At 44.8% G+C, this 115343-nt stretch carries 103 protein-coding genes, 2 tRNA genes, 2 pseudogenes and 1 riboswitch; of the genes and pseudogenes, 49 read left to right on the top strand and 58 right to left on the bottom strand.

Going from position 1 to position 115343, the window contains the following annotated elements; translation table 11 throughout:
* Positions 1-64: 64 nt before the first annotated feature.
* Together nhaB and dsbB are read left to right on the top strand one after the other, a co-directional pair.
* Positions 65-1651, top strand: coding sequence for a Na(+)/H(+) antiporter NhaB (nhaB, locus tag AACR11_RS23325; protein WP_009698498.1), 1587 nt, complete (start codon positions 65-67; stop codon positions 1649-1651).
* Positions 1652-1736: 85 nt separating this feature from the next.
* Entirely contained in the window at positions 1737-2273 is a 537-nt protein-coding gene (gene dsbB, locus AACR11_RS23320) for a disulfide bond formation protein DsbB (RefSeq protein WP_029790457.1), read from the top strand.
* An 81-nt stretch (positions 2274-2354) separates the two neighbouring features.
* On the opposite strand, the gene AACR11_RS23315 is transcribed toward dsbB, so the two are convergent.
* Entirely contained in the window at positions 2355-2963 is a 609-nt protein-coding gene (locus tag AACR11_RS23315) for an SEC-C metal-binding domain-containing protein (protein WP_005444758.1), read from the bottom strand.
* 187 nt (positions 2964-3150) lie between these two features.
* Here AACR11_RS23315 and dusC point away from each other — a divergent pair, with 187 nt between their 5' ends.
* Positions 3151-4110, top strand: coding sequence for a tRNA dihydrouridine(16) synthase DusC (gene dusC, locus AACR11_RS23310; protein ID WP_005444756.1), 960 nt, complete (start codon positions 3151-3153; stop codon positions 4108-4110).
* Positions 4111-4175: 65 nt separating this feature from the next.
* On the opposite strand, the gene AACR11_RS23305 is transcribed toward dusC, so the two are convergent.
* The 6 genes from AACR11_RS23305 to yfbV all read right to left on the bottom strand — a co-directional run bounded on the left by AACR11_RS23305 (position 4176) and on the right by yfbV (position 11232).
* On the bottom strand, positions 4176-5636 hold the full coding sequence (locus tag AACR11_RS23305) for a sensor domain-containing diguanylate cyclase (protein WP_017189371.1): 1461 nt from the start codon (positions 5634-5636) through the stop codon (positions 4176-4178).
* A 113-nt stretch (positions 5637-5749) separates the two neighbouring features.
* Positions 5750-7576: a maltodextrin glucosidase gene (malZ, locus tag AACR11_RS23300; protein WP_029790458.1), complete on the bottom strand. Its 1827-nt coding sequence runs from the start codon at positions 7574-7576 to the stop codon at positions 5750-5752.
* A gap of 140 nt (positions 7577-7716) precedes the next feature.
* Positions 7717-8511 carry an ABC transporter ATP-binding protein gene (locus AACR11_RS23295; RefSeq protein WP_005444750.1) on the bottom strand — a complete coding sequence of 265 codons (795 nt, stop codon included), beginning with the start codon at positions 8509-8511 and terminating at the stop codon, positions 7717-7719.
* A complete protein-coding gene (locus AACR11_RS23290) occupies positions 8508-9443 on the bottom strand; it encodes an ABC transporter permease (protein ID WP_029790459.1) in 936 nt (311 codons plus the stop codon). The genes AACR11_RS23295 and AACR11_RS23290 overlap by 4 nt, the downstream gene beginning before the upstream one ends.
* Before the next feature lie 55 nt (positions 9444-9498).
* Entirely contained in the window at positions 9499-10464 is a 966-nt protein-coding gene (locus AACR11_RS23285) for an ABC transporter substrate-binding protein (protein WP_029790460.1), read from the bottom strand.
* A gap of 315 nt (positions 10465-10779) precedes the next feature.
* A complete protein-coding gene (gene yfbV, locus AACR11_RS23280) occupies positions 10780-11232 on the bottom strand; it encodes a terminus macrodomain insulation protein YfbV (protein ID WP_005444743.1) in 453 nt (150 codons plus the stop codon).
* 345 nt (positions 11233-11577) lie between these two features.
* On the opposite strand from yfbV, the gene AACR11_RS23275 reads away from it, so the two are divergent.
* Both AACR11_RS23275 and pta read left to right on the top strand, forming a co-directional pair.
* A complete protein-coding gene (locus AACR11_RS23275; RefSeq protein WP_005444740.1) occupies positions 11578-12774 on the top strand; it encodes an acetate kinase in 1197 nt (398 codons plus the stop codon).
* Positions 12775-12912: 138 nt separating this feature from the next.
* Positions 12913-15078, top strand: a complete 2166-nt coding sequence (gene pta, locus AACR11_RS23270) for a phosphate acetyltransferase (RefSeq protein ID WP_005439640.1) — start codon at positions 12913-12915, stop codon at positions 15076-15078.
* Positions 15079-15149: 71 nt separating this feature from the next.
* Here pta and AACR11_RS23265 read toward each other — a convergent pair whose 3' ends face one another.
* From AACR11_RS23265 to moaA, 12 genes are all read right to left on the bottom strand, one after another.
* Positions 15150-16424, bottom strand: coding sequence for an MgtC/SapB family protein (locus AACR11_RS23265; RefSeq protein ID WP_029790462.1), 1275 nt, complete (start codon positions 16422-16424; stop codon positions 15150-15152).
* 135 nt (positions 16425-16559) lie between these two features.
* Entirely contained in the window at positions 16560-17504 is a 945-nt protein-coding gene (locus AACR11_RS23260) for a glutathione S-transferase family protein (RefSeq protein WP_029790463.1), read from the bottom strand.
* 184 nt (positions 17505-17688) lie between these two features.
* On the bottom strand, positions 17689-18681 hold the full coding sequence (gene oppF, locus AACR11_RS23255; protein WP_009698507.1) for a murein tripeptide/oligopeptide ABC transporter ATP binding protein OppF: 993 nt from the start codon (positions 18679-18681) through the stop codon (positions 17689-17691).
* Positions 18678-19649, bottom strand: a complete 972-nt coding sequence (locus tag AACR11_RS23250) for an ABC transporter ATP-binding protein (RefSeq protein ID WP_005444728.1) — start codon at positions 19647-19649, stop codon at positions 18678-18680. Before AACR11_RS23250 ends, oppF begins: the two co-directional genes overlap by 4 nt.
* Positions 19650-19679: 30 nt before the next feature.
* On the bottom strand, positions 19680-20582 hold the full coding sequence (gene oppC, locus AACR11_RS23245) for an oligopeptide ABC transporter permease OppC (RefSeq protein WP_005444726.1): 903 nt from the start codon (positions 20580-20582) through the stop codon (positions 19680-19682).
* 15 nt (positions 20583-20597) lie between these two features.
* Positions 20598-21518 (bottom strand): oligopeptide ABC transporter permease OppB, encoded by a 921-nt coding sequence (oppB, locus tag AACR11_RS23240; RefSeq protein WP_079325142.1) that lies wholly within the window; start codon positions 21516-21518, stop codon positions 20598-20600.
* A 107-nt stretch (positions 21519-21625) separates the two neighbouring features.
* A complete protein-coding gene (locus AACR11_RS23235; RefSeq protein ID WP_009702147.1) occupies positions 21626-23257 on the bottom strand; it encodes an ABC transporter substrate-binding protein in 1632 nt (543 codons plus the stop codon).
* Positions 23258-23818: 561 nt separating this feature from the next.
* Positions 23819-24274, bottom strand: coding sequence for a molybdopterin synthase catalytic subunit MoaE (gene moaE, locus AACR11_RS23230; protein ID WP_009702831.1), 456 nt, complete (start codon positions 24272-24274; stop codon positions 23819-23821).
* Between the two features lies 1 nt (position 24275).
* Entirely contained in the window at positions 24276-24533 is a 258-nt protein-coding gene (gene moaD, locus AACR11_RS23225; RefSeq protein ID WP_005444716.1) for a molybdopterin synthase sulfur carrier subunit, read from the bottom strand.
* The gene (gene moaC / locus AACR11_RS23220; RefSeq protein ID WP_005444714.1) at positions 24533-25009 is read right to left on the bottom strand and encodes a cyclic pyranopterin monophosphate synthase MoaC; all 477 of its coding nucleotides are present in this window, start codon (positions 25007-25009) and stop codon (positions 24533-24535) included. Before moaC ends, moaD begins: the two co-directional genes overlap by 1 nt.
* A gap of 26 nt (positions 25010-25035) precedes the next feature.
* Positions 25036-25548 (bottom strand): molybdenum cofactor biosynthesis protein B, encoded by a 513-nt coding sequence (gene moaB / locus AACR11_RS23215; RefSeq protein WP_005433210.1) that lies wholly within the window; start codon positions 25546-25548, stop codon positions 25036-25038.
* Positions 25549-25649: 101 nt separating this feature from the next.
* A complete protein-coding gene (moaA, locus tag AACR11_RS23210) occupies positions 25650-26639 on the bottom strand; it encodes a GTP 3',8-cyclase MoaA (RefSeq protein WP_005444703.1) in 990 nt (329 codons plus the stop codon).
* Positions 26628-26761: riboswitch (molybdenum cofactor riboswitch) on the bottom strand. It overlaps the preceding gene by 12 nt.
* Before the next feature lie 175 nt (positions 26762-26936).
* Here moaA and AACR11_RS23205 point away from each other — a divergent pair.
* On the top strand, positions 26937-27830 hold the full coding sequence (locus AACR11_RS23205) for a YvcK family protein (protein WP_005444701.1): 894 nt from the start codon (positions 26937-26939) through the stop codon (positions 27828-27830).
* Between the two features lie 114 nt (positions 27831-27944).
* Here AACR11_RS23205 and luxU read toward each other — a convergent pair whose 3' ends face one another.
* From luxU to uvrB, 3 genes are all read right to left on the bottom strand, one after another.
* Entirely contained in the window at positions 27945-28289 is a 345-nt protein-coding gene (gene luxU / locus AACR11_RS23200) for a quorum-sensing phosphorelay protein LuxU (protein WP_005444699.1), read from the bottom strand.
* Positions 28286-29689: a quorum-sensing sigma-54 dependent transcriptional regulator LuxO gene (luxO, locus tag AACR11_RS23195; RefSeq protein ID WP_005444697.1), complete on the bottom strand. Its 1404-nt coding sequence runs from the start codon at positions 29687-29689 to the stop codon at positions 28286-28288. The genes luxU and luxO overlap by 4 nt, the downstream gene beginning before the upstream one ends.
* A 325-nt stretch (positions 29690-30014) precedes the next feature.
* Entirely contained in the window at positions 30015-32045 is a 2031-nt protein-coding gene (gene uvrB, locus AACR11_RS23190; RefSeq protein WP_005444695.1) for an excinuclease ABC subunit UvrB, read from the bottom strand.
* Between the two features lie 559 nt (positions 32046-32604).
* Between uvrB and AACR11_RS23185 the strand changes: the two genes are divergently transcribed.
* From AACR11_RS23185 to AACR11_RS23135, 11 genes and pseudogenes are all read left to right on the top strand, one after another.
* Positions 32605-32680 (top strand) — tRNA-Asn (locus AACR11_RS23185).
* Positions 32681-33069: 389 nt separating this feature from the next.
* Positions 33070-35367, top strand: a complete 2298-nt coding sequence (gene pflB, locus AACR11_RS23180) for a formate C-acetyltransferase (protein WP_029790464.1) — start codon at positions 33070-33072, stop codon at positions 35365-35367.
* A gap of 311 nt (positions 35368-35678) precedes the next feature.
* Positions 35679-36257 (top strand): electron transport complex subunit RsxA, encoded by a 579-nt coding sequence (gene rsxA / locus AACR11_RS23175; protein WP_005425202.1) that lies wholly within the window; start codon positions 35679-35681, stop codon positions 36255-36257.
* A gap of 3 nt (positions 36258-36260) precedes the next feature.
* Entirely contained in the window at positions 36261-36854 is a 594-nt protein-coding gene (rsxB, locus tag AACR11_RS23170; RefSeq protein ID WP_029790465.1) for an electron transport complex subunit RsxB, read from the top strand.
* A gap of 8 nt (positions 36855-36862) precedes the next feature.
* Positions 36863-39525: pseudogene (gene rsxC, locus AACR11_RS23165) on the top strand (electron transport complex subunit RsxC).
* Positions 39525-40571, top strand: coding sequence for an electron transport complex subunit RsxD (gene rsxD, locus AACR11_RS23160; protein WP_029790467.1), 1047 nt, complete (start codon positions 39525-39527; stop codon positions 40569-40571). The pseudogene rsxC and the gene rsxD overlap by 1 nt, the downstream one beginning before the upstream one ends.
* Positions 40572-40578: 7 nt before the next feature.
* On the top strand, positions 40579-41217 hold the full coding sequence (rsxG, locus tag AACR11_RS23155; RefSeq protein WP_029790468.1) for an electron transport complex subunit RsxG: 639 nt from the start codon (positions 40579-40581) through the stop codon (positions 41215-41217).
* Complete coding sequence (locus tag AACR11_RS23150) at positions 41210-41902, top strand: electron transport complex subunit E (protein ID WP_009698515.1); 693 nt, start codon at positions 41210-41212, stop codon at positions 41900-41902. Before rsxG ends, AACR11_RS23150 begins: the two co-directional genes overlap by 8 nt.
* A 79-nt stretch (positions 41903-41981) precedes the next feature.
* Complete coding sequence (gene nth / locus AACR11_RS23145) at positions 41982-42623, top strand: endonuclease III (protein WP_005444675.1); 642 nt, start codon at positions 41982-41984, stop codon at positions 42621-42623.
* 32 nt (positions 42624-42655) lie between these two features.
* The gene (gloA, locus tag AACR11_RS23140; protein WP_009698517.1) at positions 42656-43072 is read left to right on the top strand and encodes a lactoylglutathione lyase; all 417 of its coding nucleotides are present in this window, start codon (positions 42656-42658) and stop codon (positions 43070-43072) included.
* A 136-nt stretch (positions 43073-43208) separates the two neighbouring features.
* A complete protein-coding gene (locus tag AACR11_RS23135; protein WP_005444671.1) occupies positions 43209-43643 on the top strand; it encodes a DUF2753 domain-containing protein in 435 nt (144 codons plus the stop codon).
* Between the two features lie 109 nt (positions 43644-43752).
* On the opposite strand, the gene motY is transcribed toward AACR11_RS23135, so the two are convergent.
* Complete coding sequence (gene motY, locus AACR11_RS23130; protein ID WP_005444670.1) at positions 43753-44634, bottom strand: flagellar protein MotY; 882 nt, start codon at positions 44632-44634, stop codon at positions 43753-43755.
* A 356-nt stretch (positions 44635-44990) separates the two neighbouring features.
* On the opposite strand from motY, the gene rnt reads away from it, so the two are divergent.
* Together rnt and AACR11_RS23120 are read left to right on the top strand one after the other, a co-directional pair.
* Positions 44991-45635: a ribonuclease T gene (gene rnt / locus AACR11_RS23125; RefSeq protein ID WP_009698519.1), complete on the top strand. Its 645-nt coding sequence runs from the start codon at positions 44991-44993 to the stop codon at positions 45633-45635.
* Between the two features lie 28 nt (positions 45636-45663).
* Entirely contained in the window at positions 45664-46989 is a 1326-nt protein-coding gene (locus AACR11_RS23120; protein WP_005444668.1) for a Na+/H+ antiporter family protein, read from the top strand.
* 89 nt (positions 46990-47078) lie between these two features.
* On the opposite strand, the gene AACR11_RS23115 is transcribed toward AACR11_RS23120, so the two are convergent.
* Together AACR11_RS23115 and AACR11_RS23110 are read right to left on the bottom strand one after the other, a co-directional pair.
* Entirely contained in the window at positions 47079-47708 is a 630-nt protein-coding gene (locus tag AACR11_RS23115) for a DsbA family protein (protein ID WP_005444667.1), read from the bottom strand.
* A gap of 75 nt (positions 47709-47783) precedes the next feature.
* Positions 47784-48119 carry a Grx4 family monothiol glutaredoxin gene (locus AACR11_RS23110; RefSeq protein ID WP_005444666.1) on the bottom strand — a complete coding sequence of 112 codons (336 nt, stop codon included), beginning with the start codon at positions 48117-48119 and terminating at the stop codon, positions 47784-47786.
* A 242-nt stretch (positions 48120-48361) separates the two neighbouring features.
* Between AACR11_RS23110 and sodB the strand changes: the two genes are divergently transcribed.
* From sodB to AACR11_RS23095, 3 genes are all read left to right on the top strand, one after another.
* A complete protein-coding gene (sodB, locus tag AACR11_RS23105; RefSeq protein ID WP_053408263.1) occupies positions 48362-48946 on the top strand; it encodes a superoxide dismutase [Fe] in 585 nt (194 codons plus the stop codon).
* A gap of 157 nt (positions 48947-49103) precedes the next feature.
* The gene (locus AACR11_RS23100) at positions 49104-49607 is read left to right on the top strand and encodes a VC2046/SO_2500 family protein (protein ID WP_029790470.1); all 504 of its coding nucleotides are present in this window, start codon (positions 49104-49106) and stop codon (positions 49605-49607) included.
* 134 nt (positions 49608-49741) lie between these two features.
* Positions 49742-50485, top strand: coding sequence for an SDR family oxidoreductase (locus AACR11_RS23095; RefSeq protein ID WP_017189356.1), 744 nt, complete (start codon positions 49742-49744; stop codon positions 50483-50485).
* A gap of 151 nt (positions 50486-50636) precedes the next feature.
* Here the strand turns inward: AACR11_RS23095 and adhE are convergent, their stop codons facing one another.
* Positions 50637-53339, bottom strand: a complete 2703-nt coding sequence (adhE, locus tag AACR11_RS23090; protein WP_005444662.1) for a bifunctional acetaldehyde-CoA/alcohol dehydrogenase — start codon at positions 53337-53339, stop codon at positions 50637-50639.
* Between the two features lie 651 nt (positions 53340-53990).
* Between adhE and AACR11_RS23085 the strand changes: the two genes are divergently transcribed.
* Both AACR11_RS23085 and AACR11_RS23080 read left to right on the top strand, forming a co-directional pair.
* Entirely contained in the window at positions 53991-54629 is a 639-nt protein-coding gene (locus AACR11_RS23085; protein ID WP_005444661.1) for a YchE family NAAT transporter, read from the top strand.
* 62 nt (positions 54630-54691) lie between these two features.
* Positions 54692-55540: an ion transporter gene (locus AACR11_RS23080; protein ID WP_029790471.1), complete on the top strand. Its 849-nt coding sequence runs from the start codon at positions 54692-54694 to the stop codon at positions 55538-55540.
* 304 nt (positions 55541-55844) lie between these two features.
* Here the strand turns inward: AACR11_RS23080 and asd are convergent, their stop codons facing one another.
* Positions 55845-56960, bottom strand: coding sequence for an aspartate-semialdehyde dehydrogenase (gene asd / locus AACR11_RS23075; protein ID WP_009698522.1), 1116 nt, complete (start codon positions 56958-56960; stop codon positions 55845-55847).
* A gap of 437 nt (positions 56961-57397) precedes the next feature.
* Here asd and nhaC point away from each other — a divergent pair, with 437 nt between their 5' ends.
* Positions 57398-58834 (top strand): Na+/H+ antiporter NhaC, encoded by a 1437-nt coding sequence (nhaC, locus tag AACR11_RS23070; RefSeq protein ID WP_005444657.1) that lies wholly within the window; start codon positions 57398-57400, stop codon positions 58832-58834.
* Between the two features lie 84 nt (positions 58835-58918).
* On the opposite strand, the gene AACR11_RS23065 is transcribed toward nhaC, so the two are convergent.
* The 3 genes from AACR11_RS23065 to yejK all read right to left on the bottom strand — a co-directional run bounded on the left by AACR11_RS23065 (position 58919) and on the right by yejK (position 62650).
* Positions 58919-60082, bottom strand: a complete 1164-nt coding sequence (locus tag AACR11_RS23065) for a hypothetical protein (protein ID WP_029790472.1) — start codon at positions 60080-60082, stop codon at positions 58919-58921.
* Between the two features lie 111 nt (positions 60083-60193).
* On the bottom strand, positions 60194-61543 hold the full coding sequence (locus tag AACR11_RS23060) for an Hpt domain-containing protein (RefSeq protein WP_029790473.1): 1350 nt from the start codon (positions 61541-61543) through the stop codon (positions 60194-60196).
* A gap of 108 nt (positions 61544-61651) precedes the next feature.
* Complete coding sequence (gene yejK, locus AACR11_RS23055) at positions 61652-62650, bottom strand: nucleoid-associated protein YejK (RefSeq protein WP_005444652.1); 999 nt, start codon at positions 62648-62650, stop codon at positions 61652-61654.
* Between the two features lie 85 nt (positions 62651-62735).
* Between yejK and AACR11_RS23050 the strand changes: the two genes are divergently transcribed.
* The 3 genes from AACR11_RS23050 (at position 62736) to AACR11_RS23040 (ending at position 65024) form a co-directional block, all read left to right on the top strand.
* Positions 62736-62963: a YejL family protein gene (locus AACR11_RS23050; protein ID WP_005444651.1), complete on the top strand. Its 228-nt coding sequence runs from the start codon at positions 62736-62738 to the stop codon at positions 62961-62963.
* 22 nt (positions 62964-62985) lie between these two features.
* Positions 62986-64794, top strand: a complete 1809-nt coding sequence (locus AACR11_RS23045; RefSeq protein WP_009698525.1) for a DUF3413 domain-containing protein — start codon at positions 62986-62988, stop codon at positions 64792-64794.
* A 139-nt stretch (positions 64795-64933) separates the two neighbouring features.
* Positions 64934-65024, top strand: a tRNA-Ser gene (locus AACR11_RS23040).
* Positions 65025-65578: 554 nt separating this feature from the next.
* Here AACR11_RS23040 and AACR11_RS23035 read toward each other — a convergent pair.
* Entirely contained in the window at positions 65579-65737 is a 159-nt protein-coding gene (locus AACR11_RS23035) for a hypothetical protein (protein WP_005444649.1), read from the bottom strand.
* A 109-nt stretch (positions 65738-65846) separates the two neighbouring features.
* A complete protein-coding gene (locus tag AACR11_RS23030; RefSeq protein ID WP_029790474.1) occupies positions 65847-66770 on the bottom strand; it encodes a histone deacetylase family protein in 924 nt (307 codons plus the stop codon).
* A gap of 281 nt (positions 66771-67051) precedes the next feature.
* Between AACR11_RS23030 and AACR11_RS23025 the strand changes: the two genes are divergently transcribed.
* Together AACR11_RS23025 and AACR11_RS23020 are read left to right on the top strand one after the other, a co-directional pair.
* A complete protein-coding gene (locus tag AACR11_RS23025) occupies positions 67052-67741 on the top strand; it encodes an SDR family oxidoreductase (protein ID WP_029790475.1) in 690 nt (229 codons plus the stop codon).
* Positions 67742-67893: 152 nt separating this feature from the next.
* A complete protein-coding gene (locus AACR11_RS23020; RefSeq protein WP_005444646.1) occupies positions 67894-68100 on the top strand; it encodes a hypothetical protein in 207 nt (68 codons plus the stop codon).
* A 283-nt stretch (positions 68101-68383) separates the two neighbouring features.
* On the opposite strand, the gene AACR11_RS23015 is transcribed toward AACR11_RS23020, so the two are convergent.
* The 3 genes from AACR11_RS23015 to AACR11_RS23005 all read right to left on the bottom strand — a co-directional run bounded on the left by AACR11_RS23015 (position 68384) and on the right by AACR11_RS23005 (position 73176).
* On the bottom strand, positions 68384-70348 hold the full coding sequence (locus AACR11_RS23015; RefSeq protein WP_029790477.1) for a DNA topoisomerase III: 1965 nt from the start codon (positions 70346-70348) through the stop codon (positions 68384-68386).
* A gap of 103 nt (positions 70349-70451) precedes the next feature.
* Entirely contained in the window at positions 70452-71000 is a 549-nt protein-coding gene (locus AACR11_RS23010) for an NAD(P)H nitroreductase (protein ID WP_005444644.1), read from the bottom strand.
* Between the two features lie 163 nt (positions 71001-71163).
* A complete protein-coding gene (locus AACR11_RS23005; RefSeq protein WP_009698533.1) occupies positions 71164-73176 on the bottom strand; it encodes an NADPH-dependent 2,4-dienoyl-CoA reductase in 2013 nt (670 codons plus the stop codon).
* A gap of 226 nt (positions 73177-73402) precedes the next feature.
* Here AACR11_RS23005 and sppA point away from each other — a divergent pair, with 226 nt between their 5' ends.
* Positions 73403-75253, top strand: a complete 1851-nt coding sequence (gene sppA / locus AACR11_RS23000) for a signal peptide peptidase SppA (RefSeq protein ID WP_029790478.1) — start codon at positions 73403-73405, stop codon at positions 75251-75253.
* Positions 75254-75365: 112 nt separating this feature from the next.
* Positions 75366-76379 carry an asparaginase gene (gene ansA / locus AACR11_RS22995; protein WP_005444639.1) on the top strand — a complete coding sequence of 338 codons (1014 nt, stop codon included), beginning with the start codon at positions 75366-75368 and terminating at the stop codon, positions 76377-76379.
* Between the two features lie 72 nt (positions 76380-76451).
* Here the strand turns inward: ansA and AACR11_RS22990 are convergent, their stop codons facing one another.
* Positions 76452-76736 (bottom strand): YeaC family protein, encoded by a 285-nt coding sequence (locus AACR11_RS22990; RefSeq protein ID WP_005444637.1) that lies wholly within the window; start codon positions 76734-76736, stop codon positions 76452-76454.
* 101 nt (positions 76737-76837) lie between these two features.
* Here AACR11_RS22990 and AACR11_RS22985 point away from each other — a divergent pair, with 101 nt between their 5' ends.
* On the top strand, positions 76838-77659 hold the full coding sequence (locus AACR11_RS22985) for a DUF2989 domain-containing protein (protein ID WP_005444635.1): 822 nt from the start codon (positions 76838-76840) through the stop codon (positions 77657-77659).
* 104 nt (positions 77660-77763) lie between these two features.
* Here AACR11_RS22985 and msrB read toward each other — a convergent pair whose 3' ends face one another.
* Complete coding sequence (gene msrB, locus AACR11_RS22980; RefSeq protein ID WP_005452043.1) at positions 77764-78177, bottom strand: peptide-methionine (R)-S-oxide reductase MsrB; 414 nt, start codon at positions 78175-78177, stop codon at positions 77764-77766.
* Positions 78178-78511: 334 nt separating this feature from the next.
* Here msrB and gap point away from each other — a divergent pair, with 334 nt between their 5' ends.
* Positions 78512-79507, top strand: coding sequence for a type I glyceraldehyde-3-phosphate dehydrogenase (gene gap / locus AACR11_RS22975; protein WP_005452046.1), 996 nt, complete (start codon positions 78512-78514; stop codon positions 79505-79507).
* Positions 79508-79661: 154 nt separating this feature from the next.
* Positions 79662-80546, top strand: coding sequence for a D-hexose-6-phosphate mutarotase (locus tag AACR11_RS22970; protein WP_005452049.1), 885 nt, complete (start codon positions 79662-79664; stop codon positions 80544-80546).
* A 362-nt stretch (positions 80547-80908) separates the two neighbouring features.
* Here AACR11_RS22970 and AACR11_RS22965 read toward each other — a convergent pair whose 3' ends face one another.
* Positions 80909-81877, bottom strand: coding sequence for a nucleoside hydrolase (locus AACR11_RS22965; protein WP_029790479.1), 969 nt, complete (start codon positions 81875-81877; stop codon positions 80909-80911).
* Positions 81878-82216: 339 nt separating this feature from the next.
* Between AACR11_RS22965 and AACR11_RS22960 the strand changes: the two genes are divergently transcribed.
* The 9 genes from AACR11_RS22960 (at position 82217) to AACR11_RS22920 (ending at position 91790) form a co-directional block, all read left to right on the top strand.
* Positions 82217-84253, top strand: a complete 2037-nt coding sequence (locus AACR11_RS22960) for a methyl-accepting chemotaxis protein (RefSeq protein WP_029790480.1) — start codon at positions 82217-82219, stop codon at positions 84251-84253.
* Positions 84254-84363: 110 nt separating this feature from the next.
* Positions 84364-85206, top strand: a complete 843-nt coding sequence (gene rlmA / locus AACR11_RS22955; protein ID WP_017189340.1) for a 23S rRNA (guanine(745)-N(1))-methyltransferase — start codon at positions 84364-84366, stop codon at positions 85204-85206.
* An 83-nt stretch (positions 85207-85289) separates the two neighbouring features.
* Entirely contained in the window at positions 85290-86237 is a 948-nt protein-coding gene (locus AACR11_RS22950; protein ID WP_029790481.1) for a ChaN family lipoprotein, read from the top strand.
* Positions 86238-86433: 196 nt separating this feature from the next.
* Complete coding sequence (locus AACR11_RS22945; RefSeq protein ID WP_005452054.1) at positions 86434-86793, top strand: hypothetical protein; 360 nt, start codon at positions 86434-86436, stop codon at positions 86791-86793.
* Positions 86794-86914: 121 nt separating this feature from the next.
* Positions 86915-88813 (top strand): BCCT family transporter, encoded by a 1899-nt coding sequence (locus AACR11_RS22940; protein WP_029790482.1) that lies wholly within the window; start codon positions 86915-86917, stop codon positions 88811-88813.
* Between the two features lie 174 nt (positions 88814-88987).
* A complete protein-coding gene (locus AACR11_RS22935; protein WP_029790483.1) occupies positions 88988-90565 on the top strand; it encodes an alkaline phosphatase in 1578 nt (525 codons plus the stop codon).
* A 139-nt stretch (positions 90566-90704) separates the two neighbouring features.
* Complete coding sequence (locus AACR11_RS22930; protein WP_029790484.1) at positions 90705-91001, top strand: ribbon-helix-helix domain-containing protein; 297 nt, start codon at positions 90705-90707, stop codon at positions 90999-91001.
* A gap of 83 nt (positions 91002-91084) precedes the next feature.
* Positions 91085-91480 carry a VOC family protein gene (locus AACR11_RS22925; protein WP_005452061.1) on the top strand — a complete coding sequence of 132 codons (396 nt, stop codon included), beginning with the start codon at positions 91085-91087 and terminating at the stop codon, positions 91478-91480.
* Between the two features lie 25 nt (positions 91481-91505).
* The gene (locus AACR11_RS22920) at positions 91506-91790 is read left to right on the top strand and encodes a putative quinol monooxygenase (protein WP_029790485.1); all 285 of its coding nucleotides are present in this window, start codon (positions 91506-91508) and stop codon (positions 91788-91790) included.
* Positions 91791-91852: 62 nt separating this feature from the next.
* Here the strand turns inward: AACR11_RS22920 and AACR11_RS22915 are convergent, their stop codons facing one another.
* Complete coding sequence (locus AACR11_RS22915) at positions 91853-93544, bottom strand: mechanosensitive ion channel family protein (protein ID WP_029790487.1); 1692 nt, start codon at positions 93542-93544, stop codon at positions 91853-91855.
* 325 nt (positions 93545-93869) lie between these two features.
* Here AACR11_RS22915 and AACR11_RS22910 point away from each other — a divergent pair, with 325 nt between their 5' ends.
* A complete protein-coding gene (locus tag AACR11_RS22910; protein WP_005452067.1) occupies positions 93870-94121 on the top strand; it encodes a GlsB/YeaQ/YmgE family stress response membrane protein in 252 nt (83 codons plus the stop codon).
* Between the two features lie 54 nt (positions 94122-94175).
* On the opposite strand, the gene AACR11_RS22905 is transcribed toward AACR11_RS22910, so the two are convergent.
* Both AACR11_RS22905 and AACR11_RS22900 read right to left on the bottom strand, forming a co-directional pair.
* Positions 94176-94886: a spondin domain-containing protein gene (locus AACR11_RS22905; protein ID WP_029790488.1), complete on the bottom strand. Its 711-nt coding sequence runs from the start codon at positions 94884-94886 to the stop codon at positions 94176-94178.
* Positions 94887-95070: 184 nt separating this feature from the next.
* Positions 95071-95508 carry a YcgN family cysteine cluster protein gene (locus AACR11_RS22900; RefSeq protein ID WP_005452070.1) on the bottom strand — a complete coding sequence of 146 codons (438 nt, stop codon included), beginning with the start codon at positions 95506-95508 and terminating at the stop codon, positions 95071-95073.
* A 221-nt stretch (positions 95509-95729) separates the two neighbouring features.
* On the opposite strand from AACR11_RS22900, the gene AACR11_RS22895 reads away from it, so the two are divergent.
* The gene (locus AACR11_RS22895) at positions 95730-95978 is read left to right on the top strand and encodes a YkgJ family cysteine cluster protein (protein ID WP_005452071.1); all 249 of its coding nucleotides are present in this window, start codon (positions 95730-95732) and stop codon (positions 95976-95978) included.
* Here the strand turns inward: AACR11_RS22895 and AACR11_RS22890 are convergent.
* Genes AACR11_RS22890 through AACR11_RS22880 form a run of 3 tightly spaced genes read right to left on the bottom strand, consistent with a single transcriptional unit; the run spans position 95975 to position 98333 of the window.
* On the bottom strand, positions 95975-96631 hold the full coding sequence (locus tag AACR11_RS22890; RefSeq protein ID WP_005452072.1) for a helix-turn-helix transcriptional regulator: 657 nt from the start codon (positions 96629-96631) through the stop codon (positions 95975-95977). The genes AACR11_RS22895 and AACR11_RS22890 overlap by 4 nt on opposite strands.
* Before the next feature lie 29 nt (positions 96632-96660).
* Positions 96661-97938, bottom strand: a complete 1278-nt coding sequence (locus tag AACR11_RS22885) for an L-cysteine desulfidase family protein (protein WP_009698544.1) — start codon at positions 97936-97938, stop codon at positions 96661-96663.
* A gap of 14 nt (positions 97939-97952) precedes the next feature.
* A complete protein-coding gene (locus AACR11_RS22880) occupies positions 97953-98333 on the bottom strand; it encodes a RidA family protein (RefSeq protein ID WP_005452076.1) in 381 nt (126 codons plus the stop codon).
* A gap of 315 nt (positions 98334-98648) precedes the next feature.
* Here AACR11_RS22880 and AACR11_RS22875 point away from each other — a divergent pair, with 315 nt between their 5' ends.
* Positions 98649-99908 carry an amino acid permease gene (locus AACR11_RS22875; protein ID WP_005452078.1) on the top strand — a complete coding sequence of 420 codons (1260 nt, stop codon included), beginning with the start codon at positions 98649-98651 and terminating at the stop codon, positions 99906-99908.
* 203 nt (positions 99909-100111) lie between these two features.
* Positions 100112-100810, top strand: coding sequence for an aquaporin Z (gene aqpZ / locus AACR11_RS22870; RefSeq protein ID WP_009698545.1), 699 nt, complete (start codon positions 100112-100114; stop codon positions 100808-100810).
* Positions 100811-100863: 53 nt separating this feature from the next.
* Here the strand turns inward: aqpZ and recR are convergent, their stop codons facing one another.
* The 7 genes from recR to AACR11_RS22835 all read right to left on the bottom strand — a co-directional run bounded on the left by recR (position 100864) and on the right by AACR11_RS22835 (position 106686).
* Positions 100864-101463, bottom strand: a complete 600-nt coding sequence (recR, locus tag AACR11_RS22865) for a recombination mediator RecR (RefSeq protein ID WP_005452082.1) — start codon at positions 101461-101463, stop codon at positions 100864-100866.
* Positions 101464-101493: 30 nt separating this feature from the next.
* Positions 101494-101823: a YbaB/EbfC family nucleoid-associated protein gene (locus AACR11_RS22860; protein WP_005432961.1), complete on the bottom strand. Its 330-nt coding sequence runs from the start codon at positions 101821-101823 to the stop codon at positions 101494-101496.
* A gap of 82 nt (positions 101824-101905) precedes the next feature.
* Positions 101906-104080 carry a DNA polymerase III subunit gamma/tau gene (gene dnaX, locus AACR11_RS22855; protein ID WP_029790294.1) on the bottom strand — a complete coding sequence of 725 codons (2175 nt, stop codon included), beginning with the start codon at positions 104078-104080 and terminating at the stop codon, positions 101906-101908.
* An 8-nt stretch (positions 104081-104088) separates the two neighbouring features.
* Positions 104089-104634, bottom strand: a complete 546-nt coding sequence (gene apt / locus AACR11_RS22850) for an adenine phosphoribosyltransferase (RefSeq protein WP_005452085.1) — start codon at positions 104632-104634, stop codon at positions 104089-104091.
* A 166-nt stretch (positions 104635-104800) separates the two neighbouring features.
* Positions 104801-105205, bottom strand: a complete 405-nt coding sequence (locus tag AACR11_RS22845) for a YbaN family protein (RefSeq protein ID WP_005452088.1) — start codon at positions 105203-105205, stop codon at positions 104801-104803.
* A gap of 15 nt (positions 105206-105220) precedes the next feature.
* A complete protein-coding gene (locus tag AACR11_RS22840) occupies positions 105221-105352 on the bottom strand; it encodes a hypothetical protein (protein WP_005452089.1) in 132 nt (43 codons plus the stop codon).
* A 227-nt stretch (positions 105353-105579) separates the two neighbouring features.
* On the bottom strand, positions 105580-106686 hold the full coding sequence (locus AACR11_RS22835; RefSeq protein WP_029790293.1) for a response regulator: 1107 nt from the start codon (positions 106684-106686) through the stop codon (positions 105580-105582).
* A 284-nt stretch (positions 106687-106970) separates the two neighbouring features.
* Here AACR11_RS22835 and AACR11_RS22830 point away from each other — a divergent pair, with 284 nt between their 5' ends.
* Positions 106971-107846, top strand: coding sequence for a LysR family transcriptional regulator (locus AACR11_RS22830; RefSeq protein WP_005452091.1), 876 nt, complete (start codon positions 106971-106973; stop codon positions 107844-107846).
* A gap of 75 nt (positions 107847-107921) precedes the next feature.
* Here AACR11_RS22830 and purF read toward each other — a convergent pair whose 3' ends face one another.
* The 7 genes and pseudogenes from purF to AACR11_RS22795 all read right to left on the bottom strand — a co-directional run.
* Positions 107922-109436 carry an amidophosphoribosyltransferase gene (gene purF / locus AACR11_RS22825; RefSeq protein ID WP_009698549.1) on the bottom strand — a complete coding sequence of 505 codons (1515 nt, stop codon included), beginning with the start codon at positions 109434-109436 and terminating at the stop codon, positions 107922-107924.
* Positions 109437-109472: 36 nt separating this feature from the next.
* Positions 109473-109964, bottom strand: a complete 492-nt coding sequence (locus AACR11_RS22820; protein ID WP_005432921.1) for a CvpA family protein — start codon at positions 109962-109964, stop codon at positions 109473-109475.
* A 61-nt stretch (positions 109965-110025) separates the two neighbouring features.
* Positions 110026-110622 (bottom strand): SPOR domain-containing protein, encoded by a 597-nt coding sequence (locus AACR11_RS22815; protein WP_005452093.1) that lies wholly within the window; start codon positions 110620-110622, stop codon positions 110026-110028.
* Between the two features lie 14 nt (positions 110623-110636).
* A complete protein-coding gene (gene folC, locus AACR11_RS22810) occupies positions 110637-111899 on the bottom strand; it encodes a bifunctional tetrahydrofolate synthase/dihydrofolate synthase (protein ID WP_029790292.1) in 1263 nt (420 codons plus the stop codon).
* A 46-nt stretch (positions 111900-111945) separates the two neighbouring features.
* Positions 111946-112872, bottom strand: a complete 927-nt coding sequence (gene accD / locus AACR11_RS22805; RefSeq protein WP_005452095.1) for an acetyl-CoA carboxylase, carboxyltransferase subunit beta — start codon at positions 112870-112872, stop codon at positions 111946-111948.
* Between the two features lie 196 nt (positions 112873-113068).
* Positions 113069-113863: a tRNA pseudouridine(38-40) synthase TruA gene (gene truA / locus AACR11_RS22800; protein ID WP_005452100.1), complete on the bottom strand. Its 795-nt coding sequence runs from the start codon at positions 113861-113863 to the stop codon at positions 113069-113071.
* Positions 113864-113950: 87 nt separating this feature from the next.
* Positions 113951-115343 (bottom strand): annotated as a pseudogene (locus AACR11_RS22795) (FimV/HubP family polar landmark protein); the annotation flags it as partial.

Below are 115343 nucleotides of genomic sequence, written 5' to 3'. Positions count from 1 at the left end.
AACAAACAGATACTTAAGCACTATTGTAGTGTCTATTCATAATTTTGTTATAAAGAGAATTATCATGCCGATGTCGCTCGGAAATGCCTTTATCAAGAATTTCCTTGGTAAAGCGCCTGATTGGTACAAAGTTGCCATTATAGCCTTCCTAATTATTAACCCGATTGTCTTCTTCCTAATTGACCCATTTGTTGCAGGTTGGTTGTTAGTTGCGGAATTTATTTTCACACTAGCAATGGCGCTTAAGTGTTACCCACTTCAGCCAGGTGGTTTACTTGCAATTGAAGCGGTCGCTATCGGGATGACTAGCCCTGCCCAGGTGAAGCATGAGCTAGTTGCGAATATCGAAGTACTTCTACTATTGGTATTCATGGTTGCCGGTATCTACTTTATGAAGCAGCTTCTGCTGTTCATCTTTACAAAGATCCTGCTTGGTATTCGTTCGAAAACGCTACTCTCCCTCGCGTTCTGTTTCGCCGCAGCATTTTTGTCAGCATTCCTAGATGCACTGACTGTAATCGCGGTGGTTATCAGCGTAGCGGTAGGTTTCTACTCGATTTACCACAAAGTCGCTTCTGGTAACCCAATTGGTGATCATGACCATACTCAAGATGACACGATTACTGAGCTAACACGTGACGACCTTGAGAACTACCGTGCTTTCTTGCGTTCACTATTGATGCACGCAGGTGTGGGTACCGCGCTTGGTGGTGTAACAACCATGGTTGGTGAACCTCAAAACTTGATTATTGCTGACCAAGCAGGTTGGTTCTTTGGTGAGTTCTTGATCCGCATGGCTCCAGTAACGCTGCCTGTATTCTTCTGCGGTCTGATTACTTGTGCCGTTGTTGAGAAGCTTAAAGTGTTTGGTTACGGTGCGCAGCTGCCTGATAACGTTCGTCAGATCCTTGTAGATTTCGACCGTGAAGAGCGCAAGACTCGTACTAACCAAGACGTTGCAAAACTATGGGTTCAAAGCCTAATCGCGGTTTGGCTGATTGTTGCGCTAGCGCTTCACTTGGCAGCCGTTGGTTTGATTGGTCTTTCAGTGATTATTCTAGCAACATCGTTCACTGGTGTTATCGAGGAACACTCAATGGGTAAAGCGTTTGAAGAGGCACTGCCTTTCACCGCGTTACTTGCTGTTTTCTTCTCGGTTGTTGCGGTAATTATTGACCAAGAACTATTTAAACCTGTGATTGACTCTGTACTCGCAGTAGAAGATAAAGGCACACAGCTCGCTTTATTCTACGTAGCAAACGGTCTGTTATCGATGGTATCGGATAACGTGTTTGTTGGTACGGTTTACATCAATGAAGTGAAAGCGGCATTGATGGAAGGTTTGATCACTCGTGAGCAGTTTGACCTACTAGCAGTAGCAATCAACACAGGTACTAACCTACCGTCAGTTGCAACACCAAACGGTCAAGCCGCATTCCTATTCCTACTAACATCAGCACTGGCACCATTGATTCGTCTATCATACGGTCGCATGGTGATCATGGCGCTTCCTTACACGGTTGTATTAGCGCTTGTTGGTCTGATGGGTATCATGTTCTTCCTAGAACCAGCGACAGCATTCTTCTACGATGCAGGCTGGATTGTACCTAGTAGTGGTGATCTAGCTCCAGTTGTGTCAGGTGGACACTAAAAATTTGAGTTGATTAGGAAACTTATCCAAGTTAAAAAGCTCTGAGTAATCAGAGCTTTTTTATATTTCAAACAGGATCGTAATCGTGAGTATTTTTGCATCACTAAACCAGTTTTCGAAGGGACGCTTATCTTGGCTCCTCCTTCTTTTAGCTATCATCTTTTTTGAAGCTTGCGCCCTCTTCTTCCAACACGTAATGATGCTGGCACCTTGTGTCATGTGTATTTATGAACGTGTCGCTATGATGGGGATTGGCGTGGCTGCCATGATTGGTCTTGTTGCACCCAATAACCCATTAGTACGTTGGATTGCGCTCGCCGCATGGGCAGCAAGTGCTTACAAAGGCTTGATGTTAGCGATGCAACATGTGGACTATCAGTTCAACCCATCGCCATTTGCAACGTGCGATTTGTTTGTCACATTCCCTAGCTGGGCACCATTAAACCAATGGGTTCCGTGGATGTTTGAAGCATACGGCGATTGTGCGAAGATCGTTTGGCAGTTCCTTGGTCTTTCCATGCCTCAGTGGCTTGTGGTGATCTTTGCAGGTAACTTAGTCGCCCTTGCCTTGATTGTGATTGCCCAGTTCTTTGGCGGAAAGCGTAAAAACCCTATTCAGTAACGCTCCAACTGATTGCACTAAAAGCAGATTAAACCAATCAAAAAAGCCGACCTCATGGTCGGCTTTTTATCTTTAGTTCAATTACTTACCACAGCACTGCTTGAACTTCTTACCACTATCACATGGGCAAGGGTCATTACGACCGACATCCTTAAACGGATTCAAGCTCTTGGATTTTTTACCTACCATTAGCTCATCAGCACCAAGCGCCACTTCGTTAATCATCAAATCAAGCTGATCAATAAAATCCATTAGTGCTGGCGGTGTTTCAATACCCGCATCACGCATTTGCTGTTGCGTTTGCTCTTCATCAATCGCTAGCATCATTGTCGTAAGCAAAGCTTGCAACATACGCTCTAAGCCATCGTTGAGCACGACATCATGCCATTGCTCTTCGATCATGGACCATACAGACATAAAACCTTCAGCAAAGTCAGCTAACTGATCTGAATCATCGTTGGTCAACGCGAGAATCGAGTACTCATTTCTCAGGATGTAATTGTGTTGTTTGTGAATTTGCTCTTCGATGACAGGCTGAAGAGCTTTAAAGCCCTCACCAAGCAGTGGCTCTAGCCACGTTTCTGGCGCTAATGGTTTGGTGGTTAGGTTAGCAGCGAGCACTGCCCCTTCCAAAAACAATGAAGACTCATCGAACTGAACTTCACCTTTCTCAATTAATGTGTATTGCATGACATCTGGTTTCTCATAAATTTGGCGGAATTATACCCCAGAGCTTATACCCAAGTAACCTCGAGATGCTTGGGTATATAGGATGCTCGTTGATGTCACTCGATGCTGATGAGTCTTTTAATGACAAACTTCACTCACATCGCTACAATCGCCCTCTTTTTCCCCACCAAAGTGTATTAGGTAAACTATGCGAGTTGTATTAGGTCCAATGGAAGGCGTTTTGGACCATTTGATGCGCCAAATCCTGACCGAAATTAACGACTATGATCTGTGTGTGACAGAATTTGTTCGAGTGATCGATCAGCTTTTACCTGATCACGTATTCCACCGTTTGTGTCCAGAACTTCTTCAAGGGTCACAAACCGCGTCTGGCGTACCTGTTCACGTTCAATTACTTGGACAAGAGCCTAATTGGATGGCAGAAAACGCAATCAAGGCGGCAGAACTTGGTGCTCGTGGCATTGATCTTAATTTCGGATGCCCTGCTCGATTGGTGAATAAAAGTAAAGGTGGAGCGGCTTTATTGCAGCATCCGGAGTTGATCCATAACGTTGTAAAAGCGTGCCGTGACGCGGTACCTACGGATATTCCTGTTACCGCAAAAATCCGTTTAGGTTGGGAAAACCCTGAAGACTGCTTTGAAATCGTTGACGCGATTCAATCTGCCGGCGCGAATGAGTTAACGGTTCATGCTCGTACAAAGCAAGGTGGTTATAAAGCTTCTGAAATCAAATGGGAATACATCACAAAGATCCGCGAGCGTTTTGATATCCCGTTAATCGCAAATGGCGAGATTTGGAATTACGAAGATGGTCAACGCTGCATCGAAACGACTGGCGTTGATTCTCTGATGGTTTGCCGTGGTGCCTTTAATATCCCAAACCTTGGTAACATGGTGAAATACGATCATAAGCCAATGGCTTGGTCAGAAGTTGTCGAACTGCTGATTTACTACTCTCAATTTGAGATGAAGGGCGACAAAGGTCTGTATTACCCTAACCGCGTAAAACAATGGTTCTCCTATCTACGTCAAGCTTACCCAGAAGCCAACGAGCTATTTAGAGAAATCCGCACGTTTAACAAAGCCGCGCCTATTGTTGAACATATTCAGCGCTACCGAGATGAGTTGCAATCTCGCGTCGCTTAGCGCGGAATAAACCCATTAGTACATAAAAAAGGGCGATGATATCGCCCTTTTTTATTTCTCTATTCTTAATAGCAAATCTTGTTCTTGCCCGTGCTCTTCGCCTCGTAAAGCTTTTCATCGGCAAGTTTGAATAGCTCATCAAAGCTTTCCAGTTGAGGAGAAGACTGAAACTCAACCCCTCCCGACACTGTGAACCCACCAGACACCACTTTTCGTGAGTTTTTAGCAATTGCGCTTCGCACACGCTCTAAGATGCGAAGCATACTGTCAAAGTCTTCATCATAAATCGCTAAGACAAACTCTTCGCCACCAAAACGGGATGCGACGTCCGAGTGGCGGATGTTCTCGCGTATGCACTTTGCAACCAGACGGATAGCATCGTCGCCGACATCATGACCATGTGTATCATTGATTGCTTTGAAATCATCGATATCAAACACTGCGAGCGCAACATGTTTTTTGGTCATTTTATTGCGCCAAACCGCTTGTATGCCACGGCGGTTTAGCAGCCCCGTCATTGGGTCTTTTGCCGCCAGTTCTTGGAAATAACGGCGCTCTGTACGGGTATTCACTAAGAACAAGGCCACAGTACTCAGTACGTAGATGAAAAACGCTACAGCCACGCTGTACTTTTCAAAGACTAATAAATTCTTAAATTCATCCCACCAATTGTATTCATAGAATATGCGATGATTTGAGCTCAAACGCTCATGTTCTATTGGCTGTAAACGGATTACATGCTTAGGTATGTCCATCATTCCAGAGATGATATGTAACTTACCTATTAGGTTTTCATTCGTTTCAAGTAAGTTATCCACATCAAAATCTATGGATAAAACGCCTTGGTGTTTACCCTTTTCGTAGATAGGTACAGTCAGGCTCACTACTTGCCCATCGTGCCGATCTAACATCGGTGCGGGACCAGACATGGTTACTTTGACGGTTTCCTGCGCTGTTTTCTGCCAGAAAGGTCTCGCCTTTAAAGTCTCCCAAAGTGCTTTGGAAAAGTACTGAGCGTAAGTATCTGGAGAAGAAATAACATACCCACGCTGATCAATATAGTGAATACCAATCACATGTGATTCGATATCATGTAGAAATGACAAAGACGGAGCAAAGCCTGCTTTTTGTTCTGCCAACTTAAACAGTTTAGTTCCTGGTTCACACAGTTCTTTTTGTCCAACAATCATGTAGTCAAGCTCAACGGCAGGCAGACCTCCGGAGTGCTTGTTTTCTAAAAGCAGCACATCAATCGGCCAAACAAAACACAGATCATTTTTGATCATATGATTGTGCTCTTGAAACAGAGGGTGAGCTGGGTTGGAGTAGTTAACAAAGCTGTAATCCAGCGCCGTTAATACTTTGATAGCACGATTAATAGCACGATCAACTTGCGCGTACTCTAATGTAATGTAGCGATTCATCGCGTCGTAGTAGTTCTTTGCAGTCACCACCATGACGGCAAGGAATAATAGTAGGGGGAAGAAGATGACAAACTTGAGGCTAAATCGCCTTTTAGTACCCATTGAACACCATTGATTATAATAATATCAGCCCTTCGAAAGCTTAGGCTATCGAAGGGCTATTTATAGTTTTTCACTTATGTATTCATAAATTTTAATAAAGAAGGCGCTCGAAGTCACTCCATCTGCCATACTTTGCAGTTCATTGCTGGGATATTGACAGAAAAATGACGTTCAACAGGCATTAGTTCACCTTTGTCTAATAATTGATGCAGGTGTTTAGCATTTAAGCCAAGTTGCCACAATGGTAGGTTAACATCTTGGTCACTGCTGCTAAGGTTAAATGCCACAACTATTGCTTCATCTTGCCATTGACGCACATATGCCATGACTTGTTCACCACAATGAAGCCATTGTAAGCTACCACATTGTAGTGCCTTGTATTTCTTACGGATTTCTATCCATTCCTTATACAAAGGTAACCATTTAGAAGTCGTTATTTGGTCCCAAGGGAAACAACGTCGATTGTCTGGGTCGAGCCCTCCCTCTAGTCCAACTTCACTGCCATAATAAAGACAAGGTGTTCCAACGTAAGTCATCAATAATGCAAGCGCCATTTGCATTTTTTCTTCATTTCCATTTAATAGCGTCAGAAAACGGGCGGTATCATGACTGTCTAATTGATTAAGCTGCGACAGCTGATTTGCAAACGGTACTTTGGCACGAGCTTCATCTACCCATTCTTTGAAATCCAACGCATTGATATCAATCGGATCATACATAATGTCTTGTTTGGCAAATAACGCACGTACAGGGTGGGCAAAGCCATAATAGTTCATCGCTCCATCTTCTTGTCCACCTTGTAGCCACTGAGTTGCCTCAAAGAAGTGTTCACCTAACACATATGCATTCGGATTGGTGGACTTAGCAGCTTGACGGAAAGCTTCCACATAGTGGGCATTATTCTTCGCACCATCGCCCTCGCCTAGCATATGGATAACGTCGAAGCGCCAACCATCTACACAATACGGAGGTTTGAGCCAATGTTTGATCACAGCTTCTTCACTTTGGTAGATGTAATCACGTACCTGTTCATTTTCGAAATTGAGAACAGGGAGGTTACCAATCCCTTTCCAGCCAATATAGTTGTTGTTTTGACCTTCGAAGAAGTAATAATCACGGAAATCTGAATTGGGATTTCCATAAGCGCCCTGACCTTCTTGCTTGATATCAAACCAAGGATGATGAACAGACGTGTGGTTAAACACAGCATCCAAAACAATCTTCATTTGTTTGCCACGAATTTGCTCACACAACTGCGCAAACTGCTCATTCGTGCCAAACATAGGGTCAATCTGGAAGTAATCCGTTGTGTCATATTTATGATTACTTGGCGCTGTAAAAACTGGGTTAAAGTAAAGTGCTGTGACACCCAGACCGGATAGATAATCCAGCTTTTGTTCAATGCCTTTTAGATCCCCACCAAAGAACTCGCGAGCCCCCGTATTTTGGTGCGTTCCAACGGCATCTCCCCACGCCTTCACCATGGCACTTGAATCGTGATGTGCATAAGCATTTTTTATAGCGGTATGCTCCTGACTAGCAGCAAAACGATCTGGGAAGATCTGATAGAAGACTTGCTCTTGAACCCAGCTTGGCGGCTGAGATTGTACGTTTAACTTAAAGTGAAACTCTTTGGGCGGAACGCGCTTATGCACACCTCTCGCGTCTAACCAGAACTGGCTCGCCCCCTTAACAAGTTTAAACACGTAATGTGTCACGTCTCGATCTTTGTTTGGAGCAAACTGACCTTTCCACAACTGCAACTCACCAGCTTTACCATGAGGCTGCATCTCAATGAGATATTCTTCATTATCAGGCTCGCACCTTACGTGGATGCGATCGAATTGGGTGTCATCCGTTTTGAGAACGACGGTCAGCCGTTCACCGTCGAATTCAAGACCATCTTTCGTTTGGCTATGGAAGATAAATGGAAGGGACATGGCAAGTGCTCTTTGTGTTGGAATATTCCACTATTTTAATAAAGAGCTTCTGCCTAAAAATCCTCCTTTTAAAAATACCGTATGGGTCATTTTCTTAAGGAGGATCACGTTTGGTAGGCGTAGTCGATGAGCAGTCAATGCTAGTTTAGTAGGAGACTATCGTCAGCCAGCTCTTCTCCGCGCACTTTAGAGAACATTTCAAGCAAGTCGGGAACTTGCATATTTTTACGTTGCTCCCCTGCCACATCTAGCACTATTTCACCTTGGTGAAGCATGACGGTTCTGTCACCACATGCTAACGCGTCTTTCATGGAATGCGTCACCATCATCACAGTAAGGTCGAACTCAGTAACAATGCGTTTAGTTAAATCAATAACAAACGCTGCCATACGAGGGTCCAACGCGGCGGTATGCTCATCAAGCAACAACAGCTTACTGTCTGAAAGTGTTGCCATTACAAGGCTGACAGCCTGTCGCTGTCCTCCTGAGAGTAGACCAATGCTGTCACCTAAGCGATCTTCTAACCCCAAGCCAAGAATGCTGATGCGTTCCTGAAACAGCTTACGGCGTTTAGTAGAAAGAGCCATTCCCCAGCCACGACGTTTTCCTCGCATGTAAGCAAGCGCCATATTTTCTTCGATGGAAAGCTCGCCACATGTACCAGCCAATGGGTCTTGGAACACCCTCGCACATTGAGTAGCACGCTGAGCAACGGTTTTCCGTGTCACGTCTTTCCCATCAATGATCACCTTTCCACCAATCATTGGCGTTTCCCCCGTCACGGCTCCGAGTAGAGTTGATTTCCCCGCACCGTTAGAGCCAATCACCGTAAGAAATTGATGCTCAGGAACCTCTAGGGACACGCTCTTTAAGGCTCGATTTTCTAAAATCGTACCAGGGTTAAACGTCACCTGAATGTCATTAAGTTCAATCATAGCGCCTCCCCTGAGCCGTTTTTGGATGCCGCTTGTTTGGCATTACTCACTCGCTGCTTTGCTTTCATCCTCTGTTTAAGTTTCGGTGCAATTAGAGCGACCGCCACCAGCACCGCTGTCACCAGATTTAGATCCGATGCTTGCAAACCAAACATGCCGGAACTCAGCGCAAAAGCAACCACCAGACGGTACAGCACCGAACCAATAATTACCGCGCAAACAGCAACCCAGATTTTGCGTCCTGGAATCAAAGTCTGACCAAGGATCACCGCCGCTAAACCAACCACAATCGTCCCTACACCAGACGTGACATCGGCAAAGCTATTTGTTTGAGCAAACAGAGCCCCAGCAAAACCCACAAACCCGTTGGATAATGCCAAACCAAAATACGTGTAGAATCCCGTACTGGCTCCTTGTGCCGCGACCATTCGAGCGTTTACGCCTGTTGCTCTTAACCCTAAACCAAAATCACTATTTAGAAGGCGCACAACAAATAACGCAGAGAGTAAAACCAATACGCCCACGACCAATGGTCGGATGTACATTGCATCTCCCATGGCTTCAAAAGGCGTCAGAATCGTATCTTCGCCTAGTAGCGCCATATTCGGTTTTCCCATGATGCGGATGTTGATGGAAAATGCCGCAATCATGGTCAGGATTGAGGCAAGAAGATGAAGGATGCCGCAACGAACGGCAAGAAAAGCGGTGACCCACCCGGTCATGCCACCAGCGATTATCGCCAGTCCCGTTGCTAACCAAGGGTTGATGCCCGCAACGATGGCTGTTGCTGCAACAGCCGCCCCCATAGGGAAACTACCGTCAACGCTTAGGTCCGGAAAGTCAAGGACACGAAACGTAAGGTAAACGCCCAAAGCGACCAAGCCGTAGATAAGCCCTATCTCGAGCGCACCAAAAAAAGCAAATGCAGACATAACTGCTCCTTTCTGCATAAATCAGGTCGGCAGAACACCGACCTAAAAACAACGCTTACTGCATACTAGTTGCACGTTTCACAACAGAACCTGGCAATTGAATACCAAGCTTACTTGCCGCGCCTTCATTCACGACAAGATCGGAGCCCGTCGCCACTTTTACATCTAACTTACCCGGATCTTGCCCTTCAAGAATAGCTGCCACGTAATCGGCTGTTTGAACACCGACTTGGTAGTAGTCAAAACCTAAGCTTGCGATAGCCCCTTTCTCAACATATGACGTCGCGCCTCCAAATACCGGTTTCTTCGCTTGGTTTGCGGCAACGATCATTCCTTCAATCGCGCTTGCAACCGTGTTATCTGTTGGTGCGTAAATAATGTCCGATTTCGCTGCAATAGCTTGAGTTGCAGATTGTACATCTGCGCTTTTCAGTGCCGTCGCTTCCACAACTTTTAATCCTTTTGACTCTGCGCTCTCTTTCAATAACTGTACCAAGGTGACGGCATTTGCTTCCCCTGGGTTGTAAACCACGCCAATGGATTTCACCGAAGGTAAGATTTCCTGAATCAACGCAACGTGCTGTGCGACCGGAGATAAATCAGAGAGTCCTGTGACATTCTTTCCTGGTTGACTCATCGATTTGACCAACTTGGCACCAACAGGGTCCGTCACTGCAGTAAACACAACAGGAATAGAGCGAGTCGCAGAGACCAAAGCTTGTGCTGATGGCGTTGCTATACCAACGAGGACGTCTGGGCTTTCTCCTACATACTGGCGTGCGATCTGAACGGCGATTGCTGGATTACCTTGCGCTGTCTTGTAGTCAAACTCTAAGTTCTTCCCTTGTTCATACCCTTTGGCTATCAGACCGTCTAACAACCCTTGACGAGTTGCATCCAAAGCAGGGTGTTCAACAATCTGTGATACCGCGACAGTCGCGGTTTTAGCCAGAACGCTAGCGGAAGAAAAAGCCGTGGTCGTAGCAAGAATAGCAATGGCGAGTAAACGTTTTGTTTTCATCATGACTCCTTGATGTTTCTTCGTCCTTGAACTGCAAGCACAATGTTGCTGACGTACTCACGAGTCTTTGAAGTAGAAGATGGGATGTTGTGTTTATAGCTGCGCACTTTTTGTGCATCTAATTATCATTATTAACGCTAAGCCTCAGGAAAGAAAAGTAAGATTTAACAACAAAGTAACATTTGTGATCTCACAATCGGCACGAGAGGCGGTGATTACAAATAAGCAAAGAGTAAAAAACCATGTTGCGGGCATAAAAAATGGAGTGGCTAAAAGCACACTCCATTTCAATGAGTTGATGACCGAACAAGAAGATTAGAACCAACGCTCTAATGAAGTCTTATCCAGTTGGCGAAAAGCTCGGTTTAAAATTACTGCGAGCTCTTTATATCTTGGACGCGCTTTAGCAGGCTCTAAAGCAAATCCTGTTTCGGTAATTTTTTGGTGCAGCTCTCGATACCACGATGCTAAGGCAGGTGGCAACTTAGTATTGGAACGGCTGCCCAACCACCACATGCCTTGCAGTGGCATGCTGATTGCGAACAGTGCAACCACAATGGCTTGAGGAAGCGCATCATAATTGTTAAAAGCCATTTGAGTGAGCACACTGATTGCTGCGACCGCTGGCATCACTTTAATGCCAAAGCGTGTTGCTTTAATAATGCGTTGTTCGGGAAAAATGGCGTTCAGCTCTTTACGAACCGGCCAGATCTCCATGTAACTCTGACCGTCTTTCAGGCTATGGATCAATCCGACTTGTTTGCTCATACCGCTCTCTCACTAAAAAATAGTTGAACATTTCAACTGAAGGCGCAAAAAATTGATGAAAGTTAATATTCTTTCAAAATTTTTTTGTTATCATTGCCTATTATCGCTATCCTTTGCAGACCCTCAATCTCATTGTTGCCGTTATTTACAATTTAAGCAACTCCGAGATTTTATTCTGCACGGATCGCTTCATAGTGGTGGATGGGTTCATCACTATTCATTTATACGGAATTAGAACAATTTTTGACCAAGATTAGTACGCACCCTTGGCGGTATCGTCTATTCTTGTGATTAATTTTTCATCCTTTAACTGATTTTGATCAGACGAATAACAGGTAGTCACACATGTCTAAGCTAGTTTTAGTTTTAAACTGCGGTAGTTCTTCTCTTAAATTTGCTGTTGTTGATGCAGAAACAGGTGCAGAGCACCTATCAGGTCTTGCTGAATGTCTTCACCTTCCTGAAGCACGTATCAAGTGGAAACTTGACGGTAAACACGAAGCTCAACTAGGCAACGGTGCAGCACACGAAGAAGCACTAGCGTTCATGGTTGAAACTATTCTTGCTTCTAAGCCAGAGCTTAAAGCTAACCTAGGCGCTATCGGTCACCGTATCGTACACGGTGGTGAGCAGTTCACTCAATCTGCACTAATCACTGATGACGTACTAAAAGGTATTCAAGACGCTGCGACTTTCGCACCGCTTCACAACCCTGCGCACATCATCGGTATCGAAGCTGCTAAACACAACTTCCCAGAGCTTCAAAACGTTGCTGTATTCGACACTGCGTTCCACCAAACTATGCCTGAAGAGTCTTTCCTATACGCTCTTCCATACAAACTATACAAAGAGCACGGTATCCGTCGTTACGGCATGCACGGTACTTCACACCTATTCATCACTCGTGAAGTTGCAGGCCTACTAAACAAGCCAGTTGAAGAAGTAAACATCATCAACTGTCACCTAGGTAACGGTGCTTCTGTTTGTGCAATCAAGAACGGTCAATCTGTAGACACTTCTATGGGTCTTACTCCTCTTGAAGGTCTAGTAATGGGTACTCGTTGTGGTGATATCGACCCAGCTATCGTATTCCACCTACACGACGCTCTAGGTTACTCTGTTGAAGAAATCAACAACATGCTAACTAAAGAGTCTGGTCTTGCTGGTCTAACTGAAGTGACTTCTGACTGTCGTTTCGTTGAAGACAACTACGGTGAGAAAGAAGAAGCAACTCGTGCAATGGACGTGTTCTGTCACCGTCTAGCTAAGTACGTAGCTGGTTACACTGCTTCTATGGAAGGTCGTCTAGACGCAATCACGTTCACTGGCGGTATCGGCGAAAACTCTGGTCCTATCCGTGAAATGGTTCTAAACCGTCTAGGTATCTTCGGTATCGAAGTTGATGGTGAAGCTAACCTTAAAGCACGTTTCGGCGGTGAAGGTACTATCACTACAGCTAACAGCCGTATCCCAGCAATGGTTATCTCTACTAACGAAGAGCTAGTAATTGCTGAAGACACTGCACGCCTAGCAGGTCTTTAATAGATTTAACTGGCTAGCCACTCGGCTAGCCAGTTTTTCTTCCAAAAGAATTTCTTAGGGGCTTAACTCCTATTCTCTGAATTATTCATGGAATAAGAGTTGAGCTTTTATCCCCCAATAGCTAAAGGTACTCTACGAATGTCTCGTACTATTATGCTTATCCCTGCAAGTGCTGGTGTTGGTCTAACTAGCGTAAGCATGGGTGTTCTTCGCGCAATGGAGCGCAAAGGCGTTAAGGTTTCTTTCTACAAACCAATTTCACAGCCACGTTCTGGCGGTGATCAACCTGATCTAACTTCAACTATCGTTGGTTACAACAGCGATATGAAGATCGGTCAACCACTAGCGATGTCTGTTGCTGAAAGCCTAATCGGTAACGACAACATGGACGAGCTGCTAGAAACTGTTGTTGAGCGTTACAACCAAATCAACAAAGATGCAGACGTAACGCTTATCGAAGGTCTAGTACCAACTCGTAAGCACCCATTCGCTAACCAAGTGAACGCGGAAATCGCAGCGACTCTAGGCGCGGAAATCGTTCTTGTTGCAACTCCTGGTACAGATAACCCAGCTCAACTTAAAGAGCGCATCGAAGTAGCATGTTCTAACTTCGGTGGTACTAAGAACAAGAACATCTCTGGCGTAATCATCAACAAGCTAAACGCACCTGTTGACGAAGCTGGCCGTACTCGCCCTGACCTATCTGAAATCTTTGATGATGCAGACAGCGCGAAGCAAAACGAAATGAAAGTGATGGAAATCTTCAACACTTCTCCAATTCGTGTACTAGGTTGCGTGCCATGGAGCATCGATCTGATCGCTACTCGTGCTATCGATATGGCTCAGCACCTAAATGCTGACATCATTAACGAAGGTGACATTGCGACTCGTCGTATTAAGAGCATCACTTTCTGTGCACGTTCTCTGCCAAACATGATTGAGCACTTCAAACCAGGTTCTCTACTTGTTACTTCTGCAGACCGTCCAGACGTAATCGTTGCGGCAGCACTTGCAGCAATGAACGGTGTTGATATCGGTGCAGTTCTATTGACTGGTGGTTACGACATCCCTGAAGAGATCACTGGTCTTTGTAAGCCAGCGTTCGAAACTGGTCTACCGATCTTCAAAGCACAAGGTAACACTTGGCAGACTTCTCTAAACCTACAGAGCTTCTCTATCGAAGTACCTGCAGACGATAAAGAGCGTATTGAGTTCATCAACGAGCACGTTGCTGGTCACATCGACGGTAACTGGATCGAGTCTATGACTGAAGGTACTCAGAAGTCTCGTCGTCTAAGCCCACCAGCATTCCGTTACCAGCTAACTGAGTTCGCTCGTAAAGCTGGCAAACGTATCGTTCTTCCTGAAGGTGATGAGCCACGTACAGTTAAAGCTGCGGCTATCTGTGCTGAGCGCGGTATCGCTGAATGTGTGCTTCTAGGTAACCCAGACGAAATCCGTCGCGTTGCTGCACAACAAGGCGTTGAGCTAGGTGCTGGCGTAACTATCATCAACTCTGATGAAGTTCGTGAAAACTACGTTGCTCGTCTAGTTGAACTACGTGGCGCGAAAGGTATGACTGAAGTTGTTGCTCGTGAGAAGCTACAAGATTCAGTATTCCTAGGCACAATGATGCTTGAGAACGACGAAGTAGACGGTCTAGTTTCTGGTGCGGTTCACACCACAGCAAACACTATCGTTCCTCCGTTCCAAATCATCAAGACTGCACCTGATGCGTCTATCGTATCTTCTGTATTCTTCATGCTGCTACCTGACCAAGTATTGGTTTACGGTGACTGTGCGATCAACCCAGATCCAACAGCTGAACAGCTTGCTGAAATCGCTATCCAATCTGCTGATTCTGCAGCGGCATTTGGTATCGACCCTCGCGTTGCTATGATCTCCTACTCTACTGGTGAATCTGGTAAGGGTGCAGACGTAGATAAAGTACGTGAAGCGACTAAGATTGCTCAAGAGAAGCGTCCAGATCTAGTGATCGACGGTCCTCTACAGTACGACGCAGCGATCATGGAAAACGTGGCAGCTTCTAAAGCGCCTAACTCTCCAGTAGCAGGTAAAGCAACAGTATTCGTATTCCCAGACCTAAACACTGGTAACACGACTTACAAAGCGGTACAACGTTCAGCAGACCTAGTATCTATCGGTCCAATGCTGCAAGGTATGCGCAAGCCTGTAAACGACCTATCTCGCGGTGCACTAGTAGACGATATCGTGTACACAGTTGCTCTAACTGCGATTCAGGCAGATCAAGCTGACCAAGCAAAAGAAAAAGCAGTTAACTAATAACTTCGCTTCTTCCAAAATAATAAAACCTCGCCACGGCGAGGTTTTTTTTCATTTCGTATTCGGATAAATCAATACAAAGCCAAAAACAAAATAGCACCAGAAAGCACGCATCCAACCATGACGGGCGCAACTCTTCTCCACAATGCCTTATCCCCTATTGCGACAACCATCCCCATTTTCACCACTGTATTGACTGATGCCGCGATAAGAATACCCAGTGCCGCGGTTTCCACACTTAGGGTTTGGGTACTTTGTCGCCCAAGAGCAAGGGAAATAGCATCGACATCTGTAATGCCGGATAGCGCAGATAGTATCAGAACACCAGCATTACCAAACAGATCAGACAGTGCATGCGATAACAGCATAATCACAGCCAATACGACACCGAAGAACAACGCCGATTGCAATGCCAAAGGATTGGTTTGTTTATTTGATTGTTCCACCTTCCCTACCTCACTTCGACGCCATATCCACCAAGCAGGGAAGTAAAGAGCAATCATCATAATCATGACGATGGGCCACAACAATGTCACTAACTGAGGGTTAATCACTGACAGCACAATTAGCAGCCTAGGAAACATGGTACCGCAACTCAATAGTATGCCGCTTGCTAGCAAAGGGCTGATACTCGATTGTTCGCGTGAAAGATGGGAGAACTGCAGTGTGAGCGCAGTAGATGAGCTTAAGCCAGCGAAGACAGAAGTAAACAAAATGCCTCGCTTCGCCCCACCAATTTTAATCGCAAAGTAGCCCACAAATGAAATACTGGCAATCAACACCACCATCCACCAAATCTCATAAGGATTAAGTGCATTCCAAGGACCGTAAGCTTGATTAGGTAAGAGCGGCAACAAGACGATGGAAATGAGCAGCAGGCGCAAAGCGGCATCAAGCTCGTACTCTTGGAGGCGTTGAAGCGCCTGATGAAGTTCTCTCTTGTTGTCCAGAACAACTGCGGTGATAACGGCAGCTGCCGCAGCAAGAACAGGCTCACCGGATACAGCCAAACTACCAAGAACAAACGTAATGACTAAACTGACGACGCCAGTAATGCTGATGTCTTCACTCTTTTTCTGCTGAATAACAAACGCAATGCAAGCAAGAATAACCAAGGCAATAAGAGCAAAACCGAGTAGCAAAGGCGTATACAGATTGGCAAGAATCCCAACCAAGCCACCAAGCAAACCGACTAAAGAAAAGGTGCGGATACCTGCAACGCGACTGCCTTCGACGCTATTACGCATCACCCAGCCACGTTGTGTTCCCACAATCGCACCCAAAAGCAGAGCAACAAACAGATTCCAAATTAGATGCTCGCCACTGACAAACTCGTTGATATCCATACCCCACCTCGGTCAAAGATCGGTTGTTATATCATCAGTTTATGTGATTGGTAGGAAGAAGCTGTGATGCTAAGAAGATATTGAGAAAAAAGAAAACCGCCACATCAAATGGCGCTTTTCTTAGAGGTTTTAAACTTAGATAGATTCTCGACCATGAGGTGAATCCAAATCTAATTCAGGACCTTTCGGTACCACTTGTGTTGGGTTGATGCCAGTATGGCTAAAATAATAGTGACGCTTTATGTGGTAGAAGTCCGTGGTTTCTGCCACACCCTCTATTTGATACAGCTCTTTCAAATAACCTTGAATGTTTGCGTAATCAGCAATACGTTGTTTATTACACTTGAAATGGCCAACATACACCGCGTCAAAACGCACAAGAGTAGTAAACAAGCGCCAATCCGCTTCAGTGATTTTATTACCTGCTAAGTAGCGATGCGTCGCAAGATGGGCATCAATTTTATCCAAAGCATCAAAGAGTGAATCAAAAGCTTCTTCATACGCCTCTTGAGTTGTGGCAAACCCGCAACGATAAACACCGTTATTCACGTTTGGATAGATGTAATCATTCCATTCGTCAATCACACTTTGAAGTTGCTCCGGGTAATAATCATCATGATTGCCTGTTAGCTCATTAAACTCAGAGTTAAACATTCGGATGATTTCTGACGATTCATTCGACACAATGGTATTGGTCTTCTTGTCCCATAATACTGGCACTGTAACTCGACCAGTGTAATCCGGTTTAGCTTCAGTATAAATTTGATGCATACGGGAGTAACCAAATAATGGCTCAGGCAATCCCATCTGCCAGCCCTCGTTTAGCATATCAGGACACACCACGGTGACATCGATGTGTTTTTCTAACCCTTTGAGACTTCGAAAAATCAACGTTCGGTGCGCCCAAGGACAAGCAAGTGAAACATACAAGTGATAGCGACCAGACTCTGGTTGATAGGTTGCATCCGGTTTGTTTTTAATCCAGTTGCGAAACCCTGCATCTTCTCGCACGAATTTACCGCCACTTGATTTAGTGTCGTACCATACATCGTGCCAAACACCTTCAACTAACTTACCCATGACTGCTCTCCTCAGATTCTGTTTTCCACTATATTAGCGAATCATGCAAAGCTTAAAATCCAACCGCTTAGTTCAACTTGTTCAAGAATTTCGAATGAACTAAATCAAGCCTAGATCGTAGGCATAAAAAAAGCGCGACCCTATAAAAGGAGCCGCGCTTAAGCCCGTCACAGGCCGAATCTAATTACACTGCTACGTGCAAACAAGAAACTGCATGAATATCAGAACCTTGGATATTTGGTTTTGTCTTTGCACACTCATCCGTTGCTTGAGGGCAACGAGTACGGAATACACAGCCCGATGGTGGGCTGATCGGAGATGGTAGATCACCTTCTAACATCTGGATCTTCTTACTGCGTTCAATTTCCGGATCTGGAATAGGCACAGCAGACATTAGTGCACGAGTGTATGGGTGCTTTGGATCTGCAAACAACGCATCTGCTTCACCCAGCTCCACAGCATTACCGAGGTACATAACCAGTACGCGGTCAGAAATGTGTTTCACAACTGATAAATCGTGCGCGATGAACACCAATGAAAGACCAAGCTCTTTTTGCAGCTCTTTCAATAGGTTAACTACCTGAGCCTGAATCGATACATCCAGTGCTGATACTGGCTCGTCACAGATAATCATCTTAGGTTTTAAAATCAGAGCACGTGCGATACCAATACGCTGACACTGACCACCAGAGAATTCGTGTGGGTAGCGGTTGATAACGTTTGGTAGAAGACCTACCTTCGCCATCATCTCTTTAACGCGGTCTTTCACTTCTTGCTTAGTCAGCTCTGGGTAGAATGTCTCTAATGGTTCAGCGATGATGTCACCAACCGTCATACGTGGGTTAAGAGAAGCCAGAGGATCTTGGAAAATCATTTGGATTTCTTTACGCGTTTCACGACGTTGGACGTCTTTCATTTTTGTCAGATCTTGACCCAACCAAACCACTTCACCGTCTGTTGCTTCCACCAGACCAATGATGGCGCGAGCAAATGTCGATTTACCACAACCGGACTCGCCTACTACACCAAGGGTCTCGCCTTCGTATAAACGAACGTTTACGCCGTCTACCGCTTTTAGGCTTGACGGTTTTGACCAAGGCCACGCAGATTTTGATGCAATGCTGAAGTGAACTTTCAGATCAGATACATCCAGAATTAGCTTTTTATCTGTACTCATTTGCTCCAAGCCTCCCATTCAGAAAAACATGCACGCTGACGACCATCACCAAATGGCGTCAGAATTGGTGCTTCACGCTTACAACGATCCATCACGCGATGGCAGCGATCTTGGTAAGGACAGCCAGGTGGTAGACGAAGCAAGTTTGGCGGGTTGCCAGGAATCGTTGGCAGAATCTCGCCTTCTGTATCTAGACGAGGAATAGCCTTCAATAGACCTTCTGCGTATGGGTGGCTTGGGTTGTAGAAGATTTCGTTCACTGTGCCGTACTCCATGGTACGACCCGCGTACATAACCAGTACTTTGTCACATGAACCTGCAACAACACCAAGGTCGTGCGTGATCATGATGATTGCAGTGTTGAACTCAGATTTCAGCTCGTTCAGCAGATCCATGATCTGCGCTTGAACCGTAACGTCCAATGCCGTTGTTGGCTCATCCGCAATAAGCAGTTTTGGACGACACAACAGCGCCATTGCGATCATTACACGTTGACGCATACCGCCCGAGAACTCGTGTGGGTACATAGTGATACGCTTACGAGCTTCTGGGATTTTTACCGCTTCAAGCATACGAACAGACTCTTCGAATGCTTCTGCTTTGCCCATACCTTTGTGCAGCATCAGTACTTCCATCAGCTGATCACTGACTTTCATGTATGGGTTAAGAGAGGTCATCGGGTCTTGGAAGATCATAGCGATCTGTTCCGCTCGAACCTTGTTAAGCTCTTTTTCTGGAAGGTTAAGGATTTCTCGACCTTCAAATTTCGCGCTACCAGAGATAATACCGTTCTTAGCCAGTAGACCCATGATTGCGAATACAGTTTGTGACTTACCTGAACCAGACTCACCTACGATACCTAGGGTCTCGCCTTGATTCAGAGAGAAGTTCAAATCGTTTACTGCGGTTACGATACCATCTTGCGTGGTAAATTCGACGCGCAGATCTTTGACATCTAATAAACTCATCATTGCTTCCTTTATTCTTTCTATTTTTAATTATCTGTCTTTTGGATCCAGCGCATCGCGCAGACCGTCACCAACGTAGTTGAAGCAGAATAGAGTCACAACCATGAACGCTGCTGGGAATGCCAGCTGCCAGATTGCTACTTCCATTGTTTGTGAGCCTTCTTGTAGAAGTGCGCCCCAACTTGTCATTGGTTCCTGTACACCAAGACCAAGGAATGAAAGGAATGATTCCGTTAGAATCATGCTTGGGATAAGTAGTGTTGAATAAACCGCTACGATACCCAATACGTTTGGAACGATGTGGCGAGTGATGATCTTCCAGTTGCTCACACCACAAACGTGTGCCGCTTCAATAAACTCTTTACTACGCAGGCTTAGCGTTTGACCACGTACGATACGAGCCATATCTAGCCATGCGATAGCGCCGATAGCGACGAAGATAAGAACAATGTTACGACCGAAGAATGTTACCAGTACGATAACTAGGAACATGAACGGTACCGCATATAGGATCTCAAGAATACGCATCATGATACGGTCAACTTTACCGCCAATGAAGCCAGAAGCCGCACCGTAAAGTGTACCAATCACAACCGCAACTAATGCACCTAGAACACCAACCATTAGAGAGATACGACCACCAATCAGCGTACGTACGTAAAGGTCTCGACCTAGGCTGTCTGTACCAAACCAGTGCTCAGCACTCGGACCAACGTGCATTGCATACCAGTCAGTATCATCAAAAGCGTAAGGGGCAATCATCGGTAAGAAGATTACCGCTAGGGTCATCAATGCAAGAATGAACAAGCTCACCATCGCCGCTTTGTTACGCATAAAGCGGATACGGGCATCTTGCCACAAACTACGGCCTTCAACTTCCAGGTTCTCTGCAAATTTCTCGACCGCTTCAAGATTCTCTTTTTTCGTTAACATAACCATACTTCCCTGTTAGTAGCGAATTTTCGGGTCAATCATTGCTAGCAGAATATCAACGATAGCGTTGAATAGAATGAATAGGAAACCAATCAGAATGGTCACACCCATTACTAGCGAGTAGTCACGGTTGAAGGCAGCGTTGACAAACAGCTTACCGATACCAGGCAGACCAAAAATGGTCTCGATAACAACCGAACCTGTGATGATACCTATAAACGCTGGTCCCATGTATGACACAACAGGAAGCAGAGCTGGTTTTAGTGCGTGTTTCAGGATGATGTAACGGTAACTTAGACCTTTTGCGCGAGCGGTACGAATAAAGTTACTGTTCAATGTTTCGATCATCGAGCCACGAGTGATACGTGCGAAAGTCGCCACGTAGAGCAATGACATACCGATCACAGGTAGCACAATGTATTGCCACCCTCCGTCATGCCAACCACCCGCGGGGAATAAATTCCAATGGAGAGAGAACAAGTAAATCAGAGCAGGAGCCAATACGAAGGACGGCATAACTACCCCGAGCATCGCCGTTGACATTATGGCGTAGTCCACCCAAGTATTCTGCTTGAGTGCGGCTATGGTTCCAACCGTCACCCCCAAAATTACAGTGAAGATAAAGGCGATAAAACCAACCTTCGCTGATACTGGTAACGCAACAGAGATTAGCTCATTTACTGTGTAATCTAAGTATTTGAATGAAGGACCAAAATCACCTTGGATAACGTTGGTCAAATATGTGGTGTATTGCTCAAATACAGGCTTATCTAGACCGTATTTAGCTTCAATGTTCGCCATAACTTCTGGCGGTAATGGGCGCTCGCTCGAGAATGGGTTACCCGGTGCGAAACGCATGAGAAAGAAAGATACGGTGATCAAAACCAACATGGTTGGGATCGCCTCAAATATCCTTTTTGCGATGAATTTAAGCATAAACTCACTCTTTCAGTCTGTGACAGTTAAAATGTAAATGATAGGCTGCACACGCTCCTTCAATGGTGCGTGTGAGCCTTATTCTTATAGTTTTGAAGTGACTTTAATTAGTCAGCTTTGATGTAAAGATCTTTGGTGTAGATCTTTTCTTCCGCGTTGTTTGCAGGGAAACCACCAACGTGCGGATTTAATAGACGAGAACGAACATACTGGTAGATAGGCGCAATTGGCATATCTTTCGCCATCAGTTGCTCAGCTTCTAGGTAAATTTTGGTACGCTCTTCTTCAGAAGTCGATTTGATCGCTTTATCAATCAGAGCATCGTACTCTTTATTACCCCAGTGCTGACCACCAGTTGTGTTCGAGCTAACCATTAGGGTTAGGAATGAAGATGCTTCGTTGTAGTCACCACACCAACCGGCGCGTGCCACTTCGAAATCACCTTGGTCTTTAGTCGATAGGTAAGTTTTCCACTCTTGGTTTTCTAGCGTTACGTCTAGACCTAGAGTTTTCTTCCACATAGAACCTAGTGCTACTGCTAGTTTCTTGTGGTTCTCATCCGTGTTGTATAGAAGAGAGAATTTAAGTGGGTTGTCTTTACCGTAACCCGCTTCAGCCAATAGGCGTGCCGCTTCTGCATTACGCTCTTTTTGCGTCATCTTGCCGTAAGCTGGTAGCTCAGGGTTGAAATGCGCTGTAATTTCAGGCGTTAGGAAGTAAGCAGGCTTCTGACCTTGACCAAGAATTGCGTTTGCTACGATGTTACGGTCGATAGCGTAAGAAATCGCTTTACGAACGCGAACGTCGTTGAATGGTTCTTTCTTAGTATTGAATGAGTAGTAGTAAGTACACAGGCTACCTTCAACCGATACTGATTCTGGGTGCTCTTTTTTCAGACGTTTAAAGTGCTCTGTCGGCAGTTTAGACGTGAAATCAATTTCACCAGATAGGAAACGGTTCATTTCAGCAACACCGTTCTCAATTGGAAGGTACGTTACTTTGTTGATAACCGTTTTGTCGTTATCCCAGTATTCGTTGTTGCGAACAAGCTCTAGACGCTCATTCACAACCCAGTTGTTTACGACATAAGCGCCGTTACCTACGAAGTTTTCTGGTTTCGTCCACTGATCACCAAACTTCTCAACTGTCGCTTTATGTACTGGTTTCATTGTTGTGTGACCAGCCATCATTACAAAGTAAGGAACGGCGGTATCTAACTCAACCACTAGCGTGTGGTCGTCAGTCGCTTTAACACCGAGCTCGCTCTTGTCTTTTTTGCCCGCAACGATGTCTTTTGCATTCTTCATCTTGGTGTATTCCATGTACCAAGAATATGGTGAAGCCGTCGCAGGATCGACCGCACGCTGCCAGCTGTATACAAAATCTTGCGCTGTTACAGGATCGCCGTTAGACCATTTTGCGTCTTTACGTAGATGGAAGGTGAAAGTTTTGTTGTCTGAGGTTTCCCAGCTCTCAGCTACACCAGGGATAGTGTCGCCGTCTGCATTTTGGTTCACTAAGCCTTCAAGAAGATCACGAATCACATGCGACTCTGGAACCCCTTGAGATTTGTGCGGGTCGATTGTTGCAACTTCAGTACCGTTACCACGAACGAGTTCTTGTTTATCTGCTAGTTTAGTGCCTGCTGGAACGTCAGCAGCGAAAGCGGTAGAAGAAGAGGCAGCCACTGCCAGACCAGCACCTAGAAGAAGGGCTTTGGTGATTTTGTTCTTATACATGCGTAAAACTCCAAGTTTTTCATTAGCATCCATGACTTCTCTGCAAGGGACTGGAACGGTCAGAATTTTAGAATTTTTTAGTACACTTTCTGAGCACAAAACACTAAAACCTTACAAAGACTGCGGCACACATTAGCAATCATTGAAGTAATTTGCCATAAAAATGTAGCAAAAAAACTAATAATTCTGTAATTAGTGCTCATATTTAGCAATAAATACTACATAGTTTGTATTGGGTAGATAAATGCAGATTTGCGAGTTCATTTGGCAGGCAAAACTGTCGATAAATCTAAATTCAAACTCTTTGGTAGCATCTTATGCTAGATATATGTATAAAAATTAACATTTGTGACACATTGAGTCTAATTAATAATTGCATATATCTTGTTCGATATTTTTTATTGTGAACAAGGTCACCGAGAGGTGAAAGGAAGGAAAGGGGATGAATTTATCAGCAGGTCAAAGTAGGAAGTAAACTCCGTTTTTATCGTAAAAAAAGAAAAAGCCAGATGAGATGAACATCTGGCTTTAGTAGATTTGGTCGCAGAATAAAAAACGGTTCTACTTTTCCCAACGCTGCGCAGCTTGATGGTCAGTATCTCGTGACTCAATCCAGCGGTTATCGCTCGTTGTACGTTCTTTTTTCCAGAATGGCGCTTTAGTCTTTAGGTAATCCATAATGAATTCACAAGCATCAAATGCCGCACCTCGATGAGCGCTTGAGACTCCTACGAACACAATTTGATCGCCGGTATCAAGGTCACCAACACGATGAATCACACGGACTCCAAGTAATGGCCAACGTGATTCCGCCTCATTACAGATATCGATCAGGCTTTTTTCTGTCATTCCAGGATAATGCTCTAAGTGCAGACCGATCACATTATCACCAAGATTCATATCACGAACCTTACCGATAAACGTAACAACGGCTCCAGACGCAGTGCCTTCCGACAAGCGCTGATATTCTTGATCAACAGAAAAGTCTTCAGCCTGTACAGAAACACGAGGATCCATCTTAACCTCCTGTCACTGGAGGGAAGAAAGCAACTTCATCACCCTCTTTCACTTCAGTATCCAGTGGGACAATAGATTGGTTTACTGCAGCGAGCAATTTACCAGGCTCAAGGGCGAGATCCCACTTACCTTCTGTACCTTCACCAATTTCAACCAAGTGAGCACGAATCGCTTCAACATTGTTGAATTGATCATCGAGCTCAAGCGCATCGATACCAACCAGTTCACGCGTTTGAGCAAAGAAAAGAACTTTAATCATTATTCCGCCTTGAAGTGACCAGATTTACCACCCGTCTTCTCTAGAAGACGAACTTGACCAATAACCATGTCTTTTTGTACCGCTTTACACATATCGTAAATCGTCAATGCAGCTACAGAAGCTGCCGTTAGCGCTTCCATTTCAACACCAGTTTTACCTGCTAGCTTGCAAACGGATTCAATGCGTACCATGTTCTCAGCTTCAATTGCTTCAAGTTGTACTTCTACTTTCGAAAGCAATAGAGGATGGCAAAGTGGAATTAGGTCCCACGTTTTTTTTGCCGCTTGAATACCAGCGATGCGTGCGGTTGCAAACACATCACCTTTATGATGTTGGCCAGAAACAATCAATTGCAGAGTTTCAGGTGCCATGTGAACGAATGCTTCTGCACGCGCCTCACGAACCGTTTCCGCTTTCGCTGATACGTCGACCATGTTCGCTTCGCCAGACGCATTGATATGTGTAAATTGGGTCATGGTTTTTCCTTCGCTTTTAGGAAAGGTTATACAGATAGGTGTGGCATAAAGTTGCAAGGACGATGACTTGCATCTAGTTGTTGCTTGATGATCTTCGTCCACCCTGTGCGGCACGCACCTGTAGAGCCAGGCATTGCAAAGATAACAGTGTGGTTAGCGAAACCAGCAATCGCACGAGATTGAATGGTTGAAGTACCAATTTCTTCATAAGAAACCAAACGGAACAGCTCACCAAAGCCTTCTACTTCTTTATCGAATAGAGGCTTAAGTGCTTCTGGAGTGCTGTCACGTGAAGTGAAACCAGTACCACCAGTGATCATGATTGCTTGTACGTTTTCATCCGCAATCCACTGGGAAACGATCGCACGGATCTTGTACATATCGTCAATTACGATTTGCTTATCAACGACGTTATGACCTGCTTCCTTCGCGTGTTCAACTAGGTAACCACCAGAGGTGTCGTTTTCTTCAGTACGAGTGTCAGATACCGTTAGAACGGCAATGTTTGCAGGTTGAAATTTGCTTTCAGCGTGACCCATTTGTTCACCTATTCTTTAATTTGCTTTTTGATACGCAAGGTATCGATTCTGGAAAAATCATCAGAAGCCACGTCGGCTCCTGATGTGAAATCTGATTGGAGTTAACCGCCGATAGATGCAAGATGCGGCGTCATACCAGTGTTGCCATCGTGCAAGAAGTGACTTACGGATTTCGTTTGCAACTGTGCCTGAATACGTTCAATCAATTCGCTTTCTTGCTCGTCGCGCTCTAACAGGTCACGTAACTCCACGCCATGTTCACCGAACAGACAAAGATGCAGTTTACCCATAGCCGAGACACGAAGTCGGTTACAGCTCTCACAGAAGTCTTTTTCATAAGGCATGATAAGACCAATTTCACCCTTGTAATCAGGATGAACGAAAACCTGAGCAGGTCCATCATTATGAGAACGGACTTTCAGTAACCAACCGTTGGCGATTAATTGATTTCGGATCGCAACACCAGAAACATGGTGCTTAGCAAACAACTCATCCATTTCTCCTGTTTGCATTAACTCAATAAAACGCAATTGGATTGGACGGTCTTTAATCCAGTTAAGAAAAGCAGGCAACTCACTGTGGTTGAGGTCTTTCATCAGCACCACGTTAACTTTGACTTGCTCATAACCCACTTCAAATGCGCGCTCGATACCATTCATCACCTCAGTGAACTTATTTTCACCAGTAATTTGATGGAACATGCGGGGGTCAAGGCTATCCACACTAACATTAATATTAGTCAGCCCAGCTTCACGCCAATCAGCAACCTGTTTCGCCATGCGGTAGCCATTAGTCGTTGTAGCGACTTTTTTGATGCCAGGCGTCGTTGCGACAGAATGGATAATGTCAGTAAAGTCTTTGCGTAAACTCGGCTCACCACCTGTGATGCGGACCTTTGAGGTACCACAATCTGCAAACGCTCTTACGACACGCTTGATCTCAGGGAGAGATAAAAAAGACGAGTTTTTATTGCCCGATGGCTTGTAGCCGTCAGGAAGGCAATAGGTACATTTGAAATTACATACGTCAGTCACAGACAGACGCAAGTAATAGAACTTACGATGAAATTTGTCTTCGAATTGTTGCGCCACGGAACACCTTTCCAAACACGGGAGGCATAATCATTTCCAATTATGCCCTTGTGACAGAATGTCACTGGCTCAAAACGCCTATCCTTAGACTTAGCATAGTGAGCTCGGAGTTATGGCAACCAGAGGAGGTAAACCCCTGATAGCTTTGCCGTGTAAAATACTTAATATTTGTAATGGAATCCAGACTTGAGTGATAAAAAACTCTCTAGAAACACAATTTACCGCTTAGTGAGTACCCCTTTGGCACTCATTAAGTTAAATTGTAGTCGTTTTTTACAAGATTATTAGAAGAACGTAATGAATATCTACACCGATAAGAAAGTGGTCGCAGTTGGTGGTGGTCACGGTCTAGGCCGTATGTTGGCAGCATTAAAAGATTTTGGCAGCAATGCAACTGGCATTGTTGCAACAACCGACAATGGCGGTTCAACCGGTCGTATTCGCCATTGCCAAGGTGGTATTGCATGGGGTGATACGCGTAACTGTATCAACCAGTTGATCACTGAACCATCAATCAGTTCCATGATGTTCGAATATCGCTTCAAAGGTACTGGCGAACTCGACGGACATAACCTAGGTAACCTAATGCTGACCGCTCTGGATAACCTATCGGTACGCCCATTAGAAGCGATTAACCTTATTCGCAATATGTTGAAAGTCGACGTCAACATTCTGCCTATGTCTGAGCACCCTTCCGATCTCACCGCATTATCGGTCGATGGGCAATGGGTTACGGGCGAAACCAACGTCGATGAGATGGATACCGATTTGCGTCGTCTCGATTTATCACCAGAAGTTCCCGCAACCAAAGAAGCTGTGACAGCGCTTGCTGAAGCTGACGCCATCATTCTTGGTCCCGGAAGTTTCTTAACAAGCATTATGCCGCCACTGCTCCTACCTGAATTGGGTAAAGCTATTGCCGCAAATCAAACTGCAAAAGTGATTTTTGTCGCCAACTTGAGTCCAGAGTATGGTCCTGCTGGGCGTATGACAATGAAGCAAAAACTCGAGTGGTGCGAGCGTGCTTGCCAAGGAAGAAAGATTGATGTCGTATTGGCAGAAGAAACAGAGCCAGAGGTGCTTGAGAACTGGAATGTGGTCACCGAGTCGTTAGCTTCTACTAATCGCGATTGGCGTCATGATCGAGACAAGCTCAAACTTGCGATTGAAAACCAGTTGCCGTCGAACTAGAAAGTTCGCATCGAGAAAACGACTCCAGCTAGAGCCATTTGGTCGAATGAAAAAGCCCTTCCACACCGGAAGGGCTTTATGTTTTAGTGCTCATTGAATAGCGTCAACAAAGCGCTAGTTTGTCCAAGAGCGATAGGCATCGCGTGTGACATCAAGCAAAGCGAGCATCTCTGTGGCATCCTCACCCTGCTCGGCTAACTGATTCGACTTCGCTTTTCGGTCGATCGCAATAGCCAAATCACACAGTCGATCTGCACCAAAGCTTGCGGCACTGCTTTTGAGTGCGTGGCTGATCTCTTTCAAATAGATCAATTGCTCATTGCCTTTAAGATCAGATAATCGGGTTATATAGGTGTCCATTTCCCCTAAAAAAATATCAAGCAAAACGGGCACATTATCACTGCCTATCTCAGCAGACAGCTCTTCAATCTTTTGCTGATTTAATACGTTCATACTCATACGTTTTGTTTTTCGTCCCTGCTATTCCAAGCTTGCAACTTGCGATAAATCGTCGATGGGCTGACATCTAAGTAGCCCGCAGCGCGTGGAATATTGCCATCACACGCTTGAATCGCCTGCTCGATGGCCATTTTCTCAGTCATCCAAAGCGGCATAATGTCTGACACCGTCAAAATGTCAGGTTCAATAAATTTTGATGCCGATTGACGAACCACTGGCTGGTTCAACGGCGGTGGCAGCATGTCTAACGTAATCTCTTTGCCGTTGTTCAATACCACAATGTTGCGCAGTACGTTTTGCAACTGACGAACGTTACCCGGCCATTCATAACTATTGAACCTATCAATCACCTCTTGCGAGAAGCGGATGAAGCTTTTGCCTTCTTCGTGAGACATATAACCAAGCAACGAATAAGCAATCTCAATTACATCTTCGCCACGCTCACGCAGCGGTGGAAGGTGCAATGGGATCACGTACAAACGATAGTACAAGTCTTCACGAAAACGCCCTTCTTGCACTTCCTTCCAAGGGTCGCGGTTCGTTGCGCAAACAAAACGTACGTCCACACTCTTCATCTTCGAAGAACCGACTTTTTGGAACGTCCCCGTTTGAATGAATCTTAGTAACTTTGTCTGGAGGTCTAGGTCCATCTCACAAAGCTCATCAAGAAACAAAGTGCCACCGTCAGCAAGCTCAGCCGCACCTTGTCGGTCATTTGCCGCGCCAGTAAACGCACCTTTTACGTGACCAAATAGCTCGCTCTCAATCAGATCTTTAGGGATGGCAGCACAGTTAATGGCGATAAACGGCTTATCACCACGTTTGCTTGCTGCGTGAATTGCCTCGGCACACACCTCTTTACCAGTACCACTTTCACCCGTGATGAAAATACTTGCTTTACTGCTCGCCGCCGAGTCAATAGTGCGGTAAACCTGCTGCATGGTTTGGCTACTGCCGATAAAGCCTTGGTAATTTTGGTTGCCCGGATTATCCGCTTCATTTTTAAGCTTGGTAGCTTTACGGATCGCATTATTTACCGTGACGCGTAAACGGTCAGCTTCACATGGTTTAATTAAGAAATCTTGAGAACCATGACGCATTGCTTCTACCGCAGTATCGATAGAGCCATGGGCAGTCATAAAGATAATTGGCACGTCTGGGTGACTTTTCTTCACTGCGTGCAATACATCCATCCCCGTCATATCAGGTAGACGAAGATCGAGCAGAATAAGATCAGGAATACGGTGGTTCAGACTTTCGATTGCGTCTCTGCCTGTACCAACAATATTGATATCGATGCCGAGTGGCGTTAGGTAAGAACGGTACAATGCCGCGACAGATGCGGTGTCTTCTACCATTAGTAGATAACGAGACTTTTGACCTTCTGTTATTTGTTGCATAGCCTAGCCGATTTTTTGTTGTGTTTTAAATAATAATCGCATTACGCTTTGCATTTTGCAAATAATCATTCGTAAGATTGTGGGTATTCTAAATAAACTAAACCGAATATCAACAGGTTAAATTATGGCACAAACCATGCTCTTAAACTAATGACCCCTCGGGTCACCTAGCCAACTGACGTTGTTAGTGAACGATATGTTCACAAAACGAGCCAATAGATCCGACTGCCTATTGGCTTCTTTTTTGTCTGTTGAGTAAGGGGAAAGAAAGTGCCCAAGCGATTTATGTAAACACAAACACTTAGGCATGGAATGAAGCAATCAATCAACTGTTAGCGATGAACTGCTCGCGTAACTTCTCAATCTCGTCACGCTTTTGCGCTGCTAATTCAAATTCCAGATCTTGAGCATGTTGGTACATCGCCGCTTCTAGACGACTGATCTCTTTCTCCAACTGCTGTGGAGACATAATTTCGTAGGTTTGCGAAGGCTCTGCCACTTTCGATAACGGAACTTGCTTAGTGTTCCGTTGACGTTTGGACTTAGTGATATCCCCCAGCTCCATAATGTCTTTGATATTGCGCTTCAAGGCTTGAGGTTCAATGCCCATCTCTGCGTTATATGCTTTTTGCTTCTCACGGCGACGGTCCGTTTCGTCCATTGCTTTCTTCATCGATTTAGTGATCGAATCTGCGTAAAGAATCGCTTTACCTTTGATGTTACGAGCTGCACGCCCAATGGTCTGAATCAATGAACGCTCTGAACGCAAGAAGCCTTCTTTATCTGCATCCAAGATCGCCACCAGCGATACTTCGGGCATATCGAGACCTTCTCGCAACAAGTTGATCCCTACCAACACGTCGAACTCACCTAAACGAAGGTCGCGAATAATTTCTACACGCTCAACGGTGTCGATATCTGAGTGAAGGTATCGAACTTTCACATCGTGCTCGTGAAGGTATTCGGTCAAGTCTTCTGCCATACGTTTGGTTAACGTTGTCACCAGAACACGCTCATCTTTCGCCGCTCGAATACGAATTTCAGACAACAAGTCATCAACTTGAGTCGATACCGGACGTACTTCCAATTCCGGATCGAGCAGACCCGTTGGGCGTACAACCTGATCAGCAATCTCATCGGCTGATTTTTCCAGCTCGTAGTTACCTGGTGTCGCTGATACAAATATCGTCTGTGGAGAAATCGCCTCAAATTCTTCAAACTTCATCGGACGGTTATCCAATGCTGAAGGTAAACGGAAGCCAAACTCCACCAACGTCTCTTTACGCGAACGGTCACCTTTATACATCGCACCAATTTGTGGAACCGTAACGTGCGATTCGTCGATGATCAGTAAACCATCATGAGGTAAGTAATCGAATAATGTTGGGGGCGGCTCACCCTCCGCTCGACCACTTAAGTAACGGGAGTAGTTTTCGATACCTGAACAGAAGCCTAGCTCGTTCATCATCTCAATATCGAACTGAGTTCGTTGGCTGATGCGTTGCTCTTCTAGAAGCTTGTTGTTATCTAGCAACTGCTTCTTGCGAACTTCAAGCTCATCTTTGATGCTTTCAATCGCATCAAGGATACGCTCACGCGGAGTCACATAGTGAGTCTTTGGATAGATGGTATAACGTGGTAAGTCACGCTGTTTCACCACTCCAGTCAGAGGGTCGAATACGCTAATGCAATCCACTTCATCATCAAACATTTCGACACGGACCGCATCTTGGTCTGATTCTGCCGGAAAGATATCAATCACTTCACCACGAACGCGGAACTGACCGCGTTCGAATGCAACGTCATTGCGAGAATATTGCAACTCTGCAAGACGGCGCAGCATATCACGCTGATCAATCACATCTCCTCGGCGCAGGTGCAACATCATTTGCAGATACGATTCCGGATCACCCAAACCATAAATAGCCGATACCGACGCTACGATGATCGCATCTTTGCGTTCTAGTAAGGCTTTAGTGGCCGATAAACGCATTTGCTCAATATGAGCGTTAACTGAAGCATCCTTTTCAATAAAGGTGTCCGTCGTTGGAACGTATGCTTCGGGTTGGTAGTAATCATAGTAAGAGACGAAGTACTCTACGGCATTATTTGGGAAGAAGGCTTTCATCTCACCATACAGCTGAGCTGCCAGCGTTTTGTTTGGTGCAAGGAGGATGGCAGGACGCTGCGCTTGCGCAATCACATTTGCCAACGTGAATGTTTTACCTGAGCCAGTTACACCCAATAGCGTCTGATGAGCAAGACCTGCGTCTAACCCTTCCAATAACTGTTTGATAGCGGTTGGCTGATCACCGGATGGTTGATACTCAGAGACCAGTTCATAAACTTTACTCATACCCTTCCTCAAATTTACTGCACTTTGGCTGTATATATATACACCTTATTAGATGAAATCTACGTCTATTTTAGATTTATAGCTCATTGTTACTAATTTTTGTGCTTTCTCTATTTTTATCTAGCCTTAGTCTGGTGACTCTGTTATAGTCTTTCGCCCTACTTGGTTATACTCCCCAAATCATCACAATTTAATTTCCACAACTTTTCCCCAGAAAGACCTAATATTATCCTTTATCCCCAAAAGGCTAAATTTTATCCACTTTAACTAATTCTGCGTCAATCTAAATAAATCACTGTTTTATTTGCTTATTCAGTGCCTATTTCTGCTTAAAAATTCAAAACAAAACAACGCTGTTGCATATAAAAGATCTTTACTCAGATCTCATCAACATAGTTATCCACAAATTTGGTGGATAAGTAACTCCAGCCCTTTGCTGGCAAGGATTACAAGAAAGTAAAGATAAAATTCCATTATTTTTTACTAGAAATGTGTTTTTTAGGTGTTGACAGAAATATAGGTGCTCGGTAAGATTCGACCCGCTTTCAAGCAAAGCAATTCCTCCTTAGCTCAGTCGGTAGAGCGACGGACTGTTAATCCGCAGGTCGCTGGTTCGAATCCAGCAGGAGGAGCCAAATTCCAGACAAAGCCGTGTCGAAAGACGCGGCTTTTTCGTATCTGCTCCTCTAGAATCTCAGCACAAATAAGCTTAGTAAATACAGTTACACAATCTCTTCATACACACCGCTTCTTCCTAATTCGAATGACGGCAAATCTGCTCATTACTCTGTTTTACTTTTAATTCGCCGATAAATTCACGATACCAAGCATTAAATGTGTGGTTCCAAAAGCAAAAGTCAACCATAAACCTATGATTTAAATATTAATGCATTTTAATCATTTAAAAAATGAAAAGCATTCATTTTACTCATAGATAGTAAGTCCATACGATTGAAAGGGTTAAGAATGGTTCCGTCCTACTCGTCGCCTCCATTCTATTTATCAATAACTTAGGGATTTACTAATGACTATTCCGACGACTGATATGCTTGACGCATGGACTGGATTCGCTGCTGGTGAATGGCAAAATGCTGTCAACACTCGTGACTTCATCCAAAAAAACTACACCCCTTATGAAGGAGACGAGTCCTTCTTAGCTGAGGTAAGTGAATCTACGTCAGCATTGTGGAACCAAGTGCTTGAAGGTATTAAACAAGAAAGCCGCACACACGCGCCTGTTGATTTCGATACCGCTCTGCCATCAACAATTACTTCTCACGATGCGGGTTACATCAACAAAGATTTAGAAAAGATCGTTGGCTTACAAACCGAACAGCCACTCAAACGTGCCATTATCGCCAATGGCGGCATTCGTATGGTGAAAAACTCGTGCGAAGTGTACGGTCGAGAGCTAGACCCAACCGTAGAAAAGATCTTCACCGAATACCGCAAAACTCACAACAAAGCGTGTTTCGATCTGTACACCAAAGAGATCCTAGCGTGTCGTAAATCAGGCATCATTACTGGTCTTCCAGATGCCTATGGCCGTGGTCGTATCATTGGTGACTACCGTCGTATCGCCCTTTACGGTATCGACTTCTTAAAAGCAGATAAAAAAGAGCAATACAACTCGACACAAACTTTCCTAGAGCGCGGTGGCGATCTTGAGAAAACACTTCGTCTACGTGAAGAAATTGCAGACCAAGTTCAAGCGCTTGAAGACATTCGTCAAATGGGTTGGAAATACGGCATTGATATGTCGCTACCTGCAAAAACAGCGCAAGAAGCGATTCAATTTACCTACTTTGGTTACTTGGCGGCAGTTAAATCACAAAATGGCGCAGCAATGTCATTAGGTCGTACATCGACTTTCCTAGACGTGTACCTAGAGCGTGATATCGCAAATGGCTTGATTGATGAATCACAAGCGCAAGAGATGATCGACCACTTCATCATGAAACTGCGCATGGTTCGCTTCCTTCGTACACCAGAATACGATTCATTGTTCTCTGGCGACCCAATCTGGGCAACAGAAGCGATGGCAGGTATGGGGGTTGATGGCCGTACGCTCGTATCTAAAACGACATTCCGATACTTACATACCCTACATACTATGGGTCCTGCTCCTGAACCAAACATGACGATTCTTTGGTCAGAGCAATTGCCAGAAGCGTTCAAGCAATATGCTGCAAAAGTGTCGATTGATACCTCTTCTGTTCAATACGAAAACGACGATCTAATGCGTCCTGATTTCGACAATGATGACTACGCGATTGCATGTTGTGTGAGCCCACAGATTGTCGGTCAGCACATGCAGTTCTTTGGTGCACGTGCCAACCTTGCAAAAGCACTGCTTTACACAATCAACGGCGGCATAGACGAGAAATCTAAAGCGCAAGTAGGTCCATCTGTAGAAAAAGTTCAAGATGAAATTCTCAACTTTGACGCACTAATGCCGCGCTTCGATAACATGTTGGAATGGTTAGCGACTCAATATGTCACTGCGTTGAACATCATCCATTACTCGCATGACCGTTACAGCTACGAAGCGTCATTAATGGCACTGATGGATCGTGACGTACATCGAACCATGGCGTGTGGTATTGCGGGTCTATCTGTGGTGGCAGACTCTTTAGCTGCAATCAAATTCGCAACAGTGAAACCGATTCGCGACGAGAATGGCATCGCCGTTGATTTTGAAATCGAAGGCGACTACCCGAAATTCGGTAACAATGATCCACGCGTTGATGACATCGCTTGTGATCTAGTAGAGCGCTTCATGAAAAAAATTCAGAAGATGCACACTTATCGTGAAGCTGTGCCAACTCAGTCGATCCTAACCATCACATCTAACGTGGTTTACGGCAAAAAAACGGGTAACACGCCAGATGGTCGCCGCGCAGGTATGCCGTTTGGTCCAGGTGCAAACCCAATGCATGGTCGTGATGAAAAAGGAGCGGTTGCTTCGTTAGCTTCGGTTTCCAAACTGCCGTTTGCTTACGCGAAAGATGGCATTTCTTACACCTTCTCAATTGTACCCAATGCATTAGGTAAAGATGAGTCAAGCCAGAAGAAGAACCTTGCAGCACTAATGGATGGGTACTTCCATCATGAAGCAAGCAATGAGGCTATTGCGATTGAAGGTGGTCAGCATCTCAATGTTAATGTTCTCAACCGAGAGATGCTGTTAGATGCGGTTGAACATCCTGAAAAATACCCTCAATTGACGATTCGAGTGTCTGGTTACGCAGTGCGTTTTAACTCGCTAACAAGAGAGCAGCAACAAGACGTTATCAGCCGCACCTTTACAGAAAAACTGTAAGTCAATTTAGAAACGTTAACCTTAGCTCATCCCCCTAGCCCATTAGGGGTATGAGCATTTTCTATTTCGTTTTATCCAAGAAATGAAGAGTGAAGCCGCCAGCAAAGCGTGCGTTAAATCAGTAACAAAAATTGCGTTTTCCTTTGTTAACAACCATTCACCAAACTTTTCAATTTCTTATTAATCCATCCACTCACATCACATACACGTATAATTTTCCATCGGGTGCATAAAACCACACCGTTCTTTGGTTGTTATTGGTGTCACAAAACACGATAATATTGGGATCGGATTTTAAGAACGTAATAACTATGACCGAATATATTTTGTTGTTGGTCGGCACTGTGCTGGTGAACAACTTTGTACTGGTGAAGTTTTTGGGCTTGTGTCCTTTTATGGGCGTGTCTAAAAAACTGGAAACAGCAATTGGCATGGGCTTAGCTACAACTTTTGTACTAACGCTCGCGTCTGTGTGTGCATACTTAGTGGAAAGCTATGTTTTACGTCCACTGGGCATCGAATATCTACGAACCATGAGCTTTATTTTGGTGATCGCTGTTGTTGTACAGTTCACCGAAATGGTCGTGCACAAAACCAGCCCGACGCTTTATCGTCTGTTGGGTATCTTCCTACCATTGATTACAACGAACTGTGCTGTTTTGGGTGTTGCCCTGCTTAACATCAATGAAAACCACAACTTCATTGAATCGATCATTTACGGTTTTGGTGCGGCAGTTGGCTTCTCTTTGGTATTGATCCTATTTGCCTCAATGCGTGAACGTATTGCTGCAGCTGACGTACCTGTACCGTTTAAAGGTGCTTCGATTGCAATGATCACCGCAGGTCTTATGTCTCTTGCCTTCATGGGCTTTACTGGTTTGGTGAAGTAGACAATGAGTACTATTTTAATTGCGATCATTGCCCTTGCAGCGCTTGCCGCTGTATTTGGGGCCATACTCGGTTTTGCGTCGATTCGCTTCAAAGTAGAAGCCGACCCGATCGTCGATCAAATCGATTCTATTCTTCCTCAAACTCAGTGCGGTCAGTGTGGCTACCCAGGTTGTCGTCCATACGCAGAAGCGATTGCTAACGGCGATCAAATCAACAAGTGTCCCCCAGGTGGTCAAGCGACCATTGAAAAACTGGCGGATTTGATGGGTGTCGAAGCGGAAGAGTCGGCACACGACCTCGACAACAAAGTCAAAACCGTTGCTTTCATCCATGAAGACATGTGTATCGGTTGTACCAAGTGCATTCAAGCGTGTCCTGTCGATGCGATTGTTGGTGGTACTAAAGCCCTTCATACCGTTATCAAAGACGAGTGTACCGGTTGTGACTTGTGCGTTGCTCCTTGTCCAACTGACTGTATTGAAATGATTCCTGTGGAAACCACCACAGAGAGCTGGAAGTGGAAACTTAACGCCATTCCAGTGGTTAACATTACGGATGCTGCCAATGCAGCGAACGTGACTGATTCAATTAAATAAGGTTTCGTATGTTGTCTTTGATTGAACAAATTCGTACTGGTTCGCTATGGGATTTCCCAGGTGGCGTGCATCCGGCAGAAAACAAAAAGCAATCCAACAAAACTGAATTGGTTCATGCAGCCATTCCGTCGGAAATCGTCCTACCTCTAAAACAACACATAGGTAAAGCAGGTAATCTATTAATTGCTGTTGGCGACAAGGTGTTGAAAGGTCAGCAACTAACGGCGTCAGACAGTGGCTTTACCGTTCCTGTTCATGCACCAACTTCTGGGCAAGTGACGGCTATTGAACCACGAACCGTTGCTCACCCATCGGGGTTAAGTGAACTGTGCGCAGTGATTACGCCTGATGGTAACGATGCTTGGTGTGAGAAAACGCCAGTAGCCGATTACACCCAAGAATCCGCTGATGCACTAATCGACGTGATTCGCCTTGCAGGTATCTCCGGCATGGGTGGCGCAGGCTTCCCTACCGCTAAGAAGATCCAATCGGGTATCGCACGTACCGAAATTCTTATTGTCAACGCAGCCGAATGTGAGCCTTACATCACCGCCGATGACAAACTCATGCAAGAACATGCTGACGAATTGATCCAAGGGATCGAGATCGTCGAGCATATCCTTAAGCCAAAACTGACCATCATCGGTATTGAAGATAACAAGCCAGCAGCAATCAAAGCACTGGAGCAAGCGGCGATGAACAAAGACATCGTGATCCGCGTTATCCCAACCAAATACCCTTCTGGTGGTGAGAAGCAGCTCATCAAGATTTTGACCAACAAAGAAGTTCCTAGCGGTGCTATCCCTGCAGATATTGGCATCCTGGTTCAAAACGTTGGTTCTCTATACTCAATTAAACGTGCAGTGGTCGATGGCGAACCTGTAGTAAATCGCATCGTGACGCTAACAGGTAAAACCTTCAAACAACCACGTAACGTTTGGACACTTCTTGGTACGCCAGTACAAGCGCTTTTAGATGAGTTTGGCTATAAAGCAGATAAAAAACTGCAGCGTCTGATCATGGGTGGTCCAATGATGGGCTTTACCCTACCTCACGCTCAGGTTCCTATCACTAAAACGGCAAACTGTATTCTGGCACCGAAACGTCGTGAGATCGCCTCTGACCAACACGAAATGGAATGCATTCGTTGTAGCCAATGTGCTGAGGCATGCCCTGCCTCACTACTGCCACAGCAGCTCCAGTGGTATGCGAAAAGCCAAGAATACGACAAGCTCGAAGAGCTGAACTTAAAAGACTGTATTGAATGTGGTGCGTGTGCATTTGTGTGTCCAAGTGAGATTCCACTGGTTCAATATTATCGTCAAGCGAAAGCTGAAATCCGTACTCGCGCTCAAGAAGCGGCAGCCGCTGAACGAGCTAAACTGCGCTTTGAAGAGAAAAAAGCGCGTATGGAACGCGAAAAAGCAGAACGTGAGAATCGCTTCAAGAAAGCCGCGGATGATCGTCGTAAAGACATGAAAGCATCTGGTGGTGACGATGCGATTGCAGCAGCGATCGCTCGTGTGAAAGCGCAAAAAGAGAACGCTGAAGCGAAAGCCGAGCCAGCAGTGAAACCAGCGGTTGCTGCCGCGATTGCCAAAGCAAAAGCAAAACAAGCTGCAGCAGCTCAATCTGGCGCAGCAGAACCTGATAACTCAGAAATGGCGAAGCTACGCGAAGAGCGCAAACGTATTGCTCGTGAGCGTAAAGCACAAAAAGAGCAAGGTGACACATCTGAGGATAATGCTGACGATAAGAAGTCTGCAGTTGCAGCCGCTATTGCCCGTGCAAAAGCCAAGAAAGCTCAGCAAGAAGACACATCAACACCTGCTGAAGCTGGTGACAAGAAAGCAGCCGTCGCGGCAGCTATCGCCAGAGCTAAAGCGAAAAAAGCACAACAAGAGGATTCAACCGAACCTGTAGAATCAGAAACGTCTGAACAGCAAGGCGGTGATCCTAAGAAAGCTGCTGTAGCTGCTGCCATTGCTCGTGCAAAAGCGCGCAAAGCTCAGCAAGAAGAATCAACTGAATCTGTAGAAACGGAAGCACCTGCAGAACAAGCGGAAGATCCGAAGAAAGCCGCAGTTGCTGCAGCGATTGCTCGTGCAAAAGCGCGCAAAGCTAAGCAAGAAAACTCTACAGAACCTGTAGAAACGGAAGCTCCTGCTGAACAAGCTGAAGATCCGAAAAAAGCCGCTGTTACCGCAGCCATTGCTCGCGCTAAAGCACGCAAAGCTCAGCAAGAAGCACAAACAGAATCTGTTGAAGCGGAAGCGCCTGCAGAGCAAGTTGAAGATCCAAAGAAAGCCGCAGTTGCCGCTGCGATTGCTCGTGCTAAAGCACGTAAGGCTCAGCAAGAATCACAAGCTGAATCCATTGAAGAAGCGCCTTCTGTAGAGCCAAAAGTGGATCCAAAAAGCGCGCAAAGCTAAGCAAGAAAACTCTACAGAACCTGTAGAAACTGAAGCTCCTGCTGAATGCCGCTGCCATTGCCCGCGCTAAAGCACGTAAGGCTCAGCAAGAAGCACAATCTGAATCCGTTGAAGAAGCGCCTTCTGAAGAGCCAGAAGTGGATCCGAAGAAAGCTGCAGTTGCCGCTGCCATTGCCCGCGCTAAAGCACGTAAGGCTCAGCAAGAAGCGAATAAGAACAATACTGAGGAGAACGAGTAATGTCGTTTTTTATTGCCAGTTCACCACACGCTCACAGCCGTCGTAGTACGCCTGATTTGATGAAATGGGTAGCGCTGTGTGCAATTCCTGGCTTAGTGGCTCAAACCTACTTCTTTGGTTGGGGCACCATCATTCAACTTGTGTTCGCTATTGCGGTCGCGGTGTCGCTAGAAGCGCTAGTCATGCTTGTGCGTAAGCGTTCACCAATGCGTGCACTTCGTGATAACAGTGCCATCGTGACAGCATGGTTATTAGCCGTTGCTATCCCACCATGGTCTCCGTGGTGGATCATGGTCATCGGCTTGATTTTTGCCATCGTGATCGCGAAGCACCTATACGGTGGTATTGGTCAAAACCTATTTAACCCAGCGATGGTCGCCTACGTGGTGCTACTTATCTCCTTCCCTGTCCAGATGACAAGTTGGAGCGCACCTGTTTCATTGATGTCTGAGCACGTTAGTTTTGCAGACACGTTATCTCTGATCTTCACTGGTTATGATTTTGATGGCTTGTCACTACAACAAGTTCGCGCTGGAGTGGATGGCGTGACAATGGCAACCCCATTAGACGCATTTAAAACCGGTATCCACACTGGTGCGACACCAAGTGAAGTGCTATCACAAACTATGTTTGGTGGTCTTGCTGGTATCGGTTGGCAATGGGTAAACCTTGCTTACTTAGTCGGTGGACTGGTTATGATCAAAAAGCGCATCATCCAATGGTACATTCCTGTTGGCTTCATAGGCAGTTTGGCGCTGTTTAGCACAGTATTTAGCTTAATCACACCAGGAGAAACTGCTTCACCAATCTTCCACCTACTTTCGGGTGCTACGATGTTGGGCGCATTCTTTATCGCAACTGATCCTGTATCAGCATCCACTACCGTGAAAGGTCGTTTGATTTTTGGTGCGCTTATTGGTGCATTGGTATTTATTATTCGTAGTTGGGGCGGTTTCCCAGATGGCGTTGCCTTTGCCGTTCTGCTTGCCAATATGTGTGTACCGTTGATCGACTACTACACCAAACCAAGAACTTACGGTCACTGAGGTAAACATGTTAACCGCTATTAGAAAAAATGGTCTGACACTTGCGATCTTCGCTTGTGCTACAACCGGTCTTGTGGCACTGACTCAGTACCTAACAAAAGATCAAATTAAACTTCAGGAACAAAAGCAATTGCTGTCGGTTCTTAACCAAGTGATTCCGGAAGAAATGCATGACAACAATCTTGTTACCGCGTGTACGATGGTGTCAGCGCCCGATCTAGGTACGGCTCGAGCGATGCCAACTTATATCGCAACTAAAGATGGTCAACCAACGGCAATGGCGATTGAATCCATCGCTCCAGATGGCTACAACGGTGAAATCAAAATCATCACTGGCATCGATAACCAAGGCAAGATCCTTGGTACTCGTATCCTAAGCCATCAAGAAACACCGGGGTTGGGCGATAAAATCGATTTACGTGTTACCGACTGGATTTTGAGTTTCACGGGTAAACAAGTGACAGAAAGTAACTGGAATTCTTGGCGCGTTCGTAAAGATGGTGGCGATTTCGATCAGTTCACTGGTGCTACGATTACCCCTCGCGCAGTAGTGAAAGCGGTAAGAAACACGGTAAACTATGTTAATAAATCTCGTGATGAGATTCTGAACCAGCCCCTAGACTGCGCAGGAGGCAACCATGAGTGAAAATAAACTGCTAATGAAAAACGGCATGTGGAGTAATAACCCAGCCCTAGTGCAACTTCTGGGTTTGTGTCCTCTACTTGCGGTTTCTTCCACCATTACCAACGCGCTTGGTTTGGGTATTGCGACTTTGTTGGTGCTTGTCGGTTCGAACGTGACGGTTTCACTGATTCGTAACTACGTACCAAAAGAAATCCGTATTCCCGTTTTCGTTATGATCATTGCTTCTTTGGTAACTTGCGTTCAACTGCTCATGAATGCTTATGCCTACGGCTTGTATCTATCTCTTGGTATTTTCATTCCTCTGATCGTAACCAACTGTATTATCATTGGTCGTGCGGAAGCTTACGCATCTAAAAATGATCCACTGCCAGCAGCACTAGATGGTTTTTGGATGGGTCTGGGAATGACAACTGTACTGGTTGTACTTGGCGCAATGCGTGAACTTATCGGTAATGGCACCCTGTTTGATGGTGCAGACTTACTCCTTGGCGATTGGGCTGCAGCACTGCGCATTCAAGTATTCCACTTCGATAGCAGCTTCCTACTTGCATTATTACCACCAGGCGCTTTCATTGGGGTAGGACTTTTGATAGCGTTGAAAAATGTTATCGATAGCTCAATTCAGGCACGTCAGCCAAAAGAAGAAAAACCAGCCATTGAGCGTGCTCGCGTAACTAACGCATAATGTAAAAATTCTAAAATCAAGGCTCTACCACTCGTAGGGCCTTTTTCATAAACCGCAAAGACGGGTTTGGAAGTCAGCAATGAACAAAGTCAAAAGAATTGAAATTCTCGAACGATTAAGAGAAAACAATCCTAATCCTCAAACGGAGCTCAATTGGAGCACTCCGTTTGAACTCCTTATCGCCGTACTACTTTCTGCGCAAGCGACAGACGTAAGTGTGAACAAAGCAACAGATAAGCTCTACCCAGTTGCCAACACACCACAGGGCATTCTTGATTTGGGCGTTGATGGTTTAAAGGAATACATCAAAACCATCGGTCTGTTTAACTCAAAAGCCGAAAACACCATTAAGACTTGTAAGATCCTGCTCGAAAAACACAACGGTGAAGTGCCAGAAGATCGCGCAGCGCTTGAAGCGTTACCCGGTGTGGGTCGTAAAACAGCTAATGTTGTACTGAACACCGCATTCGGTTGGCCAACAATTGCGGTAGATACGCATATCTATCGTGTTTCGAACCGGACAAAGTTTGCGATGGGCAAAACTGTCGACGATGTGGAAGAAAAACTTCTTAAAGTGGTGCCAAAAGAGTTTAAGCTTGATGTACACCATTGGCTGATCCTTCATGGTCGCTACACCTGTGTTGCACGAAAGCCGCGTTGTGGTAGTTGTATCATCGAAGACCTGTGTGAATTCAAAGATAAAGTGTATCCAGACGAATAACCCTGTCTGAAACAATCGCTAGGAGCAAAAAAATGTCAAACGGTCGAATTCTTCACACCATGCTGCGCGTGGGTGACTTAGACAAATCTATCAAGTTCTACACTGAAGTAATGGGCATGCAATTGCTTCGTACCAATGAAAATAAAGAGTACGAATACACCCTTGCATTTCTTGGCTACGGAGATGAGTCTCAAGGTGCTGTCATTGAACTAACGTACAACTGGGGCACAACTGAGTATGACCTAGGCTCTGCATTTGGTCACATTGCGATCGGTGTAGACGATATTTACTCAACGTGTGACGCGATCAAAGCGGCAGGTGGGAACGTAACTCGTGAGCCGGGTCCAGTTAAAGGCGGTACAACCCACATCGCTTTTGTCAAAGACCCCGATGGTTACATGGTAGAACTGATTCAAAATAAACAAGCTTCGGCAGGTTTAGAAGGTTAATCCCTTTCTCTATTGAAACATATCATGTTGTTGCAGGCAGGTCTGAGACCTGCCTGTTGTTTATAAACAAATTGCTTTACTTGATAATGGTTATCGTTTAGATTTGTCAGCAACATCGATATGTGGGATAACGATAATGATCAGTGAATGGGAAAAACACACACTTCTAGCCGATACAGCACTTCAACTAGATGACCCTGTTCGCAGCATTCTTCATTACCAGCAAGCCCTTAGCCTGAGTGAAGATATTAGCGAATGCGTGGAAATAGAAGCCGATGAGAGACTATTGATTTCGGTGATTTCATGCCACAACCTAGCTCAGTTTTGGCGTTGGGCAGGTGATACAGAGTACGAGCTCAAATACCTTCAGTTAGCGTCTGAAAAAGTACTGACACTGATCCCTCAGTGTCCAAACAAAGATTGCGCAAGCTTTATTGATTCAATTGGATGCTGTACAAAAGCCTTGATTGACTTTATGAAACGCCATCCAAATCCAACGATTGCCAAACAAGTTGAGAAGATTGATACCGCGACGAATTGTGAGATTATCGCCAAGTTCCGACTCAACTAATTTTCGGCAATAAGCCAATACGATTAGCAATAGTATTCAAACAACGTCAAATAGCGACAAAAACGCCAGAGTTTATTCTCTGGCGTTTTTTATTGTGTCAAATGTCAGATTAAACCTGAGTTCGCCCAAGTGAAATCACTACGCGACGGTTTTTATCTTTGCCAATTGGTGAGCCATTGTCTGCGATCGGGCGACGCTTACCATAACCTTGGACCTGAATCCGATCACCAGATAAACCAAGAGACTCAAAGTAAGTACGCAGCGATTCAGCACGTCGCTCCGATAAGCTTTGACTTGCGCTCTTACCGTCAGTTGAATCGGTGTAAGTCGCCACCAGCACCAAATCAATATCTTGATTGTGACGCACATAATCTGCGATTTGCGATAAGCGTTTCTTCGATGCTTTGGTGAGCTGATCCCCTTGGCGTTCATAATGAAGGATCGTAAACGCAATATCCTCGAAGCTGTACTTCAACAAGTTAGAAATACAGTCACTAAACGCGTTGTATTTGTTCTGAAATAGTACCGATGACAACGCCACTTCAATACGCTGATCCCGACTCTGCCAATCTTGGTAGCTAAACGTTGGGTAACGTCCCTTTTCTAACTCAGAAAGAATGCCCCAAGCGGTTTGCCCACCAACATAACCATCAAACTGTTTGAAGAACTTGAGGTTAGTAATGCGATCAGCATGCTCGCCGGGACGCCATGGAGGAGGCATAGAAATCAAACTGACATTACGTGTTTCACCCATAGGTCGACGCATCTTCAGCTCAAAATCCAAGTTTATCTTTTTACTCGCACGAGACGAAAATACCGCATCACCAAACCCAGGGATAGGATGCACAAGCTGGCACTCCAATGGCGTATTTATCACCATCTCCCACTGTGATTGTTGCGGTGTGGCGACATAACGCTTGCCCATCGACGCAAAACTGTTTGCGCTAAGCAAAGACATCACGATACCACTGGTTACTAGCCATTTATTCATCTAGGTACATCTCTCAAACGGCAGTCTATTGCCGCTTACTTGAATCAATTGAAAACATGCAGAACAATGCAAAAATCCCGCCAACATGGGATTTACAAGTGGTTATAAGGAGTTAACGCTCACTTTGGCAAGTGCATATACCCAAGTAACATCGAGATGCTTGCTTCAACGAGAATGACTTGGGTATAAAATGGTAAATAACATCACGAGAATAACAGGTGACCAGCTCCCTTGTTTTTGGTTATAACCCTCACTGGTTAATGGGGAATAGAATTCTACATTTCTCCCAAATTGCGGTTTTTCTCATCGGTAGAATCTGCAATAATGCAGCCTTCGTCACACAAATATAAGCCAACATGACAATAGAAAATGAAGCTCTAACCCTGAAAAAGCGTTTTCGTGGTTATTTTCCAGTGGTAGTAGACGTTGAGACCGCAGGTTTCAATGCTCAAACTGATGCACTTTTAGAAATCTGCGCCGTCACCCTAAGTATGGATGAAAATGGCGATCTGCATCCTGCCTCAACCATTCATTTTCATATCGAACCTTTCGAAGGCGCGAACTTAGAAAAAGAAGCGCTGGAGTTTAATGGCATTCGTGACCCATTCAGCCCTCTTCGCGGTGCAGTTTCCGAACAAGAAGCACTTAAAGAAATCTACAAACTGATTCGCAAAGAACAAAAAGCAGCAGACTGTTCGCGTGCCATCATGGTTGCACACAACGCCGCTTTCGACTTAGGTTTTGTTAATGCAGCGAATGAACGCTGTAAACTTAAAAGAGTCCCTTTCCATCCATTTGCCACTTTTGATACCGCAACATTAAGTGGGCTTGCTTATGGTCAAACTGTTCTCGCTAAAGCATGTAAAGCAGCAGGGATGGAATTCGACAATCGTGAGGCACACTCAGCCCTCTACGATACACAACAAACTGCAGAGTTATTCTGTGGCATCGTCAACAAATGGAAGGCCCTAGGCGGTTGGCCGCTTGTAGACGAAGAATAATAAGTAAACACAACATATTAGGAAAAGTATGAATCCTGTCGTTATATCTGTGTGCGTCATGCTCGTGTTAGCATTGATGCGCGTGAACGTGGTGGTTGCCCTCACGTTTAGTGCCATCGTTGGTGGCCTTGTTGCAGGCATGAGCCTTGGGGATACCGTTGCTGCATTTGAAAGCGGTCTGGGTGGCGGTGCGACTATCGCGCTAAGCTACGCAATGCTTGGTACTTTCGCTGTTGCAATTTCTCGTTCTGGCATCACTGACCTTTTGGCAAAAAGCGTTATCAAACGCCTAAATGGTAAAGAGAGCTCTGCGTCGACTACGGGTCTAAAATACGCAGTATTGGTTGCTCTTGTACTTGTTACCATGTCATCTCAAAACGTGATTCCGGTACATATCGCCTTCATTCCAATTTTGATTCCACCTCTTTTGGGCGTATTCGCTAAGCTGAAGCTGGACCGTCGTTTGGTTGCTTGTGTGCTTACCTTTGGTTTGATCACGCCATACATGGTTCTACCAATAGGTTTTGGTGGCATCTTCCTAAACAACATCCTATTGAAGAACTTACATGACAATGGTCTAACAGATGTCGTGGCAAGCCAAGTTCCAACGGCGATGCTGTTGCCGGGCGCGGGTATGTTGTTTGGTCTTCTAACTGCAATCTTCTTTAGCTACCGTAAGCCTCGTGAATACAAAGAAACTGAACTGACCGTTGTTCAAGAATCTGAAGAGAAGCTAAACAAAAAACATATTGTGGTTGCAGGCTTAGGTATTCTTGCTGCGCTAAGCGTACAGCTATACACGGGCTCAATGATCATCGGTGCACTAGCTGGCTTCATGGTGTTCACTTTCGGTGGTGTTATCGCATGGAAAGAGACGCACGACGTGTTCACTAAAGGTGTACACATGATGGCAATGATTGGCTTCATCATGATTGCGGCGGCAGGTTTCGCTGCAGTAATGAAGCAAACCGGTGGCGTTGAGACGCTTGTACAATCGCTATCAACCAGCATCGGTGACAACAAGCCTCTTGCAGCACTATTAATGCTGATCGTTGGTCTGTTGGTAACAATGGGTATCGGCTCATCGTTCTCTACGATTCCAATCCTTGCAACTATCTATGTGCCGCTTTCACTAGCATTTGGTTTCTCACCGATGGCGACAATCGCACTAGTAGGTACAGCAGCAGCACTAGGTGATGCAGGCTCTCCGGCTTCTGATTCAACGTTAGGTCCAACATCGGGTCTAAACGCAGATGGTCAGCACGAGCACATCTGGGAAACCGTAGTGCCTACATTTATCCACTACAACATCCCTTTGATCATCTTCGGTTGGATTGCTGCAATGGTGCTGTAGTCGCATCATTTAAATGGATACAATTCGTTACGAAAAAGCCGCTCATTGAGCGGCTTTTTGTTATTTGGGCTTTGAAAACCAGTTTCAGTTTACTGCGCTGGCATGTTGTCGATGATGCGCTCGCGGATAAGCTTCAACGTATTTTCTGTCGACAAATAGTCCACTTCAATCGGGAAGTAAGCGTCGTTAATTTGCAGTACCAAACTCGGGTAAGAACTAACACCCAAGCTCTTTGCAAGACTGAGTTGGTCTTGGAAAACACCTTCCAGCAAAGTGCCATCCATATCATTCTTAAACTGTTGAACGTTTAAGCCAATCTCTCTTGCGAGTTGCAGATGGGTTGCTTCTTCATGAGGAGGCATCGCACGTAAATAGTAAGCGTGCTGAATCGCTTCCAGCATTTGCTCATAAGAGTCTTGGAAACCTGCAGCGATAACTGCACGGCAAGATTGGTAAGTACTACGTACTGGTGTACACAACGTCCAGAAATCGTAGTTAAACTTGGTACCAAGCTGACTTTCGATTTGCTTCCAAATCTGTTCAATCTTCTGCTGCATTTCTGGAGGCATCGGCAGATTAGTATCTGGCGCAAGCCCACCCATAACATACTCAAACTGAATCACACCTGGCAGTTGCTGCTTCAATTTTTCGATGGTTGGTTTGTAGCCCCAACACCAGCTGCACATTGGATCATGTACGTAGTAAAGCTTCAAGTTCATTCCACTAACCTAAAAAAGAAAAAGGAGCCAATGCGGCTCCTTTGTATTCTATCGCCAAATGTGAGTATTTACGAATTACTCAGCGTCACCTTCAACGCGTGCCGCAGCTTCTTTGATAAGAGGCTGAAGTTCACCTTTTTGGAACATTTCCAAAATGATGTCACAACCACCGATCAGCTCACCTTCAACCCACAGTTGTGGGAATGTAGGCCATTGAGCGTATTTTGGTAGCTCAGCGCGGATATCTGGGTTTTGTAGAATGTCTACGTAAGCGAACTTCTCACCACATGCCATTAGAGCTTGTGCTGCTTGAGAAGAGAAACCACAGCTAGGTAGTTTCGGTGATCCTTTCATGTACAGCAGGATTGCGTTTTCAGAGATCTGCTGTTTGATTTTATCGATAGTTTCCATCGCTTCCTCATTCATGGACGTGAACTTTAATTATTGCCACATTCTACTCAATAAACACAGAATAAAAACCATATAATTAGTAAGTCTTTGCCCCTTTCCTCTTAAAATATTTTCATATCGGGGTTTTAATAAAGTAAAAACTTGCTAAAATACTTTTCAAGTCAGTCGTAACGACTACATATAAATAAAAACACTGGAAGCAATCGAAAGGTAACCCTTTCATATCTATGGAGAATCGAGCAATGGCATTTGAACTACCAGCTCTTCCTTACGCGAAAGACGCACTAGAACCACACATCTCTGCAGAGACTCTAGATTTCCACCACGGTAAGCACCACAACACTTACGTTGTTAAGCTAAACGGTCTTATCCCTGGTACTGAGTTCGAAGGCAAGACACTAGAAGAGATCATCAAGACTTCTACTGGTGGCATATTTAACAACGCAGCACAGATCTGGAACCACACGTTCTACTGGCACTGCCTAGCGCCAAACGCGGGCGGCGAGCCAACTGGTGCAGTTGCTGATGCAATCAACGCTGCATTCGGTTCTTTCGAAGAATTCAAAGCGAAGTTCACTGACGCAGCAATCAACAACTTTGGTTCTTCATGGACTTGGTTAGTTAAGAAAGCTGACGGTTCTCTAGAAATCGTTAACACTTCTAACGCTGCTACACCTCTAACAGAAGAAGGTACGACTCCACTTCTAACTGTTGACCTGTGGGAACACGCGTACTACATCGATTACCGCAACGTACGTCCTGATTACATGAACGGCTTCTGGGCGCTTGTAAACTGGGATTTCGTAGCTGAGAACCTAGCGAAGTAATTAACTTCCCCCTAAGTTCAATTTAGTCATATTCAAAAAGCTCGCATTGTTGCGGGCTTTTTTATTACATCTCTAACCGATTTCTTCAATTAATCCCCTCTTTTTCCTAAAGTTCTTCTCTCCGTTGCCGCTAAAAGTGCATCAAGCGAGGAACATCATGCAAATCCATACTTTAGACAAAGCAGCAATCATCAACGAACTTCAGTTCGGTAATGGTATTAACCATGCCGTACACGAAGGTCGTCGCGCTGATTTCTCGTTGATTCTGTCTATGTTTTCTAACGATGTCCGCGATGTGGTTCCGGTTGAAGAAGTCCAAGAAGTGATCACCAGTGATGACATTCTTCGTCAACAATTCGGTTTATCTCAACCTCAATCTCTACGTTCTGATAGCAGTAGCTATGAACTCGCAGCAGAACAAGCGAAACAGTTTCATAATGCTGGCTTGCCTTCGGCAAAACTGAGCCACTACCTAAAGCCTGATGCACTCACTTACCTTCCTGAAGACACATTTAATCTACCAGAAGAGGTTTATCACAACCTTTCAGGTCACGAGCGCCGCAGCTTAGGTGAGCGCAACAAAACCCTTATTCCCGATGCAGGTTTGTACAATCAACTAGTGACGGCTCAACGTCATTACCAAATCCAAACTCAAGCATAACGTTTCACTTTTCCGCCAAGCGCTTACATTCCAAGCACGTCAGAAATGTGACGCCTTACAAATTCCTAAACAATAATTGTCGCGCAAAAGCGTTAGTTTGAGCCTTTTCACACTGAGCTCAAATAAATTCATCCATGCTGATAGCACAAACCACTGATGTATTGTTTAACACAAGAAATTACAGTGAAGGTGCTATGGATATTAAAGACTCAATCATTCTCGTCACATCTGCAGGCTCTGTATTGGGCAGAACTTGCTCCAACCACTTTGCCCATCTTGGGGCAACGTTGGTACTTTGTGATCAGAACCCTAGTGCCTTGAAGGCAAGCTACGAGCAAATCAGTGCGTTTTCCGACAGGGTATATGCGATGAATGTGTGCAATGACAACACGACATCCATCAACTTATTGTTCGACCAAATAGAGTCGCAATTAGGTGCGACTCCCGATGTAATCGTAAACTGCTGGACCAGCTCACCAATGCCAAGCTTAATGGCTCCAGAGCCAATGAGTACCTATATTGACCACCTTTCTTCTGCGGCTCGCTTTCTCTATACCTATGGGCAAGTCAGTGCTGAACGATTTCGTTCGAGAGAGAAGAAAGGCGTGATCGTTAACGTTATCTCACATGACAACCATGAAGATCTCACTGGAGTAGAGAGCATGGCAGCACTGGTGTCGGGTTTTACTCACAGCTGGGCAAAAGAGCTGACCCCTTTCAATATTCGTGTGGGTGGCGTCATCCCATCCGTAAACCATACCAGCGAAGATCTAGACGAGCGACATTGGGCTCAGATCCAAGATGAGTTGGTAAGAAATACCGCCTACATTGTCGCAAATGAGTACTTTAGCGGACGCGTCGTCACGACCGAAGTCTAAGTAAACCTTCCTACCTAAATCCGCCACCTAACAGAGCCGTTGGTAATGTAAAGAACAAAAAAAAAAGCCCCAGTCTTTCGACTGGGGCTTTGAGTTTTCCCGATTGTAAGTTTCGTGCTAGCGAAAACCTACTTCATAACTAACGTCGTACTTATGCGTTAGCTTTTTCTTTCTTAGCTTTTGGTGCTGCTTCTTTCGCTACTTGGTCTGCTTTCTTCTTGATAACAGTTGTACCTTCGAAAGTTTCGCCTTCAACGAATGCTTTACCGTAGTAAGAAGCCATTAGAACTTCTTTTAGCTCAGTGATTAGAGGGTAACGAGGGTTAGCACCTGTACACTGGTCATCGAACGCTTCAACAGCTAGTTCGTCTAGTTTCGCTACGAAGTCAGCTTCAGAAACACCTGCAGCTTGGATAGACATTGGGATGTCTAGGTCGCCTTTCAGCTCGTCCAACCATGCTAGTAGACGTTCAATCTTCTGAGCAGTACGGTCACCTTCTTGGCTTAGGCCTAGGTGGTCAGCAACTTCAGCGTAACGACGACGTGCTTGTGGACGGTCGTATTGAGAGAACGCAGTTTGTTTAGTTGGGTTGTCGTTCGCGTTGTAACGTACAACGTTCGAGATTAGTAGTGCGTTCGCTAGACCGTGAGGTAGGTGGAACTCAGCACCAATCTTGTGCGCCATAGAGTGACAAACACCTAGGAATGCGTTCGCAAATGCGATACCAGCGATCGTTGCCGCGTTGTGTACTTTCTCACGAGCGATTGGGTCGTTTGCACCGTTCGCGTAGCTTGAAGGTAGGTACTCTTTAAGCATCTTAAGTGCTTGTAGAGCTTGACCATCTGAGTACTCGTTCGCAAGAACAGATACGTAAGCTTCTAGAGCGTGAGTTACTGCATCGTAACCACCGAATGCTGTTAGAGACTTAGGCATGTTCATTACTAGGTTAGCATCAACGATAGCCATGTTTGGCGTGATTTCGTAGTCAGCTAGTGGGTACTTAGCACCAGTCTTGTCGTCTGTAACAACAGCGAATGGAGTAACTTCTGAACCAGTACCTGAAGTTGTAGTGATACATACAAGCTCAGCTTTCTTACCCATTTTAGGGAACTTGTAGATACGTTTACGGATGTCCATAAAGCGCATTGCTAGTTCAGCGAAGTGAGTTTCTGGGTGCTCGTACATTACCCACATGATCTTCGCAGCATCCATTGGTGAACCACCACCTAGAGCTAGGATTACGTCAGGTTGGAAGCTCTTCATTGCTTCTGCACCTTTCTCAACAACAGATAGTGTTGGATCCGCTTCTACGTCGAAGAATGTTTGAACTTCGATGCCTTGCTCTTTAAGCAGTTTAACTACTTCATCAGCGTAACCGTTGTTGAATAGGAAACGGTCAGTTACTAGGAATGCGCGTTTCTTACCTTCTAGGTCGCTCATTGCGATTGGAAGGCTACCACGACGGAAGTAGATAGACTTAGGTAGTTTGTGCCACAACATGTTTTCAGCTCGCTTAGCTACAGTTTTCTTGTTGATAAGGTGCTTAGGACCTACGTTCTCAGAGATAGAGTTACCACCCCAAGAACCACAACCTAGAGTTAGAGAAGGTGCTACGTTGAAGTTGTAAAGGTCACCGATACCACCGTGAGTAGTCGGGATGTTTACAAGGATACGTGCAGTCTTCATCTTGTCACCGAAGTAACGGATGCGGTCTGCGTTTACGTCTTGGTTAGTGTAAAGACCAGATGTGTGACCGATACCACCGATTTCAACCATTGTTACCGCTTGAGCAACTGCATCTTCGAAGTTGTCAGCACGGAATAGACCTAGAGTTGGAGATAGTTTCTCGTGAGCGAACTCATCATCGTAAGAAACTTTACCTAGACCTTCACCTACAAGAACTTTTGTGTCAGCAGGAACTTTAACGCCGGCCATTTCAGCGATTGCTGGAGCAGGTTGACCTACGATTTTCGCGTTTAGTGCGCCGTCGATAAGAAGTACTTTACGTACTTTATCAGCGTCAGCTTTAGATAGAACGTGAGCTTTATGAGAAGCGAAACGCTCTTTCACTTCGTCGTAAACTTCGCTAACTACGATTGCAGCTTGCTCAGAAGCACATACTACGCCGTTATCGAAAGTTTTAGACATTAGGATAGAAGCAACAGCACGTTTGATGTCAGCTGTTTCATCGATAACTACAGGAACGTTACCTGCACCTACACCGATAGCTGGCTTACCAGAAGAGTAAGCTGCTTTAACCATGCCTGGACCACCAGTTGCAAGGATAAGAGCGATACCGTCGTGCTTCATAAGAGCGTTAGAAAGCTCTACAGATGGTTGGTCGATCCAACCGATGATGTCTTTTGGTGCACCAGCTGCTACTGCTGCATCTAGAACTAGTTTCGCCGCATCGTTAGTTGAGTTCTTCGCACGTGGGTGTGGCGAGAAGATGATGCCGTTACGAGTTTTTAGAGAGATTAGAGATTTGAAGATAGCAGTAGAAGTCGGGTTAGTCGTTGGAACGATACCACAGATGATACCTACAGGCTCAGCGATAGTCATTGTGCCTAGGTTGTCATCTTCTTCTAAGATGCCACATGTTTTTTCGTCTTTGTATTTGTTGTAGATAAATTCTGAAGCGAAGTGGTTTTTGATTACCTTATCTTCAACAATACCCATTCCAGATTCAGCAACTGCTTGTTGTGCTAGTGGGATACGAGCATGGTTAGCTGCAAGAGAAGCTGCGCGGAAGATTGCATCTACTTTCTCTTGAGAAAATGTTGCGAACTCTTCTTGTGCTGCTTTAACGCGTGCTACTAGAGCATCTAGTTCAGCTAAGTTAGTTACAGGCATGGTGGATCTCCTAAAATAATAAATATTAAAAACTTTTTAGTAAGGTTATTGTCTTTCGTTTTTACTGTTTATCAGCGACTTAACTAACAACCATCTTAGTAAATTGCTTTCAGGGCTGAGTATAATATTTCAGAGTGTGAAAAAAATTGACTTGGATCAGTTCTCACAACTGAAATACCCCCAAAGTAGTGGTTTACCACAACAAAACAACATAAATCATTGATAAATAAATAAATTAAACTTCATTTTTTATTGGACAAAAAAGAAGCAAACGAACTAAAAACTAAAAGAAATAACAACAATCTGTAAAAAAGTTTCATTTTTAGCCAACAAAATTACATGTGGACCCTAATTTTTGTGCTACTGAGAGTATATCGAATACGTCTTATCTCTCTACAAACCACCTTTCTTTTTGTGAAAAATGTGCGAATGTTAACGTTTGTGTAAATCAGTATGCTCTCTCATCAATTTTCTACGTAACAATTCGTTTCCAGATTGAATACATTTTCTTCAATAATTAGTTTTTCTCACAAATACTAGCCCAAATACGTTAGTTTTTTTCATTTCTTCCTACCGCACTTTTGCCTTACATTACCGCCTAAAACTACCCCCTCTCTTTTTCACTATTGTGAACGTTTACGAGTAAGCAACATGCAGACTTTAGAGTTAGCTATTTTCCTACAGTTTTTCTTAGGTTTGGTCGCAGCAGTGAACCCTGTTGGTATCATGCCTGTGTTCGTATCACTAACCGGTCATATGACACCAGAAGAGAAAAATAAGACCGCCACGACAGCCAACGTTGCCGTTGCGATTATTTTGATCATTTCTCTTTTTGCTGGTCAGTTGTTGTTGGATATGTTCAGTATTTCTCTGGACTCTTTCCGTGTTGCGGGCGGTTTACTACTTCTGAGTATCGCGTTCTCGATGATGAGCGGTAAACTGGGTGAAGATAAGCAAAATAAACAAGAGAAGTCGGAATACGTAAGCCGCGAACAAATCGGTGTAGTACCGCTAGCGATGCCTTTGATGGCAGGTCCAGGTGCAATCAGCTCAACCATTGTTTATGGCGCACGTTACCCAAGTGCACTCGACACGGTTGGTATTAGCGTTACGATCATGCTGTTTTGTTTTTGCTCTTGGTTGTTGTTCCGCTCTGCGCCTTTGATCGTTCGTTTCCTTGGTCAAACAGGCATCAACGTGATTACCCGTATTATGGGTCTAATCTTGGGCGCTCTTGGTATTGAGTTTATTGCTAACGGTTTAAGAAACCTATTCCCTGGTTTAGCCTAAATTTCATAACTTCTGGTATGATGTTGCAATCCGTTTCATTTTAACGCTGACAGTGCAACATCATGCCTCGCAAGTCTTTCAAGCATCATTTATACGTCATTATTTTCGGTACTCATACACGTGCTGGGCGTGCCTTCGATATCGCACTGATTATTGCGATCATTACTTCTCTCGTGGTTTTGATTCTAGAATCACTGCCATCGGTAATGACTGAATGGTCGCGAGAACTGCGTTACATCGAATACACCTTCACAGCCCTATTCACTATTGAGTATTTATTAAGACTGTACTGCTCTCCAAAACCTAAGTCTTATGCCACCAGCTTTTATGGTGTAGTTGATCTGTTAGCGATTCTGCCAACCTATTTAGCGATCTTCTTCCCTGGTGCTTCGTTTATGGGTGTAGTGCGATTACTACGTGTCATGCGTATCTTCCGCATCTTGAAATTGGTGCGCTACCTACAAGATTCCAACATATTGCTACGCTCTCTATTGATGGCGCGTCGTAAGATTCTTATCTTCTTTAGCACCGTAGGTATTCTGGTCACCATTTTCGGCGCACTGATTTTCGTTATTGAAGGTCCGCACAACGGCTTTACGAGTATTCCTAAAAGCATCTACTGGGCGATCGTAACGATTACCACTGTTGGGTATGGCGACATGGTGCCGCAAACTCACCTTGGGAAAGCCATCGCATCATTAACTATGCTGCTCGGTTATTCGATACTTGCGGTCCCAACCGGCATTATCACTGCAGAACTCAGTAATGAGATGAATGCGCACAAACAATTAGTAAAGTGCCCAAATTGTAATCGCTCTGGTCATGATTCAGATGCGATGCACTGTAAGCATTGTGGCAGTGAACTAGCAGATCCTGATAATCGCGTCGTGAGTGCGGACGAGGACGAATAGAACAGGAATCGGCTTTCGATGCCTAAAGTGGAGCGCTCCCGAATCTCAGGGCGTAATGCCTCCAACAAGAGATTCCCGACTGCGCTCCTTCGTCGCTTTCGGGAATGACGCGGCGTTAGTTTGGAGAACAATATCTCTCACTCTAAAGAACGAGGGCGCCAGCCCCTCTATTTGTCCCTCTTAATAAAGAACTTTCGCAAAGTACAGCCCGTTTCGTACTCCAGACTTACGATCAAAAAAGCCGATGAATTCACATCGGCTTTTATATAGCTTTTAGCTCTCAAGAAACGCAGTGTTCGTTCTTTTAAGCTTTCTCAGCAAGAATGATGCGTAGAGTACGGCGTAATGGCTCTGCTGCACCCCATAATAGCTGGTCACCGACAGTGAACGCATTTAGGAAATCATCGCCCATTGCCATTTTACGTAGACGACCAACAGGGATTGACAAGGTACCTGTTACTTTCGCAGGCGTAAGTTCTTGAGCCGTGATGTCGCGGTCATTCGGAATCACTTTTACCCAGTCGTTGTGCGTTGCGATGATTTCTTCGATTTCATCCATTGGCACATTTTGCTTAAGCTTGATAGTCAGTGCTTGAGAGTGACTACGCATTGCACCGATACGAACACACGTACCATCAATTGGCACTGGTGCATCTTGGAAACCAAGGATCTTGTTCGCTTCTACACCCGCTTTCCACTCTTCTTTACTTTGACCGTTGTCGCGCTTGACGTCGATCCAAGGAATCAAAGAGCCGGCTAGTGGCACACCAAACTTATCGGTTGGGAATGAAGAACTGCGCATGGTGTCGGCAACTTTTTTATCGATATCGAGAATTGAACTCGCTGGATTTGCTAGTTCAGAGCTTACTGAGTCGTTGATTACGCCCATCTGAGAAATCAGCTCACGCATGTTTTGCGCGCCTGCACCAGATGCCGCCTGGTACGTCATCGCACTCGTCCACTCGACAAGACCTTTCTCAAACAGACCGCCAAGACCCATAAGCATCAAGCTAACGGTACAGTTACCACCAACAAACGTGTTTGTACCACCGTGAATGCCTTGTTGAATTTGTTTCAGGTTAACAGGGTCCAGCGTAATGATAGAGTCGTCGACCATACGAAGTGTCGAAGCAGCATCGATCCAATAACCTTTCCAGCCAGCTTGACGAAGCGCTGGATAAACTTTCTCTGTATAACCACCACCTTGACACGTAATCACTGCATCAAGTTGTTTTAAACTGTCAATATCGAACGCATCTTGAAGTAAACCAGCTTCTTTACCTAAGTTTGGAGCTGGGATACCTATTTGAGACGTACTGTAGAAAACTGGCTCGATCAAATCGAAATCTTTCTCTTCAACCATACGTTGCATTAGGACTGAACCCACCATGCCGCGCCAACCAACTAAACCTACTCTCATCGCACTAACTCTCCATGTATATTTTTGAAACTTTCTCCATAGTTCAATTTTCGACACAAAATCTCAAGCCCTAATTTGCAAATAAACACAACTTTTTTAACGTTTACCGCGAATTTTTATAATCCAAGGTATTTTCTTCTCTTTTCTTATCGGTTCAGCACTAAAACCTACCGAGAAAACTGCCAACACTGTGCTACATGGTCTTACCACTCCGTGAGAAAACAACATTTGCAGCACATATTTTTTACATCACAAAACATTTCAAACTATTAAACTTAAAGTTTTTTAGTTATTAATTTTACAAGCAAACGTTTTATCGGATGAAAGTCAAGATAAAGCACCAAATGTTCGAAATATAATTTTTGTTAATGTATGTTATGCGCGATTAAAACAGGGAGCGGCCTTCCTCTATTGCTCCATGAACGACAGAGGCACATATGAAGCAAGTTACAACACGTCTTCCTAGTCTGATACAGGTATTTATCTCACTAGGTTTGTTTCTTCTTTTGGCATTTTCATTTACTGCCAAATTAGACCTTCCAATCCAGCTTGCGCTGTACATTGGTTGGTTCATTATCATGTTATTGGGTCTAAGATTAGGTCACCAATACAAAGACCTTGAAAAAGCAGCACTAAACGGGATTTCTAATGGTTTAGGTGCCGTGCTGATCCTTCTTGCTGTAGGTGCCTTAGTCGGTACTTGGATCTCTGGTGGTATCGTACCAACCATCATCTACTACGGCTTAAAAGCCATTCACCCTTCTATCTTTTTGTTAGCGACAATGATCATCTGTTCTTTGACTGCGTTAGCAACAGGCACTTCTTGGGGTGCGGCAGGTACTGCTGGTATTGCCATGATGGGAATTGGTCAAGGTCTTGGGGTTCCAGCACCAATTACAGCTGGCGCGGTTTTATCAGGTTGTTACTTTGGCGACAAAATGTCTCCACTTTCTGATTCCGTGATTCTTGCTTCTTCAATGTCAAACGTAGAAGTCGTAGAGCACATCAAAGGGATGCTGCCTATTGCCCTGATCAGTTACATCATTACGGGTATTATGTTTACTGCATTTGGCTTCCACTTCGCAGGTAAAGTGGATATGAGCCAAGTGGACTCAGTAATTCAGGCTATGGAACAACAATTTTTCATTACGCCTTATTCTTTTGTTCCAGTCATTATCGTATTGGCTCTACTCGCTATGCGCATGCCTTCTTTCCCTGTGATCAGCTTCGGTTCACTACTAGGTATTATCTGGGCAGTAATGATTCAGGATGTAGACTTCCTAACGGCATTCAATACCGCTTGGGCACCATTTGCAATTTCTTCAGGTGTGGACTTCATTGACTCGATTCTAAACCGAGGCGGTATGTCTTCTATGCTAGGTTCTGTTGCAGTTATCGTATTTGGTCTTGGTTTTGGTGGCTTGCTAGATAAGGTGGGCGTGCTTGAGACAATTGCGAAACTGTTCGAGCGACGTGTTCAAAGTGCGGGTTCTCTGGCCACAAGCACCATTGGTACAGCTTTCATGGGTAACGTATTCGGCTCGGCGATGTACGTATCACTGATTCTGACACCAAAAATCTGTGCGAAAAACTACGATCGCCTTGGCTACAAACGTAAAAACCTATCTCGTAACGCCGAGTTCGGTGGTACGTTAACGTCAGGTATGGTGCCTTGGAGTGATAACGGCATCTACATGGCGAGTATTCTGGGTGTGGCAACATTGTCTTACGCGCCATTCATGTGGTTGAGCTTCGTGTGTATTATCGTCACTATCTTCACGTCGTACATGGGTTGGTTTGTCGATAAATGCGAACCAACAGCACCAGCAACAGAAGAACAAGCAGAAGGTGAACTAAAGCAGCAAACGGCTTAAATAGTTCTAACTTTCAATAGAATAGAAAAAGGACCGACGATTCGGTCCTTTTTTATGTTTGTCGTTTGGCTAAGCTCCGGCTAATCAGGCAGATTTGGTACCTGCTCTTACCGCTGAACGTTTACCTAAGGCATAGCCCAAAACAAGAGGAGCAAAGAAGATCACTAGGATGAACAAAATGAAGTAGATGATGGTGCTCTTCACCAGTTCGATCAGTTTATCCATTGCAAGGTTCACAACCTCTTGCGAAACGTGGTCGAGGTCTTGCGCAAACTTCTCTCTTTCGTTTGTAATAATTTGAGCAATCTCTTGGCGTTCTCTCGCCACCATTTTTTCTAGTGCTTGTCGCTCTTCACTCAACTGAACCAAGCGCTCTTCTGTTTTCTGGTCGATATCTTCAACAAGTGGCTGCAACTGCACTGCCATTTGCTGTGCCAAGTTACGCATATACTCTGGGTTATTATCGATAAAGTCTTTCAACGACTCAGAAGTAACCTTCAAGCTGTTTAGCGCTGCATTTACTTGTTCGATACTTGCTGAGCTATTGAGTGCGAGCAACTGCGCTTTCCACGTCATGATTTTTGGTGTTTGTTCAGACACTAAGCTCAAACGATCAGACACATCACCGATAGCCTCAGGCATCGTACCCAATGTCGTTACAGCTTCTTCCTCACTGATCTGATTCGCTTGTAACCAAGCTCGATAAGCTGGTGTACGGATCATACTCAAATCCGCGAATGGGTATTTCTCAACAAAGTCAGCCACAAACACTTTGGTTTTCGAGTACACGTCTTTTTTCAACAAAGATTGTGCAAGCTTATCGACTTCCTTGGCTAAGTGAGCAGACACTTGTTGTGCTTCCCCGGTAGTGAATAGATCTTTCCCTGCACCGACACTGAAGAACTGGTCCATTTGGTGAGTAAATACCCACGTGTCAATCAGAGCCGCCATTGGCGAGACTTGGTAAGCGGCAGCTTGAAGCCCTTCTTCCGCATTGATTTTCCAAAGTAAAATATAAGATTGGTTTATTTTATCGTTAGGCTCGTAGTTGTCTTGGAGCACATCGGCAGCTTGCTCTACTTGAGCAAAGAACTGCTGAGCGTATTCACGCGTCATAATGCGCATGTTTAGCTCTTGTTTGGTGAGCGGTACAGTTTGACTATCGATTTTTACTTCTAAGAGAGAGCATCCCGAAAGGCTTAAAACCAGACAGGCTATCAACCAAGAAGACAGTCGGCGGATGAACATGAAATTACCTATGATCAAATGGTGTAGGACAGGAACAGTGACGAACCAAAGCATAAGGTTCGCAAGCGCCCCTTAATACCTGAATCTCTACTATTTTAAGTCAGAGGAATATCAATCTGTTAGCACTTCTCGAATGTTTTCACTATTAAGAACTGCCTCAGCAAAAAGTGTCGTTTTCTGCAGGGTATCTTCCAACATATCCAGCTTGCCTGTAACGACTTCCTGACCTTGTTTAATTAAAGATTCGATATCCCCAGATATATAGTGTAGAGGCATCGCCCCAATGCTGCCTGACACTCCCTTCAAGCTATGGGCGATACGCTGAGCGTGTTCTTCATCCTTACCCTCAGCTATCAATGTTCTTAGCTTCGTACCATCTTCAGAATGATCTTGTATGAAAACCTCTAACAACATACGCACAGACTCTTCATCACCAGAGAGCGAATCAAGCATTTTCTCTATATCGATATAAGGCTCATCCGTCTCCACGCTCACACTCGCGGCTAAAGAAGATGCATCGTCATTCTCTTCTTCTAGAGGTGTGGTTGGTTTTACCACATCCACAGGCATGCGCTCCTCACCACTTGGCTCGGTAACTTGCTTCTCTGTCGGCAAAATCACTTCAGGTGGGTTCGGCTTCATTGGTGTATCCGTTTTTTCACAAGGTTGAATTGGGGCATCTAAGACTGGAGTTTCCTTGTAGAACAAAGCCCAAGAAACCACCGCGAGTAAGGAACCACTTACTAACACTAAAAAGGAGATGTAAAACACCAGCTTTTGTTCAAGAGAGCTAATGACAGAGGCAAACTGATTAGAAAATTCAGGGTTAAGCAATTGGTTAGCGAGGTGGCTGCCTTGAGCATGAGCGGCAAGCACATTTGACGTTTGAGCCAATCGACGTTGGAACGCCCCTTGCTCTTTTTGCTCTAGCTTTTGTGACTCGGTAAAAAGAGAATCAAGCTCTTGGTAAGTATCTGAGCTTGTCGCTGCATCACTAAACATGGCTTCTAAGACCAAAGCACCTAAGCGATAGTACATGGTTCTCAGTTGCTCAGAGTTACTGGCTGACTCTCGGCTATTATGGAGTTGGTCAGCCAGCGCGACTAGCTCACTATCGCTACCGATAAATGTTCTCGCGCCTTCAAGAAAGCGATCAGTTGAATAAAGCAGTTGCGTTAAGTCTGGACCACCCCAGCGGTCAGAGTACTCGCTCTGCAATTGCAAACGAACTGCATAAACAAGCTGAAGTTTGAGAGAGACTTGGTCAACGTGCTGAGCACGATAAGGCAGCTCAAAGTTAAAGATATGACGCACTTCATCAACCTTGCTGCTGAGTTCATCAACGGTTGAAATCGTACGTATGGTTTGTTGAGCTTGCAGCCAAATACCCACAGCAAAGGCACACCATACCGCAAACAAAAACCAGATTGCTTGTTTTATTCCCTCTTTGAATTGCAGCAACGCCCATTCCTCAATTATCTCTATTAATAACAAGCATATACCATGAAATGCGCTTTTAGTGTGCACACTTCACATAAAAAAAGAGAGCACAATGCTCTCTTCTTTCAATTAATTACGGCTCAACTGATCTTTCAAGTTTGGCGGTGTGCCTTTAATCGTAAGCGTGTCTGTCTCTGGATCGTAGAAAATACGCTCACCCAGCAACAGGCTATCAAAGCTAATATTTAAGCCGCCACCAGCACCAACGTACTTAGTCAGTTTACGCACTGTAGAACGGTCGCCTGGGAATGACTCTTCCAACTCGTAACCTTGCTCTTTGGTGAAATCCATAAAGCTAGTACCATCTTGGCTAGGAGGAAGCTCACCAGACAGTTCAGAGATTTGCACCTCGTCGCCTGATTTAATTTGCTCGTTACAGTAATTGTAAACCTGCTTTTTGTATTCGTTCGCTTCTTGCTTTTCTAACTTAGAATCGGCACAGAAATCTTCCACCGCCTGCATCAGCACTTGGTTTTGCTGTTTAGTGTCTAAACCAACATCCGCTTGCAAGAAATCCAAGAAGAAGTCTGCCACTTTACGACCTACGCGACCTTTGATGTAAGAAAGGTAACGGTTTGAATCACGATCAGTGTCATAACTCGATAGATCGATGCGTGCCGCGATGTCCATCTTAGTGATGTCTAAATAATCCGTAGCATCGATATCTAAGCCTTCTGTCACTTTTAGGCTTTGGTTCATTGGTAAGATACCAATAAATAAATAATCCGTAGCCAAGCTCTGATACTCAGCAAAGACTAAGATACCTTCGTCAGCAAATGGGTACTTGATCAACTCTTCTTTCAAGCGATTTGCACTAATTTGTGAGAAATCATAAAAATCTCTCTCTCCTTTGCGCATTTCTTGAAGCCAAAACTGAAATTCGCTGTCTGATTGGAAAGAGCCGAAGCCTTTTCCTGCTTTAGAATGGAATACGCGATGCAGTTCCGCGACAAGGTTTTCTGTTGAGGTATCGTTTTCTAACGACGCCGGGCGAAGTTTAACAACCAGTTCGTCCTGATCGTTTTTGCACAATTGATGCAGAATAACGTTTGAAAGATGAAGGCTCATAGTGATTTTATCTTGCTACAAGGTTTAAGTTGTTAGGCATTGTAGGTTATCATAAGCCGCTTTTACTATCATTATTAGAGTCTTTATGCCGATTACATCTAAATATACTGACGAACAAGTAGAGAAAATTCTTGCTGAAGTGGGTGCTGTTCTTGAAAAACACGCTGCTTCTCCTGAGTTGACGCTAATGATTGCCGGAAATATCGCAACCAATGTCTTAAATCAACAAGTTGCTGCTTCACAACGCAAAGTTATTGCTGAAAAATTTGCTCAGGCACTGATGTCTTCTCTTGAAGCGCCAAAATCACACTAAAAACGGATAATAGAACAAGTACATGGTAGACAGCGGAAACTCATACGGCGAACGCGTATCCCGACTAGTAGGTTGGGGGCATTGGTTTGCATTCTTCAACATCGTCGCTTCGATGTTGATAGGTACACGCTATATCGTTCAATCGCCTTGGCCAGAAACCCTGATGGGTCAATTCTATTTGGCGGTTTCGTGGGTGGGGCATTTTGGCTTTCTTGTTTTTGCTCTGTACTTATTGGTTCTATTTCCGCTGACGTTTGTCCTGCCATCTAGGAAACTCTTCCGTTTGGTGGCAGTGATATTTGCTACGGTTGGTCAAACCGTGCTGCTGATTGATACTCAAGCGTATCAATCAATTAATCTGCACCTAAACCCTGTGGTTTGGGAGTTGTTGTTTAGCGAAGACAAAAGCGCACTCAGCTCAGATCTCCAACATTTATTTGTTGTGATGCCGCTGATCTTCCTTGTTCAACTCGCTTTATCTGAATGGGTATGGCGTAAACAGCGCAAACTTTCTCATAAACACGTTGGTCGACCATTGGCCGCCGTGTTCTTCTTAAGCTTCATCGCAAGCCATTTGGTTTACATCTGGGCTGATGCTTACTTTTACAATCCTATTACCAGCCAACGCTCTAACTTCCCACTGTCATACCCTATGACAGCGAAGAGCTTTATGGAAAAACACGGTCTTCTTGACCGCGAAGAGTACCTAAAACGCTTAGCTGAGAACCAAGGTAATATTGATTTAGTAAGCTACCCACTAGAGAAGCTAGAATTCAATCGTCGTGTTAACAAGTTAAACGTGCTGATGATCAGCGTGAACAACTTACGTGCCGACGCATTGAACCAAGACGAAATGCCGAGCTTGTACCAGTTCGCACAAGACAATCAAAACTTTGTTAATCATTACAGTTCGAGCAATGATACATACGGTGCATTTGGTCTGTTCTATGGTTTACCGAGTAGCTACGCAAGTAGCATCAAAGCTCAAGGTAGCGCACCAGTTATGCTAGATGTACTGAAAGATCAGGGCTATAGCTTTGGTTTATTCAGTGGCAATGGCTTTGAAGAAGACTTGTATTCTGAAGTTATCTTCCGCGGCTTAAACTTGGCAAACTCACTCGATGGAAGCCAAGCTCATACCGATCCACAATCTATTTCTGCGTGGAACACATGGCTAACAGAGCAAGCCCAGCAGCCTTGGTTTAGCTTCATTGAAGTGACAACCGTTGATAACTTCGAATCAGAAACGATGGCAGCGAATGAAGAGCTCCCTGCTAGCGAGCGATTCAAGCAAGCTTACGAGCAAGCGGTAAAATCGGCTGATAAAACAGTTGCGAAGATCATCGCAGACCTAGAAGAAAAGCAACTGCTTGCAAACACGATTGTGGTTATTACCTCAAACCATGGTAGCGAGTTCAACGAAACCAATACCAACAGTTGGGGCGCAAACAGCAACTACAGCAAATATCAACTGCAAGTGCCTATGGTTATCCATTGGCCAGGTATGCTACCAGCGGAATTTACCCACAGTACAAGCCACTTAGACTTGTCAGTGACACTGTTGCAAGACATGCTGGGCGTATCTTCAAACCCATACGATTACAGCAGCGGGCGTAATTTGTTTGATGAAAGTCGCCGTCGTTGGATCTTAGCCGGCGATACACGTGAAATAGCACTGATCACCGGCTCTCAAACGACCGTTATCGATAAGTTTGGTAACTACAAGCTGTACGATGACAATTACAAGCGTTTACGCGAAACATCGCCTAAACTGCCTGTTCTAATGCAAGGTTTGACAGAGCTTCAACGCTTCTATTCTAAAAGCAATTAATTGAACAAAAGCTCTCCACCCGGAGAGCTTTTTTGATTCTTTTCTCCACAAACAACACAAAATCGTGCACTAAACGTCCAAACGATTCATTTTAGGGTTTACAAGATTTTCAAAGCCTTATATTATGCGCCTCAACAACGGAGAGATGGCTGAGTGGTTGAAAGCACCGGTCTTGAAAACCGGCATACGTTAATAGCGTATCTAGGGTTCAAATCCCTATCTCTCCGCCACATTTAGAAAGCCCGTTGAGAAATCAGCGGGCTTTCGTCGTTTTAGCGCTCGGAGAATTACGGGATTTCTAAATCCCTAGTTGAGCGCACCCCCCGGACTAGGCGTCCCCGCACTCAGCCACATTTAAAAAGCTCGTCGAGAAATCAACGAGCTTTTATCGTTTTAGCGCTCGGAGAATTACGGGGTTTCTAAATCCCTAGTTGAGTACAACCTCGATACGTAGCCACTCTTAGAAATGTTCGTTGCGATGCGAATCAAAAAGAGTGCCACTACTCCAAACATTTATCACTCCTCAACTGATAAGAAAAAAGCCCACAACCTGAAGTGTAGGTGTACCTTGAGAGTGACTTACATTTATTATTAGGCGAATTATAAGGTGTTTATAACTGTTGCTAAGGTTACAGCTAGCCTAATATTTATCTCGGCAAATGACAGGACTCTCTTTCTGGCATGTGCTAAATCCATCTATTTGTTGCTTAGACAACGTCAAAGGCTAGGAAAATAAAAAGGGAAAGGATTCCCATCTTAACATCCCAATCAAGTGTAAAACCCGTTAATTATTGATGTCGTCTTCATCGCATTCCCGCGACTTGGTTAACCCTTCTTGATTTTGCTTTTCATGCAAAGCTTCGATTAACTTTTTATCAACTTCTGCAAAATATAGGTCTTCGATTGCTTTCTCCCGCAAACGCAGCTTTTCCGTAAAATCCATACGCTGCCGCCTCTTTTTTGACAATACTCACCTTAAGTATAGGTCTTAGGCTTGCCACAATAAAAAAGGTGAGACATCAGTGCCTCACCTTTCACAATCATTGGTTCTACTATCGTGGTTTATATACGCTTTCTGCGGCATTGATAAGCTGCATGTGAATGGGTACTAAATCTGAGTGATTACTTCGATACCCACCACCAACAACAGCGGCAACAGGAACCCCTTTATCTTTCATCAACTGCATTATGAAACGGTCTCGTTCATATATCCCTTGCATGGATACGTCAAAATAACCAAGTTCATCGTCGGTATGTATATCTACACCCGCATCATAGATAACCATATCCGGGCGGTGCAGGTTGAGCGCCATTTCAACCACTTCTTTAAACGTCATTAAGAAAGTATCGTCACTGGTTCCTCGGCTCAACGGAACGTCGAGATCTGAATCCGGTTTCCTCGCGGGAAAGTTCTTATCACAATGGAAAGACAGGGTGATGATATCAAGCTCGTCCGCACATAAAGTTGCAGTACCATCACCGTGGTGCACATCGCTATCAATAATAAGCACTTTGTCTACGTGCTCTGTCTCCAGCATGTGTTTTGCCGCGATCACCAAATCATTGAATAGACAAAAACCACTTCCAAAATCTTTATGCGCATGATGGTAGCCACCGCTAAGGTGAATCGCGACACCGTGCTCTAATGCCTTTTCTGCAGTCAAAACGGTGCCCGCTGTCGACATAAGCGTCCGCGAGACTAAGGTCTCACTCCAAGGAAATCCTATTCGACGCATTTTAGCTGCCGGCATATCGCCACTAACAAGCAAGTCCACATACTCCCCACTATGAACCAGCTTGATCTCATCCACGTTAAGCGGTTGAGGTTGGGAAAATTCGATATGTTGTCCCCAATCTTGTTGAACCAACTTGTCCTTCACTGCTTGATAAAGGTATTGGTACTTCATAATTGGATAACGGTGACCTTCCGGCAGTTCCAGTTGTGAGTAGATGGGATGATAGATCAGTGGCAACATGAGACATTCTTTTCAACAATCATTGTGAAATAGTACCAACTCCAAGAGTTGATTAAAAAGGAAATTAATTGATAATGATTTTCAATATCAGTTAATTTCCTTTCATTATGAACAAAACGTTATATACGATCCTTGGCGCTTTCTTTGGCTCTTTTTGCGCGATATCGCTTTTCATGTCAATGATGGTTGGAGCTTGGTGGCTGGTTGATTTTATTGCTCTGAGCTAACACAATGATCTTACTTCTATATCACCTAATTGAATCACACAGATAGGCACACCCATGAGTCAGACAGTCTTTATCACCGGAGCAAATCGCGGCATAGGTTTGAGCCTAACAGCACTGTATTTACAACAAGGTGCTCACGTACATGCGACCAGTCGCAATCTAGCAGAAAGCAAAGATCTGCAAGCGTTAGCATCAAACTATGACACGTTAACTTTGCATGAGTTAGACGTCACAAATTACAATGATGTCACTGAGTTAGCTAACCAACTCCCTGCTATCGATCTGCTGATCAACAATGCTGGGTATTACGGACCGAAAGGTTATGGTTTTGGGAATACAGACGTTGATGAATGGCGTCAAGTATTCGAGATAAATACGATCGCGCCCTTAAAGCTTGTCGAGAGCTTCTATCCTGTAATGAAAAAAGGGACAACTAAGAAGATCGCATGTATCTCTTCTAAAGTTGGCAGCATGACAGAAAATACCTCTGGAGGAGGTTACATCTATCGCTCTTCTAAATCTGCACTAAACTCAGTAGTAAAAAGCTTAAGTAATGATTTAACAGGTGAAGGTTTTACCGTACTCGCCCTACACCCTGGCTGGGTACAAACAGCAATGGGCGGACCAAACGCCCTTATCGATACTCAAACCTCCGCAGTAGGTCTTGCAAAAGTAATAGAGCAAAGCTCGCAGGAAAACTCTGGTCAGTTCATCAACTACGACGGAACCATGCTTCCTTGGTAATCTTTCGCAATCAATAGCTTAAAGTTGGGTCACGACAATCTAATCGTGTCGTGATCTTTCTATCCCCCCCTTCTTTATCTCATCACTTTACTTGAATTTCACTCATTCCTATCCAGACTTAGTGAGGATATCGACCACTAAGGAGAGTAACCATGGCTGCAGATAAAGATCTGGTCAATTTCAGTGAAGATCATGAACTCAATTACTGCTTGAGAAGTGCAGGTAAACGTCAAACTCAAGCGAACCGAGACACGCTTGTCGACTTGGGACGACAAGTAAAACAAGATTTAGGAAAGCGTGTTTTAACGCAAGATGATGTGCGCGGTGCGATACAAAGTAATGGGGAGCTATTTGATTAGCAGCGATCCATAAATGATAAAAAGCGGCAATCCAGGTGCCGCTTCGCTTATTGATTATTTAGACACTTTCTGTTTAGTGGGTCTAAATCAAGAATCGGCAACAAAGTATACAAGCCAAGACCCTTATATTTGCAAAGAGTGCCCTTTGGGAGCGTATCTTTGACTCGCTTTTTTAGTCAAACAAATGGCTGCGTCAAACAACTTGGAAAGAGCTGGCTATTAAACTGCGTTGTTTTCCTTACTCTCGAATCAATGACAACGCTCTGAATCCTGCATCTTGAAGTCACTTGGGTATACGTTTGCCTGTACTCGACTTTGATGGGCTCTTTTTGGAATAGCTGCGCTTCTTGCGTTTAAATGCAGGACGCTCGACCTTAGGAAGGTGACGTAAAGAATCTGGAATAGGACCGGACTTCACCTCGCCCATCAAACCATCGATACGTTGCTCTAACGCCTGCATAAAAGGTTGATAAGCTTGATTTCGCTCTGCCATACCCTGCAATTGGTGTTCCCAATGTGCTGTCATATCGGGATAAGTCGAGTCCATCGGCAAAGCATGGATCAAACCACGACCTGCTGGTGAGCTTAAAATCGACTTTCCCTGACGCGTTAAAAGTTGGCGCTTAAACAAGGTGTCTAAAATTCCGGCTCTGGTCGCTTCTGTTCCCAAACCGTCTGTATCGCGTAAGATCTTCTTCAGTTCTTTGTCTGCTACGTAACGCGCAATCCCAGTCATCGCTTGCAGCAATGTCGCTTCAGTAAAATGCTTTGGAGGTTCTGTCTTACGGTCTTTAATTTCCCCTTCCCGACACGCCAGTACCGTACCTTCTTGTAATGGCGGTACAGCATCGATGCCCTCGTCCTCTTTGTCCGTTTTCCCCATGAGTGCTTTCCATCCCTGAGAAACCAACTGGCGACCTTTAGCGATAAACGTGCCACCAGCGATATCAAATACAAGCTTCGCTTCTGCGTAAACGGCAGCTGGATAGAATTGCATTAAATATTGACGTGCAATGAGTTGATACACCTTCATCTCATTACCTGACAACGCGTTCACATTTGCTTGTTTAGGCGTTGGGATGATTGCGTGGTGAGCATCAACTTTTTTGTCGTTCCACGCTTTGGACTTAATTGACAAATCCGCACCTTGCACCGCACTTTGTAGCTCTTTGGCATTGTTGGAGATAGCAGAGGTAACAGAACCCGCTTGTGCGTAATGCTCCATAGGCAAGTAACGACAATCCGAACGCGGGTAAGTGATCAACTTATGTTTTTCATAGAGAGCCTGACAGGTATCTAGTACTTGTTGTGCGCTCATCCCATAACGTTTAGCAGCATCGATTTGTAACGCAGATAGTGAATAGGGAAGCGGAGCCGATTGTTTGGTTTGCTTTTGTTCTGACTCGGTCACTTTGGCGGGCTGATTGGCAATGCGATTCGCCACGTTCTCTACGAGCTTTCTACTCAGAACACGCCCCTCTTCGTCTTGCCATGGTTTACACGCCTCACTAGGTTTCCAACGCGCACGTATATCAAACGAACCATTTTGATCTTGATATGGAATTAAAGCATGCAGCGTGAAGTAGTCTTTCGGCACAAAGTTCTCGATTTCTTCGTCACGACGCACCACCAGACCTAACACTGGAGTTTGCACCCGCCCTACTGACAAAACACCTTGATAGCCCGCTTTTTGGCCCAGCAAAGTGTAAGCACGCGACATGTTCATTCCGTAAAGCCAATCGGCTCGAGAACGCGCCAAAGCAGAAACAGAAAGAGGAATAAAGTCGCGGTTACTGCGCATCGAGCTTAAGGCTCGTTTTACTGCAGGCAAGTTCAAGTCCGAAATCAACAATCGTTGAGTGGCTTCTTTTTTGGTTTTGGAGAGTTTGCAATAGTCCAGAACCTCATCCACTAACAGTTGCCCTTCTCGATCAGGGTCTCCTGCATGAATGACCTCCGTAGCCTCTTTGAGAAGTTTACGGATCACTGTGAGTTGTTTACTGGCACTCTTCCTCGGTCTCAGTTGCCATTGCTGTGGAACAATCGGTAAATCAGCCAGATTCCATTTCTTATACCGTTCGTCATAAGCGTCAGGTTCTACTTGCTCTAACAGGTGACCAATACACCAAGTTACGACATCACCGTTTCCACAGCGGATAAAGCCTTGATCTTTCTTTTGAGGATTTGGCAACGCAGCCGCTATAGCGCGACCTAGACTTGGTTTTTCAGCAATAAACAGACGAGACATAAAGTTCAGAAAATCAAAACAATGAGGGGGACATTATCTAATGTCCCCCTAACAAATCAAGAAAAACTGTACAGATGAACAGTGATAAGGTCACGATTCTAGATTATTGAAACTCAACGAATTGAGACAGTTCACGCTCTGGCACTTTCATTGGCGTACAACCAGGGGTGCCTAAATACAGGAAACCTACGATTTGGTCTTTGCCTTCAAGACCAAACGCTTGATGTACTTCTGGATGGAACATCCACTTTCCTGAACGCCAAAAGCCTTGGAAACCTTGGGCAACCGCCGCCATTTGCATCGCTTGCACCGCACAACCTGCAGACAGATATTGTTCCAGTTCTGGGACTTTTTCGTGTTCTGTCACTTTAGCAATCACAGTGATAACCATAGGCGCGCGAAAAGGCGCGTTTTTCACTTTTTCTATCACCGCGTCTTCGCTGTTTTCAGCTTCTGCTGCTCTCACAAGGATATCTGACAACTTTTTAAGACCATCCCCTTGAGCAATAACAAAACGCCAAGGCGTCAATCCTGCGTGATCTGGCGCTCGCAGACCTGCACGAATGATATTTTCTAGAGCTTGCCCTTCTGGTGCAGGCTCAGACAACTTGGCAATAGAACGGCGGTTGAGCAAAAGATCGAGAGCTTCCATGAACAAGTCCTTATTAGGTGAGTTATTATTTTTACGCGTTCACTTTAGCATAATCCACTTTGGCAAATAACACTCTGTTTTATAGGGTTTAAAACCATAAAAAAAGCTGCGCACAAGGCGCAGCCACAAAAGGTTAAGAATGAAAAAGATCCGTCACAGATAACTACAGTTTTACAGCAAGTTTGACGCCTTGACGGATAGCGCGCACCGCATCAAGTTCTCCTGCATGATCTGCGCCGCCAATAATATGCAGTTTTTCACCAAGCTCGTGCCACTTGTCTTCAAATGGACGAACCGACTCTTGCCCGGCACAAATCACCACTTTATCTGCAGCTAACAATTGTTCTTTGCCATTCACATGAATGTGCAAACCAGTATCATCTATCTTGTCGTAAGACACGCCACCATATAAGTGAACACCGCGTTTCTCTAATGTGCGTTTATGAATCCAACCCGTAGTTTTACCCGGACCTTTCCCGACACGACCTTTACGACGTTGTAGAACCCATACTTCTTTATCACTAACAGCATCGGGATAAGGGTATAAACCGCCCGGTTGAGACATCTCTTTGTCGATTCCCCATTCGTGTAGCCAATCATCCAACGTCTGACCAACTGGTTCAGTGAGCATGGTGGCTACATCGACACCAATACCACCAGCACCAACAATGGCAACTTTCTCACCTACAGGAGTTTTATCTCGAATGAGTGTTTGATAGTCGATCACTTTTTCTGGATTATCGATGCCATCAATTTTAACTTTACGAGGCTCTACACCCGAAGCCATCACCACTTCATCGTATTCGGTCAATAAGTCATAGTTAGCTTCTGTTTCTAGGTGAAGGTTAACGCCCGTCTCCTCAATGCGATTTGCAAAGTAACGAATCGTTTCACGGAATTCTTCTTTGCCCGGGATTTGCATCGCTAAGCGGAACTGCCCTCCAATGCGGTCATTTTTCTCAAACAGATCCACTTTGTGTCCACGCTCAGCCAATGTAGTAGCACACGCAAGACCGGCAGGACCCGCCCCAATAACGGCAATGTTTTTCTTCTTGAATGCGGGTTCTACGACAATTTCTGTTTCATAACAGGCGAGCGGATTGACCAAACAGCTCGCTCGCTTGCCTTTAAATACGTTATCCAGACACGCTTGGTTGCAACCAATGCAAGTATTAATCAATTGGGACTTCTCTTGTTCAGCCTTAGCGACAAAGTAAGGATCAGCTAAGAAAGGTCGCGCCATTGATACCATATCAGCGTGTCCAGAAGAGAGAATACGTTCAGCTTCGTCAGGGGTATTAATTCGGTTACAAGTAATAATAGGAACCGAAACGTGAGGTTTGACTTTTTCAGTAACCCAAGTAAACGCACCTCGCGGAACTTGAGTCGCAATCGTTGGGATACGAGCCTCGTGCCAACCGATACCCGTATTGATGATGGTTACACCCGCTTCTTCTAGTGCCTTTGCCAGTTCAATCACATCATCAAAGGTGCTGCCTTGCTCAACCAAATCAAGCATAGAGAGTCGGAAAATAATAATGAACTTTTCACCAACCGCTTTGCGCACCGCTTTGACAATTTCAACCGGGAAACGCATGCGTTTTTTGTAGCTGCCGCCCCACTCGTCATAACGCATGTTGGTGCGCTTACATAAAAACTGGTTAATCAAATAACCTTCAGAGCCCATCAGCTCCACGCCATCGTAACCCGCAAGCTGTGCCAATTCAGCACTGTTAGCAAAAGCGTCGATGGTCTTTTTGATCTGACGTTCGCTCATTTCACTAGGTGCAAATTTTGCGATCGGAGCTTTGATTCCCGACGCACTTTGCGCGAATGGGTGCATCGCATAACGTCCGGCATGAAGAATTTGCAAAGCGATTTTGCCACCATGTTTATGTACGGCCTCTGTCACAACCTGGTGTGCTTTAGCGTGTTTCGGCTTACTAAACTCAGCACTCAAAGGGTGTAGTCGACCACGTAAGTTTGGAGAAAAACCACCCGTCACGATAAGACCTACACCGCCCTTCGCACGCTCTTCATAGAACGCCGCAAGCTTTTGTAGTCCTTCTTTGTGTTCTTCTAAACCGGTGTGCATTGATCCCATCAAGACGCGGTTTCGTAGCTGTGTAAAACCTAAGTCCAATGGTTTTAACAAATTTGGGTACATGGCAGACATCACTAAACATCCATTTTTATTGTTGTGGTCTGACCACAGTACGCTGCAAAAACCAAAAAATCAAACAAGCGTTTACATTTTTGCAACACACGTCAATCTCGCGCTAAACTATGCCAATTGTTGAATGAGCGTGATAAGCTAAAAAAATTGTTATCTTTTGAGATCTTAGAGATAAGACCCCATACTTTGTAATATTAGGGAATGACTATCTCGTTATGGAGACAAGATGAAAAAAATCTTCCAATTTATTGGTCTGATATTTAAGGGAATATGGAAAGCCATTACCTTTGTCAGACTTGCTCTGGCAAATTTGATCTTCCTAGTGATGATTGCCGTCTTTTACTTTGCTTTTACATACACTGGTGAAGGTCAGCCTACTGTTGAAAAAGAATCGGCTCTTGTGATGAACCTTTCTGGCCCTATCGTTGAGCAGCGCCGTTATGTTAATCCGATGGACTCCGTCGCAGGTTCAATCCTAGGTAACGAAATTCCGAAAGAAAACGTACTCTTCGATATCGTCGATACCATTCGTTACGCCAAAGACGATCCGAAAGTTTCTGGCTTAGTCCTAGCTTTACGCGATATGCCGGAAACCAACCTGACCAAGCTTCGCTACATCGCCAAAGCGTTGAACGAATTTAAAACGTCAGGCAAGCCTGTCTATGCCGTCGGGGACTTCTACAACCAGAGCCAATACTACCTGGCAAGTTATGCAGATAAAGTGTTCCTAGCACCTGATGGTGGCGTGTTGATCAAGGGTTACAGCTCTTACTCAATGTACTACAAAACCTTGTTAGAGAAGCTAGACGTATCAACACACGTATTCCGTGTTGGTACCTACAAATCCGCAATTGAGCCCTTCATCCGTGACGATATGTCTGATGCAGCGAAAGAATCAGCAACACGCTGGATAACGCAACTTTGGAGTGCCTTTGTCGATGACGTTGCGACTAACCGTAACATTGATGCAAAAGTACTAAACCCAACAATGGATGAGCTCCTTGCTGAAATGAAATCCGTTGATGGTGATCTTGCACAACTTGCTGTGAAAATGGGTCTAGTAGATGAACTTGCAACGCGTCAAGACGTTCGAAAGTTATTCGCAAAAGAATTTGGTAGTGATGGCAAGGACAGTTACAACGCAATTGGTTACTACGATTACCTAGCGACCATGCGCCCTAACTTAATGCCGTCTGAAAATGACATTGCTGTTGTCGTCGCGAGCGGTGCGATTATGGATGGTCAGCAACCACGTGGCACTGTTGGTGGCGATACGGTTGCAAGCCTACTACGCCAAGCTCGTAATGACGACAAGGTAAAAGCAGTCGTACTTCGAGTGGACAGCCCTGGCGGTAGTGCATTTGCTTCAGAAGTGATCCGTAATGAAGTGGAAGCGCTTAAAGAAGCAGGTAAACCTGTGGTCGTATCTATGTCTAGCCTTGCTGCTTCAGGTGGTTACTGGATCTCAATGAGCGCAGACAAGATCGTTGCTCAACCAACAACGCTGACAGGCTCAATTGGTATCTTCAGTGTGATCACTACATTTGAAAAAGGCTTCGCTAAACTTGGTATCAGCACCGATGGTGTAGGCACTTCACCATTCTCAGGTGACGGTATCACAACGGGATTGTCTGAAGGTGCGTCTCAAGCATTCCAGCTTGGCATTGAGCACGGTTACAAGCGCTTTATTTCACTGGTGGGGTCCAACCGTGATATGTCTGTGGAAGACGTCGACAAAGTGGCACAAGGTCGAGTTTGGACAGGTCAAGACGCAATGTCATTCGGCTTGGTGGACCAAATGGGTGACTTCGATGATGCGGTAGAACTGGCTGCGAAATTAGCAGAAGTCGACAACTACGATATCTACTGGGTCGAAGAGCCACTATCGCCAACAGAACAACTGATCCAAGAGTTTATGAATCAGGTCAAAGTATCTCTCGGTATCGACGCGACTGCGTTTTTACCAAAGAGCCTTCAACCTGTCGCTCAACAATTTGAGCAAGACGCAAGCATGCTGCAAAGCTTTAACGATCCAAAAGGTCAATATGCGTTCTGTTTGAACTGCCAAGTGCAATAGCTTTCCTAGCTTAGCCAAAAAGGGGCGTCTCTGTGCGAGATGCCCCTTTTTATTAGGTTTCATTTCGCTATAATCCCCGCCACTGTTCCCCTACATGAAGTAAAGTAGAACGATGACTAGAAAACATATCTACATCGCTTACACCGGTGGCACCATCGGTATGCAAAAATCGGATCACGGCTACGTGCCTGTGGCTGGCTTTATGGAAAAGCAACTAGCCAGTATGCCCGAGTTCCACCGTCCAGAAATGCCGGAATACACTATCCACGAGTACGAACCACTGATCGACTCTTCAGATATGACGCCTGCTGACTGGCAGCAAATCGCAGACGACATCCGTGACAACTACGAAAAATATGATGGTTTTGTGATTTTGCATGGTACTGACACCATGGCATACACCGCTTCAGCCTTGTCTTTCATGTTGGAAAATTTAGGTAAGCCCGTTATCGTGACAGGCTCACAGATTCCGTTGGCTGAGCTACGCTCAGACGGACAAGCAAACCTCCTTAATGCCCTGCACATTGCGGCCAACTACCCAATCAACGAGGTAACACTGTTCTTCAACAACCAGTTGATGCGTGGTAACCGTAGTACCAAATCTCACGCAGATGGATTCAATGCCTTTACTTCACCTAACCTGCCACCGCTTTTGGAAGCAGGGATCAATATCCAAATCAGTAACAATGTTACGGTTGGTGCAAAACCAGAAGGTGAGTTCAAAGTACACAACATCACGCCACAGCCAATTGGTGTGATCACCATGTACCCTGGCATTTCACACGAAGTAATCCGCAACACGCTACGCCAACCAGTTAACGCTATGATCCTGTTGACGTTCGGTGTAGGTAACGCACCACAAAACCCTGAGCTACTTGGCCATTTAAAAGAAGCCTCAGAACGTGGAGTGATCGTCGTAAACCTGACTCAATGTTTGGCAGGTAAAGTGAACATGGGCGGCTATGCAACAGGTTGTGCCCTGGCAGATTCTGGCGTGATCAGCGGCTTTGATATGACACCAGAAGCGGCACTTGCGAAACTTCACTATCTTCTAAGCCAAAACTTGTCGTATGAAGAGATCAAACTGAAGATGCAAGAAGTGCTTCGAGGTGAAATGAGTCTATAACACGTTAATGACTCCACCGAACACGAAAAAGCCCAATCGAAATGATTGGGCTTTTTACATCTAAAAGGTGAATCAGTTGAGGTTTGGATTAACTCGAACGATGTCACTCTCTTCTTGTTTAAACTGTTTTTTCAATTCTTGCTTGGACTTAAAGCTGATTTCACCACCAGCGGCAACCGTCATATGTTGAGCTTCAGTATTATGTTTTGATTGATACAACATCACAGCTTGCATACATGAGTCTCGCTGCTCTTGAGAAAGTGGTGTACCCTCGGGCCATCTACCTGTTTCTACTGCGTAAACCAATCGATCATAGACTTCTGGAGTTATCGCATCTAATAATTGTTCTGCGTCCATAATGTACCTTCTTATTACATTCTATTTACAGAACATAACGGTATAGAAAACAGAGTCAAGAACCTGAAAATGAATTGGTGTAACGGATCACAAGCAAAACCATGAAACGAACATACTGGTTACTAGCAAGCCTTTTCAGCCTAACATTAACTGGCTGCTTTGAAGGCAATGTCACAACGGAAGAATTGTGTCAAAACAACCCCAAACTTCGCTGCGAGAAGTTAAATATGGACGATGGTCAATGTCGAATTCCGCGAACGAATCTTGTCTGGCATCGTTTTGAATTGCTCAAGAGCCCGACCGAAGCCAACCAAGTGATCGAATATGGCTTGGTGGCAGAGTACCGCAAGTGTCTAGAACTCGCTTCGCAAATCACGCCTATCGATCAAAGTGCGTTAAAACGTAAACGCTTTGATGCCTTGGTGCACAGCATTGATGAACTAGATCGCATTGTGAATGAACTCAAAGGTACAAAAGACCCTGCCACTCTCTATTTTTTATGGTCGCAAACAGGTGACACACAAGCTCGCCGACAGTTTTTACAAATGGAAGGTTCGCCAGAACTGAATACAGCAGAAATGCAATACGCCTTGGCAACGTTCTATACCAACCGCGATCAGCAAAAGACATTAACATTACTTCATAATTCACTATCGATGTCGAATGAGGACAACTTAAACCCTGAGATTTTAAAATCCTTAGCAAGCATCAACCAAGGTCAGGGAAACAAAGCACAAGCGTACTTGTGGGCAATGGTGGCTAAACGCTTCGATGTTCCCCTTGCAGATGAGCAGCAGTTAAAACGCATGTTCAACTTTGCACAGCCAGAGAAATATGAACAATTAGACGATCTTGCTAAATCAATATCTAAGGCAATAGAGAAAGGAAATTATTCACCAAGGATGATTCCAAGCGATTTATAAAATAAAAAAACTCCCATTCATATAGGGAGTTTTTTTATTTGTAGAGTAATCGTTTGTCTTATATTAATTGAAAGGATGAAACATTCTTTCAGTCCAAAATGGCGTTATTGGTCGGATTTGTTGAAAATTAACGACACTGAGTTTACACAATAGCGTTCGCCTGTTGTTTGCGGTCCATCTTCAAAAACGTGACCTAAATGGCTGTCACAAGCCGCACATCGGATCTCTGTACGAACCATTCCGTGACTTAGATCTTTTAGATAGCGCACCGCGGTATCATTAATTGGTGCATCAAAACTTGGCCATCCACACCCTGAATCGTACTTGTTATCGGAGATAAATAGAGGGGCATCACAACATGTGCAGGTATACACACCTGTGTCTTTATTGTGAAGCAATTTACCGCTGAACGGAGCCTCTGTACCATGCTCACGACACACGCGAAACTCTTCCTCTGAAAGCTGCTCACGCCACTGTTCATCGGACTTCGTTACTTTTCTTCCGCTTTGTTCTACCAATTTCTGTTCCTTATTTCTTATTTTTGGCAATGACTTTTTTAGCAAAAAACTTGCTTCTCGTAACAGTTGTAGCACATACTTTCTCACCAGGACACCATGTGTAATTAATTTGATACGAGTTCTTATCTCGAAAGTTATATTACGCCAACTGGAATGTAGAATAACCAGTTAAAAGTTTAAAAAACGAGCATTTGCGAAGAATTGTTAAAAAAAGCGTCGCTTTTTTTTGACTTTAAACAAGTTAAGTCCGATTATCTGTTGCAGATGTTTACTGGATTTTGTAATTTTACTACCAGTTATCTTTAATCAGAAATTAAGTTGTGGAGCAACTATAATGACTATCAAAGTAGGTATTAACGGTTTTGGCCGTATCGGTCGTTTCGTATTCCGTGCAGCGCAAGAGCGCAACGACATCGAAGTTGTAGGTATTAACGACCTTATCGACGTAGATTACATGGCATACATGCTTAAGTACGACTCAACTCACGGCCGTTTCAACGGTACTGTTGAAGTTGAAGGCGGTAACCTAATCGTTAACGGTAAAACTGTACGTGTAACTGCAGAACGCAACCCAGAAGACCTAAAATGGGACGCAATCGGTGTTGACGTAGTAGCTGAAGCAACTGGTCTTTTCCTAACTGACGAGACTGCACGTAAGCACATCACTGCTGGCGCGAAGAAAGTTGTTCTAACTGGTCCTTCAAAAGACGCTACTCCAATGTTCGTAATGGGCGTTAACCACGCTACTTACGCTGGTCAAGACATCGTTTCTAACGCTTCTTGTACTACTAACTGTCTAGCGCCTATCGCTAAAGTTCTTAACGACAAGTTCGGTATCGAATCTGGTCTTATGACTACAGTTCACGCTACTACAGCAACTCAAAAAACTGTAGACGGTCCTTCTGCTAAAGACTGGCGCGGTGGTCGTGGTGCTTCTCAAAACATCATCCCATCATCAACTGGTGCTGCTAAAGCTGTAGGCGTTGTTCTTCCAGAACTAAATGGCAAACTAACTGGTATGGCTTTCCGCGTACCAACAGCTAACGTTTCTGTAGTTGACCTAACAGTTAACCTAAAAGAAGGCGCATCTTACGAAGCTATCTGTGCAGCAATGAAAGAAGCTTCTGAAGGCGAACTAGCTGGCGTACTAGGCTACACTGAAGACCAAGTTGTTTCTCAAGACTTCATCGGTGAAGTTCAAACTTCAGTATTCGATGCTAAAGCTGGTATCGCTCTAACTGATAACTTCGTTAAAGTTGTATCTTGGTACGACAACGAAATCGGTTACTCAAACAAAGTTCTAGACCTAATCGCTCACATCTCTAAGTAATTAGACAGTTAGCAATTAGCGAATAACTTCGTTAAAGAAAAGGCGGCTCTAGAGTCGCCTTTTTTGTATCTGGAATTTGAGAGAATATAAAATCGATATAACATCTGTTCTGCAAGTATCGACAACGCTCTCCCCCAGCTATAGGAAATAACACATGGATTTAAAAACTCTCCCAGCACTCACTGTGTTATCTGACAACGTCACTATCGTTGAAGTTGATCAGGTTAAAGTCGTCCGCGTTATTCATGAGAAAGCAACGGCAGGCATCGCGCTACATGGCGGTCACGTTGTGTCATTTACACCAGCGGGTAAAGAAGACCTCATCTGGATGAGTGAGAAAGCAATTTTTGATGGTAAAGCAGCACTTCGCGGTGGTATTCCTGTCTGTTGGCCTTGGTTTGGTCGCATTGCGGCACCGGCTCATGGCTTTGCTCGCACGGCGGAATGGGAACTAGTTGAACACCGCGAAAATGATAATGGCGTGATCGTTGAACTCGCTCTATTCCCAACTGAAGAAACTCACGACATCTGGCCACACATGTTTGATGCTCGCTTGATGGTTGAAATCAGCGACCAATTGAAAGTGACATTAAAAGTCACCAACATCGATGATGCAGAGTGGACATTCTCTGGTGCACTGCATACCTACTTAAACGTTGGTGATATCAAGCAAGCACAAACAACAGGCATGGGACCTGAATACATCGACAGCTTAAAAGAAGGTGAAATCTGCCAAGGCGGTGATGTCCTTCAACTGACTGATACGATTGACCGTGTTTACACTCAACCAGAAGCACAAATCTTGGTGAAAGACGCGGTACTGAATCGCACACTAAGTGTAGAAAACCAAGGTCATAACTCTGCGGTATTGTGGAACCCTTGGGCTACAGGCGCACAAGGCATGGGTGATATGGCAGACAATGGTTACGAGACCATGCTGTGTGTTGAGTCCACGGTACATGCACCAAGTATCAAGCAAGGCAAAACCTTGCAGCCAGGCGAGACTCACGAGCTTATTACTGTGATTTCTGCCCATTAACACTACTCAAAGGTCGGTTCAACCGACCTTTTTACCACCAGCAGGTACAAGGTTTGGGTAGCCAGTGCCATACTTTAAAGTACAAGCATCGGAGCAAAAGCACATTCGTCTAAATAAGGTCCGTATGATGAAACACACTGTTTTCTTGATACCACTGTTCGCTACCCTTTTATTTGGATGTATACCCAAGTAACCTTTGAAAGGTTCTACGAGACGAACAAACCGTTTAAGAAAATTGAAGGGCTAACCTTCGACAATCAGAACCAAGCTTCAAAGTTGAATGCTTTCATATGTCCCGTCGAGTCAGACAACCAGTGGAAATCAGTCCAAGTCATCGACTATTACCGATAAACTCATCTGTGTTATTGCGTGCCATAACGAATAATCGATTCTCGATAAAGCGAAAGTAGTGCCTCATTCTTCACTCCTACCCCGACATTTTGCGCAGAGAATACGCTCCATTCATCATTCATATATTTGCGCTGATCGGCTTTCTGGATCGTCATACCTTCTGCCGGTCCATCAGTAACCACTCTTACAGCCCCACAACGCAGATTGAAGAGTGTTGGGTCAATCACATAGGCAATAGCGGAAGGATCGTGAACATGACATCCATCCATCCCTACCTTTTCCGAATAAAACTTCAGGTAGTAACGGCTCACATCCCAAATAAACTGCCCCACTTCCCCTGCATCATCTCGAAGTTGATCAAGGTATTGACCAGTAAAGAAGCTCTCCTCTGTGACATCTAACCCAATAATCACCACCGGCCATGATGCAGTAAATACCTTGTCTGCGGCATGAGGATCATCATGAATATTTGCTTCTGCGTATGGCGTGACATTGCCTCTATGGCCGTTCTCACCAAAAGCGCCACCCATCACAACCACTTCCTTAACTAAGTGAACAATTTCAGGGTCCGCTTCCAGTGCCAGAGCAAGGTTAGTAAGTGGGCCAACAGCCACTAAGGTAATCTCTCCCGGCTGCTCACGAACACTATCGATAATGTACTGATAAGCGGGCTTATCAATAGCAGTTACATTCAGTGAGCTTGGTGCCTTCACATCACCAAAGCCTTCTTCGCCATGCACGACAACCGTCGCTCCGACAGGTGCTTTTATTAAAGGTTTATCCGCCCCCTTGGCAACGATAGCATTCATACCAAACTTCTGTTTTAGGTACAGCGCGTTGTGAGTCGCATTGTCTATGGTCGCATTACCATAAACGGTAGTGATACCCATAAGCTCGATATCCGGATGAGCTTCTGCAAAAAGAATAGCCATCGCATCATCGATACCTGGGTCTGTGTCTAGAATGATTTTCTTTGTCATATGAGCATCTATTTCACGCAAGGAAGCACTAACAATACCTATAAAAAACAAGGATAAACGTGACAAAAATCTAAGGTATGAGTTTTGTCATCCTACATCTCTAGACGACAGCTCGATCTAGCGAAAGGAAATTGGTCATCATTGCTCCAACTTAAAATCAAAGTTTCGAGCTTTTTTTGAAAGAAAATTGCTTAATTAACGGTCAGTTAGTGCCTAAGCTATTGGTTGCGGTGGTTTTTTGACAACTAACTTAATAAAAATCAAAAAAACACGTCATATAAATCGATAGCATGCCGATACAAGATTTATAACATCGAAAAATATCAGGAATGACACTACATGCTAGACAATTATCGAAACCAAAGTGTCGGTTTTCAGCTAAAGCTGGTAATCACGCTGTGTCTACTCATCGCATTTTCAAGCATTGCTGCGCTTGTTTATCAAAACGCTTCTAACGTACTTTTAGAAAACACCCTCAAAGAACATCAATCTAAAGTTGAATCGATGGCAAAAACCATTGCCGGTCAATTCAACGCTTATTTACACACGGCAGAAGTTCTGGAATCAACTTTCCGTAATGGGTATCTAGCTGGTGTATATGTAGAGAATTACACTGTCGACTTTCAAGGTCATCAGGTTCCAAACATTACCCAATACAGCGAAAGCCTGATTGGTGATACCAAATTGGTGGATACCTTTACGCGTGATACTGGCGCTATCGCAACGCTATTTGCCCCACTAGGAAATGATTTCATTCGTGTTGCAACATCATTAAAAGATCCTCAAGGTAAGCGAGCTCTGGGAACGACACTTGGTCAAAATCACCCGGGCTATCAGAAACTTATGAGTGGTCAGCCTTACTACGCACAAATCAAACTTTATGGTGAGCGCTACATCACCTACTACGCCCCTTTAAAAGGTGCAAATGGTAAGGTCCAAGGAATTTCTTTTATCGGTCTCCCTGTTGAGCGCGCGACACAAGATCTCTTCAACTCATTAAAGACTGTAAAATGGGGAGATACGGGTTACACCATTATCTTGGATAATGAGAAAAGTAACCAAGGTCACTACCTTCTTCATCCAACACGAACAGAAAGTGAGCCACCGATTCAAGAAGTTGCTGACTACAACGGTAACAAGCCTTTCCACCAATTATTCGAACAAGACAGTGGTCTGATTCGATACCCATTTGAATATCAAGGAACGGTAGGTGAGAAATACCTTGTTTACACTCAAGTGCCTGGTTGGAATTGGAAGCTGTTGGGTGGCACATTTATCCACGAAGTGACCAAAGGCAGCCAAACGTTGCTTAAACTGATCGCGACTATCTCTGTCATTGTTGCTGCGGCGACATTTTTGGTGCTGACATTGGTTCTAAACCGCATGCTAAACCCACTCACTGTACTGAACGGTTATATGAACCGCTTAGCGAAAGGTGAAGTAAGTATTGATATTCCTGCATCAGGAAAAGCGTCTAAAAATGAAATCATTAACCTGAACAACGGCGTCGCTAACATGGCGGGGCAATTGAACGAGTTAGTTGGTCAAATTCGAACAACAAGCGACCAAGTTGAGAGCAACTCAACAAGTGTTGTGGATGATGCGAACCGCAACTTGATGCAATCCGATCTTCAGCAAGAACAGGTTGAACAAGTTGTGACTGCGATTGAGGAGATGGCATCATCCGCTCAATCCGTTGCACAACAGGTTGAACAAATTGCAGAAAACGTCCGCTCTGCAAATACAGATAGCCAATCTGGTTTGGGCGTAGTTGAAGGGGTTTGCATTGATGTGGCACAGCTCAACGATCAGCTAGACCAATCTGCGGCAGCGATTGAGCAAGTAAACCGTGATAGTGAAAGCATCCAAACTGTCACGAAAATGATTGATGAAATTGCTGAGCAAACTAACCTACTCGCTCTTAATGCTGCAATTGAAGCAGCGCGAGCTGGTGAGCAGGGTCGTGGCTTTGCGGTCGTAGCAGATGAAGTTCGTACACTGGCTCATCGCACTCAAACCTCGGTGAAAGACGTTGTGGAAATCATTGAGAAACTTAAAGGCTCAACAAGCAATGCCGTAAGCATGATGACGGAAAGTCAGCAAAACGCGAATAAGGTACTTGATAAGGCACAAGAAGCAGGCACTGCGCTTGAAGCCATTGCGGGTCAAGTTCAATCCATCGCCTCTCAAGCAGACGCAATTGCGGCAACGTCTGAAGAACAAGCACAAGTTTCTCAAGAAATCGCGGCAAATGCTCACTCTATCAGTGAGTTGAATCGTGAAAGCCGTGACACAAGTGCAAAAACATCACACAGTGCGACCGAGCTGCAACAGCAAGCACAAAACTTGAAACACCAAGTGGACTTCTTCCACTAAGCCATCAAGTAAAACCATCAAAGAGCCGATATTTTCGGCTCTTTTTTGTTTCGCTTACCCACCCCCTTTTTGATAGAATCTGCCGCCCTACTTCTTGTCCAGAGATCGTCATGAACTATCAATGTCCTCTATGTCATCAACCTCTTGAGCTCACCGCAAAGACGTTTAAATGTGAAAACAATCATCAATTCGACCTAGCGAAAGAAGGCTACGTAAACTTGATGCCAGCACACCACAAACGCTCAAAAGATCCAGGTGACAACAAAGAGATGATGCAGGCGCGTCGTCGCTTTCTTGAGGGAAATCATTACGACCCAATGCGCCAAGAAGTCGCTCGTCTTTGTGCAACCTATACTCAAGGTACAAGTCATCAGTTATTGGATATTGGCTGTGGTGAAGGTTACTACACAGACCAAGTTCAGCGCTCATTACATGCACAAGATGAAAACGCCAATGTCTATGGGTTAGATATCTCAAAAGTCGCTATTCGTTATGCGTCTAAACGCTACCCACATTGCGATTTCAGTGTTGCATCAAGCCATCGGCTACCATATGCAGATCGGTCTCTGGATGCTATTTTGCGCATCTATGCACCATGCAAAGCAGAAGAATTGCAGCGTGTTATCAAAGACAATGGTGTGGTGATCACTGTGACGCCAGCGGGTCGCCACTTGTATCAGTTCCGCGAACGCATTTATCAAGAAGTTCGCCTGCACAATGAAGAGCCAGAGCACATCGAAGGTTTCGAATTAGAGTACCAACAGAAGCTGAACTACACCATGGACTTAAAAGATGGCGTCGCATTCGATTTGCTGCAAATGACACCATTTGCATGGAAAGCCAGCGATGAACTTCGTGACGAGCTAAAGTCATCTACACTTTTCCAATGTGAGGCTGACTTTATGTTGCGTGTTTACCGTAAGAAAACGACTCAAGCAGGTACCGAAGAATAAATGTAACGCTAATTATTCTCATTACCATTGATTCATTTATCAGCCTCCATTAATATCGTCCGGACATTTTTGGAGGCTTTTTAATGCGCTTTTCTACACTAAGTCTGATTTTTGCAGGCTTGCTAACTGGCTGTGCTTCAAACGCACCCACCGCTCCTGACGCGATAACTGGTGACGTAACCAGTTTCTATGACTACCAGCTACATGACCCTGCTGGTAAAGCCATCTCAATCAACCAATTACCCTCTGAATTACAACAAGCAGACGTTATTTTAATTGGTGAATGGCACACTCACGCAGGTATCCATCGTTTTCAAACAGATATGCTCAAACAGCTGTCAAAGACAGACCGTCCTATAGCACTTTCAATGGAACAAGTTACTCGCGACAAACAAGCTATCTTAGACGCTTACCTTGATGGAGAGATTGGCGAGCAGTACTTCATGAAGCAGAGCAACGCATGGCCGAACTACGAAAGCGATTACCGTCCTTTGGTGGAATTTGCTAAGCAAGCCGATATTCCTGTGATCGCAGCAAACGCACCGAAGAACATCGTTCGCTGTATCGGTCGTCAGGGTGCAGATTACATAAATAAGCTCGACAGTGACGAGCGCAGCTTCATCGCTGATGAAGTAAATACGGCAAACAGCCCATACAAAGAAAAGTTCATGGCATCTATGCACCATGGCAAGCCAGAGCAAACAGAGAAACAATACGCCGCTCAGGTTACTTGGGATGAAACGATGGCGGACTCGATCGTCAAATACCTTGCAAAACACCCTGACACTCAAGTCGTGCATATAGCCGGTAAGTTCCACACAGAAGATGGTTTGGGCACTGCTGCTTCCATTTTACGCCGTAACCCAGACCTAAAAGTCGTTGTTATTACCCCAACAGCAGAGGTTACTTCGGAAAGTTTGGATTACCAACTAGAAGTACTTTCTCCACCAGTGCGTTATGTACAAGATGCCAACCGAATGGCAGCGTACAAGCACCTAGCAACACGCAACAGTGACCTTCAATGTAAGTAATCAGAAGCATCTTACAACCGATATAGAGAAATAGGTCTGCTTTTTGCAAGCAACTTGGTTTGTATACCTAAGAAGCGGCAAAAACAGACCTATTTTTTTCTGATTGATTCAAGATATATCTATTGCCGTCGATATAAAGATAACTGCTTTTTACCTGCACTCAATCAGAGAGTGTCGTTGTTCGAAGGGGTAACAGATGAATCCAGTAGGAAGCAATTCAGTCAATACATACGCTGCTCAACAAAATAAAGTTGAACAAGCGAAAGCCAGCGAAAAAATCACCGATGGCGCACCATTAAAGATTGAGCAAAATAAAGTATCACTCTCTAGTGAAGGGAAAGCACTACTCGCTGCGCTTCAGCAAATCGATCATGAAAGCAAGAAGGCGGAACTCGAAAACCAAACCGTTGGCGACAAAGTCGAATCTTTTGCTCATGGAGCGCTGGGTATGGACCATCCTCACACTATCGAAGAAGAGGAAGATGGCTCTTACTCTGCAGGTCAATATCTTTCAGCAGCCCTCACGGTTGGTGGTATCATCTTAGCTCTTGTTTAGGCGTTAACCGTTTGGCATCAGGTTAAACAAGAGTTTCTTTCGTTACGATAAGTAACCTCATTTGAACGCTTTTTTTGTCCAAGTCCATAATGGAAAACTATTCATTAACGGACGATGAACTGTGAAAAACGCATTTTCGCTTATAGACAAACCCACTTTTTTTGGCGCAATCGCGCTGCTCCTTTCGATTGTTTTCCCTTTAATTTTGTTTCCGGCTGAAGGTGCACAATGGATTGCCGTTGCTAAAACCTTTATGACTGACAAGCTCGGTTTCTTATACCTTGCACTAGGGCTTGCCGCTTTTATTTTCATGATTTATGTCGTTTTTAGCGACATGGGTCAAATCAAGTTAGGCGATCCTGATGAAAAGCCAGAATTCACCACGGCATCGTGGGCCGCAATGCTGTTCTGTGGCGGCATCGGGGCAAGTATCCTCTATTGGGGCTGTATCGAGTGGGCATACTATTACCAGTCTCCTCCGTTTCAACTAGAGCCTGGTAGCGAAGAAGCTGTACGTTGGGCTGCAACTTACGGTCTGTTCCACTGGGGACCAATTGCCTGGTCTATCTACCTTATTCCTGCATTACCAATTGCGTACTTCTTCTACGTAAGAAAACAACCCGTACTGAAAGTCTCCAGTGCATTGATGCCAGTACTTGGCGAAGAACGCAGCAAAGGTACCGCTGGCAAGATTGTTGACGTACTGTTTATCTTCGGTCTACTTGGCGGCGCAGCAACCAGTTTAGGCTTAGCTGCACCTTTGATCGGAGAAGGTCTGCATTACCTCTTCGGCATGCCTAAAAATACTTACAGTCAAGTGCTTGTATTGCTGATCTGTACTGCGATCTTTGCTTACTCCTCTTACGCAGGCATGGAAAAAGGCATCAAAGTACTAAGCAACATTAACTTCTGGGGAGCGATGGGACTACTAGCCTTTGTGTTGGCAGTAGGACCAACCATCTTCATGCTGGAGACAGGCTTAGATTCGATTGGTCGTATGTTATCTAACTTCTTTGTTATGGCGACATGGGCAGAGCCATTTGGTGGATACGGCACTTTTGACAACACACATTTCCCACAAGATTGGACCATCTTCTACTGGGCGTGGTGGCTAGTCTTCGCTCCAAGTATGGGACTGTTTGTCGCTCGCATTTCTCGCGGTCGTACCATCAAGCAGATGGTTTCCGGTTCCATCTTCTTTGGTTCACTGGGCTGCTTCCTATTTTTCATGATCTTAGGTAACTACGGCTTGTCTTTACAGTTATCCGGAGAACTCGATGTCGTCGGCATTTTGAATGCCGAAGGCGCTACAGCAGCGATATTCTCGATGCTTGATGCATTACCGGTGAGCTATTTTGTTATCGCTGTATTTACCTTGCTGTGCATCATTTTTACAGCGACGACTTTTGATTCGATTTCATACATTCTGGCCTCTGTTGTACAAAACAACATCACTGAGGAGCCAATGCGTTGGAACCGAATGTTCTGGGCATTTACGTTGTCTTTTCTGCCTACTGTTCTGATGTTTATGGGGGGACTAAGCACCTTACAAACAGCGGCGATTGTTGGAGGCTTACCTCTACTTGGCATCTCAATTATGCTCATGGTGTCGGCTGTTCGAGCGACAACATTGGATATTCGACATCAGGAAGATTACATCGAACCAACCATTAATATTGAAGAGCTACCAGAGTTTGATCCTTGGTCAACAGAAGGGATGGCAATGGCTAGGTTTGAGCGCGCACGTGACGCCGCTCAAGAAGCCGCGGAGCAAGAGCGTGACGCACTGGCACAATTGATGACACTGCGTAAACGCATTCGTGCTTTCGCTCTTGAACATAGTGACGACAATGATTTTGCCGATCATCACTTACCGCAGGATATGCAAGAGGAGTTGCAAGCCCTATTGGATAATGTGATGAAGGCAAAAGAGAGAAAACTCGAGTTATCGGAAACTGCCCAGCAATCCAGAGCCGAGTTTAATCAAATCGTGGCCCAAAGTACCTCTTACGCAGTGTAGCTTTAGCCCATGACTTTCAACTCCTAAACATAACTCAAAGCTCACTTCGGTGAGCTTTTTTTGTATCTGACGTAGTATGCGCTTGTGTATCTCATATGAATCTTTTGTGACGGTAGTATTTTTGTCATAAATCCTTGTTGTAATTCGAGCGCTTTTATAAATAAGGAATATACAATGAAGCACTTAGCGACCCCAATCGTCACAGCAGTGGCGGCATCTACGCTCTCTTTCAGCGCTCTGTCGGCAGAGATCAAAAACGTTATCTTAATGATTGGCGATGGTATGGGACCTCAACAAGTCGGTTTGCTTGAGACCTACGCGAATCATGCACCTAATTCAATCTACAAAGGCGAAACCACCGCACTTTATAAACTGGCACAGGAAGGTGTTATTGGTTCATCGTTAACCAACCCTGAAGATGCCATTGTGGTGGATTCTGCTTGTTCTGCAACCATGCTTGCCACTGGTATTCCAACCGCTTCTGAAGTAATTGGTATCGACAGTCAAGGCAACCACGTTGAAACGATCTTAGAAAAAGCTAAGGCAAAAGGTAAAGCGACAGGTCTTGTTTCCGACACTCGAATGACGCACGCGACCCCAGCCGCTTTCGCCTCGCACCAACCTCACCGCTCACTAGAAAACAGTATCGCCGTCGACATGCTAGAGACGGGTGTTGATGTCATGCTTTCTGGCGGTCTTCGTCATTGGATCCCAAAATCTACCAACGACAAAGGCGACACATATAAGCAACTTGAAAAGCTCACCCAAGGCGATGTTTACCTAAAATCAAAGCGTAAAGATGAGCGCAACTTGCTCACAGAAGCGCAACAGCAAGGCTACAGCTTAGCGTTTAATCGCGACATGTTAGAAAACGCTAAAGGAGAAAAAGTTCTTGGTCTATTTGCTTACTCAGGAATGAACGATGGCATTGCTTACAGCCATAGCAAAAATGACCCGAAACGCACCCAACCATCCCTTAAAGAGATGACAGAAAAAGCACTGGATGTGCTATCAAAAGACAAAGATGGCTTCTTTTTAATGGTAGAAGGCGGTCAAATTGACTGGGCAGGTCACAGCAACGATGCAGGTACCATGCTTCATGAGTTGATCAAATTTGATGAAGCCGTCAATTCTGTTTATGAATGGGCGAAAGGTCGTGAAGATACGCTAGTAATCGTCACTGCCGACCATGAAACAGGCTCTTTTGGCTTCAGCTACTCCTCAGCAAACCTTCCTAAACCAGAAAAGCGCAGTGGCGAAGCTTTTGCTAAGCGTGATTACGCACCAAACTTCAACTTTGGTCAGTTTGACATTCTCGATGGACTCTACAATCAAAAACAAAGCTACTACGGTATGATCAGCGAGTTCCAAAAACTCGATAAAGCGCAGCAAACGCCAGAAAAGTTAGCAGAAATCGTGAATGCAAGTAGCGACTTTACCATTACTCCGGAGCAAGCTGAGCGCGTATTGGCAAGTAAGCCAAACCCTTACCGACTGGCAAGCCACAAGTACCTGAGTGAAGAGAATGTTCCAGCAATCAATGATTTTGATGCTTTTTTCCCATACAACGATCGTGGAAACTTGTTGGCTCGAGAACAAGCGACCAAACAAAATACAGTGTGGGGAACGGGTACACACACGCATACGCCGGTCAATGTATTCGCTTGGGGACCTGCGGGGACCATCCTGCCAGTATCAAAGATCATGCATCACTCACAACTGGGCGAATACCTCATTCAACAAATTAAATAATTTCCGCTCTGCACTTACTTTCATCTTCTGATGAAACTTCAACGCCCTCGTTTGAGGGCGTTTTTTTACATTGAAACGGTTGACGCTTCGCGCTTCGCGCTCCACTATTTGCCAAATATTTATAAAAATGACCAATGCTATGTGTGAAATATTTGCCAAACAGCCCCAGGAAAATTATCAGTTTGTGACCCGTTCGATTCGAATTGATGGTCATGCAACCAGTGTGAAGCTCGAATCAAGTTTCTGGCTGACACTAGAAGAAATTGCCTCAGCACAAGACATGACGGTACCAAAATTCATCAGCACTGTTTACCAAGAAGCGCTGGAACACAACGGTGAAGTCAACAACTTTGCTTCCCTACTTCGTTGCGCTTGCCTCACCTACGCCCGCCAACCTCAGGCAACGATTGAAAGAGCTTTGAGCGAGCAACACTGATCCCTGCATTTTATTGTCGTACCTGAGTACTACCCATTGCGCGTCGAAACTGACTAGTCTAGGCGCACGATTAAGGAGTACTCATGACAAAAATAATTCATACCATGATCCGCGTAAGCGATCTGGAGCGTTCTCTTAAGTTCTACCGCGACGCACTTGAGCTAGAAATCAAAGACCAATACGTATTCGACGGCTTTTCTCTTACTTACCTAGCGAACTCAGAAACAGGGTTCGAACTTGAACTGACTCACAATCATGACCAAAGCGAACCGTACACTCACGGCTCGGGTTATGGTCACCTTGCGGTGAGTGTTGAAGACATTGAAGCCGCACACCGCCGCTTAACATCACTTGATATTGAGGCAAGTGATATCAAGGTGTTTGACCATCAGCAAAAACACTTAGCAACCTTCTTCTTCGTCACCGATCCTGACGGTTACAAAATCGAATTCTTACAACGACAAGGTCGTTACCTTTAATAACAACAAAGAAGTAAACATAACTATGATTCATTTAACTGCTGCATTTCACGCAAAACCAGAACACACATCGACACTTAAGCAGGCACTAGAAGCTATGTTAGTGCCAACTCGTAATGAAGAAGGATGCGTGCGTTACCAACTTTTCCAAGACAAAAATGACGCTTGCCAATTTTTGTTCCAAGAGCAATTTGCTGACCAAGCGGCTTTTGACCAACACTGTAATACTGAACATTTCCAAGCTCTGCTTAGTGCTATCGATGGTTTACTAACTAGTGAGCCAAAAATCACCTTCTTTGAAGAGCTATAAGCGTTAAAGCACAAAAATAAAAAAGGCACTCAAGTGAGTGCCTTTAGTTTCTGTTGAGAGAGTTACGCGTCTTTCTTGTCGACCATATGTAAATGAACATCTTGCTGCGGGAAAGGAATCGAAATACCTTCGCGGTCAAAACGCAATTTCACTTCTTTTGTCACATCCCAGTACACATCCCAATAATCGTCGGTTTTCACCCAAGGGCGAACAATAAAATCAACCGATGATGTATTTAGCGTATGAACCTTGATGTTTGGCTCTGGTGAGCGAAGCACTGAAGGGTGAGACGTGACTATATCATTCAGAACTTCTTCTGCTTTTAGCAGATCATCGGCATAGCTAATACCAAAGACCATATCAACTCGACGAATACGCTCGTGCGTCACGTTCTTAATCACATCGCCCCAAATCTTGCTGTTTGGCACAATGATAATTTGGTTATCGAATGTACGAATCGTAGTATTCACCAAACTCATGTGGCTTACCTTACCGTCAACACCACCCGCGTATACGAAATCGCCAACATCAAATGGGCGATAGATCAGCAGCATCATGCCTGCCGCAAAATTCGATAATGTATCTTGTAATGCAAAACCAATGATCACACCGGCGATACCGAAACCAGTTAGGATTGGAGCAAGGTTTAAACCGATTTGAGACAAACCGACCATGATACCGATGATCCATACCGCCTTGCCCGACATCGAAATAAAGAAATCTTGCATCAAATGCGACAATTTCAAATTCTTAGAGGCTACCGTTTTACTCACGACTTTTCGGGTTAACTTCGCCAATGAACGAGCAATCAATAAGATCAGGGCAAAGACAAAAAGCTGGAAAACATGCTGTGGCGCATTCTCCGCGAACCAATCTACCGCAGAGTTCGACCAATGACTCAGGATAGACAGAATGACTTTTGAGTTCAGAAGATCATGGGTGATGCTACCTGTCACTTCAAATATCTGACGTTTATACTCAGACGTCTCCAGCCCTACTTTGTCACCAATCGAAATTAATTTGCGAAGGCTATCGGTAGCAATATTAAGGCGTTGTTTAAGGATCAGTTGGCTCAGTTGTAAAGACGCTTTTTCAGATTCTGGGCTGGAAGAGACTTGTGAACCGATGATTTCGCTTTGCTGGTTGAGGTACTCGATAGACGCAGATAGCAGACGCATACGCTTATCTACGCCCTCTTTAAACTCAGCATCAGCATCTTCGTCTTGAACGTCTAACTTCTTCAACCAGTTTAAATTTTGCCAACTCGATTCATAACTCACATCCAAATACTGTTGCAGTTCACGATAGCTATTGATTAAAGAAAGCTTATCTTCGTCTTTTGACTTATTGATTTCCTCATTCAGCGCTTTGATTTTGTCATCGAGATAAACCACGGCACCTTCCGAGTACTTCTCTTGAGTTTGTACGAGCTCAATCAACTTCTCATGAGGAATGGACTTATTACTGATCGCAGTAGCGAGACGACTTCTCAGTTCTTCGTTTTTCTGGAAAAGCTGTAGTTGAAGTGCATCGCGCTCGTCTCCACTAGCTAACTTTAAACTTTCAGATAAGTCGAGAATGTCTCGGTTAATATTATCAATAGCCTTCTCTGCTGCAGAAACTTTTGGCATATCTACTGTGGTCTCAACGCTTTCCGTTGCTTGTACAATGAAAGGGCTCATTGTCAGAGTCAGCAGAGCCATTAAAACCAACCATGGGGTCAAACGCACTTTAAGGGGGGATAGTAACGTCATTTTTACCTCGTAAGAGACAATCCCAATCAACACGATCGAGAAATGGAATGTAAATCCTTGAAATTAGATGCTCTAAGTTTACAACACGAATTCGCAAACCGAGCAGCATTTAGTAAATTAAGCGTCAAAATTCATAATCAATGTCCATTATTTACTCTGTTTTATTCGCCATTAGCTCAAACCTATGACAAGTTCCATTGTGTTGATATTGATACAAACTGAAGATTAGGTGTGCATCACCGTCGCCACAAATACAGCACCTGAGTAAGAATGGACTATGATTGAACGGAGTGAACGCTAATTGTTTCATCAATAAGGAGAAATCATGGGTTTTCTATCTTGGATCATTCTGGGCTTGATAGCCGGAGCACTCGCTAAGTGGCTGATGCCAGGCAATGATGGCGGCGGTTGGATCGCGACTATGGTGTTGGGCATTGCTGGTGCCTTCGTAGGCGGATTCTTGGGAAGCTTTGTCGGGCTGGGCGGTGCTGATGGCGTAAATATCGGCAGCATCATCACCGCCACATTAGGCGCGTTTGTATTGTTGTTTGTCTACAACCGCTTCTTGAAAAACTAATGTAATGCATAGCAGATAGAGCCTATCAAAACATCACGATAGGCTCGTTATTACTCATTGACGCTTAAATGTAAACGTACCAATGTGCTGCCCAGATGAGCGATGAACACCATTTGAAAAATCAGTATCTGAAGCCGCAGACGTTAACAGAGTTATGTTTTCTTTAGGAGAAGTATCTGCATTCCCTGACGTAAATGATACGCCGTCGTCGGTTCCTGCATCATAAGTTTTGAGTTCAACAACCAGTTCATCAACCCATTGACCATTTTGGAACAAGTTAAGACTATCGACGCCAACAAACCAGTCTGGGCTTGGTGCAACCATAGTAATCACACTAACTAAACTGAAATCTTCGTCTAAGCTAAAGGTCACTTCAACTTGAGTCTGGCCATTCGGCAAATCCCCACCTTCAATTAAAGACTGGCTGAATCCCAAATTCTGAATGTTACCAATTTCATTTTTTATGCTATTCGTTGAACCTGCCTCTGCTACAATTTCAACCCCAGAAGTCGCCAACTTACCAGTGCTAAAAAGGGAAGCTGAAGCGTTGTGCGTCATGCCGATCAAAGGAGAAAAATGAGCACTCCCGCTCGGGTAATTGGTAGGGAAGTTTGTCGCATTCCAATCGCTCTTAAAAGTAAGCTTATAGGTAACACCATTGATAACCGTAGAACCGGAGCTATCCCCAGAACTATCTCCCCCACACCCCAAAAGCATAAGACTCAATACAGAGGCAGTTAGAACATTATTTTTCGTAGGCTTCATCGCATCTCTCCCCAGATAAAAGTTAACAAAGTGTTAACTGGAAAACTTATCTCAAGTAAAGCAGCTTTGTTCACAGATGCAAATGAAACGGACTTCTACAATATCTAATCAACAAAGTAATTATACTCCCCCCAATAACAAACAAGCCTTTCACTCACATGAAAGGCTTGGTTATATTCCGATATTATCGATTGGGGTGATTTAAGATATGGTCTTCCCAGTCCACCACGTCTATCTCGTACACCACTTTGTTTCTGACACTTTCGCCAGCAGCATGCATGGCTGACTTGGAACCCGTTATCAGTGGGTGCCATTCTGGTAGTGGTTGGTCCTCTGCGAGCAAACGGTAGGCACAAGTGTGCGGTAGCCAAGTAAAGTCATCAATATCTTCACGTGTTAGCTTGGTGCACTCTTCCCCTGAAGTGAAACGATTCGGGTAATCTTTGCACGAACACGTTTTGCTGTTCAGCCAACTGCAAGCAACATTGGTGTAATAAATTTCGTCCGTATCTTCATCCATTAGCTTGTGTAGACAGCACTTGCCACACCCATCACAGAGAGATTCCCATTCTTCTTCTGTCATGTTCTCTAACGATTTACTTTGCCAAAATGGAGTGCTCATACGCTTACTACTTATTACTGAGTGGGAATGAATTGGGTGCGTTTTATACCCCTCTGGGCATCAAAATTCAAGTTTTACGGTGTGAGTGAAGTGATAGGAATATTGAGTAAGATTTGTTCGCATTTAGCAATGCGATCATATTGCGATGAATTTACGCGCGCCTCTTCCAATCTGGCGAGAAATGTCCATAATGCCCCCTTCATTTTTACGAGGGCTTTAAGATGGATTGTCGATTAGGTTGTGGGGCATGCTGCATAGCACCGAGCATCTCTTCCCCGATTCCAGGCATGCCAAATGGCAAACCAGCAGGTGAACGTTGTATCCAATTAAATGACGATAATCTGTGTAAGCTGTTCGGAAAACCAGAACGCCCGAAAGTTTGCCACGACTTCAAACCATGTCCGGTTGTGTGTGGCAAAACAAATCAGGAAGCGTTAAACAACATTACAGAATTAGAGCAACTCACTTAATCGTTCCCCAGCTCTCTTAGGTATAGGTAGATCGTATCGCGTGAGATACCGAGATGATTTGCCACCATCAAAACCGCATCTTTGTATTTGAAAATACCCAGCCCTTGCAAACGGGTGACCAGTTCTCGGTTACGTTTGGATGGTGTGATCGCTTCATTCATCCACACTTCTGATTGAACAGTTTCAATCGTACTAATGATGGTCTCATCAATATTACGCGCGAATGTCTCAGGTGAACGCGCTCCTGTACAACATTCGTTTTGCTGTTGCGGCATAATTGAACGCAAGAAATCTTGCATTGGTACGTCCATGTCCACGTTAATACACAGCAATCCGATCGGTTTATTTTTAGGGTTGCGAACTATCGTGGTAATGGAGTGCAAGGTCTTTCCACTCGCCGTTTTCGTTAAATACGAGTCTGAAACGTCATTGCCCTCTAACAGCTTCATTCTTGCTAAGTTGGTAATCGGTGCACCTTCACCACGTTCAGTAATGTGACCATTGGCAATTTTGATAATTTCCGGTGCTTCCGCATCAAGGCTGTGAAGAACGACTTCGGTGTGCTCACCATACATGCGTGCAATACCATCCACGACGTTCTTCATTGAATTCAAAATATCTAAATCACTTTTAGTGAGTTTCTTAAGCAGCAATGTTACTTCCCTTAGCAAAAACGTTGAGGCTAGGCTGACATAATATCGATAATAGATTTGTCAGTATACGGCATACCGAGTCTAACCATCGAGCCTACATTTCTAATCGTTTGTTCGACTTCGTTACCTACTATACCTTGATTCTTCACGCTGTGGTTACCCATAGCCATCAAATATGAGCGTACTGCGGTGGTAGAGGAAGTGCAGACTTTCATCGCGCAGGACGATTTCGCTCCATCACATACCATGCCCGAACTATCGCTAATCACGTTCTGAATCGCATAACATGACTGTTCAAACGAACCTCCCGCCAAATATACTAGCGCCATGGAAGCTGCGGCGCTGGTGACCGTATTACCACAAAACGCCGATAGCGGTGGGTAGTACGATTTAATGTAAATCGCACCTAAGTGACTCATGATTAACGCACGAGCTAATTGCTCTTCAGTACTTTGGAAAACCTCTGCTGCAATGACCACTGGCATAGTAGCCGCGATACCTTGGTTACCACTGCCAAAGTTACTCATGGCTGGTAGCGTAGCTCCCCCCATACGTGCATCCGAGGCGGCAGAGGTCATCATTTGGATACGGCTCATCAAATCATTACCAAGCAACCCCTGCTCGATATTACCTTTTAATGTACGACCGATCTCCAATCCATAACCATTATCGATACCCTCTTGCGCTAATGAGCTGTTGAGCTCAGCCGCTTGTAGGATAAATTTGATCTCTTCAAAAGGCGCTTTAAGTGCAAAGTCGTAGATTTGTTTGATAGAGATGTCCACACCTTCACAAACAGACCCAGTTGCAACTCGTTGCTGTTGGGGCGCATCAAATGTCACTTTGCCATTGTGAGTGATCTGAATAATGTTGGTGTGTCCACCACTGATTGTCACTGATACCGTGTCTTCTCCAGCAGTCATGGTGACGCTGCAAAAGATGAATTCTTGGGTATCAATGCGCGCAACGCTAACGCGCTCTTCATCAATCAGTTGTTGAGCAGCAGTCACATTGTCTTGATTAATATGGGCAAGAACTTCCAATTCGGCATTAGGGTCGCCGGCCAACGCACCTACAGATGCGGCAATCTTTAGACCAATCTTTCCGGTTCCAGGGACATAAACTCCCATTGAGTTTTTAAATAGATTGTCAGAGACACGGACTTCTATCATCTCTGGGGTCTGGCATCCAAGCTCACGTTTTGCAACTGCTGCCGCGTATGCAGCAGCAATGGGTTCTGTACATCCGAGTGCAGGTTTTACAACTTGCTTAATGATTTGGATATATTGGTTCCATTGCTGATTCATGTTTTTTCTCCGTATTACTTTTTGCAAGCAATCGCTTCAACTTCAATCAATACGCCTAGCGGAAGATCTTTTACCGCAAAGCAGCTGCGCGCAGGACACTCTTTATTAAAGAACTCAGCATAGACTTTGTTAAACTCAGCAAAGTCACTGATGTTCGCCAAATAACAAGTTGTTTTCAAAACAGTGTCAATGCTGCCACCGCCTGCTTCTAAGACGTGTTTTAGGTTCGTCAAAGATTGATGACTCTGAGCAGTAATGCCCCCCTCAACTACTTTGCCTACTGCACTATCAACTGGCAGTTGACCAGACGTAAAAATCAAGTCTCCGTAAGCAGTGCCGTGCGAATAAGGGCCAATAGCAGCTGGAGCGTGCTCTGAAGTAATCAATTCTTTCATTTTAATCCTCACATAATTTTTAGTTTTAATAAGAAAACTCTTAAGTAAGTTTTCATTTCAAAGCTATTCTTTCAACTATATGCGAATACAACAACTACTTCAGATCACATAAATCGATCTTTTTTCAGATTTTATTGAGTATTTTTGCCGAGATCTCAAATTTATCTGAATTTTCCACAAAAAAATTGTTGTTGTTCTTTTTCTCAAATAGATTTGAGAAAAATTCATACTAACAAAGAGACAACGACAATGAGCGTTACTGTACCTACACAAACTCTTCCAATAACCAAAGAGCCGCCTCACGTTAAGGCGGGAATGACCGTAGAAGAATGGAAAGCCGCAACCAAGTTTGACAGCACAGACTGGGGTTGGGTGATCATGAGTATCGGCATGGCAATCGGTGCTGGTATTGTTTTTCTTCCTGTAAAAGTTGGTGTACTGGGCATCTGGGTATTCCTTGCTTCGGCAGTTATTGGTTACCCTGCCATGTACTTATTCCAACGATTATTCATTAACACCTTATCGACGTCACCAAAATGCCAAGACTACGCTGGTGTCATTTCAGGGTACCTAGGAAATAAATGGGGGGCTCTGTTGGGGATACTCTACTTCATCATGCTGGTGATTTGGGTGTTCGTTTACTCCACAGCAATCAACAATGACTCAGCCTCTTTCCTACATAGCTTTGGCATCACTAAGGGGCTATTGTCGGAAAACCCGCTGTATGGTCTTGCTTTAGTTTGTGCTTTAGTGGCCATCGCGTCACGTGGTGAAAAGATCTTATTTAAAGTGAGCACTGGTCTGGTTTTGATCAAGTTATGTACCGTTGCCTTACTTGGCGTGATGATGATTGAAAAGTGGGACTTTGCTAACGTCGGCTCTGTACCTGCGGCAGGTGCAGGTTTGAAAGACGCCATTGAACTATTGCCCTTCACTCTTACCTCAATCTTGTTTATTCAAAGCTTGAGCCCAATGGTTATCTCTTACCGCTCTAAAGAGAAATCAATTGAGGTTGCGCGTTTTAAAGCGATGCGTGCGATGAAGATTGCTTTCGGTATTCTGTTTGTCACCGTGTTCTTCTATGCAATCTCATTCACCCTTGCGATGTCTCACGATCAAGCAGTAAAAGCAGCTGAAGAGAACATCTCCGCATTAGCGATGGTCGCACAGGGCATGGACGGGACAACATTGAAATTGCTTAGCTTAATGTTGAACATTTTCTCTGTTATGACGGCGTTCTTTGGGGTGTACCTAGGGTTCCGCGATTCTTGCCAAGGTCTTGCAATGCTCGCTCTTAAGAAAGTCATGCCTGAAGAGCAGATTAACCGTAATTTGGTAACCAAAGGCATCATTCTATTTGCTATTTTGATGGCTTGGGGCGCTATCGTGTTGAACTTGCCAGTATTGAGTTTTACTTCAATATGTAGCCCGATCTTTGGTTTGATTGGTTGTTTGATCCCTGCGTACTTGGTGTATCAAGTTCCTTCACTGCATAAATACAAAGGTGCTTCACTCTACCTAATCATTGCGACAGGTATTCTACTGTGTATCTCACCTTTCATCGCATTTAGTTAACCCTTCCTCTCACCTCGGTTATTCGTCTTCATGATGATGACCGAGGTTCTCTACGTTTCCACTTCATAGAGTATTTCGTTTCATATCTGAGACAAAAACCCGCCGATCTGGTCATTCGCTTAATTTCCGTGCTTCGAATCACACTTTTCTGACAATTCTCTACTATGTTCAGCGGGTAATCTAAATCCGAAATAGGAAACAACATGAATAAATACATGGCAGAGGTTTTTGGTACTTTTTGGTTAGTGCTTGGTGGTTGCGGCAGTGCGGTATTAGCTGCGGGCTTTCCAGATATTGGCATCGGTCTACTAGGTGTTTCTCTTGCGTTCGGCTTAACCGTACTCACCATGGCATTTGCGATTGGTCATATCTCAGGTTGTCATTTAAACCCAGCTGTAACAGTCGGTTTATGGGCTGGCGGTCGTTTTGATACCAAAGACGTTATCCCTTATATCATCGCACAAGTGATTGGTGGCGTGATTGCAGGCGGTGTGCTCTACGTTATTGCAACAGGTCAAGCTGGCTTTGATGTAGTTGGTTCTGGCTTCGCATCAAATGGCTACGGTGAACATTCTCCAGGTCAGTACTCAATGGTAGCAGCACTTGTAACAGAAGTTGTGATGACAATGATGTTCCTTATCGTGATCATGGGCGCGACCGACAAACGTGCTCCTCAGGGATTTGCACCTATCGCGATTGGTCTATGTTTAACCCTGATTCACTTGATCAGTATCCCTGTAACGAATACGTCCGTTAACCCTGCGCGTAGTACTGGTGTTGCCGTATTTGTTGGCGATTGGGCAGTTTCTCAGCTTTGGCTATTCTGGGTAGCACCAATTGTTGGTGGTATCTTAGGTGCGCTTATCTATAAGAATCTTCTAGGTGTAGAATCAAACGACTAATTGATTATCAAACCGCAAGATCAAAAAAGCCGCTGAATTCAGCGGCTTTTTTATTAAATCTTGTGTCGACCTAAGAGTGAGTGTGACAAGGTTGTCCCATCTACGAGTTCAAGCTCACCACCTACAGGTACACCATGTGCGATGCGGCTGGCGTCGACTTGGTGTTCTTTACATAATTCTGCAATGTAGTGTGCTGTTGCTTCCCCTTCTACCGTAGGGTTGGTAGCAAGGATCACTTCAGAAATATCACCTCGGCGCAGACGGTAGTCAAGAACATCAAGACCAATATCACTTGGACCAATTCCGTCCAGCGGTGATAAGTGCCCCATAAGTACAAAGTATCGACCTGAGTATTGACCGGTCGCTTCTACTGCAGCGATGTCTGCCGGGCTTTCTACTACACAAATTTGACCGTTTTCTTGGCGTTTTGGGTTAGTACAAATATGACAAACTTCTTCTTCAGTGAAGGTACGACACTCGGTGCAATGACCGATTTCTGTCATTGCTTGGCTCAGCGCGTCTGCTAGTTGCAGACCGCCTTTTCTATCACGCTGTAACAAGTGAAAGGCCATACGTTGCGCCGACTTGGGACCTACCCCAGGTAGACAACGTAAGGCCTCCATCAATTGTTCCAGCATATGACTGGTACGCATTGAAAATCCGCTTAGTTAGAATTCAGCAGATTAGAATGGCATTTTCATACCTGGTGGTAGTTGCATACCGCCAGTTACAGAAGCCATTTTCTCTTTTTGAGTCTCTTCAACGCGACGTGCTGCATCGTTGAATGCTGCAGCGATTAGATCTTCTAGCATCTCTTTGTCGTCTTCCATCAGACTTTCATCGATTTCTACACGACGCACACTGTGACTGCCAGTGATTGTAACTTTAACTAGACCAGCACCAGACTCGCCAGTTACTTCCATATTCGCGATTTCTTCTTGAAGCTTTTGCATGCGATCTTGCATTTGCTGGGCTTGCTTCATTAGGTTGCCCATACCGCCTTTACCAAACATGTTTATCTCTCTGGTTTAATTAGGTGTTGCATCTGTTAATGGGGTTATCACTTTACGTTTTCAACCCCATTCCGTTCAATTTTTAGATAGGGCGTACACTATCTTTATCAAGCTCTGCTGTAAATCGACGTTCGATGAACTGTACGTGTGGATCGTTTTCTAAACTGATCAGAGCCTGTTGTAATTTCTCTTGGTAGAGCCTATCTCTTAACTCTAGCGGGGTTTCACCATTTTCACCGACATCAATGCTTAAATGGCACTCTTCCCCTAGTACTGTATTGAGAGCATTTAATAACTCGCTCTGCGCTCTATCGGTGTTGAGGTGAGCTTGATTGCCTCTTAATTGTAGTGAAACCGTTGAACCTTCTTTATCAAAGTGCGAGTTCAAAGCCAATTGTTCCACCAATTTAGGTGTGTCCATTTGGCTAATTAGATTCGCCCATTCACTTCTTTCTAGAGATTCATCCACCAGCTTTTGCGCCATTTCTGGCGTTTTTTCATGTTCTAACGCTTGTTTGAGCTGCGTCGGTGTCAGTTCCGTATTGGCTTTCTTTTCGACCGGTTTTGTTGGTCGCCAACGGTATGCCTCATCCTCTGGCTCTTGATTTTCAGCTTGAGGAGTAGATTTAGGCGACACCTGCGCAGAATTGCCATGCAATTGCGCTAAACGGTCAATAACCGATTCTTTTTGTGCAGGTGCCGCTTTAGGCTTTTTTGGACCACCAGTCGGAGCCGTTGCTTGTTGTTGTCCTTGACGCTGTGAGCGCAATTGATGGCGTAAACCACTCAAATTACCGCGAGAAGGCGCACTTTGTTGTGGCTGAGACTGTTGAGGAGCGTGCTGCGTTGGCGCAGGATTCTCACTCATTGGTGGAGCCATGTCATATTGCGGTGGTGCCATATCGTATCCACCCTGATACTCAGGTTGATACTGTGGCGCTTCGTTCTGCGTCGCTGGTTGGCTCATCGGTTGAGAAGCTGCATGCTGTGGCGCTGATTGCGCTGGGCGGCTTTGCATCTGCTGCATTGGCGCTTGTGCTGCAGGTGTTTGTTGCTTCGATGGCTGCAGTTGAGGTGATTGCTGCTGTGGAGCAATTTGTGGTTGGCTCACTGTCGCAGTCGGCGCGACTTGAGGCTGCGATGAGGTAGAAATTACGTTTGCGTTGTTATTTGCTGACGGACGGAATGCCATCATACGCAATACAATCATTTCCATGCCGACGCGACCATTTGGTGACATCGTCAGGTCTTCACGACCTTTCAAGGCGATCTGGTAGTAAAGCTGAACATCTTGCGGTGTCAGAGCTTTACTTAATAATTCAATTTTTTCAGCATCAGGCTGCGATTGGTCCAAAGTCGAAGGCAGAGCTTGGTGCATCGCAACACGATGAAGCTGAGAAGCTAATTGCTGTAGTAACCCATCCCACTCTACACCATTTGATGCGAGTAGTTGGATTTTATCCATCACTTGTTGAGGTTGCTTACTACTGATTGATTCCAGCAAATGGATAGCTTGGTCTGTATCAATCGTACCCAGCATATGGCTAACGATGTCAGTTTGAATCGTACCGTTACCAAGGGCGATAGCTTGGTCAGTTAAGCTCAGTGCATCGCGCATACTGCCATCTGCAGCGTGCGAGATCATGCCAAGTGCTCTTGCGTCTGCAGAGACTTGTTCTTTTTCCAAAATATGGTCAAGTTGCTGATGGATATCATCAACACTGATTGGCTTAAGATGGAACTGCAAACAACGTGACAAAATCGTCACTGGCAGTTTCTGTGGATCTGTCGTTGCCAACAAGAACTTCACATACTCTGGCGGCTCTTCCAATGTCTTTAACAGCGCGTTGAAAGAGTGGCGCGAAAGCATGTGTACCTCATCGATGAGGTACACTTTAAAACGTCCGCGAGCGGGTTTGTATTGAACGTTGTCTAACAGTTCACGAGTATCTTCAACTTTAGTACGAGAAGCTGCGTCGATTTCAAGTAAGTCTACAAAGCGACCCTCATCAATCTCACGACAAGTATCACATTTCCCACAAGGGTTAGCAGTGATCCCTGTTTCGCAGTTCAAGCCCTTAGCAAACAGGCGGCCAATTGACGTTTTACCAACGCCTCGCGTGCCACTGAATAGGTACGCATGGTGTAAGCGATTTTGCGCTAACGCGTTTTCCAGAGCAGTTAAGACATGACTTTGTCCAACCACTTGATCAAACTTGTTAGGACGCCATTTTCGCGCTAAAGCTAAATAACTCATTGAATGTATTAGTGTCCTTCAAACTCGCAAATGCTGTATACGTTAAGACCTAGACCTTCTAGGCGCTTATCACCACCAATTTCTGGTAGGTTAATAACGAACGCAGCGTGCTCTAATTCACCGCCAAGCTGACGGATCAGTTTTGTTGTTGCTTCGATTGTACCGCCAGTCGCTAGCAGATCGTCAACAACCAATACTTTATCGCCTTCTACGATTGCATCAGTATGAATCTCTAGCGTATCCACACCGTACTCAAGCTCATAAGATTGAGCCACAGTAGGACGAGGTAGTTTGCCTGGCTTACGCACAGGGACAAAACCCACACCCAGTTCAAGTGCTAGAGGCGCACCAAATAGGAAACCACGAGCTTCTGTGCCGACCACTTTCGTGAAGCCCATGTCTTTGTAACGTTCAACTAATAGGTTAATCGTTGCTTGGTACGCTTTTGCGTCTTCCAGTAGGCTAGTTACGTCGCGGAAAAGAATGCCTGGTTTTGGGTAATCTTGGATGCTTTTGATGCTAGATTTGATCAGCGAAATTGTTTCTGTAGTCATAATACCGATTTACTTAGATTGGCTCATCACCCTCTGTTCTTATCGCAGTATATATGAGGGCAATAAACAATAGGTTTTCAGCGCGACGTACTCATTATTTTAAAAGTTACAGGCGCTGAAAATACAAACGCCCACTCGAAGAGCGGGCACACTATTCTCTACAATCTTAGTGATTTTCTTCTCGGTCAGCAACCAGCTCAGTCACAGGTAGACGCATAAACCAGCTCAGTAAAACGATTAGCATCACTAAAAGCGCAATTTTTACCCAGACAATGGGAGCAACCAGAATAGATACGGTAAAACTGAGCACGATAAATACAGCACCACGCTGCTTCACTTTTCGTGTAACCGCTCGGTGTTTGTGCCAGTTTTCTAGCATAGGTCCGAACGTTTTATGCTCATGCAGCCAACGATGAAAAGCAGGACTACCACGCATAAAACAGGCGCTGGCTAATAGAATAAAAGGTGTGGTTGGAAGTAATGGAAGGACGATACCAGCAATGCCAAGTATCATGCAGAGTCCACCAGCAATATTGAAAAAGTAACGCTTAATACGAATGGTGGACTCCAAAAAACAATCGTTTAATTAAAAACCTGCGTAACCGTTCAGTACGCGAATCCAGGTTAGCGTTGCAGGTAAAGTTGGGATCAAAAGAACTGCAATGAAACCTAAAAAGTAAAAAATATTATAAGGCTCTTTAAAATCTTTGTCTGCCATGATGCTTCTTCTCACTTGTTGACTTAGCTTTCTCCCAATTACATATCGTTAAATTATCGTTACGCAAATGGGTCATTATTGTTTTAAGCGCTGACTATACCTTAAACAGCAAACGCTAAACACCAACAAAAAGTAAGGCTATTGTGAGAATGATTATTAATAAGATATAGGATTTTAAACAATAAAAAAAGCAGCACATGAGTGCTGCTCGTGAATTTCTGAATTCATTACATTAAACGATTCAATCGTACAATGTTTAGGCTAAAGCTTGAGGTCCCTAAGCAGCCAATTGAAAGCTGTCCACCTGTGGTAATTGGAAGTTCGCGGGTAATAAAATTCTTCATACTACCATCACCAAGACGATTGCCGGCCGCGATGTGTTGATTAACGTGTCCATCAGACCACTGGCTGTCCAGACCTGCCGGCAATATAGAGACTGACGATGATGCTAAATCAGCCACGCCGAACACTGCATTTACTGCACCTGCACACTCTGAACATTGTATGCCCTTTTCAATGATCTCAACCATGTCTTTAAGATCGGCACTAAAGCTTTTTAAGTTGCGTAGATAATCATCAAACAGAGCTCTCACCAGTAATGTGGTTGCTACGCCGTCTTGCTGCAGTGAAGCCGAATCCACAAGGTAGAAAGCAAATTGCCCGTTCATTAACCATCGGTAGTCAAACACCAATGGCATCACGTCTGTCGATTGCAGTAATCGGTACGAGCACTTCCAATCTCCCTGAGAGGTGTCTTTCTCAGGCAATAGAGCGTGCAACAAATCACGCGCTGCATTCGGGTTTTGCTGTAGATACTCAAGATGCCAATGAAGCTCTTGGTCATCTGGCATCTCTCCACCATCATCAACTCGGAACCACTGGCTCGAAAAATCTCGTTGTTCAGCAAAGTGGCAGTCCGAATCTTCCAGCGTATTGTCAATCGCTTGAGAGAGATGGTGATAATTTCCAATAGGTTTTGGTAGGAAGTCTTTGATACCAAATCGAAGCGCTTTTGCCACGTCAGACATTTCGTCTGTACCTGACACCACGATCAATGGCATCGATGGATATTCTAGGCTTACTTCCTCCACAAACTCGATTCCGTCTAAAACGGGCATGGATAAGTCGCATAAGACAAGGTCAGGCTCGCACTCACGCAATTGCTGCAGTGCTTCTAAACCGTTTTCAGCTTCTACTACCTTGTAACCCTGACTTTCTAAATAGACACTAGTTACTCTACGAAATATGGGGTCATCGTCCACCAACATGATGAGCTTGTGATTGACCACTTCCTGCGCCGAGACCATTGCCGTTTGACCGTGAGTCTTAAACATACCTTTGCACCTCACAAAGCTCAGTCAAAAAACAAATTTATACGTTATTATTTTTGTTGTATTCACATCTTACAAAACGTTGTGCAGCAAGACGTCAGGCCCTTTCACCTTGTTATAAACCGTAGCCTTAAATTGACGTTTATACAAATATTCCATGGTTTATCAGTATTTACTAAGAGCGTCCTGCTGTGTTCAAATGGTGCAACATGTTGACTTAAAGCAAACTTTGATCACAAAGTTAATTATAAATTAGCCATAAACGGTAATTTAATGTGTCTGGAAATATGAAATTAGATGATCTAAACCTGTTTCGATTGGTTGTCGAAAATGGGAGCTATACCGCAACTTCGCGAAAAACCATGATTCCGGTGGCAACCATCACCCGACGCATTCAAGCGCTAGAAGACTCTGTCAATCTTCGATTGCTGAACCGTCATGCGCGTAAGCTTTCTCTCACTGAAGCTGGAGAACGCTTTTACCATGAATGCTCACCTCTGCTGCAACGCCTAACCTCGACAGCTGAGGAAATTACGGATGACTGCCGCGGTGCATCGGGCAAAATCAAAATTTCTGCGCCGTACAATCTGACGAAGCGCATGATGATGCCAATGTTCAATTCGTTCATGAAGCAGTACCCAGATATCAACATTGAGTTGACGACGGAAAGCAATGCGGATCAACTTGATCCGACCGAATGGGACGTGATCTTCCGTGTTGGTCCGCAACGTGATTCAAGTCTGATTGCACGCAAAATTGGTGAAGTAAAAGATATTTTGGTTGCAAGCCCTGACTACTTAACGGCGAACCCAGCTCCAAATCACGCTGAGGAGCTTTCTAACCACTCTTTGCTAAAAGGCTCACCGCTTATCAAGTGGACACTGATTAACAGCAAAGGAGAGTCTGTGGTGAACGTAGAGCGCGGTCGTTTTCAAGCAAACGCACTTAACGTGGTTCGTAGCTCTTGTTCAGAAGGTTTAGGCATTACTTTGATGCCTGACGTGATGATCAAAGAGTACATCGAAAGCGGCGATCTTGTGCGCGTACTACCAGATTGGAGCGCAAACCCGCGTGACATCTACATGCTCTACAACCACAAAGACCACTTACCTGAAAAGGTACGCTTATTCATCGACTTCGTGATTGCTTACAACATTCACTAAGCTAAAAACATAAGCCGATAGAAAACAAAAACCAGAGCCGAAGCTCTGGTTTTTTTATCTCTTGAGAAGTGCGATTTAAGCGCCTTCGTTGTGCAACTCTAAGTTTGCTAGGTCTTGCTGGATTTCGCGCTGTGTTTTCGCATCATCGTTGCGCAGACCATCAAGGAAATCCAGATATTGCTGGTCAATATCACCCGTTACGTACTCACCGTTAAATACGGATGTATCAAACGTAGTGATATCTTGGTTACCAAGACCAACTGCCTCGACTAAATCATCGAGACGTTGATAAATCAGAGCATCCGCACCGATTTGCTTGCAGATGGTCTCGTTATCGCGTCCATGAGCAATCAGTTCTGTCGCGCTTGGCATGTCGATACCGTAAACATTCGGGAAACGAACTTCTGGCGCGGCAGAAACCATAAACACTTTGTTCGCACCGGAATCACGAGCCATCTCAATGATCTGCTCTGAAGTCGTACCACGTACGATAGAGTCATCGACTAGCAGGACATTTTTGCCCTTGAACTCAGAGCGGATCGCATTGAGCTTGCGACGTACCGACTTCTTACGTTGCTGTTGTCCCGGCATGATAAAGGTACGACCTACGTAACGGTTTTTCACAAAACCTTGGCGGTATGGCTTATCAATCGCTTGAGCAATTTGCAGTGCGATATCGCAAGATGTTTCTGGAATAGGAATAACCACGTCGATGTCTAAATCTGCGTAGTCTTCGCTGATACGCTCACCGAGCTTCTTACCCATTTCAACACGAGCACTGTACACTGAAATCTTATCGATGAATGAATCTGGACGAGCAAAGTAAACGAACTCAAAAATACATGGGTTCAGCTTAGGGTTGTCAGCACACTGCTTAGTGTATAGCTCACCGTCAAATGTCGCGTAAATTGCCTCACCAGGCGCCACGTCGCGAACAAAATCGAAGCCAACAGCATCCAATGCGACAGATTCTGACGCCACCATATACTCTGTTCTGCCGTTTACTTCTCGCTTGCCAAGACAAAGAGGACGAATGCCGTGAGGGTCACGAAATGCAATCATACCGTGACCAATGATCATCGCTGTTACTGCGTATGCACCGCGAATGGTGCGATGCACATTAGTCACCGCGCGGAACACGTCTTCAGAAGTCACGTTACCTTTAACGGTGTCGATTTCATGAGCCAGTACATTAAGTAACACTTCTGAGTCTGAAGTGGTGTTGATATGGCGGCGGTCTTTTTCAAACAGCTTCTGACGAACTTCATGAGCATTTGTCAGGTTACCGTTGTGGGCAAGTGTAATACCGAAAGGAGAGTTTACGTAGAAAGGTTGAGCTTCTGAGGCGCTTGAGCTACCTGCAGTAGGGTAACGAACATGACCAATACCCACCTCACCTTGCAAGCGTTGCATGTGTCTTGCTTCGAACACATCCTTCACTAAACCGTTCGCCTTGCGCAGACGAAAACGATTGCTTTCTATGGTACAAATACCAGCGGCATCTTGGCCACGATGCTGTAACACCGTTAACGCGTCATAAATAGACTGGTTTACAGGCGTTGTGCCCACGATTCCAACAATACCACACATGTCCTAATCCTCGATTTGCGACAGTAGCTGGCACTACTAGATAGTGCCAGACAGAAAACTTGATGTTGCTTTTAAATGCTCGAAGAATGGGGCGATGATACGGCTGAACTCAGGGACCAACTGTGACTCTTTCCACCAATCCGAGCTTGGGAATGCAGTAAACGCATCCATAAAAAACAGCACCGCAGAAACAATCAGTACTCCGCGTAAACCACCAAACACCACACCGAGAATTCGATCGGTTCCTGATAGCCCTGTTTTTTGTACCAGTTGACCAATGACGTAATTCACCACTGCACCAACCACTAGGGTTGCGACGAATAACGCCGCAATTGCGGCTCCGTTTCGAAACATTTCATCTTCGATGTTGGTGAAGTACACCGCCAATTTGGCGTAGTAGTTACTGGAGATAAAAAATGCTCCGAACCAAATCACCAAAGACAAAGCTTCTTTAGCAAAACCGCGAACTAAACTGATCAGAGCTGAAAATCCGATCACACCTAAAATGACAAAATCTAACCAATTCATGTTTTCTTCATCTTAAGTTGGCGCGCATTTTAACAGAAAAAATGCTGACGCAAACGTTTTCTTATGGATTTAATGGCTTAAATTTAAGCAATTGACCTTTTGAGCCTGTAATTTTTTGTAATTCCTTGACCTGTCGTTCAAGTTTACTTTTTGATACATCAGGACCAACAATTACTCGAGTAAAGGTATTCTCTTTTTTTACATGAGCTTGATACCCGCGCTTCTGTAAATCCTCTACCAATGCAACTGCATTCTCATGATTTTTCAGTGCCATCAATTGAATGATCCAAGCCGAATCCTCATATTGATTTTTTTCTTCAACCGGACGAACAGCGACCTCTACCTTTTCAGGCTGCTTGTTCGCGTGTTCAGGTTGAGTAGCAGGCTCTGTTTTTGGTACAGAAACGTCAACTGGAGACACTTCAGATTCATCCACCGTCGCAGTTACCGGAGATTCTGGTAACGAAACGTTGTCTTCTTCAGGTTCCAAGATTTCAAAGTTTTCCACATCGCTATCAAGTTCTGGTTTGATAGGAATGCTGGCAAACTCTTCTTTGTAGTGCAGTTTCTTACCATCTAGGACGTCAGGGAGCACAATGACCCCCACCGCGACTAGAATGATGGTGCCGACTAAACGACTTTGGAATTTACTTGCCATCAAATTACCTTTGATTACTCATTATTTGATTGCCAATGCTCCAACACCTCGCCCACAGTATGGAAGGAACCAACCACCAAAATGACATCGTCGTGAGCTGCGTGAGTCTTCGCGCTCTCAAACGCCTCTACTGGAGCTTGGAACTCAACTTGACCTTGAGGTAAGTATTGGCAAAGTTCACCTGCTGTCGCTGCTCGTGGACCTGTCAACGATGCTGGATACCATTGCGTTGCAATTGGAGTTAATGCTTCGATTGTTGCTTTGATGTCTTTATCGTGCAGCATAGCAACCACAACGTGGATGTTCTTATCCGCGTATTGACGTTTCACCTTCTCAACCAAGTATTCAGCTGAATGAAGGTTGTGTGCAACATCAAGGACGATTTCCGGACCCGTTTGCAAAACCTGCATTCGGCCAGCCAAGCGAGCATTATTCAAGCCATTAACGATATTAATGTCAGTGATTTGCAATTCTGACGCGCCGAGAGCCATTAACGCTGTTGCTGCATTCGGTAACGGTAGAGATGGCAATGGCAGATCTTCTAAATCAAATGCGCCACTGCTCCACTTCCAACCTTTCTCAGTTATCTGGTAATCAAATTGAATACCGACTTGGAAAAACTCAGCTTGAATATCATCAGCATGGGCAGCAACCGTCGCCGGCGGTGTTGGCTGACCACAAATTGCAGGTTTGCCCGCACGGTAAATACCGGCTTTCTCGAAGCCAATCACATTGATGTCATCGCCCAGCCAATCAACATGGTCGATAGCCAAGCTAGTGATAACAGACACGTCATGGTCAACCACATTAGTCGCGTCTAAGCGTCCACCTAGACCAACTTCTAACAGGACCACATCCACTTTCTCAACTTGGAAAATACGAAGTGCCGCTAACGTACCAAATTCAAACAAACTTAGGCTTATCTCGCCGCGCTGTTTTTCGATGTAATCGAACGCCTCACAGTGTTTGCTATCTTCTGCATCGACGCCATTGATACGTACTCGCTCATTGTAGCGAATCAGGTGTGGTGAACTGTAAACACCGACAGAGTAACCGGCATCTAATAGAATGGCTTCCATCAACGCACATGTTGAGCCCTTGCCATTGGTGCCGGCAACAGTAATCACAGTAGGAGCTGGTTTGGTAAGGTTAGCCTTTTGCGCTACCGCTTGAACGCGGTCTAAGCCAAGGTCAATCGCTGAAGTGTGGAGATTTGTTAAATAATCAAGCCACATCGTTAGAGGAGATGTGGCTTGAGGAATAGAGTTTTGGGTCATCTAACTTTAACCATTAATTTCTTTGGTTTTTATGTTAGTTGATACTTTACCCTTTTTCGTCCGCTTCTGGTACAGAATATGGCTCTTCATTTGGAGATTCGTTAACCGAAACCACCATAGGAGACTTGTGGTTAGTTAGCTTAGCTACTAGACCACCCACACGCTGACGCATTTCACGACGGTCAACGATCATATCGATCGCACCGTGCTCAAGAAGGAACTCGCTACGTTGGAAGCCTTCAGGAAGATCTTCACGTACTGTCTGTTCAATTACACGGCGACCAGCAAAGCCGATAAGTGCTTTAGGTTCACCAATGTTGATGTCACCTAGCATTGCCAAACTTGCTGATACACCGCCCATTGTTGGGTCAGTCAGTACAGAGATGAATGGCAAGCCTTTCTCAGAAAGACGCTCAAGTGCCGCACTGGTTTTCGCCATTTGCATTAGAGACATCAACGCCTCCTGCATACGCGCACCACCACTTGCTGAGAAACAAACAAGTGCACAGTTGTTTTCAATTGCTGCTTCTACTGCTTTTACAAAGCGCGCACCAACAACAGAACCCATTGAACCGCCCATGAAAGAGAACTCAAAAGCACACGCCACTAGTGGCATGCCCAACAATTCACCTTGCATTACGATCAGTGCATCTTTCTCACCACTGCTCTTTTGTGCAGCAGAGATACGCTCTTTGTAGCGTTTAGAATCTTTAAACTTCAGTTTATCTTGCGGCTCAAGCTCAGTACCAAGTTCCACACGGTTACCTTCATCTAGGAATGTTTCTAGACGACGGCGCGCTTTCATACGCATGTGATGGTTACACTTAGGACAAACTTCTAGGTTACGCTCAAGCTCAGCGTGGTATAAAACCTGCTCACAAGAAGTACATTTGGTCCACACGCCTTCAGGAATAGAAGCTTTACGTGAACTTACTAGGTTGCTTTTCTCTAAAATCTTTTCAAGCCAACTCATGGAAGACCTTTTCTCTCAACTCTTCCGCTTCATTGCGAAAGATATAAATTCGGGAATATTGCGGATGGATTAAAACATATCTTGCCGCGACTGTAGATAAAAAACTGGTTGTACCTATTTTTGATATCATTAATAACGCACAGTTTCAGCACGTATCCAGCCTAAAGTACCGATATTTTGAAACAAAATCGCAAATTTAGTTCAAATTATCTGGCAAAAACAACGGACCGATCGGCACACGTGGCAATCCAAACTCTTCTGGGTAGTCCACATCCACCAGATATAAGCCTTCAGCTTTGGCGGTCGCGCCTGCTAATTTACGGTCTTTCGCTTCTAGTAGCCATTTTATCCATTCTGGTTTTTCTTCACCACGACCCACTTTGATCAAGCTACCGGTGATGTTGCGCACCATATGATGAACAAATGCATTGGCTTTGATATCAATCACGATGTAGTCACCATGGCGAGTTACGTTAAGGTGCATCAAGTTACGGAATGGGCTCAATGATTGGCAATGCGCAGCACGGAATGAGCTAAAGTCGTTCTCACCCAATAGATACTGCCCTGCTTCATGCATTTTCTTCTCGTCAAGTTCACCATGGTAGTGGCTCACCCCAGAATTCAAAATACCTGGACGCAGTGCATGATTGAAGATGATGTAGCGATAACGACGCGCAGTTGCAGAGAATCGAGCATGAAAGTCATCGTTCACTTCCACTGCCCAGCGGACAGCGATATCACTTGGCATGTTTGCATTTGCACCCATAGTCCAAGCCACCATTTTACGACTCACGTTGGTGTCAAAGTGAACAACCTGACCAGTGCCATGCACACCAGCGTCTGTACGACCTGCACACTGAACTTCAACAGGGTGATTCGCTACCACAGACAATGCTTTTTCTAGCTCTTCTTGGACGCTTTTCACTTCTCTTTGACGTTGCCAGCCAAAGTAGTTTGTACCGTTGTATTCGATACCTAATGCGATTCTCATTTTAACCTTCGAACTCTAAAATGGGGCGGGAAGTATATACGTAAGTCCTTCCAGATACAAAAAGGGCAGCGTTTGCTGCCCTTTTAGTTACCGACCGTTAATCGTATCGATAAGGTTTTTAGCCTCTCGGCGAATATCATCTTCTCCGTAGACAATCGCTTCTTCTAGCAACTTAATCGCGCCTTGAGGATCGTTCATCTCAAGGTAGATTTTTGCGAGATCCAGCTTACCTGCAGCTTCTGCATTGGTATCTACATCGACATCGCCAATATCACCAATCACGTCAGGAAATTCGTTCAGACCCACATCGAGTTTGAGATCTTGCTCTTCAAACTCGCCACCGTCTTTATCCACTTGCGCCATCAACTCATCAATCGTCATGAATTGATTCTTCTTAGGATCAAAGTCCGTTAAGTCTTCTTGCTCACCCCAGTTTTCTTGCGCGATTTCTGGCTGTGCTAACGCGTCAGACGAACTCCATACTTCACGCTGATCTTCTGGTACCTCTGTTGCTGATGAAGTGCTTTCTGGCGACAGTTTAAAGCCGTCCCAGTCATCACCAACATCCAGCATAGTCTCGAAGTCCATACCAGCGCTTGCAATCGTGTCACTATCTAGCTTGCCATCAAAGACCTCGGATTCAGCATTTTCCGATAACAGGTTCGCCATCGCTGATTCTTCGAAGTCATTTAACTCTGACTCAAAGGCATTGTTCGCTTCTGGCTCCACATCGGCACTGAAAGCTTCTGGTTGCGCAAAGACTTCGAACAAAGCATCGTGGTCATTATCAGCTTGCAACACTGGCTGAGGCGTTTCTAAGCGCTCATTCGATGCTTCTGGACTAATAGTGTCAGATTCAGCAGTTGATGGTTCTTCTGCCATTGATGCTAGCGCATCTTCTTCGCTGAATTCAGGAAGCTCTAAGTCGTCGAAGTTGAACTCTTCTTCTGCTTCCGCAACTGACGCTTCAACATCGGCTGTTTCCGATTCTGTTAGCGCTGGCTCATCTGCCATTGACGCTAACGCATCTTCTTCGCTGAATAAGCTCTAAGTCGTCGAAGTTGAACTCTTCTTCTGCTTCCGCAACTGGCGCTTCAAGATCGGCTGTTTCCGATTCTGTTAGTCTTCTTCTGCGTCCGCAACTGGTGCTTCAGGCTCAGCCATTTCCGATCCTGTTAGCGCTGGCTCTTCTGCCATTGACGCTAGCGCATCTTCTTCGCTGAATTCAGGAAGCTCTAAGTCGTCGAAGTTAAACTCTTCTTCTGCTTCCGCAACTGGTGCTTCGACATCGGCTGTTTCCGATTCTGTTAGCGCTGGCTCCTCTGCCATTGACGCCAGCGCATCTTCTTCGCTGAACTCAGGAAGCTCTAAGTCGTCGAAGTTAAACTCTTCTTCTGCGTCCGCAACTGGTGCTTCAGGCTCAGCCATTTCAGATTCTGTTAGCGCTGGCTCCTCTGCCATTGACGCTAGCGCATCTTCT

The organism is Vibrio sp. L85 (genome assembly GCF_963871815.1).
Taxonomy (GTDB): domain Bacteria; phylum Pseudomonadota; class Gammaproteobacteria; order Enterobacterales; family Vibrionaceae; genus Vibrio; species Vibrio harveyi.
This window is presented reverse-complemented; position numbering and strand designations above follow the sequence as displayed.

Excerpts from the sequence above, each read along its gene's own strand:
- nhaB (WP_009698498.1), top strand. The coding sequence starts at position 65 with ATGCCGATGTCGCTCGGAAATGCCTTTATCAAGAATTTCCTTGGTAAA.
- AACR11_RS23315 (WP_005444758.1), bottom strand. The coding sequence starts at position 2,963 with ATGCAATACACATTAATTGAGAAAGGTGAAGTTCAGTTCGATGAGTCT.
- dusC (WP_005444756.1), top strand. The coding sequence starts at position 3,151 with ATGCGAGTTGTATTAGGTCCAATGGAAGGCGTTTTGGACCATTTGATG.
- AACR11_RS23305 (WP_017189371.1), bottom strand. The coding sequence starts at position 5,636 with ATGGGTACTAAAAGGCGATTTAGCCTCAAGTTTGTCATCTTCTTCCCC.
- malZ (WP_029790458.1), bottom strand. The coding sequence starts at position 7,576 with ATGTCCCTTCCATTTATCTTCCATAGCCAAACGAAAGATGGTCTTGAA.
- AACR11_RS23295 (WP_005444750.1), bottom strand. The coding sequence starts at position 8,511 with ATGATTGAACTTAATGACATTCAGGTGACGTTTAACCCTGGTACGATT.
- AACR11_RS23290 (WP_029790459.1), bottom strand. The coding sequence starts at position 9,443 with ATGTCTGCATTTGCTTTTTTTGGTGCGCTCGAGATAGGGCTTATCTAC.
- AACR11_RS23285 (WP_029790460.1), bottom strand. The coding sequence starts at position 10,464 with ATGAAAACAAAACGTTTACTCGCCATTGCTATTCTTGCTACGACCACG.
- yfbV (WP_005444743.1), bottom strand. The coding sequence starts at position 11,232 with ATGAGCAAACAAGTCGGATTGATCCATAGCCTGAAAGACGGTCAGAGT.
- AACR11_RS23275 (WP_005444740.1), top strand. The coding sequence starts at position 11,578 with ATGTCTAAGCTAGTTTTAGTTTTAAACTGCGGTAGTTCTTCTCTTAAA.
- pta (WP_005439640.1), top strand. The coding sequence starts at position 12,913 with ATGTCTCGTACTATTATGCTTATCCCTGCAAGTGCTGGTGTTGGTCTA.
- AACR11_RS23265 (WP_029790462.1), bottom strand. The coding sequence starts at position 16,424 with ATGGATATCAACGAGTTTGTCAGTGGCGAGCATCTAATTTGGAATCTG.
- AACR11_RS23260 (WP_029790463.1), bottom strand. The coding sequence starts at position 17,504 with ATGGGTAAGTTAGTTGAAGGTGTTTGGCACGATGTATGGTACGACACT.
- oppF (WP_009698507.1), bottom strand. The coding sequence starts at position 18,681 with ATGAGTACAGATAAAAAGCTAATTCTGGATGTATCTGATCTGAAAGTT.
- AACR11_RS23250 (WP_005444728.1), bottom strand. The coding sequence starts at position 19,649 with ATGAGTTTATTAGATGTCAAAGATCTGCGCGTCGAATTTACCACGCAA.
- oppC (WP_005444726.1), bottom strand. The coding sequence starts at position 20,582 with ATGTTAACGAAAAAAGAGAATCTTGAAGCGGTCGAGAAATTTGCAGAG.
- oppB (WP_079325142.1), bottom strand. The coding sequence starts at position 21,518 with ATGCTTAAATTCATCGCAAAAAGGATATTTGAGGCGATCCCAACCATG.
- AACR11_RS23235 (WP_009702147.1), bottom strand. The coding sequence starts at position 23,257 with ATGTATAAGAACAAAATCACCAAAGCCCTTCTTCTAGGTGCTGGTCTG.
- moaE (WP_009702831.1), bottom strand. The coding sequence starts at position 24,274 with ATGGATCCTCGTGTTTCTGTACAGGCTGAAGACTTTTCTGTTGATCAA.
- moaD (WP_005444716.1), bottom strand. The coding sequence starts at position 24,533 with ATGATTAAAGTTCTTTTCTTTGCTCAAACGCGTGAACTGGTTGGTATC.
- moaC (WP_005444714.1), bottom strand. The coding sequence starts at position 25,009 with ATGACCCAATTTACACATATCAATGCGTCTGGCGAAGCGAACATGGTC.
- moaB (WP_005433210.1), bottom strand. The coding sequence starts at position 25,548 with ATGGGTCACGCTGAAAGCAAATTTCAACCTGCAAACATTGCCGTTCTA.
- AACR11_RS23205 (WP_005444701.1), top strand. The coding sequence starts at position 26,937 with ATGAATATCTACACCGATAAGAAAGTGGTCGCAGTTGGTGGTGGTCAC.
- luxU (WP_005444699.1), bottom strand. The coding sequence starts at position 28,289 with ATGAGTATGAACGTATTAAATCAGCAAAAGATTGAAGAGCTGTCTGCT.
- luxO (WP_005444697.1), bottom strand. The coding sequence starts at position 29,689 with ATGCAACAAATAACAGAAGGTCAAAAGTCTCGTTATCTACTAATGGTA.
- uvrB (WP_005444695.1), bottom strand. The coding sequence starts at position 32,045 with ATGAGTAAAGTTTATGAACTGGTCTCTGAGTATCAACCATCCGGTGAT.
- pflB (WP_029790464.1), top strand. The coding sequence starts at position 33,070 with ATGACTATTCCGACGACTGATATGCTTGACGCATGGACTGGATTCGCT.
- rsxA (WP_005425202.1), top strand. The coding sequence starts at position 35,679 with ATGACCGAATATATTTTGTTGTTGGTCGGCACTGTGCTGGTGAACAAC.
- rsxB (WP_029790465.1), top strand. The coding sequence starts at position 36,261 with ATGAGTACTATTTTAATTGCGATCATTGCCCTTGCAGCGCTTGCCGCT.
- rsxD (WP_029790467.1), top strand. The coding sequence starts at position 39,525 with ATGTCGTTTTTTATTGCCAGTTCACCACACGCTCACAGCCGTCGTAGT.
- rsxG (WP_029790468.1), top strand. The coding sequence starts at position 40,579 with ATGTTAACCGCTATTAGAAAAAATGGTCTGACACTTGCGATCTTCGCT.
- AACR11_RS23150 (WP_009698515.1), top strand. The coding sequence starts at position 41,210 with ATGAGTGAAAATAAACTGCTAATGAAAAACGGCATGTGGAGTAATAAC.
- nth (WP_005444675.1), top strand. The coding sequence starts at position 41,982 with ATGAACAAAGTCAAAAGAATTGAAATTCTCGAACGATTAAGAGAAAAC.
- gloA (WP_009698517.1), top strand. The coding sequence starts at position 42,656 with ATGTCAAACGGTCGAATTCTTCACACCATGCTGCGCGTGGGTGACTTA.
- AACR11_RS23135 (WP_005444671.1), top strand. The coding sequence starts at position 43,209 with ATGATCAGTGAATGGGAAAAACACACACTTCTAGCCGATACAGCACTT.
- motY (WP_005444670.1), bottom strand. The coding sequence starts at position 44,634 with ATGAATAAATGGCTAGTAACCAGTGGTATCGTGATGTCTTTGCTTAGC.
- rnt (WP_009698519.1), top strand. The coding sequence starts at position 44,991 with ATGACAATAGAAAATGAAGCTCTAACCCTGAAAAAGCGTTTTCGTGGT.
- AACR11_RS23120 (WP_005444668.1), top strand. The coding sequence starts at position 45,664 with ATGAATCCTGTCGTTATATCTGTGTGCGTCATGCTCGTGTTAGCATTG.
- AACR11_RS23115 (WP_005444667.1), bottom strand. The coding sequence starts at position 47,708 with ATGAACTTGAAGCTTTACTACGTACATGATCCAATGTGCAGCTGGTGT.
- AACR11_RS23110 (WP_005444666.1), bottom strand. The coding sequence starts at position 48,119 with ATGGAAACTATCGATAAAATCAAACAGCAGATCTCTGAAAACGCAATC.
- sodB (WP_053408263.1), top strand. The coding sequence starts at position 48,362 with ATGGCATTTGAACTACCAGCTCTTCCTTACGCGAAAGACGCACTAGAA.
- AACR11_RS23100 (WP_029790470.1), top strand. The coding sequence starts at position 49,104 with ATGCAAATCCATACTTTAGACAAAGCAGCAATCATCAACGAACTTCAG.
- AACR11_RS23095 (WP_017189356.1), top strand. The coding sequence starts at position 49,742 with ATGCTGATAGCACAAACCACTGATGTATTGTTTAACACAAGAAATTAC.
- adhE (WP_005444662.1), bottom strand. The coding sequence starts at position 53,339 with ATGCCTGTAACTAACTTAGCTGAACTAGATGCTCTAGTAGCACGCGTT.
- AACR11_RS23085 (WP_005444661.1), top strand. The coding sequence starts at position 53,991 with ATGCAGACTTTAGAGTTAGCTATTTTCCTACAGTTTTTCTTAGGTTTG.
- AACR11_RS23080 (WP_029790471.1), top strand. The coding sequence starts at position 54,692 with ATGCCTCGCAAGTCTTTCAAGCATCATTTATACGTCATTATTTTCGGT.
- asd (WP_009698522.1), bottom strand. The coding sequence starts at position 56,960 with ATGAGAGTAGGTTTAGTTGGTTGGCGCGGCATGGTGGGTTCAGTCCTA.
- nhaC (WP_005444657.1), top strand. The coding sequence starts at position 57,398 with ATGAAGCAAGTTACAACACGTCTTCCTAGTCTGATACAGGTATTTATC.
- AACR11_RS23065 (WP_029790472.1), bottom strand. The coding sequence starts at position 60,082 with ATGTTCATCCGCCGACTGTCTTCTTGGTTGATAGCCTGTCTGGTTTTA.
- yejK (WP_005444652.1), bottom strand. The coding sequence starts at position 62,650 with ATGAGCCTTCATCTTTCAAACGTTATTCTGCATCAATTGTGCAAAAAC.
- AACR11_RS23050 (WP_005444651.1), top strand. The coding sequence starts at position 62,736 with ATGCCGATTACATCTAAATATACTGACGAACAAGTAGAGAAAATTCTT.
- AACR11_RS23045 (WP_009698525.1), top strand. The coding sequence starts at position 62,986 with ATGGTAGACAGCGGAAACTCATACGGCGAACGCGTATCCCGACTAGTA.
- AACR11_RS23035 (WP_005444649.1), bottom strand. The coding sequence starts at position 65,737 with ATGGATTTTACGGAAAAGCTGCGTTTGCGGGAGAAAGCAATCGAAGAC.
- AACR11_RS23030 (WP_029790474.1), bottom strand. The coding sequence starts at position 66,770 with ATGTTGCCACTGATCTATCATCCCATCTACTCACAACTGGAACTGCCG.
- AACR11_RS23025 (WP_029790475.1), top strand. The coding sequence starts at position 67,052 with ATGAGTCAGACAGTCTTTATCACCGGAGCAAATCGCGGCATAGGTTTG.
- AACR11_RS23020 (WP_005444646.1), top strand. The coding sequence starts at position 67,894 with ATGGCTGCAGATAAAGATCTGGTCAATTTCAGTGAAGATCATGAACTC.
- AACR11_RS23015 (WP_029790477.1), bottom strand. The coding sequence starts at position 70,348 with ATGTCTCGTCTGTTTATTGCTGAAAAACCAAGTCTAGGTCGCGCTATA.
- AACR11_RS23010 (WP_005444644.1), bottom strand. The coding sequence starts at position 71,000 with ATGGAAGCTCTCGATCTTTTGCTCAACCGCCGTTCTATTGCCAAGTTG.
- AACR11_RS23005 (WP_009698533.1), bottom strand. The coding sequence starts at position 73,176 with ATGTCTGCCATGTACCCAAATTTGTTAAAACCATTGGACTTAGGTTTT.
- sppA (WP_029790478.1), top strand. The coding sequence starts at position 73,403 with ATGAAAAAAATCTTCCAATTTATTGGTCTGATATTTAAGGGAATATGG.
- ansA (WP_005444639.1), top strand. The coding sequence starts at position 75,366 with ATGACTAGAAAACATATCTACATCGCTTACACCGGTGGCACCATCGGT.
- AACR11_RS22990 (WP_005444637.1), bottom strand. The coding sequence starts at position 76,736 with ATGGACGCAGAACAATTATTAGATGCGATAACTCCAGAAGTCTATGAT.
- AACR11_RS22985 (WP_005444635.1), top strand. The coding sequence starts at position 76,838 with ATGAAACGAACATACTGGTTACTAGCAAGCCTTTTCAGCCTAACATTA.
- gap (WP_005452046.1), top strand. The coding sequence starts at position 78,512 with ATGACTATCAAAGTAGGTATTAACGGTTTTGGCCGTATCGGTCGTTTC.
- AACR11_RS22970 (WP_005452049.1), top strand. The coding sequence starts at position 79,662 with ATGGATTTAAAAACTCTCCCAGCACTCACTGTGTTATCTGACAACGTC.
- AACR11_RS22965 (WP_029790479.1), bottom strand. The coding sequence starts at position 81,877 with ATGACAAAGAAAATCATTCTAGACACAGACCCAGGTATCGATGATGCG.
- AACR11_RS22960 (WP_029790480.1), top strand. The coding sequence starts at position 82,217 with ATGCTAGACAATTATCGAAACCAAAGTGTCGGTTTTCAGCTAAAGCTG.
- rlmA (WP_017189340.1), top strand. The coding sequence starts at position 84,364 with ATGAACTATCAATGTCCTCTATGTCATCAACCTCTTGAGCTCACCGCA.
- AACR11_RS22950 (WP_029790481.1), top strand. The coding sequence starts at position 85,290 with ATGCGCTTTTCTACACTAAGTCTGATTTTTGCAGGCTTGCTAACTGGC.
- AACR11_RS22945 (WP_005452054.1), top strand. The coding sequence starts at position 86,434 with ATGAATCCAGTAGGAAGCAATTCAGTCAATACATACGCTGCTCAACAA.
- AACR11_RS22935 (WP_029790483.1), top strand. The coding sequence starts at position 88,988 with ATGAAGCACTTAGCGACCCCAATCGTCACAGCAGTGGCGGCATCTACG.
- AACR11_RS22930 (WP_029790484.1), top strand. The coding sequence starts at position 90,705 with ATGTGTGAAATATTTGCCAAACAGCCCCAGGAAAATTATCAGTTTGTG.
- AACR11_RS22925 (WP_005452061.1), top strand. The coding sequence starts at position 91,085 with ATGACAAAAATAATTCATACCATGATCCGCGTAAGCGATCTGGAGCGT.
- AACR11_RS22920 (WP_029790485.1), top strand. The coding sequence starts at position 91,506 with ATGATTCATTTAACTGCTGCATTTCACGCAAAACCAGAACACACATCG.
- AACR11_RS22915 (WP_029790487.1), bottom strand. The coding sequence starts at position 93,544 with ATGACGTTACTATCCCCCCTTAAAGTGCGTTTGACCCCATGGTTGGTT.
- AACR11_RS22910 (WP_005452067.1), top strand. The coding sequence starts at position 93,870 with ATGGGTTTTCTATCTTGGATCATTCTGGGCTTGATAGCCGGAGCACTC.
- AACR11_RS22905 (WP_029790488.1), bottom strand. The coding sequence starts at position 94,886 with ATGAAGCCTACGAAAAATAATGTTCTAACTGCCTCTGTATTGAGTCTT.
- AACR11_RS22900 (WP_005452070.1), bottom strand. The coding sequence starts at position 95,508 with ATGAGCACTCCATTTTGGCAAAGTAAATCGTTAGAGAACATGACAGAA.
- AACR11_RS22895 (WP_005452071.1), top strand. The coding sequence starts at position 95,730 with ATGGATTGTCGATTAGGTTGTGGGGCATGCTGCATAGCACCGAGCATC.
- AACR11_RS22885 (WP_009698544.1), bottom strand. The coding sequence starts at position 97,938 with ATGAATCAGCAATGGAACCAATATATCCAAATCATTAAGCAAGTTGTA.
- AACR11_RS22880 (WP_005452076.1), bottom strand. The coding sequence starts at position 98,333 with ATGAAAGAATTGATTACTTCAGAGCACGCTCCAGCTGCTATTGGCCCT.
- AACR11_RS22875 (WP_005452078.1), top strand. The coding sequence starts at position 98,649 with ATGACCGTAGAAGAATGGAAAGCCGCAACCAAGTTTGACAGCACAGAC.
- aqpZ (WP_009698545.1), top strand. The coding sequence starts at position 100,112 with ATGAATAAATACATGGCAGAGGTTTTTGGTACTTTTTGGTTAGTGCTT.
- recR (WP_005452082.1), bottom strand. The coding sequence starts at position 101,463 with ATGCGTACCAGTCATATGCTGGAACAATTGATGGAGGCCTTACGTTGT.
- AACR11_RS22860 (WP_005432961.1), bottom strand. The coding sequence starts at position 101,823 with ATGTTTGGTAAAGGCGGTATGGGCAACCTAATGAAGCAAGCCCAGCAA.
- dnaX (WP_029790294.1), bottom strand. The coding sequence starts at position 104,080 with ATGAGTTATTTAGCTTTAGCGCGAAAATGGCGTCCTAACAAGTTTGAT.
- apt (WP_005452085.1), bottom strand. The coding sequence starts at position 104,634 with ATGACTACAGAAACAATTTCGCTGATCAAATCTAGCATCAAAAGCATC.
- AACR11_RS22840 (WP_005452089.1), bottom strand. The coding sequence starts at position 105,352 with ATGGCAGACAAAGATTTTAAAGAGCCTTATAATATTTTTTACTTTTTA.
- AACR11_RS22835 (WP_029790293.1), bottom strand. The coding sequence starts at position 106,686 with ATGTTTAAGACTCACGGTCAAACGGCAATGGTCTCGGCGCAGGAAGTG.
- AACR11_RS22830 (WP_005452091.1), top strand. The coding sequence starts at position 106,971 with ATGAAATTAGATGATCTAAACCTGTTTCGATTGGTTGTCGAAAATGGG.
- purF (WP_009698549.1), bottom strand. The coding sequence starts at position 109,436 with ATGTGTGGTATTGTTGGAATCGTGGGCACAACGCCTGTAAACCAGTCT.
- AACR11_RS22820 (WP_005432921.1), bottom strand. The coding sequence starts at position 109,964 with ATGAATTGGTTAGATTTTGTCATTTTAGGTGTGATCGGATTTTCAGCT.
- AACR11_RS22815 (WP_005452093.1), bottom strand. The coding sequence starts at position 110,622 with ATGGCAAGTAAATTCCAAAGTCGTTTAGTCGGCACCATCATTCTAGTC.
- folC (WP_029790292.1), bottom strand. The coding sequence starts at position 111,899 with ATGACCCAAAACTCTATTCCTCAAGCCACATCTCCTCTAACGATGTGG.
- accD (WP_005452095.1), bottom strand. The coding sequence starts at position 112,872 with ATGAGTTGGCTTGAAAAGATTTTAGAGAAAAGCAACCTAGTAAGTTCA.
- truA (WP_005452100.1), bottom strand. The coding sequence starts at position 113,863 with ATGAGAATCGCATTAGGTATCGAATACAACGGTACAAACTACTTTGGC.